This window comes from Streptomyces sp. NPDC053474, from assembly GCF_044544845.1.
Lineage (GTDB): Bacteria > Actinomycetota > Actinomycetes > Streptomycetales > Streptomycetaceae > Streptomyces.
On the sequence record NZ_JBITXV010000002.1, the window covers coordinates 319225 to 432381 of the forward strand.

The 113157-nt window shown below is 72.1% G+C and carries 101 protein-coding genes and 1 tRNA gene (1 of these 102 only partly in view); 53 read left to right on the plus strand and 49 right to left on the minus strand.

Annotated elements, in window-relative coordinates:
• Nucleotides 1–271 precede the first annotated feature (271 nt).
• On the plus strand, nucleotides 272–937 hold the full coding sequence (locus ACIG3E_RS05030; protein WP_399611369.1) for a hypothetical protein: 666 nt from the start codon (nucleotides 272–274) through the stop codon (nucleotides 935–937).
• A 945-nt stretch (nucleotides 938–1882) separates the two neighbouring features.
• Here the strand turns inward: ACIG3E_RS05030 and ACIG3E_RS05035 are convergent.
• Nucleotides 1883–3334: an MFS transporter gene (locus ACIG3E_RS05035; RefSeq protein WP_399611372.1), complete on the minus strand. Its 1452-nt coding sequence runs from the start codon at nucleotides 3332–3334 to the stop codon at nucleotides 1883–1885.
• A gap of 247 nt (nucleotides 3335–3581) precedes the next feature.
• Between ACIG3E_RS05035 and ACIG3E_RS05040 the strand changes: the two genes are divergently transcribed.
• From ACIG3E_RS05040 to ACIG3E_RS05050, 3 genes are all read left to right on the plus strand, one after another.
• Nucleotides 3582–4067 (plus strand): MarR family winged helix-turn-helix transcriptional regulator, encoded by a 486-nt coding sequence (locus tag ACIG3E_RS05040; RefSeq protein ID WP_399611375.1) that lies wholly within the window; start codon nucleotides 3582–3584, stop codon nucleotides 4065–4067.
• Between the two features lie 107 nt (nucleotides 4068–4174).
• Nucleotides 4175–4540, plus strand: coding sequence for a PH domain-containing protein (locus ACIG3E_RS05045; protein ID WP_030688977.1), 366 nt, complete (start codon nucleotides 4175–4177; stop codon nucleotides 4538–4540).
• Nucleotides 4541–4669: 129 nt separating this feature from the next.
• Nucleotides 4670–5002 carry a putative quinol monooxygenase gene (locus tag ACIG3E_RS05050; RefSeq protein ID WP_172385080.1) on the plus strand — a complete coding sequence of 111 codons (333 nt, stop codon included), beginning with the start codon at nucleotides 4670–4672 and terminating at the stop codon, nucleotides 5000–5002.
• A gap of 60 nt (nucleotides 5003–5062) precedes the next feature.
• On the opposite strand, the gene ACIG3E_RS05055 is transcribed toward ACIG3E_RS05050, so the two are convergent.
• Nucleotides 5063–5440, minus strand: coding sequence for a nuclear transport factor 2 family protein (locus tag ACIG3E_RS05055; protein WP_399611379.1), 378 nt, complete (start codon nucleotides 5438–5440; stop codon nucleotides 5063–5065).
• A 214-nt stretch (nucleotides 5441–5654) separates the two neighbouring features.
• Here ACIG3E_RS05055 and ACIG3E_RS05060 point away from each other — a divergent pair, with 214 nt between their 5' ends.
• Nucleotides 5655–6650, plus strand: a complete 996-nt coding sequence (locus ACIG3E_RS05060) for an SGNH/GDSL hydrolase family protein (RefSeq protein WP_399611382.1) — start codon at nucleotides 5655–5657, stop codon at nucleotides 6648–6650.
• A gap of 18 nt (nucleotides 6651–6668) precedes the next feature.
• On the opposite strand, the gene ACIG3E_RS05065 is transcribed toward ACIG3E_RS05060, so the two are convergent.
• Together ACIG3E_RS05065 and ACIG3E_RS05070 are read right to left on the minus strand one after the other, a co-directional pair.
• Complete coding sequence (locus ACIG3E_RS05065) at nucleotides 6669–7499, minus strand: hypothetical protein (RefSeq protein WP_399611384.1); 831 nt, start codon at nucleotides 7497–7499, stop codon at nucleotides 6669–6671.
• Nucleotides 7492–8028, minus strand: a complete 537-nt coding sequence (locus ACIG3E_RS05070) for an RNA polymerase sigma factor (RefSeq protein ID WP_399611387.1) — start codon at nucleotides 8026–8028, stop codon at nucleotides 7492–7494. The genes ACIG3E_RS05065 and ACIG3E_RS05070 overlap by 8 nt, the downstream gene beginning before the upstream one ends.
• 106 nt (nucleotides 8029–8134) lie before the next feature.
• On the opposite strand from ACIG3E_RS05070, the gene ctaD reads away from it, so the two are divergent.
• Together ctaD and ACIG3E_RS05080 are read left to right on the plus strand one after the other, a co-directional pair.
• A complete protein-coding gene (gene ctaD, locus ACIG3E_RS05075) occupies nucleotides 8135–9763 on the plus strand; it encodes a cytochrome c oxidase subunit I (protein ID WP_399611389.1) in 1629 nt (542 codons plus the stop codon).
• Nucleotides 9764–9768: 5 nt separating this feature from the next.
• Nucleotides 9769–10107, plus strand: coding sequence for a hypothetical protein (locus ACIG3E_RS05080; RefSeq protein WP_399612166.1), 339 nt, complete (start codon nucleotides 9769–9771; stop codon nucleotides 10105–10107).
• A gap of 98 nt (nucleotides 10108–10205) precedes the next feature.
• Here the strand turns inward: ACIG3E_RS05080 and ACIG3E_RS05085 are convergent, their stop codons facing one another.
• Together ACIG3E_RS05085 and ACIG3E_RS05090 are read right to left on the minus strand one after the other, a co-directional pair.
• The gene (locus ACIG3E_RS05085; protein WP_399611392.1) at nucleotides 10206–11072 is read right to left on the minus strand and encodes an LLM class flavin-dependent oxidoreductase; all 867 of its coding nucleotides are present in this window, start codon (nucleotides 11070–11072) and stop codon (nucleotides 10206–10208) included.
• Between the two features lie 86 nt (nucleotides 11073–11158).
• Nucleotides 11159–12106 carry an esterase/lipase family protein gene (locus ACIG3E_RS05090; RefSeq protein WP_399612168.1) on the minus strand — a complete coding sequence of 316 codons (948 nt, stop codon included), beginning with the start codon at nucleotides 12104–12106 and terminating at the stop codon, nucleotides 11159–11161.
• A gap of 277 nt (nucleotides 12107–12383) precedes the next feature.
• Here ACIG3E_RS05090 and ACIG3E_RS05095 point away from each other — a divergent pair, with 277 nt between their 5' ends.
• Nucleotides 12384–13067, plus strand: coding sequence for a TetR/AcrR family transcriptional regulator (locus ACIG3E_RS05095; protein ID WP_399611395.1), 684 nt, complete (start codon nucleotides 12384–12386; stop codon nucleotides 13065–13067).
• Nucleotides 13068–13098: 31 nt separating this feature from the next.
• On the opposite strand, the gene ACIG3E_RS05100 is transcribed toward ACIG3E_RS05095, so the two are convergent.
• A complete protein-coding gene (locus tag ACIG3E_RS05100; RefSeq protein ID WP_399611397.1) occupies nucleotides 13099–13692 on the minus strand; it encodes a DUF4291 domain-containing protein in 594 nt (197 codons plus the stop codon).
• Between the two features lie 139 nt (nucleotides 13693–13831).
• Here ACIG3E_RS05100 and ACIG3E_RS05105 point away from each other — a divergent pair, with 139 nt between their 5' ends.
• Complete coding sequence (locus tag ACIG3E_RS05105) at nucleotides 13832–14344, plus strand: GNAT family N-acetyltransferase (RefSeq protein WP_399611400.1); 513 nt, start codon at nucleotides 13832–13834, stop codon at nucleotides 14342–14344.
• 5 nt (nucleotides 14345–14349) lie between these two features.
• Here ACIG3E_RS05105 and ACIG3E_RS05110 read toward each other — a convergent pair whose 3' ends face one another.
• Both ACIG3E_RS05110 and ACIG3E_RS05115 read right to left on the minus strand, forming a co-directional pair.
• Nucleotides 14350–14547: a DUF397 domain-containing protein gene (locus ACIG3E_RS05110; RefSeq protein ID WP_399611402.1), complete on the minus strand. Its 198-nt coding sequence runs from the start codon at nucleotides 14545–14547 to the stop codon at nucleotides 14350–14352.
• A complete protein-coding gene (locus ACIG3E_RS05115) occupies nucleotides 14507–15358 on the minus strand; it encodes a Scr1 family TA system antitoxin-like transcriptional regulator (RefSeq protein WP_399612171.1) in 852 nt (283 codons plus the stop codon). Before ACIG3E_RS05115 ends, ACIG3E_RS05110 begins: the two co-directional genes overlap by 41 nt.
• 88 nt (nucleotides 15359–15446) lie before the next feature.
• Here ACIG3E_RS05115 and ACIG3E_RS05120 point away from each other — a divergent pair, with 88 nt between their 5' ends.
• From ACIG3E_RS05120 to ACIG3E_RS05130, 3 genes are read left to right on the plus strand one after another with little or no spacing between them, the layout of a single operon-like run.
• Nucleotides 15447–15890, plus strand: coding sequence for an ATP-binding protein (locus ACIG3E_RS05120; RefSeq protein ID WP_399611405.1), 444 nt, complete (start codon nucleotides 15447–15449; stop codon nucleotides 15888–15890).
• Nucleotides 15880–16350: a cupin domain-containing protein gene (locus ACIG3E_RS05125; protein ID WP_399611407.1), complete on the plus strand. Its 471-nt coding sequence runs from the start codon at nucleotides 15880–15882 to the stop codon at nucleotides 16348–16350. The genes ACIG3E_RS05120 and ACIG3E_RS05125 overlap by 11 nt, the downstream gene beginning before the upstream one ends.
• Nucleotides 16343–17119: an SDR family NAD(P)-dependent oxidoreductase gene (locus tag ACIG3E_RS05130; protein ID WP_399611409.1), complete on the plus strand. Its 777-nt coding sequence runs from the start codon at nucleotides 16343–16345 to the stop codon at nucleotides 17117–17119. The genes ACIG3E_RS05125 and ACIG3E_RS05130 overlap by 8 nt, the downstream gene beginning before the upstream one ends.
• A gap of 266 nt (nucleotides 17120–17385) precedes the next feature.
• Here the strand turns inward: ACIG3E_RS05130 and ACIG3E_RS05135 are convergent, their stop codons facing one another.
• Both ACIG3E_RS05135 and ACIG3E_RS05140 read right to left on the minus strand, forming a co-directional pair.
• Nucleotides 17386–17625 (minus strand): SH3 domain-containing protein, encoded by a 240-nt coding sequence (locus ACIG3E_RS05135; RefSeq protein ID WP_399611411.1) that lies wholly within the window; start codon nucleotides 17623–17625, stop codon nucleotides 17386–17388.
• Between the two features lie 345 nt (nucleotides 17626–17970).
• The gene (locus tag ACIG3E_RS05140; protein WP_399611414.1) at nucleotides 17971–19536 is read right to left on the minus strand and encodes an MFS transporter; all 1566 of its coding nucleotides are present in this window, start codon (nucleotides 19534–19536) and stop codon (nucleotides 17971–17973) included.
• Between the two features lie 135 nt (nucleotides 19537–19671).
• Between ACIG3E_RS05140 and ACIG3E_RS05145 the strand changes: the two genes are divergently transcribed.
• Both ACIG3E_RS05145 and ACIG3E_RS05150 read left to right on the plus strand, forming a co-directional pair.
• Entirely contained in the window at nucleotides 19672–20415 is a 744-nt protein-coding gene (locus tag ACIG3E_RS05145) for a TetR/AcrR family transcriptional regulator (protein ID WP_399611417.1), read from the plus strand.
• Between the two features lie 74 nt (nucleotides 20416–20489).
• The gene (locus ACIG3E_RS05150; RefSeq protein WP_399611419.1) at nucleotides 20490–20885 is read left to right on the plus strand and encodes a hypothetical protein; all 396 of its coding nucleotides are present in this window, start codon (nucleotides 20490–20492) and stop codon (nucleotides 20883–20885) included.
• Here ACIG3E_RS05150 and ACIG3E_RS05155 read toward each other — a convergent pair.
• Complete coding sequence (locus ACIG3E_RS05155) at nucleotides 20882–21790, minus strand: LysR family transcriptional regulator (RefSeq protein ID WP_399611422.1); 909 nt, start codon at nucleotides 21788–21790, stop codon at nucleotides 20882–20884. The genes ACIG3E_RS05150 and ACIG3E_RS05155 overlap by 4 nt on opposite strands.
• 145 nt (nucleotides 21791–21935) lie before the next feature.
• On the opposite strand from ACIG3E_RS05155, the gene ACIG3E_RS05160 reads away from it, so the two are divergent.
• The gene (locus tag ACIG3E_RS05160; RefSeq protein WP_399611425.1) at nucleotides 21936–23207 is read left to right on the plus strand and encodes an SGNH/GDSL hydrolase family protein; all 1272 of its coding nucleotides are present in this window, start codon (nucleotides 21936–21938) and stop codon (nucleotides 23205–23207) included.
• A 71-nt stretch (nucleotides 23208–23278) separates the two neighbouring features.
• Here the strand turns inward: ACIG3E_RS05160 and ACIG3E_RS05165 are convergent, their stop codons facing one another.
• Nucleotides 23279–23656 carry a hypothetical protein gene (locus tag ACIG3E_RS05165; protein WP_399611427.1) on the minus strand — a complete coding sequence of 126 codons (378 nt, stop codon included), beginning with the start codon at nucleotides 23654–23656 and terminating at the stop codon, nucleotides 23279–23281.
• A 148-nt stretch (nucleotides 23657–23804) separates the two neighbouring features.
• Between ACIG3E_RS05165 and ACIG3E_RS05170 the strand changes: the two genes are divergently transcribed.
• From ACIG3E_RS05170 to ACIG3E_RS05180, 3 genes are all read left to right on the plus strand, one after another.
• Nucleotides 23805–24668: a hypothetical protein gene (locus ACIG3E_RS05170; RefSeq protein ID WP_399611429.1), complete on the plus strand. Its 864-nt coding sequence runs from the start codon at nucleotides 23805–23807 to the stop codon at nucleotides 24666–24668.
• A 57-nt stretch (nucleotides 24669–24725) separates the two neighbouring features.
• On the plus strand, nucleotides 24726–25742 hold the full coding sequence (locus ACIG3E_RS05175; protein ID WP_399611432.1) for an endonuclease/exonuclease/phosphatase family protein: 1017 nt from the start codon (nucleotides 24726–24728) through the stop codon (nucleotides 25740–25742).
• A 198-nt stretch (nucleotides 25743–25940) separates the two neighbouring features.
• Entirely contained in the window at nucleotides 25941–27899 is a 1959-nt protein-coding gene (locus ACIG3E_RS05180) for an FUSC family protein (RefSeq protein WP_399611435.1), read from the plus strand.
• A gap of 5 nt (nucleotides 27900–27904) precedes the next feature.
• On the opposite strand, the gene snpA is transcribed toward ACIG3E_RS05180, so the two are convergent.
• The gene (gene snpA, locus ACIG3E_RS05185) at nucleotides 27905–28585 is read right to left on the minus strand and encodes a snapalysin (protein ID WP_399611437.1); all 681 of its coding nucleotides are present in this window, start codon (nucleotides 28583–28585) and stop codon (nucleotides 27905–27907) included.
• Nucleotides 28586–28793: 208 nt separating this feature from the next.
• Here snpA and ACIG3E_RS05190 point away from each other — a divergent pair, with 208 nt between their 5' ends.
• Nucleotides 28794–29798, plus strand: a complete 1005-nt coding sequence (locus ACIG3E_RS05190; RefSeq protein ID WP_399611440.1) for a LysR family transcriptional regulator — start codon at nucleotides 28794–28796, stop codon at nucleotides 29796–29798.
• 162 nt (nucleotides 29799–29960) lie between these two features.
• The gene (locus ACIG3E_RS05195; RefSeq protein ID WP_399611443.1) at nucleotides 29961–30941 is read left to right on the plus strand and encodes a hypothetical protein; all 981 of its coding nucleotides are present in this window, start codon (nucleotides 29961–29963) and stop codon (nucleotides 30939–30941) included.
• Between the two features lie 55 nt (nucleotides 30942–30996).
• Here ACIG3E_RS05195 and ACIG3E_RS05200 read toward each other — a convergent pair whose 3' ends face one another.
• A complete protein-coding gene (locus ACIG3E_RS05200; protein WP_399611445.1) occupies nucleotides 30997–33099 on the minus strand; it encodes a PhoX family protein in 2103 nt (700 codons plus the stop codon).
• A gap of 605 nt (nucleotides 33100–33704) precedes the next feature.
• Between ACIG3E_RS05200 and ACIG3E_RS05205 the strand changes: the two genes are divergently transcribed.
• On the plus strand, nucleotides 33705–34511 hold the full coding sequence (locus tag ACIG3E_RS05205; protein WP_399611447.1) for a VWA domain-containing protein: 807 nt from the start codon (nucleotides 33705–33707) through the stop codon (nucleotides 34509–34511).
• 38 nt (nucleotides 34512–34549) lie between these two features.
• Entirely contained in the window at nucleotides 34550–36178 is a 1629-nt protein-coding gene (metG, locus tag ACIG3E_RS05210; protein WP_399611449.1) for a methionine--tRNA ligase, read from the plus strand.
• Between the two features lie 93 nt (nucleotides 36179–36271).
• Here metG and ACIG3E_RS05215 read toward each other — a convergent pair whose 3' ends face one another.
• Nucleotides 36272–36859, minus strand: a complete 588-nt coding sequence (locus tag ACIG3E_RS05215) for a TetR/AcrR family transcriptional regulator (protein ID WP_399611451.1) — start codon at nucleotides 36857–36859, stop codon at nucleotides 36272–36274.
• A gap of 119 nt (nucleotides 36860–36978) precedes the next feature.
• On the opposite strand from ACIG3E_RS05215, the gene ACIG3E_RS05220 reads away from it, so the two are divergent.
• Together ACIG3E_RS05220 and ACIG3E_RS05225 are read left to right on the plus strand one after the other, a co-directional pair.
• Nucleotides 36979–37848 (plus strand): NAD(P)-dependent oxidoreductase, encoded by an 870-nt coding sequence (locus ACIG3E_RS05220; RefSeq protein WP_399611453.1) that lies wholly within the window; start codon nucleotides 36979–36981, stop codon nucleotides 37846–37848.
• A gap of 128 nt (nucleotides 37849–37976) precedes the next feature.
• On the plus strand, nucleotides 37977–38174 hold the full coding sequence (locus ACIG3E_RS05225; protein ID WP_399611456.1) for a hypothetical protein: 198 nt from the start codon (nucleotides 37977–37979) through the stop codon (nucleotides 38172–38174).
• A gap of 3 nt (nucleotides 38175–38177) precedes the next feature.
• Here the strand turns inward: ACIG3E_RS05225 and ACIG3E_RS05230 are convergent, their stop codons facing one another.
• The 4 genes from ACIG3E_RS05230 to aspS form a co-directional block, all read right to left on the minus strand.
• Nucleotides 38178–39755: an amino acid ABC transporter substrate-binding protein gene (locus tag ACIG3E_RS05230; RefSeq protein ID WP_399611459.1), complete on the minus strand. Its 1578-nt coding sequence runs from the start codon at nucleotides 39753–39755 to the stop codon at nucleotides 38178–38180.
• 70 nt (nucleotides 39756–39825) lie between these two features.
• Nucleotides 39826–42048: a hypothetical protein gene (locus ACIG3E_RS05235; protein ID WP_399611462.1), complete on the minus strand. Its 2223-nt coding sequence runs from the start codon at nucleotides 42046–42048 to the stop codon at nucleotides 39826–39828.
• Nucleotides 42049–42130: 82 nt separating this feature from the next.
• Nucleotides 42131–42715, minus strand: coding sequence for a TetR/AcrR family transcriptional regulator (locus ACIG3E_RS05240; RefSeq protein ID WP_399611465.1), 585 nt, complete (start codon nucleotides 42713–42715; stop codon nucleotides 42131–42133).
• Between the two features lie 194 nt (nucleotides 42716–42909).
• Nucleotides 42910–44691, minus strand: coding sequence for an aspartate--tRNA ligase (aspS, locus tag ACIG3E_RS05245; protein WP_399611468.1), 1782 nt, complete (start codon nucleotides 44689–44691; stop codon nucleotides 42910–42912).
• Between the two features lie 252 nt (nucleotides 44692–44943).
• Here aspS and ACIG3E_RS05250 point away from each other — a divergent pair, with 252 nt between their 5' ends.
• Nucleotides 44944–47241 carry a SpoIIE family protein phosphatase gene (locus tag ACIG3E_RS05250; protein ID WP_399611471.1) on the plus strand — a complete coding sequence of 766 codons (2298 nt, stop codon included), beginning with the start codon at nucleotides 44944–44946 and terminating at the stop codon, nucleotides 47239–47241.
• Here ACIG3E_RS05250 and ACIG3E_RS05255 read toward each other — a convergent pair.
• Together ACIG3E_RS05255 and ACIG3E_RS05260 are read right to left on the minus strand one after the other, a co-directional pair.
• Entirely contained in the window at nucleotides 47175–48260 is a 1086-nt protein-coding gene (locus tag ACIG3E_RS05255; protein ID WP_399611474.1) for an AI-2E family transporter, read from the minus strand. The two genes, ACIG3E_RS05250 and ACIG3E_RS05255, sit on opposite strands and share 67 nt — an antisense overlap.
• A gap of 167 nt (nucleotides 48261–48427) precedes the next feature.
• Nucleotides 48428–49384 (minus strand): pirin family protein, encoded by a 957-nt coding sequence (locus ACIG3E_RS05260; protein ID WP_399611477.1) that lies wholly within the window; start codon nucleotides 49382–49384, stop codon nucleotides 48428–48430.
• Between the two features lie 617 nt (nucleotides 49385–50001).
• Here ACIG3E_RS05260 and ACIG3E_RS05265 point away from each other — a divergent pair.
• Nucleotides 50002–51186 (plus strand): cytochrome P450, encoded by a 1185-nt coding sequence (locus ACIG3E_RS05265; RefSeq protein ID WP_399611480.1) that lies wholly within the window; start codon nucleotides 50002–50004, stop codon nucleotides 51184–51186.
• Between the two features lie 25 nt (nucleotides 51187–51211).
• Here the strand turns inward: ACIG3E_RS05265 and ACIG3E_RS05270 are convergent, their stop codons facing one another.
• On the minus strand, nucleotides 51212–51691 hold the full coding sequence (locus tag ACIG3E_RS05270; RefSeq protein ID WP_172385119.1) for an SseB family protein: 480 nt from the start codon (nucleotides 51689–51691) through the stop codon (nucleotides 51212–51214).
• 144 nt (nucleotides 51692–51835) lie between these two features.
• Between ACIG3E_RS05270 and ACIG3E_RS05275 the strand changes: the two genes are divergently transcribed.
• The 4 genes from ACIG3E_RS05275 to ACIG3E_RS05290 all read left to right on the plus strand — a co-directional run bounded on the left by ACIG3E_RS05275 (nucleotide 51836) and on the right by ACIG3E_RS05290 (nucleotide 56671).
• A complete protein-coding gene (locus ACIG3E_RS05275; RefSeq protein ID WP_399611483.1) occupies nucleotides 51836–52693 on the plus strand; it encodes an alpha/beta fold hydrolase in 858 nt (285 codons plus the stop codon).
• A gap of 129 nt (nucleotides 52694–52822) precedes the next feature.
• Nucleotides 52823–54649 (plus strand): acyl-CoA dehydrogenase, encoded by a 1827-nt coding sequence (locus ACIG3E_RS05280; protein ID WP_399611486.1) that lies wholly within the window; start codon nucleotides 52823–52825, stop codon nucleotides 54647–54649.
• A 154-nt stretch (nucleotides 54650–54803) separates the two neighbouring features.
• The gene (locus ACIG3E_RS05285; protein ID WP_399611488.1) at nucleotides 54804–56108 is read left to right on the plus strand and encodes a M18 family aminopeptidase; all 1305 of its coding nucleotides are present in this window, start codon (nucleotides 54804–54806) and stop codon (nucleotides 56106–56108) included.
• A gap of 65 nt (nucleotides 56109–56173) precedes the next feature.
• Nucleotides 56174–56671 carry an LURP-one-related/scramblase family protein gene (locus tag ACIG3E_RS05290; RefSeq protein WP_399611490.1) on the plus strand — a complete coding sequence of 166 codons (498 nt, stop codon included), beginning with the start codon at nucleotides 56174–56176 and terminating at the stop codon, nucleotides 56669–56671.
• A gap of 71 nt (nucleotides 56672–56742) precedes the next feature.
• Here ACIG3E_RS05290 and ACIG3E_RS05295 read toward each other — a convergent pair whose 3' ends face one another.
• Entirely contained in the window at nucleotides 56743–57564 is an 822-nt protein-coding gene (locus ACIG3E_RS05295) for a carbon-nitrogen family hydrolase (RefSeq protein ID WP_399611492.1), read from the minus strand.
• 136 nt (nucleotides 57565–57700) lie between these two features.
• Here ACIG3E_RS05295 and ACIG3E_RS05300 point away from each other — a divergent pair, with 136 nt between their 5' ends.
• Entirely contained in the window at nucleotides 57701–58525 is an 825-nt protein-coding gene (locus tag ACIG3E_RS05300) for a maleylpyruvate isomerase family mycothiol-dependent enzyme (RefSeq protein ID WP_399611495.1), read from the plus strand.
• Between the two features lie 121 nt (nucleotides 58526–58646).
• Here ACIG3E_RS05300 and ACIG3E_RS05305 read toward each other — a convergent pair whose 3' ends face one another.
• Together ACIG3E_RS05305 and ACIG3E_RS05310 are read right to left on the minus strand one after the other, a co-directional pair.
• Nucleotides 58647–59969 carry a nitrate/nitrite transporter gene (locus ACIG3E_RS05305; RefSeq protein WP_399611497.1) on the minus strand — a complete coding sequence of 441 codons (1323 nt, stop codon included), beginning with the start codon at nucleotides 59967–59969 and terminating at the stop codon, nucleotides 58647–58649.
• Nucleotides 59966–60694: a GntR family transcriptional regulator gene (locus tag ACIG3E_RS05310; protein ID WP_399611499.1), complete on the minus strand. Its 729-nt coding sequence runs from the start codon at nucleotides 60692–60694 to the stop codon at nucleotides 59966–59968. The genes ACIG3E_RS05305 and ACIG3E_RS05310 overlap by 4 nt, the downstream gene beginning before the upstream one ends.
• A 379-nt stretch (nucleotides 60695–61073) precedes the next feature.
• Here ACIG3E_RS05310 and ACIG3E_RS05315 point away from each other — a divergent pair, with 379 nt between their 5' ends.
• A complete protein-coding gene (locus ACIG3E_RS05315) occupies nucleotides 61074–61958 on the plus strand; it encodes a D-alanyl-D-alanine carboxypeptidase family protein (RefSeq protein ID WP_399611502.1) in 885 nt (294 codons plus the stop codon).
• A gap of 76 nt (nucleotides 61959–62034) precedes the next feature.
• Here the strand turns inward: ACIG3E_RS05315 and ACIG3E_RS05320 are convergent, their stop codons facing one another.
• From ACIG3E_RS05320 to pdhA (ACIG3E_RS05330), 3 genes are read right to left on the minus strand one after another with little or no spacing between them, the layout of a single operon-like run.
• A complete protein-coding gene (locus ACIG3E_RS05320; RefSeq protein WP_399611505.1) occupies nucleotides 62035–63462 on the minus strand; it encodes a dihydrolipoamide acetyltransferase family protein in 1428 nt (475 codons plus the stop codon).
• Between the two features lie 11 nt (nucleotides 63463–63473).
• A complete protein-coding gene (locus tag ACIG3E_RS05325) occupies nucleotides 63474–64454 on the minus strand; it encodes an alpha-ketoacid dehydrogenase subunit beta (protein WP_399611506.1) in 981 nt (326 codons plus the stop codon).
• Between the two features lie 2 nt (nucleotides 64455–64456).
• Nucleotides 64457–65698: a pyruvate dehydrogenase (acetyl-transferring) E1 component subunit alpha gene (pdhA, locus tag ACIG3E_RS05330; RefSeq protein WP_399611508.1), complete on the minus strand. Its 1242-nt coding sequence runs from the start codon at nucleotides 65696–65698 to the stop codon at nucleotides 64457–64459.
• 359 nt (nucleotides 65699–66057) lie between these two features.
• Between pdhA (ACIG3E_RS05330) and ACIG3E_RS05335 the strand changes: the two genes are divergently transcribed.
• Together ACIG3E_RS05335 and ACIG3E_RS05340 are read left to right on the plus strand one after the other, a co-directional pair.
• Entirely contained in the window at nucleotides 66058–66720 is a 663-nt protein-coding gene (locus ACIG3E_RS05335; protein WP_399611510.1) for a response regulator, read from the plus strand.
• Nucleotides 66721–66883: 163 nt separating this feature from the next.
• Nucleotides 66884–67321 carry a pyridoxamine 5'-phosphate oxidase family protein gene (locus ACIG3E_RS05340; RefSeq protein WP_399611513.1) on the plus strand — a complete coding sequence of 146 codons (438 nt, stop codon included), beginning with the start codon at nucleotides 66884–66886 and terminating at the stop codon, nucleotides 67319–67321.
• A 9-nt stretch (nucleotides 67322–67330) separates the two neighbouring features.
• On the opposite strand, the gene ACIG3E_RS05345 is transcribed toward ACIG3E_RS05340, so the two are convergent.
• Complete coding sequence (locus ACIG3E_RS05345) at nucleotides 67331–68932, minus strand: protein kinase (protein WP_399611515.1); 1602 nt, start codon at nucleotides 68930–68932, stop codon at nucleotides 67331–67333.
• Nucleotides 68933–69295: 363 nt separating this feature from the next.
• Here ACIG3E_RS05345 and ACIG3E_RS05350 point away from each other — a divergent pair, with 363 nt between their 5' ends.
• Together ACIG3E_RS05350 and ACIG3E_RS05355 are read left to right on the plus strand one after the other, a co-directional pair.
• The gene (locus ACIG3E_RS05350) at nucleotides 69296–70939 is read left to right on the plus strand and encodes a protein kinase (RefSeq protein WP_399611517.1); all 1644 of its coding nucleotides are present in this window, start codon (nucleotides 69296–69298) and stop codon (nucleotides 70937–70939) included.
• 233 nt (nucleotides 70940–71172) lie between these two features.
• A complete protein-coding gene (locus tag ACIG3E_RS05355; protein WP_399611519.1) occupies nucleotides 71173–71634 on the plus strand; it encodes a carboxymuconolactone decarboxylase family protein in 462 nt (153 codons plus the stop codon).
• A gap of 153 nt (nucleotides 71635–71787) precedes the next feature.
• Here ACIG3E_RS05355 and ACIG3E_RS05360 read toward each other — a convergent pair whose 3' ends face one another.
• From ACIG3E_RS05360 to pdhA (ACIG3E_RS05400), 9 genes are all read right to left on the minus strand, one after another.
• Nucleotides 71788–72339 (minus strand): bacterial proteasome activator family protein, encoded by a 552-nt coding sequence (locus ACIG3E_RS05360; protein WP_399611522.1) that lies wholly within the window; start codon nucleotides 72337–72339, stop codon nucleotides 71788–71790.
• Nucleotides 72340–72438: 99 nt separating this feature from the next.
• The gene (locus ACIG3E_RS05365; protein WP_399611525.1) at nucleotides 72439–72861 is read right to left on the minus strand and encodes a hypothetical protein; all 423 of its coding nucleotides are present in this window, start codon (nucleotides 72859–72861) and stop codon (nucleotides 72439–72441) included.
• Between the two features lie 231 nt (nucleotides 72862–73092).
• Nucleotides 73093–74070 (minus strand): NAD(P)H-quinone oxidoreductase, encoded by a 978-nt coding sequence (locus ACIG3E_RS05370; RefSeq protein WP_399611527.1) that lies wholly within the window; start codon nucleotides 74068–74070, stop codon nucleotides 73093–73095.
• A 111-nt stretch (nucleotides 74071–74181) separates the two neighbouring features.
• Nucleotides 74182–75288, minus strand: coding sequence for a potassium channel family protein (locus ACIG3E_RS05375; RefSeq protein ID WP_399611529.1), 1107 nt, complete (start codon nucleotides 75286–75288; stop codon nucleotides 74182–74184).
• A 34-nt stretch (nucleotides 75289–75322) separates the two neighbouring features.
• A complete protein-coding gene (locus tag ACIG3E_RS05380) occupies nucleotides 75323–76786 on the minus strand; it encodes a molybdopterin molybdotransferase MoeA (RefSeq protein WP_399612173.1) in 1464 nt (487 codons plus the stop codon).
• Nucleotides 76787–77295: 509 nt separating this feature from the next.
• Nucleotides 77296–78363, minus strand: a complete 1068-nt coding sequence (locus ACIG3E_RS05385) for an NTP transferase domain-containing protein (RefSeq protein ID WP_399611532.1) — start codon at nucleotides 78361–78363, stop codon at nucleotides 77296–77298.
• 174 nt (nucleotides 78364–78537) lie between these two features.
• Nucleotides 78538–80022, minus strand: a complete 1485-nt coding sequence (locus tag ACIG3E_RS05390; protein ID WP_399611534.1) for a dihydrolipoamide acetyltransferase family protein — start codon at nucleotides 80020–80022, stop codon at nucleotides 78538–78540.
• Nucleotides 80022–81026, minus strand: a complete 1005-nt coding sequence (locus tag ACIG3E_RS05395; RefSeq protein ID WP_399611537.1) for an alpha-ketoacid dehydrogenase subunit beta — start codon at nucleotides 81024–81026, stop codon at nucleotides 80022–80024. The genes ACIG3E_RS05390 and ACIG3E_RS05395 overlap by 1 nt, the downstream gene beginning before the upstream one ends.
• Nucleotides 81023–82165 carry a pyruvate dehydrogenase (acetyl-transferring) E1 component subunit alpha gene (gene pdhA, locus ACIG3E_RS05400; protein WP_399611540.1) on the minus strand — a complete coding sequence of 381 codons (1143 nt, stop codon included), beginning with the start codon at nucleotides 82163–82165 and terminating at the stop codon, nucleotides 81023–81025. The genes ACIG3E_RS05395 and pdhA (ACIG3E_RS05400) overlap by 4 nt, the downstream gene beginning before the upstream one ends.
• A 216-nt stretch (nucleotides 82166–82381) precedes the next feature.
• Here pdhA (ACIG3E_RS05400) and ACIG3E_RS05405 point away from each other — a divergent pair, with 216 nt between their 5' ends.
• The gene (locus ACIG3E_RS05405) at nucleotides 82382–82867 is read left to right on the plus strand and encodes an Lrp/AsnC family transcriptional regulator (RefSeq protein ID WP_399612175.1); all 486 of its coding nucleotides are present in this window, start codon (nucleotides 82382–82384) and stop codon (nucleotides 82865–82867) included.
• A 63-nt stretch (nucleotides 82868–82930) separates the two neighbouring features.
• Here ACIG3E_RS05405 and ACIG3E_RS05410 read toward each other — a convergent pair whose 3' ends face one another.
• Complete coding sequence (locus ACIG3E_RS05410; RefSeq protein WP_399611542.1) at nucleotides 82931–83524, minus strand: TetR/AcrR family transcriptional regulator; 594 nt, start codon at nucleotides 83522–83524, stop codon at nucleotides 82931–82933.
• Nucleotides 83521–85035, minus strand: a complete 1515-nt coding sequence (locus ACIG3E_RS05415) for a 3-hydroxyacyl-CoA dehydrogenase (protein WP_399611544.1) — start codon at nucleotides 85033–85035, stop codon at nucleotides 83521–83523. The genes ACIG3E_RS05410 and ACIG3E_RS05415 overlap by 4 nt, the downstream gene beginning before the upstream one ends.
• 194 nt (nucleotides 85036–85229) lie before the next feature.
• Here ACIG3E_RS05415 and paaN point away from each other — a divergent pair, with 194 nt between their 5' ends.
• Nucleotides 85230–86921, plus strand: a complete 1692-nt coding sequence (paaN, locus tag ACIG3E_RS05420) for a phenylacetic acid degradation protein PaaN (protein ID WP_399611546.1) — start codon at nucleotides 85230–85232, stop codon at nucleotides 86919–86921.
• 38 nt (nucleotides 86922–86959) lie between these two features.
• On the opposite strand, the gene ACIG3E_RS05425 is transcribed toward paaN, so the two are convergent.
• From ACIG3E_RS05425 to ACIG3E_RS05435, 3 genes are read right to left on the minus strand one after another with little or no spacing between them, the layout of a single operon-like run.
• Nucleotides 86960–87763 carry a TrmH family RNA methyltransferase gene (locus ACIG3E_RS05425; RefSeq protein ID WP_399611548.1) on the minus strand — a complete coding sequence of 268 codons (804 nt, stop codon included), beginning with the start codon at nucleotides 87761–87763 and terminating at the stop codon, nucleotides 86960–86962.
• Nucleotides 87760–88998: an HTTM domain-containing protein gene (locus ACIG3E_RS05430; RefSeq protein ID WP_399611550.1), complete on the minus strand. Its 1239-nt coding sequence runs from the start codon at nucleotides 88996–88998 to the stop codon at nucleotides 87760–87762. Before ACIG3E_RS05430 ends, ACIG3E_RS05425 begins: the two co-directional genes overlap by 4 nt.
• Before the next feature lie 20 nt (nucleotides 88999–89018).
• On the minus strand, nucleotides 89019–89822 hold the full coding sequence (locus ACIG3E_RS05435) for a DUF5819 family protein (protein WP_399611552.1): 804 nt from the start codon (nucleotides 89820–89822) through the stop codon (nucleotides 89019–89021).
• Between the two features lie 689 nt (nucleotides 89823–90511).
• On the opposite strand from ACIG3E_RS05435, the gene paaA reads away from it, so the two are divergent.
• The 6 genes from paaA to ACIG3E_RS05465 all read left to right on the plus strand — a co-directional run bounded on the left by paaA (nucleotide 90512) and on the right by ACIG3E_RS05465 (nucleotide 95429).
• The gene (gene paaA / locus ACIG3E_RS05440) at nucleotides 90512–91567 is read left to right on the plus strand and encodes a 1,2-phenylacetyl-CoA epoxidase subunit PaaA (protein ID WP_399611555.1); all 1056 of its coding nucleotides are present in this window, start codon (nucleotides 90512–90514) and stop codon (nucleotides 91565–91567) included.
• Complete coding sequence (gene paaB / locus ACIG3E_RS05445) at nucleotides 91564–91854, plus strand: 1,2-phenylacetyl-CoA epoxidase subunit PaaB (RefSeq protein ID WP_138960827.1); 291 nt, start codon at nucleotides 91564–91566, stop codon at nucleotides 91852–91854. Before paaA ends, paaB begins: the two co-directional genes overlap by 4 nt.
• Nucleotides 91851–92576, plus strand: a complete 726-nt coding sequence (paaC, locus tag ACIG3E_RS05450; RefSeq protein WP_399611559.1) for a 1,2-phenylacetyl-CoA epoxidase subunit PaaC — start codon at nucleotides 91851–91853, stop codon at nucleotides 92574–92576. The genes paaB and paaC overlap by 4 nt, the downstream gene beginning before the upstream one ends.
• Entirely contained in the window at nucleotides 92570–93070 is a 501-nt protein-coding gene (gene paaD / locus ACIG3E_RS05455) for a 1,2-phenylacetyl-CoA epoxidase subunit PaaD (protein ID WP_399611562.1), read from the plus strand. The genes paaC and paaD overlap by 7 nt, the downstream gene beginning before the upstream one ends.
• Entirely contained in the window at nucleotides 93070–94137 is a 1068-nt protein-coding gene (gene paaE, locus ACIG3E_RS05460; RefSeq protein WP_399611565.1) for a 1,2-phenylacetyl-CoA epoxidase subunit PaaE, read from the plus strand. Before paaD ends, paaE begins: the two co-directional genes overlap by 1 nt.
• A 143-nt stretch (nucleotides 94138–94280) precedes the next feature.
• Nucleotides 94281–95429, plus strand: a complete 1149-nt coding sequence (locus ACIG3E_RS05465; RefSeq protein ID WP_399611568.1) for an acyl-CoA dehydrogenase family protein — start codon at nucleotides 94281–94283, stop codon at nucleotides 95427–95429.
• Nucleotides 95430–95507: 78 nt separating this feature from the next.
• Here the strand turns inward: ACIG3E_RS05465 and ACIG3E_RS05470 are convergent, their stop codons facing one another.
• The 3 genes from ACIG3E_RS05470 to ACIG3E_RS05480 form a co-directional block, all read right to left on the minus strand.
• Nucleotides 95508–95837, minus strand: coding sequence for a rhodanese-like domain-containing protein (locus ACIG3E_RS05470; RefSeq protein WP_138966823.1), 330 nt, complete (start codon nucleotides 95835–95837; stop codon nucleotides 95508–95510).
• A 104-nt stretch (nucleotides 95838–95941) separates the two neighbouring features.
• Nucleotides 95942–96784 (minus strand): J domain-containing protein, encoded by an 843-nt coding sequence (locus tag ACIG3E_RS05475; RefSeq protein ID WP_399611571.1) that lies wholly within the window; start codon nucleotides 96782–96784, stop codon nucleotides 95942–95944.
• 186 nt (nucleotides 96785–96970) lie between these two features.
• Nucleotides 96971–98524: a DUF2252 domain-containing protein gene (locus ACIG3E_RS05480; RefSeq protein WP_399611573.1), complete on the minus strand. Its 1554-nt coding sequence runs from the start codon at nucleotides 98522–98524 to the stop codon at nucleotides 96971–96973.
• A 950-nt stretch (nucleotides 98525–99474) separates the two neighbouring features.
• Here ACIG3E_RS05480 and ACIG3E_RS05485 point away from each other — a divergent pair.
• On the plus strand, nucleotides 99475–99951 hold the full coding sequence (locus tag ACIG3E_RS05485) for a hypothetical protein (protein ID WP_399611575.1): 477 nt from the start codon (nucleotides 99475–99477) through the stop codon (nucleotides 99949–99951).
• A gap of 236 nt (nucleotides 99952–100187) precedes the next feature.
• Here ACIG3E_RS05485 and ACIG3E_RS05490 read toward each other — a convergent pair whose 3' ends face one another.
• Entirely contained in the window at nucleotides 100188–100484 is a 297-nt protein-coding gene (locus tag ACIG3E_RS05490; protein WP_399611577.1) for a helix-turn-helix transcriptional regulator, read from the minus strand.
• Nucleotides 100485–100595: 111 nt separating this feature from the next.
• Here ACIG3E_RS05490 and ACIG3E_RS05495 point away from each other — a divergent pair, with 111 nt between their 5' ends.
• Together ACIG3E_RS05495 and ACIG3E_RS05500 are read left to right on the plus strand one after the other, a co-directional pair.
• On the plus strand, nucleotides 100596–101519 hold the full coding sequence (locus ACIG3E_RS05495; RefSeq protein WP_399611580.1) for a hypothetical protein: 924 nt from the start codon (nucleotides 100596–100598) through the stop codon (nucleotides 101517–101519).
• On the plus strand, nucleotides 101516–103276 hold the full coding sequence (locus tag ACIG3E_RS05500) for a hypothetical protein (protein WP_399611583.1): 1761 nt from the start codon (nucleotides 101516–101518) through the stop codon (nucleotides 103274–103276). Before ACIG3E_RS05495 ends, ACIG3E_RS05500 begins: the two co-directional genes overlap by 4 nt.
• A gap of 188 nt (nucleotides 103277–103464) precedes the next feature.
• On the opposite strand, the gene ACIG3E_RS05505 is transcribed toward ACIG3E_RS05500, so the two are convergent.
• Nucleotides 103465–103551 (minus strand) — tRNA-Leu (locus tag ACIG3E_RS05505).
• 1516 nt (nucleotides 103552–105067) lie between these two features.
• Here ACIG3E_RS05505 and ACIG3E_RS05510 point away from each other — a divergent pair.
• From ACIG3E_RS05510 to pknB, 6 genes are all read left to right on the plus strand, one after another.
• Nucleotides 105068–105958 carry an FhaA domain-containing protein gene (locus tag ACIG3E_RS05510; protein WP_399611586.1) on the plus strand — a complete coding sequence of 297 codons (891 nt, stop codon included), beginning with the start codon at nucleotides 105068–105070 and terminating at the stop codon, nucleotides 105956–105958.
• 10 nt (nucleotides 105959–105968) lie between these two features.
• Nucleotides 105969–106505, plus strand: coding sequence for an FHA domain-containing protein (locus ACIG3E_RS05515; RefSeq protein ID WP_138960818.1), 537 nt, complete (start codon nucleotides 105969–105971; stop codon nucleotides 106503–106505).
• Nucleotides 106506–106580: 75 nt separating this feature from the next.
• Nucleotides 106581–108167: a Stp1/IreP family PP2C-type Ser/Thr phosphatase gene (locus tag ACIG3E_RS05520; protein WP_399611589.1), complete on the plus strand. Its 1587-nt coding sequence runs from the start codon at nucleotides 106581–106583 to the stop codon at nucleotides 108165–108167.
• Between the two features lie 26 nt (nucleotides 108168–108193).
• The gene (locus tag ACIG3E_RS05525; protein ID WP_399611592.1) at nucleotides 108194–109633 is read left to right on the plus strand and encodes an FtsW/RodA/SpoVE family cell cycle protein; all 1440 of its coding nucleotides are present in this window, start codon (nucleotides 108194–108196) and stop codon (nucleotides 109631–109633) included.
• Nucleotides 109630–111093 (plus strand): peptidoglycan D,D-transpeptidase FtsI family protein, encoded by a 1464-nt coding sequence (locus ACIG3E_RS05530; protein ID WP_399611593.1) that lies wholly within the window; start codon nucleotides 109630–109632, stop codon nucleotides 111091–111093. Before ACIG3E_RS05525 ends, ACIG3E_RS05530 begins: the two co-directional genes overlap by 4 nt.
• Before the next feature lie 170 nt (nucleotides 111094–111263).
• On the plus strand, nucleotides 111264–113157 hold the 5' portion of the coding sequence (pknB, locus tag ACIG3E_RS05535; RefSeq protein WP_399611595.1) for a Stk1 family PASTA domain-containing Ser/Thr kinase. Its footprint extends 149 nt past the window's final position; only the first 1894 of its 2043 coding nucleotides appear in the window; its start codon is at nucleotides 111264–111266; the stop codon falls past the right edge of the window.

The following is a 113157-nucleotide window of genomic DNA, read 5'->3' on the forward strand; positions in this document are numbered from 1 at the left end:
GAGTTCGCTGCCGTGCCGGGCTCGGGACGGGGCCGGGCCGGGGATGGGCCCGGCGCACCGGGCGGAGGGCGAAGCGGGGGCGGGGCTGGGTTCCGCGCCTCGGGTGCAGGGTGCGGCTGAGACCCGGGCTCAGGGTGGGGCCGGGGGTGAATCGGGCCCCGTGTCCCGGGCGCGGGACGGGGGCGGGGCTGAGGGAAGCCCGGTGCCCCGGGCGCAGGTTCCGGAGGTCGGGGTCCGGGGCGAGCGGGGCGCGGCTGGCCGGGAACGCCGTGTGCTGCCCCGGCTTCGTGGCGCGCTGCGGCGGGAGTGGCAGGACGTCGCCGTCGCCGCGTGGCGGGAGCTGCGCTCCCGAGGCGCGGCGGCCCTCGCGCTCGCCGTCGGCGGCACCCTCGCGATGCTCGTCCTGCACGGCCTGGAGCAGATACCCGACCCCGACCGGGTCGTCCGCACGCTCGGTGAGGTCCGCGCCGACCAGCCCCTGTGGCAGTCGCTGCTCCGCACCCCCCTGTCCGTGTTCATACCGACCCGCGACCAGCCGCCCTGGGGCGGCGTCCCCCGCCTGGTCCTCGCCTTCGGCCTGGCGCAACTGCTGGTCGGCTGGCGCCGCACGCTCCTCGTCGCGTACGGGGCCACGCTCGCGGGCACGCTGGGGGCCCGCGTGATGATCGCCATCGGCCCCGACCACTGGGCCGGGGTCCCGGCCTCCTACGCCCACGACGTGGACACGGGGGCCTCCGCGGCCGTCGTCGGCCTCTTCACCTACCTGGCGGTACGGCTACGGGCCCCCGTCCTGTGCCTGGCCTTCGTCGTCCCCACGGTCGTCGGCTCCCTCCTCAACCCGAACCTCGCGGGCCGGGAGCACCTGGTGGCGGTGGCGGTGGTCGCGGGGGTGGCGGCGCTGTGCCGGGGCCGGGGCGGCCTGGCTCGCGGCGGGTGAGCGGGGCGGTGCCCGCCCCGTAGCGCCCGCGCGTGCGCAGGCCGTGCCGCCGCTACCGCGGCGGGGTTTCTCCCACCCGCCCACCCGGCACTCGGCAGCCTTGCCAACTGGGCCCCGACGCGAAGCGCCCGCGCGTGGCGCCCCACGGAACCCGCCCCGGCGGGGGCGGGCGGCGGGACCGCGCCGGGCACTCACGGCCGGGCCTCGGTACGACGCGAAGCGCCTGCGCCTGCGGCTGAGTGGGCGCTGCCGCCGCTACCGCGGCGGGTCTTTCCCACCCGCCCACCCGACACTCGGCAGCCTTGCCCACTAAGCCCCGATGCGGAGCGCCAGCAGGTGGTGCCCCATGCCTCCCCGGCGGGGGGCGGGCGGCGGGACCACGCCGAGCCTGAGCAGCTGGGCCCCGACCTCAAGCGTCCACGGGTGACGCCCCACGCATCCCGCCCCGGGCGGGGGCGACGGCGGGACCGCGCTGGGCTCGCGAGGCCAGGCCCCGACGCCGGGCGCCCCACGGGTCCGCACCGGGCATGGGCGGTGGTACCGCGCCGGGCCTGTGTGACCGGGGCCGGTGAGGTGCGTCTGGGGCAGGGGTACCAAGGGCCCGTTCAAATTCTGGGCGGGCGGGTGGGACCGTCCTGGACGCGCGGAGCGCGGCCCCCCGGCACCAAGGTCAAGGGCGGGCGCCCTGCTTCAGGGGTGCCTCCCCGGGCGGGGGCGGGCGGCGGGACCACGCGGGTCTGGGCCACCGGACCTGGACCCCGGGCTTGGGCCACCGGACCTGGGCCCGGGCCACCAGGCCTGGCCCACCAGGCTTGGCCCCGGGCTTGGCCGGGCGGGGGTCGCGTGGGGCCCGTTCAAGTTGAGGGCGGGTGGGTGGGAACGCCCCGGTCGGGCGGAGCGCGGCCTCGTGGCGCCGGGGCCTCGGCCCGGCCTCGCGGAGCCCCGTCAGCGCCCGGGGCGCAAGAGCGTGGCGGCGGTCAGGAAGGCCGCGCCCAGCAACGCCGCGCCCACGCCGAAGGCGAGGTGGTAGCCCGAGGTCAGCGCCTCGGCCCGGGAGTGCCCGGAGGCGAGGAGGGTCTCCGTACGGGAGGCGGCGAGCGTGGAGAGGACGGCGACGCCGAGCGCGCTGCCGACCTGCTGCGTGGTGTTGAAGAGCCCGGAGGCGAGCCCCGCGTCGTCGGCCCGGGCCCCGGACATCGCGAGGGAGGTCAGCGCGGGCAGCGCGAGCCCGAAGCCGGCGGCGAGGAGCATGACGGGGAGCAGGTCCACCCAGTAGGTGGCGTGCACGGGCACCCGGGTCAGCAGGCCGAGGACGCCGAGGAGCAGCACGAGCCCGGCGAGGAGCACGGTGCGTTCGCCGTAGCGGGCGTTGAGGCGGGCGGAGACCCCGAGGGACACCGCGCCGATGACGGCGGCGGCGGGCAGCATGGCGAGGCCGGTCTCGGCGGCGCCGTACCCGAGGACGTTCTGCAGGTAGAGGGCGACGAGCACCTGGAAGGAGAAGAGGGCGGCGACCATCAGCAGCTGCACGACGTTGGCCCCGGTCACGGCCCGGGAGCGGAACATCCGCAGGGGCAGCAGCGGCGTCCGCGCCCTGGTCTGGCGGACCGCGAAGCCGCCGAGCAGCGCGAGGCCGAGCCCGCCGAAGCCGAGCGTGTGCCCGGAGGCCCAGCCGTACTGTTCCACCTTCACCACGCTGTAGATGCCGGTCATCAGGCCCGCCGTGACCAGGAGCGCCCCCGTGACGTCGGCCCCGGCGCGCAGCCCGAGCCCCCGGTCGGCGGGCAGCGCGGGCAGGGCGAGGAGCAGGGCGGCGAGGCCGATCGGCAGGTTGATGAAGAAGATCCAGTGCCAGTTCAGGACGTCGGTGAGGACGCCCCCGAGCACCTGCCCGAGGGAGGCCCCCGCGGCCCCGGTGAAGCTGAACACGGCGATGGCCCGGGCCCGTTCGCCCGGCTCGGTGAACAGGGTGACGAGGATGCCGAGGCTGACCGCCGAGCTCATGGCCCCGCCGACGCCTTGCAGGAAGCGCGCGGCGATGAGCGTCGCGGGGCTCGTGGCCGCGCCCGCGAGGACGGAGGCGAGCGTGAAGAGCCCGATGCCGGTGACGAACATCCGCTTGCGGCCGATCAGGTCGCCGAGCCGCCCCGCGAGCAGGAGCAGGCTGCCGAAGGCGATGAGGTAGGCGTTGACCACCCAACTCAGCCCGGCGGGCGTGAAGTCGAGGTCCTTCTGCATGGCGGGCATGGCCACGGTCACGATGCTGCCGTCGAGGATGATCATCAGCATGCCGGTGGCGATGACACCGAGGGCGAGGCGCCGGGAGCGCCCTCCGGACGGCGCGCCCCCGGCATCCGGGGCCGCCGGGGCCTCGGCCGGTGCGGTGGTGGCGGTCATGGGTCTCTCCTGTCCGATACGACCGGGCGACGAAGCCCGGCACGCGGGAGGGGCGGGAAGCGCGACGCCCGAGGCGGCCACGCCCGGCGCCACGCCCAAGCACCACGCCGAGCCGAGCCCAAGCGCCACACCCAGGCCACGCCCCAGCCGTGCACCGCCCCGATCGACACCCAGGACCGTAGCAGATAGTTTCGTTGCAGACTATCTACCTCGGTCGCACCCCTCACCGCTCCGCTACCCTGGCCCCATGACCGCCATGGCACCCACCCGCACCGAACCGGACCTCTCCTTCCTCCTCGACCACACCAGCCACGTCCTGCGCACGCAGATGGCGGCGGCGCTCGGCGAGATCGGGCTCACGGCGCGGATGCACTGCGTCCTCGTGCACGCGCTCCAGGAGGAGCGCACGCAGGCGCAGCTGGCCGAGATCGGGGACATGGACAAGACGACGATGGTCGTCACCGTGGACGCCCTGGAGAAGGCGGGCCTCGCCGAGCGGCGCCAGGCGCGCGAGGACCGCAGGGCCCGGGTCATCGCCGTCACGGAGAAGGGCGCCGAGGTCGCGGCCCGCAGCCAGGAGATCGTCGACGGGGTGCACGAGCGGGCCCTCGGCGCGCTGTCCAAGACCGACCGCACGGCCCTGCTCCGCGCCCTGAACCGCCTGGTCGAGGGCCACTTGGCGACGCCGAGCGAGACCCCGCGCCCGGCCCGCAGGGCGCGCCAGCGGGCCTGACGGCCACCCTTCGCGGCCCGCCCGCGCGGTCCCGTACGGTGAGAGGTCCCGGTGCGCCGTCGGCGCGTACGGGCGACCGCAGAGGAACGAACGAGGGTGGGGCCACCATGGCGCTGTTCGGAAACGCGCACACTGTCGACCCGGCGTCGGCACAGCAGGAGTACGCGCGGCTGATGGGCCACGGCGAGCAGGTGTACGCCGCGTACCGGCTGATACGCGACACGATCCTGCTCACCGACCGGCGCATGATCTTCGTCGACAAGCAGGGGATGACCGGCAAGAAGGTCGAGTACCACTCCGTGCCGTACCGGAGCATCACGCACTTCGCGGTGGAGACCGCGGGCCACTTCGACCTGGACGCCGAGCTCAAGATCTGGATATCCAGCAACCCGGTGCCGATCGAGAAGACCTTCACCAAGGGCGTCGACATCTACGAGGTGCAGGCGATCCTGACGCAGTTCGTCGCGCGCTAGGGCCGACCCACGCGCCAGGGCCGACCCGTAGGACGGCCCCCGTCCGCCGCGCGGGCGCCCCGGGCAGGCACCGGTCGGGCGGGCCGGGGTACGTTCGTAGGGCACCTAAAGGCTAAGAGGGAACGCCCCATGATCTTCATCACCGTGAAATTCACCGTCCGCCCCGAGCGCAGCGAGGACTGGCTCGACCTCGTCGACGACTTCACGCGTGCCACCCGTGACGAACCCGGCAACATCTTCTTCGAGTGGTCCCGCAGCGTCGACAACCCCCACCAGTTCGTCCTGGTGGAGGCCTTCCGCGACGGCGAGGCGGGCCGCGAGCACGTGGAGTCCGCGCACTTCGCGGCCGCGATGGAGACCATGTCGTACGCCATCGCCAGCACCCCGCAGATCGTCAGCACGGAGATCCCCGGCATGGACGGCTGGGGCGCGATGGGCGAGGTCTCGCCGCGCGAGGCCTGAGCGAGGCGCACACGCGGGAGGGGGCCCGGGACGCAGTGTCCCGGGCCCCCTGCCGTCCCCTCACGCCTGCGGCAGGCGGTCCAGGAAGCCGTACACCGTGCGGATGCGGCCGTCCTCCGCGAGCACCGCCACGTCCGAACCGGCCACCGGCGCGGAGCCGTCCGCCCCCGACACCAGCTCCCAGCTGAACCGGACGAGGCCGTGGTGCCCGTCGACCTCCCCCGTCCGCCGGAACGCGAACCCCGGGAACTGCTCCTGCACGGCGGCTATCACCGCCACGAGCGCCTCCGTCCCCGCCGCGTCGGCCAGCGGGTCGGTGTACGTGCCGTCCTGCGTCCAGGCCGCCTCCACGGCCTTGCGGATGTCCTCGGTCCCCGTGGCGTTCCAGGCCTCGAAGTACCGGGCGACAGCGGTCTCGTGAACGTCCTGTGCGGGCATGGTCTTCGCCTCCGGTGCGTTGCGGTCTTCCCTACGTGGTCCCGAAGCCCGGCCGGAGTGCGCCGCCCGGCCTTCGGTGCCCTCACAGTGCCGTGCGGGGGCCGCCCGGCGCGATTACGCCCCAGGTAAAGCAGTCTCGTGAGTGGCTTCCGCCGGGCGCGCCCGTGTGTTGTCCTAGGGGGCCGATTTCGTTCGCCGAGCCGGGAGTTGCCGGATGCGGAAGCAGTTGGTCGGTGGTGTCGTCGCGGGGATGCTGCTGCTCGGGGCCTGCGGGGACCCGGGCGCGGAGGACGGCTCGGGCGGGGCGCCCGCGCAGGATCCGCCCGCGGCCTCGCGCACGGACGGGTCGGGCCCGCCGTCGCAGACGAACCGGCAGCAGGCGGAGCCGGACGCGCCGGGGAAGTCTCCCAGGTCCCCCAAGTCGCCCGGCGCGCCGGGCGGTCGCGCGGCCGGGCCCCAGCCCGCGCCCCGCGTCCTCTATCTCGGCGACTCCCTCGCCATGGAGAACCAGGACGTCCTCGGCGACCTCCTGCGCGACCGGCTCGCCGCCCGCTACACCAGCGCCCCCTACTCCGGCACGACCCTGTGCGACTACCTGGAAGGCACCGGCGAGGACTCCCTCGTACCGGACGGGGACAAGGCGGCCACGCTCGTGCGCAAGCTGCGGCCCGACTTCGTGGTGCTCCAGTTCTGGGGCAACTCCTGGGGCTACACGCCGTGCATGGGCGGCGTCACGTACGACAAGCAGCGCGCCACGTACTTCACGCGGTACGCGGCCGACGCGCGGCGCCTGACCGGTCAGATCAGGGAGGCCGCGCGGGACGTGGGCGCGGCGCGGCCGAAGGTGGTGTGGGTGTCGCAGGGCCCGGACGTCATGACGCCCGACCGCGTGCGCCGCGTGAACGAGCTGTACCGGCGCCAGGCCGCCGCCTCCGGCGACCTGGTGTCGGACGCGGGCCGGGCGGTCTCCCCGGCGTCGGACCGCTACCGGTGGGTGCGGGAGCTGCCCTGCACGGCGGACGAGCGCGCGCACCCGGTGTACTGCACGGAGCCGGACGGCCGCACCGCGCTGCACCGGGGCGACGACTACCTGCACTTCTGCCTGGCTCCCACGACCCCGAAGTCCCGGCCCTGCCCGGTGCGTTCACCGGGCATCCGCCGGATCGGGCAGGCGGTCACGGACACGGTGGCCCGGGCCACGCGGCGCTGACCCGGGCCCGGGAAGGGCTCAGTCCCGACGCCACGCGCTGTACGTCAGCACGTCCCCCGCCCGCGCCTCGATCCGCGGCTGCGCCTTGGTGAACATCACCTCCAAGCCGAGCACGTCCCCCGTCCCCGGGTCGAGGATCAACATGCGGCGCAGCGCGTCGGCACCGGCGCGCCCGGCCCCGGACCCGTGCACGTACGCCTGCCCGGAGCGGCCGAGCCGGTCGGTGATCGCCCCCGCGGGCCGCAGGCCCTCGGTGTCGGCGAGGACGCGGGCGAGCGCGGCGCTCTCGCGGGCGCCGAGCGTCCAGGTGTCGAGGAGCCGCGGCAGCACGTCGAGGAGCTGGTCCGCGGTGAGCGGACCCGAGCGGCGGCCCGCGCCCCGGTCGTAGGCGTCCGTCAGATACGCGCGCAGCCCGGCGGGGGTGTGCGGCGGCCTGCCCATCCCCGCGGGCGGCTCGGCGCGCGGCCCGGACCTGGCGGGAAGGCTCCAGGTCCGCACGTGGCTGCCCGCGCGCAGGCCCGGCTCGCCGTCGCGCGCGGCGGCCCGCGCCCGCTCGGCGACCTCGGCGAGCGGCACGGCGGCGGAGCCCGCGCGCGGGTGCAGGGCCCGGGGCGCGGCCGTGGCGGACGTGGCCGCGAGGTCGGGCAGGGTGAGCACGAGCACCGCGGCGAGCGCGACGGCGGCGGCCTCCGCCCACAGCACGACGCGGCGCCGCGCCCGGCGCCGGGTGGTGTACAGGAGCTGGTTGAGGCCGCGTTCCGCGCGGGCGTCGAGCGGCCGGTCGCGCCAGGGGCCCGCGGTGGCGGACACGGGGTCGGCCGCGCGCAGCAGGTCCAGTTCGTCAGTCATGGGTCCCGTCTCCTGCCGTTACGTTCATCCGCATCCGGTCGATCTCCGCGCGAAGGCGCCTTCGGGCCCGGTGCAGCCGCATCGCGGCGGCGCTCCGGCCGCAGCCGAGGGCGACGGCCAGGTCGTCGACGCCCAGCTCCTCCCAGGTGGTCAGGCGCAGCGCCTCCTGGTCGGCGGGCGAGAGCCGGGCGAGGGCCTCGTGCACCCAGGCGCCGGGCGCGTCGGCGTCGGGTCCGGTGACGACCTGGCCGTGCCGGGTGGCCTCGTGGTGGCCGATGCGGTGCAGCAGGCGGCGGTAGCGGCCAAGGCCCCGCACCGTGTTGGCCAGGCAGTTGCGGGCGACGCCGTACAGCCAGGGCAGCGCGTTCTCGGGCAGCTCGGCGCGGCGCCGCCAGGCTATGGCGAAGACCTCCGCGACGACTTCCTCGACCTCGTGCGTCTCGCCCGCGCCGAGTCTGCGCGCCACGAAGCGGCTCACCGCCCAGTAGTGCTCGCGGTAGGCGGCCGCGAAGGCTTCGTCCGTGCTCATGAACCGTAGGTGTCCGGCATGTCCCCGATCTTCACACCCGGGCGCTGTGACCTTCGTGGCAGGGGTTCGCGGTGACGTCCCGGCCGGTCCCGGACACGTACGGGGCATGAGGGCAACCGTGAAGTGGCTGACGACCACCGACCACAAGACGATCGGCACGCTGTATTTGGTGACGGCGTTCGCGTTCTTCTGCATCGGCGGTGTGATGGCGCTGTTCATGCGCGCCGAGCTGGCCCGCCCGGGGCTCCAGATCATGTCGAACGAGCAGTTCAACCAGGCGTTCACGATGCACGGCACGCTGATGCTGCTGATGTTCGCGACCCCGCTGTTCGCGGGCTTCGCGAACTGGCTGATGCCGCTCCAGATCGGCGCCCCCGACGTGGCGTTCCCCCGCCTGAACATGTTCGCCTACTGGCTGTACCTGTTCGGCTCGCTGATCGCGGTGGGCGGCTTCCTCACCCCGGGCGGGGCGGCGGACTTCGGCTGGACCGCGTACGCGCCGATCACGGACGCCGCGCACGCGACGAACATCGGCGCCGACATGTGGATCATGGGTCTGGCCTTCTCCGGCTTCGGCACGATCCTCGGCGCGGTCAACTTCATCACCACGATCATCTGCATGCGCGCGCCCGGCATGACGATGTTCCGCATGCCGATCTTCACCTGGAACGTGCTCCTGACCGGCGTCCTGGTGCTACTCGCCTTCCCGGTGCTCGCGGCGGCGCTGTTCGCCCTCGAAGTGGACCGGAAGTTCGGCGCGCACATCTTCGACGTGGCGAACGGCGGGGCGCTCCTTTGGCAGCACCTGTTCTGGTTCTTCGGCCACCCCGAGGTGTACATCATCGCGCTGCCGTTCTTCGGCATCATCTCCGAGGTCATTCCCGTCTTCTCACGCAAGCCGATGTTCGGCTACATGGGCCTGATCGGCGCGACCATCGCCATCGCGGGCCTTTCCGTGACGGTGTGGGCGCACCACATGTACGCGACGGGCGGCGTCCTGCTGCCGTTCTTCTCCTTCATGACGTTCCTCATCGCGGTGCCGACGGGGGTGAAGTTCTTCAACTGGATCGGCACCATGTGGAAGGGCTCGCTGAGCTTCGAGACCCCGATGCTGTGGGCGGTCGGCTTCCTCATCACCTTCGTGTTCGGCGGCCTGACCGGGGTGCTCCTGGCGTCCCCGCCGATGGACTTCGCCGTGACCGACTCGTACTTCGTGGTCGCGCACTTCCACTACGTCATCTTCGGCACGGTCGTGTTCGCGATGTTCTCCGGATTCCACTTCTGGTGGCCCAAGTTCACCGGGAAGATGCTCGACGAGCGGCTCGGGAAAATCACGTTCTGGACGCTCTTCATCGGTTTCCACGGCACGTTCCTCGTCCAGCACTGGCTGGGCGCGGCGGGCATGCAGCGCCGCATCCCCGACTATCTGGACGCGGAGGGCTTCACCGGCCTGAACACCCTGTCCACGATCTTCTCGTTCCTGCTCGGAATGTCCCTCCTTCCGTTCTTCTACAACGTCTGGAAGACCGCGAAGTACGGCGCGTACGTCGAGGAGAACGACCCCTGGGGCTACGGCCGCTCCCTGGAGTGGGCGACGACCTGCCCGCCGCCGCGCCACAACTTCCACTCCCTGCCGCGCATCCGCTCCGAGTCCCCGGCGTTCGACCTGCGCCACCCCGAGATCGCGACGGAGCTCGCGCCCGCGCCGGAGCCTACGGAGAGGGCCTCCCTGTGACCGCGATGGACGACCGCCCGGTGGCCCCGGCGGAAGCGGCCCTGCTCATCCACGAGATCGAGGGCCACCTCCTGGTGGAGTCCGCCCGCACGGAGAGCCGCGCGGCGGCCGCCCGGTTCACCGCCCGCCTCGACTGGCTCACCCAGGCCCAGCGCGAGGAGGTGGAACGGGCCTACGCCGAGGACCACATGGCCCTCACCCGCGACACCTGGCGCCACACGGCCATCCGCTGCCAAGAACTCCGCACGGAGTACGAGACCCGCTACCGAGACCTCCGCCGCCGCGTCCTGGCGGGAACCCTGCTGGGCCTGTTGTTGTTCTTGCTGGTGATCGCCGGGGTGTGAGGGCTGAGCGCCCCTAAGGTGGAGCGCCCTAAGGTGGAGCGCCCCAAAGGGGCGCGGGGAACTGCGCGACCAGCCCCCACACGCCCGCAGACGAACGCCTAAAGCGCAGGAGGCCCGGCCTCCACCCGCCGGAGAACGGGAGCCAGCCGATCCAGACCGGGCCCGGTCTGGACCTGCCTCTCGTCCCACCAGGTAGCACCCGCGTCGCGCAGGGGCGCAACCACATCCCGCGCGGCCCCGGGGTCGAGGGGCGTAGCCCCACCCAGCACAAGATCGAAGCCCCCGCCCCCGTCAGGGCGCTGCCCCCGAAGGTAGCCCACAAGATCGCGCACCTCGGCGAGAGCCGGAACGCACCCGTGCCGAGCCGACTCGAAGAGCGGCACAGCCCCGTCCCACCGCGCGGCCCTGCGCATCGGGGCCCGGTTCGGCCAGAACCCCCCGATCCACACGGGCGGCCGGGGCCGCTGCACGGTCGCGGGCAGCAGCGTGACGTCACGGACCTGGAAGTGCGGGCCCTCGTGGCTGACGGGCTGCCCGGACCAGTACCGGCTCAGGAGGTCCAGGCCCTCGTCCAGGAGCCCGGCGAGGACGCGCGGGTCCGTGGGCTCGCCGAAGCTGCCGTACTCGTCGTCGATGGGCCCGCCGAGCCCCGCCGTGAAGATCACCCGGCCGCCGGACAGGGCGTCCAGGGTGGCGACCTGCCGGGCCAGCTGGTGGGGCCGACGGCGGGCCACCGGCGTCACCAGGGTGCCGAGCCGCAGCCGCGAGGTGGCGAGCGCGGCGGCGGTCAGGAGCATCCAGGGGTCCCCGAAGGGCTTGCCCGCCTGCGCGGCCTTGTCGTGCACGACGTGGTCCCAGACGAACAGGCCGTCCCAGCCCGCCTGTTCGGCGGCGACGGCGACCCGCGCGACCGTCCTCGGGTCGGCGAAGTCACCGAAGTTCGGAATGTTGATCGAGAAGCGCATGGGAGGCATGGTGGCGCGGGCCCGGGAACGGCGGCAATGGGTTTGCCCCACGCGGCCGAGCGCCGCCCCCGGACCGGCGGCCAGGCTCAGAACGGCAGCCCGTAGCCCTCGCACCTGGGCTTGAAGTCGGGCTTGTCGGCGCCCAGGGCGTTGACGACGTCCTGGGTCGTCGGCCCGTCCGTGAACAGGCCGACGTGGCCCACCGGGTTCTTCGGACACTGGTCCTGCACCACGATGTTGCGGACGTCGTCGCCCTTCAGGAAGCCCTGGCTGTAGGGGGTCGAGACGAGGTCGTTCTTCGTCGCGATGACCGTGTAGCGCACGCCCGGGACGGTGTCGCCGTCCGCGAACAGGGCCTTCTGGAAGTCCGAGCCCTCCTCCTGGTCCTTGAGGCCCTGGAGGTTCAGATGGTCGAACGCGCCGTTGACCAGGCCCATGACGCCGAGGGCGTGGCCGAGTTCGACCAGGCCGCTGAGGGTGGTGCCGTGGTTGGTGGGGGCGAGCGCGACGAGCCGGTCGACCTTCTTCGCGCCGCCGAGCCGCTTGATGTAGTAGTTCGGCATCATGCCGCCCTGCGAGTGCCCGACGACGCTGACCTTCTTCGCGCCGGTCGACGCGAGCACCTTGTCCACGAACGCGCTCATCGACCCGGCCGACTGGGCGATGCCGGTGAGGCCGCCGACACGGCCGCCGAAGTTGAACGGGCTGCCCATGCCGTAGTTGAAGGCGTAGACGCAGTGGCCTTCGTTGGCGAGGGTCGGGCCCATCGTGACCCAGTTGGCGCCGAGGTTGACGCCGGTGCCGTGCACGAGCACCACGGGGTTGGGGTGCTCGGCGGACGGCTTGCAGCTCCAGTCGTTCACACCGGTCACGGCGTTGGGGCTGACGAAGAAGTTGCGGACGCCGTCGGCGACCCCGCCGACGGGGTACGACGGCTTGCGCGGCTGCTCGGCGGCGCCCGCCGGGGCCCCGGCGGCGGTGAGCGCGGTGGCGGCGAGGACGACGGGCACGACGACGGCGGCGGCGCGCCGCAGGGAGCGCGGCAGACGGCGGCCCGGTGCGAATGTTCCGTTCACGGTTCCTGTCCCTTCGAGCGAGCTGGCACGTGCGGGGGGTGAGGGCGTCACGAGGACGCGCCAGGGGAAGGTCATGGCCATGACACAGCGACGAGAGACAATCTGAAACGACACCGCTTCAGATTTGGTTACTTGAAAGTAGGAGCGGGGCGGCGCCAGCGCAAGAGGCGTGCGCGGGACAATTTCCCTACGGGTGCGGCGAGTTGGCGAAGCGGCAGGTGAGGGGGCGGCAGCGGTGGAAGCGGATGGGCCGGGCGGGGCGGGGCGGCGGCCCGCGCGGGCGTACGGGGGCAAGTCGGCCGAGCAGCGCAAGGCGGAGCGGCGGCGGCGCCTCCTCGACGCGGGCGTCGACCTCTTCGGCACGGGCCCCGGCGCCTACCGCGCCGCGTCCGTCGCCGCCCTGTGCGCCCGCGCGGGCCTGTCGACCCGCCAGTTCTACGAGGAGTTCCGCAACCTCGAAGAGGTGCTCGCGGCCCTGCACCAGCACGTCCAGAAGGCCGCGCAGGCCGCCGTCCTCGCGGCCCTGGCCGAGGTGGCCGACGGCACCGTGCGCGAGCGCGTGGAGTCCGCGTTCCGGGCGTACGCGCGCGTGCTCACCGCCCATCCGCACCTCGTGCGGATCGCCTTCGTGGAGGTCACCGGCGTCACGCCGGAGCTGGAGAAGCAGCGCCTCGAGGCCCGCAAGGGCTGGGTCGGCCTGCTCGTCGCCGCCCTAGACGAGGCCGCGGCGCGCGGCGAGATCGGCGCCCGCGACTACCGCGTGGCCGCGCTCGGCTTCGTCGGGGCGGTCAACGCGCTGCTGTACGACTGGACCACCGGGTACGTGGACGCGGACCTGGACACCATCGTGGACGAGCTGATGCGGATGTTCATGGGTCTGCTTCAGCCGCCGCCCGGGCCCGGGCCGGGCCGGGCCTGACGGCCCCGCGGGGGCTCGGTCCGCTCGGTCGTCACGGGCGCAGATGGGCGAGCGTCCCGTCCCCGCCCCGGTACTCGGGCTCCTCCGGCAGCAGCGCACGGGCCCCGTCGAGGTCTCCCCCGCGCACCGACTCCCTTACGCGTCGGGCCCGCTCGGTGACGTCGGTGACCGACACGATCCACTCGTCCGCGTACCGCCGGGCGGCCTCGCCCGCGAGGCCCAGCTGGAGGGACCGGTACGGGAGCGGACGCAGGTGGAGGTCGCGCTCCGGGTCCCACTGCACCCGGGCGGGCGCCTGCTTGAGCCGCCGCTTCCAGTCCGCCGCGTCCGCGTGCACGCCCGGCTCGTAGTGCGACAGGCACGCGTGCGCGAGGGCCCAGTCGAAGCCCTCCCTGCTGATCTCCAGGGCGAGGACCGTCTCCTGGCCCTCCTTCGTGCCCCAGCCGCAGCGGTACATCATCCACAGGAACGAGGGCTTGATCCACGTCATCCGCTCCCGCCGCCACGCGGCCGGAAACCGCCCGTCGCGGGCGGTGGGCTCCCCGATGTGGGGTGCGTACGCCTGGTAGACGGTCACGGTGGTGGCGGTGTGGGCGGCGCGGATCTGGTGCTTGGGGTGTTCCACGGGGCCCAGCGTGCGGGCCGGGCAGGGGCTCGCGCCAGCGGTTTTCCCTCCGGCCCGGTGCCCTCGCGGGGCGCTCCGCCCCGAGATCGGTATCCTGCGTCTGCGCCACGCGGCGCCCGTCGCCGAGGAGTTGAGCCGCATGCAGCCGCCCGTCACCCTGCGCCCCTGGCGGGCCGCCGACGCCGCACAGCTGGTCGAGATCTACCGCGACGCCGCGCTGCGCCGCTGGGCGTTTCGCGGCCCCGAGGACGAGGCGGCCGCGGTTCGCTGGATCGAGGACCACGAGCGGGCCCGCGAGGCCGGTGACCGCTTCGCCTTCGCCGTTACGGAGCCTTCGGCCGAGGACCGCGTGCTCGGGCAGGTCGTCCTCAAGCGCGAGGGCCCCGACCCGGCGTCCGCCGAGGTCGGCTACTGGACCGCCGCCCCGGCGCGCGGCCGGGGGGTCGCCCCCCGCGCGCTGGAGGCCCTGACGGACTGGGCCTTCACCACGTTCGCCGCGCAGGGGCTGACGCGTCTGTCGCTCCTGCACCAGGTGGACAACGAGGCGTCGTGCCGGGTCGCGCACAAGTGCGGCTACGACCTGGCCGAGGTCTTGGCCCCGTTCCCGCCGGACTATCCCCTGAACGGCCACCTTCACGTGCGGGTGGCCTGACCGGCCTACGTGAGGGCCCCGCGCACCAGGTCCGCGAAGGCGGTGGCCGACACGGTGACGTGGGGCCCGTCGGGCCACTTGCTGTCGCGGATGGCTATGTGGGGGCCGGGCAGTTCGGCGACCTCAAGACATTCACCGCCGGTGTCCGCGCTGTACGACGACTTACGCCACTCCGTGCCCGTCAGGTTCTGGCTGGTCCCCATAGCGCTCCTTCATTACGCGGGCGATCAGCGCCGACGACTCCTCAACGGGGAGTGCGGCCGCCTGCAAATGATCGTAACGGAGCGAACCCTCCCTGAGAGCCTGAGGATTGGCCGTCATGTGGCCCTGGATGAAGTCCTCGGTGTAGACGATGTCCGGGTCATCGTCGAACCGGAGCATGGTGAACGTACCTGGTAGGCCCGCATGTGCACCGGCCTTGAACGGGAGGATCTGCACCCTCACCCACTCGCGCTGTTCGTTCACCTGCAACAGGTGGGACAGTTGATTCCGCATGACCTCGCGGCCACCAATTTCCTGGTGCAGCACCGCTTCACTGAGCACCACCCACATCAGCGGCGGGTGCTCGCGGGCCAGGATGCGTTGGCGTTCCATTCGCGCGGCCACACGCGCATCGAGATTGTCGTCAGTCCTCGCTCCGAGCACGGCTCGCGCATAGGCCTCGGTTTGCAGCAGGCCATAAACCAACTGCGCCTGGAAGGTGGAGACGTACGTCGCCCGGGCTTCCATCTCAGCGAATGCCTGGAACCAGGTCGGCAACTGGCTACGCAGCACCAGGCCTACCAACCGCGAGAAGGTCCCATCCGTGCCGAGCGCGGCGTCGAGGCGCTCGGAGAAGTCCCGGGTGGGGACCTTCTTCGCGGTCTCGACCTGGCCGACAAGGGAACCCGTACAGAAGATGCAGCTGCCAAGCTCGGCCTGGTTGAGGCCCGCCCCTTCTCTCAGGCGGCGGAGCTCCGATCCGTAGAAGTCCAGCGGGGACGCGCTTGGGTCCAGCTCGTTGATGCGTACCACGGATAGGTTCACCCCCGGCGTCAAACGCCCCTCGGCGTTGGTCTCGTTGCGTAGCCAAGGGTATGCGGAGCGCGTCAGCCTGAGTGACATGAATCACGCAACTGACCTCCTTGACCAAGGAGTTGGCGGCAGCTACCGGATGAGCTTCACCGTCGGTGAGCACTCGGCGCGGCCACTGCGGCGGATCCTGCGGACGTACCTGGGGCGCTGGGGCCTGGCCGGGCTGGCGGACGACGCGGAGCTGGCGCTGACCGAGCTGGTCGCGAACGTCGTCCGGCACGTGCCGGACCGCCGGTGCGCGGTGCTGATCGTGCGGCGGCCGCGAGGGCTCCGGGTGGAGGTGATGGACGGCAGCCCGGTGCTGCCCGCACCGGCGGAGGGCGGGGACGGCGAACCGGCGGAGGGCGGGCACGGGCTGAGGCTCGTGGCGGCGGTGACGGACCGGTGGGACGTTACGGTCCTTCCGGGTGGCGCGGGGAAGACCATCTGGTTCGAGTGCGACGACGGGAAGGGCGTGGACGGTGACCCCTGAGGAACTGATCGCCGAGCACGGGCTGGTGCCGCTGGAGTTCGAGGGCGGCCGGTACCGCAGGACGTGGGCGGGGCCGCCGGACGCGGCGGGGCGCCCCGTGGGGACGGCGATCGTCATGCTCCTGACGTCGGAGCCGGGCGACTTCTCGGCGCTGCACCGCCTGCCGATCGACGAGGTGTGGCACTTCTACCGGGGGGACGCGCTGGAGCTGCTGCTCCTGCACCCGGACGGGAGCGACGAGGTGCGGGTCCTCGGCGGGGACGGCGGGGAGTTCCAGGTCGTCGTACCGGCGGGGACGTGGATGGGCGCGCGGGTGCGGGGCGGGGGCGCGTGGGCGTTCTTCGGTACGACGATGGCGCCCGGGTTCATGGACGAGGATTACGAGGGCGGGGAGGCGGGCGCGCTCGCCGCCGCGTACCCGAGCCGAGCGAAACTGATCAGGGAGCTGTGCCGTGACTGACCCCGAACTTCCCTCGCTGGCGGGCCGCGTGGCCCTCGTGACCGGGGCCAGCGGCCTGCTGGGCGGCGGGATCGCCCGGAGCTTCGCGGCGGCCGGGGCGGCGGTGGTCCTGCACTGCCGCCAACAGGTCGCGCAGGCGCAGGCGTTGGCCGAGGAGATCGGTGCGGCGGGCGGGGACGCGCTGGTCGTGGCGGCGGACCTGCGGGAGGAGAGCGAGTGCCGACGGCTCGTCGGCGCGGCCCACGACTGGCGGGGGCGGCTCGACGCGCTGGTGAACAACGCCGGGGTGCAGCCCGTGCAGCCGCTGCCCGGCATGTCCGTGGGCGACTGGCGGGAGCTTCAGGAGGCCAATGTGACCAGTGCGTTCGCCTGTACGCAGGCGGCGGCCGAGGTCATGGGGGCGCAGGAGGGCGGCGGCAGCGTCACGCAGATCGCCTCCATCGAGGGGCACCAGCCCGCGCCGGGGCACGCGCACTACGCCGCGTCGAAGGCGGCGCTGATCATGTTCGCGCGGGCGGCGGCGGTGGAGTACGGGGCGGTGGGGGTGCGGGTGAACAGCGTGTCGCCGGGGCTCATCGGGCGGCCCGGGCTCGCGGAGGACTGGCCCGACGGGGTGGAGCGGTGGGGGCGGGCCGCGCCGCTCTCCCGCCTCGGGCGGGCGGAGGACGTGGGCTCGGCCTGCGTGTTCCTGGCGTCCTCGGGGGCCTCGTGGATCACGGGGGTGGACCTCACCGTGGACGGCGGCGTAAGCGCCCGCCCCACCTGGTGACCTGACGGTCAGCCCCCCACCCCTCCAGCGCGGCCCCCGCTCCTGCACCGGAGGCCTCCCTACGGCCCTGGCGACACGGGGCCGCGCTGCGCGCCGCCACGGGCAAGCGCTTCGCGTCGGAGCCCTGCCTGCGGAGCTGGGGAGTTACGGGTGGGAGGGTGGGAAAGCACCCGCCGCGGTAGCGGCAGGGACGCCCACTGCGCGGTAGCGCCCCGCGCCAAGCCCGGGCGGGCCGGTGGCGGTCCTGGGCCAGGGCCTGGCGCCCGCTAGCCCTCCGTGTCGTCGGCGGCCGCGTCGCCGCAGATCCTCACCGTGCCGGTGTTGTCCACGTACCGGGCCGAGACCCATCCCGGGCGGTCGCGCAGCAGATACCAGACCGCGTTGCCGTCGATGACCTGAGCCCTCACCTTGCAGCGCAGGCCGACCGTTTCCCTGTAGGGCAGCCTGGCGACGGTGGAGGAGTCCGTGCTGGGGAACTCCCGCACGTTGACTCCCGCTTCGTTCACGACGGTTCCGTAGGGCTGCCTGGGTGTAGAAGCCATCTCTTCCTCACTTCTGCGACGGTCCCTCGCCCGTGCACCGAGGGCCTGAAGGAGGTTTCGGCGCAATCCGCCTCGTTCACACCGCATCGGCCATCTGTTCGCGCGGATCAGGCCAGGTGTGGTCCCCAAAACGGCGACAACCCGCGAGCCGGGGGAGGATCGCGGGTGTCGCCGGGGGATCTATGGAGGGCCTGGCGGGAGGTGACCCGCCGAGGGCCCAGGGCCGAAGCCCCGTGGTGGGGGCCTGGGGTCAGGCCCCGTAGAAGGGAGACCTTGGGTCAGGGCCTGTTCGAGGCCCAGGGGCCAGGGTCAGTGGGAGACGAGGTCCGGCTCCCGGTCCTCGTCGACGGCCGGGGCCTCGGGCCCGGGCTTCATCAGGAAGAGGGAGAGGACCGCGGCGACGAGGACGGCGGCCGCCCCGGTCACGAAGGTCGCGGACATCGCCTCGGTGAAGGCGGACCGGACCGCGTCCCCGAGGGCCGCGTTCCCGGTGCGGGCGGCTTCGGCGAGGCCTTCGACGACGGAGTTGTCCGCGACGTCACCGGCCGACGCGGGCATCTCCTTGTCGTACGTGCTGGAGAGGACGGAGCCGAGGATCGCGACGCCGAGGGCGGCGCCCGCCTGCTGGACGGTGTCGTTGAGGGCGGAGCCGACACCGGCGTGCTCACCGGGAACCGCGCTCATGAGGGCGGCCACGGCGGCGGGCATCGCGAGGCCGCCGCCCATGCCCATCAGGACCATGGCGATGGCGACGATGCCGAAGCCGTCACCGGGCTCAAGCGTGGTGAGGGTGAAGAAGCCGCCGGCGGTGATGGTGAGACCGACCGCCACCAGGAAGCGGTTGCCGAGCTTCTGGCCGAGCGTGGCGCCCAGCGTGTTGAAGACGAGGGAGGCGACGGCGAGCGGCGCGAAGGCCCAGCCGGTCTTCGTCGGCGAGTAGTGCAGGACGAACTGCAGGTACTGGGTCAGGACAAGCAGCAGACCGCCGTTGGCGAAGGTCAGCAGGACGATCGAGAAGCTGGCGCCGGTGAAGACGCGGTTGCGGAACAGCTCGATGGGGACCATCGGCTCGTCGACGCGCGTCTCCCAGAAGCCGAAGCTGACGAGGGCGACCACGGCCACGATCCCGGCGACGAACACCTTCGGGGAGTCGAAGCCCTCCTTCGGCCACTCGGTGATCGTCCACACCAGGGCGACCATGCCGACGACCGACAGGGCGATGCCGAGCGGGTCGGCCTTGCGCCAGGGGCCCTTGGACTCGGGCATCAGGATGAGCGCGGCGAGGATCGCGAGACCCACGATGGGCAGGTTGATCAGGAAGACCGAGCCCCACCAGAAGTGGCCGAGCAGGGCGCCGCCGAACACCGGGCCGCCGACGAGGCCGACCATCGCCACGGCGCTCCAGGCCGCGATGGCCTTGGGCCGCTCGTCCTCGTCGAAGACGGTGATGAGGATCGAGAGGGTGCTGGGCATGATCAGCGCGCCGCCGATGCCCATGAGGACGCGGCCCGCGATCAGCTGCTCGGGGCTGTTCGCGATGGTCGCGATCAGTGAGGCCCCGCCGAAGAGGACCAGGCCGAGCACCATCACCTTGCGGCGCCCGAAGCGGTCCGACAGCGAACCGGACGTCAGCAGCAGGCCCGCGAAGACCAGCATGTACGAGTCGAGGATCCACTGGATGTCGGAGGCGGTGGCGTCGATGTCCTCGGCGATGGGCGGGATCGCCACGGTCAGGATCATGTTGTCCACGACCAGGACCAGCGTGCTCAGGCACAGCACGACGAGGATCAGCCAACGTCGCGGGTCACGCACCGGGGTCTCACCGCCCGTTCCCTCCCCCCGGTCGTCCGTGCCCTGCGCTGCAAGCCCGTCCATCGGACCTCCTCGGTACGTCGTTCGCTGACACCGAACACTGTACGCACGCCGCACACTGTTCGCAAGCTCCGAACACTGTTCGCATTCTGCGCTAGGGTGGGGGCGTCACGTCGGAGCAGAAAGAAGGGTGGCCGCATGCCGCGCACCGGGAAGCCGACCGCGATCTCCGTCTGGACCCGGCCGCAGCGACCGCGCCGGGAACAGCCCGCGCTCAGTCGCGACCAGATCGTCTCCGAGGCCATCGCGCTCCTCGACGCCGAGGGCCTGGAGGCCCTGAGCATGCGCAAGCTGGGCACGCGGCTGAACGCGGGCGCCACCTCGCTCTACACGCACGTGTCGAACAAGGACGAGATCATCGAGCTCGCCGTCGACCGGATCTACGGCGAGATCGAAGTGCCGACGCCCGCCTCCGGCTCCCGCGACGACTGGCGCGCCGCGACCAAGCAGTTCGCCGAGAACGTCCGCGAGACGCTCCTTCGGCACCTGTGGATCTCCTCCGTCCTCGGCGAGCTGGGCATGGCCCACCTGGGGCCGAACATGATGGGGCTCACGGAGGAGATGCTCGGCCTCTTCGAGGCGGGCGGCTTCGACCTGGAGACCTCCGAGATCGCCGTCAAGACCATCTGGGCGTACGTCATCGGCATCGCCACCACCGAGGCCGCGTACCTCACCACGGTCGCGCGCAGCGGCCGCACCGAGCAGGAGTGGCACGACACGGTGCGGCCCACGGCGGCCGACGCGGTGCAGGCGTATCCGCGCCTGCGGAAGATGTACGCGATGTCGCCGCAGGGCGCCGACGCGAGCAGTGCGCGCCAGGGGTACTTCGAGGTGGGCATCGCGTGCATCCTCGACGGCCTGGAGACCCACGTCGCCCCCTGACGCGGGAGGACCCCGGTCCCTCCAATGGCCCGCTCCGGTGGCCGTCCCCCCTACGGCCGCCGGACGCTCGGGCCATGACCTATGGAGACGACAAGAGCGCCTGGGCGTCGGGCGGCACGCTCTTCGCCGGTGTGCTCATGCTCGTGTACGGGGCCCTCGGGGTGCTCACGGGGATCGCGGGCATCGGCAGGGACGACGTGTACGCGCGCATCGGCGACTACGTGTACAGGTTCAACCTCACCGCCTGGGGCTGGATCCACCTCGTGCTCGGAGTCCTGGTGGCGGTGACGGGCTGGGGCATCCTCAAGGGTGCCGAATGGGCCCGCGCGACCGGCATCGCCCTCGCCGCGGTGGCCATGGTCGCCCAGTTCCTCTGGCTCCCCTACAGCCCCCTGTGGGCCCTGATCTCCCTGGCCATCGGAGCGTTCATCATCTGGGCCCTCTGTACGAACGACGCCGCCGACGCCTAGAACGTCGCCGGGCCGCCGTTGGCCGCCAGGGCGTCGTGGACGGCCTGCGTGAAGGCCTGGGCGGGAGCCGAGAGGGTGCCCGTGCGCCACACCGCCGCCACCTCCGCCGCGGGCAGGTCCGGCACGGGTACGAAGGTGATGTCGGGCCGGGAGTAGTACGTCTCCACGGAGGCGATGACCGGCGAGACCCCCTGCCCCGTGGCGATGAGCGTGATGAGCTCCTGGAACGTGGCCACCGCCTGCCCCCGCTTGATCTCCCGGCCGGACGGCGTCCGCGGCGGCACCTGGAAGTCCCACCAGTAGGACGGCGCGCTGTTCACCACCCCGAAGCAGGTCTCGCCCGCCAGGTCCTCCCAGGACAGGGAGGCACGCCCGGCAAGGCGGTGGCCCACGGGCATCGCCAGGACGCGGGGCTGGCTGATGACGACGGGTCCGACGGTCAGGTCGGGCTCGCGCACGGGCAGGCAGGTGAAGAGCACGTCGACCTCCCCGGACCGCAGCGGCCCGAGCGGATCCTGGAACTGGGTCTCCCGCATCCGGACCTCGCACCGCGGGCACCGCTCGCGGAACAGCTTGAGGATGGGCTGGGTCAGCGCCCCGGCCCCCGCGCCGAGGAAGCCGACGCCCAACTCGCCCTCCACCCCGCGCGCCACGTCCTTGGCGCGGGCCACCGCCTCCTCCATGAGCCGGTGCAGCGGCGCCAGGTCCTCGTACAGCTGACGCCCGAGCGGCGACAACCGCACCACGCGGCTGGTGCGTTCGAAGAGCGTGCCGCCGATCGCGCGCTCCAGCTTCTTCACGGTCTGGCTGACGCGCGCCTGCGAGAGCCGCAGGCGCTCCGCCGTGTGCCCGAAGTGCAGCTCCTCGGCGAGCGTCAGAAACGTCTCCAGCTCCTGCCGTTCCATCCCCGGCCCCTCCCCCTGGTAACCATCTGACCTGCATCGATAAGTCAGAGCGTGGTGATCGTTTCATGGATCGCCGTTGATCGGCCGCGGGCGGCGGCGGATCGTTGGCCTTGGCCCGCCCCACCTCAACTTCCAAGGATCCGCCATGTCTTCGCGCCCCCGCAGGTCCGTCGTCGCCGCCACCGCACTCGCCCTCGTCGCGGGCCTCTCCGCAGCCGGGGCCAGCGCCTCCACCGCCCCCGCGGGTAAGGACACGCGGTGGAACGCCGCCTGGGCCGCCGCCCCGCAGCGCCCCAGCATCGGCTTCAAGCCCAACTGGTCCGAGGCGGGCTTCGACCGCCACACGCTGCGCCAGGTGGTGCGCGTGACCCAGGGCGGCGACCGGGCCCGCATCCGCCTCTCCAACGCCTACGGCGCGTCCCCGCTGCGCATCGAGGGCGCCACCGTCGCGCGCACCGAGGGCACCAAGGGCGCCGCCGTCGAGAAGGGCACGCTGCGCCGCCTCACCTTCGGCGGCGAGCGCGCGGTCACGATCCCGGCCGGAGGGCAGCTCTCCAGCGACGCGGCCGCGCTCGGCCTGGACCGCTTCGACTCCGTCACCGTGACGCTCCGGCTCGCGGGCACCACCGGGCCCGCCACCTTCCACGCCCAGTCCTTCGCGACCAGCTACCGCGCCACCGGCGACCACCTCACCGACACCGGCGGCCGCGCCTTCGGCGAGTCCACCGAGTCCTGGTACTACCTCTCGGGCGTCGACGTACGCGGCGAGCGGCCCGCGAAGCGCGACGGAGTCGTCCTGTTCGGCGACTCCATCACCGACGGCTTCGGCTCCTCCGCCGACCTCAACCGCCGCTGGTCCGACGCCCTCGCCGAGCGCCTCGCCAAGGCGGGCAAGGCCCGCCCCGTCGTCAACTCCGGCATCGGCGGCAACCTCGTCCTCAACGACTCGGCGTGGTTCGGCGACAAGAGCTCCACGCGGTTCGCCCGGGACGTCACCGACCTGCCGAACGCCGGGACCGTCGTCGTCCTCGAAGGCGTCAACGACATCGGCTTCAGCGAGACTGACAAGCCCCTGTACAAGCCCGCGCCGGTCGTGACCGCGAAGGAACTCATCAACGGCCACCGGAAGCTGATCCGCGCCGCACACGCCAAGGGCCTCAAGGTCGTGGGCGCCACCCTGGTGCCGTTCGGCGGCTCCGACCACTACGGCGAGCGCGCCGCCGCCGTCAGCGACGCCTTCAACACCTGGGTGCGGACGTCCGGCGCGTACGACGGGTACGTCGACTTCGACAAGGCCCTCGCCGACCCCGCGGACCCCGAGCGCATCCGGCCCGCCTACGACAGCGGCGACCACCTGCACCCGAACGACGCCGGGTACCGGGCCATGGCCCGCGCGGTCGACCTGAACACCCTCTAGCCCCGCGCCCTCTTCTGTTCCCGCTCTGGATAGAACGTTCGTTCCAGAGCGGGAAGAGATTCCGCCGCGGGCTACTCGCGCGTGTAGAAGTGGTAGAAGGTCGCCGCGAAGACGCCGCCCGCGACCACCGCGGCCATGCCCGTCGACCGCAGCACGCTCGCGTCCGTGAGGCTGTACAGGAAGCCGAAGCTCACGCCCGCGAAGACGGCCCAGGCCGCGGCGCGCAGCTCGCGCGGCAGGCCGGGGGCGAAGCGGCGCACGGCGGCGTACAGGGCGCCGAAGACCACCCCGGTGACCACGCCGTACAGGACGTTCCCGCCGGTGATGGGGCCGCCCTCGCGGTGGATGCCCGCCGCCCAGACGCCGTAGACGACGGCGAGGACGAGGGGCCCCGCCCAGGCGTGGGAGAGGCTGCGGATGCCGGGGGATCCGTGTGCGGTGAGTGCCATGGCGGTTCCTCTCTGCTCGGGCCCTGCGGCCTCCTCCCAGGAAACACCCGCGCGGCCACGCGCTCCACCGGAGCGCGCGGTCCACGGCCTGCTCCATCCGGAGTCACCCCGGTCGCGCCCGGCGCGGCCGGGGCCTTGCCTGGGTGGCGTGCCCCCACGCCCGCGCGCCGCTCTCTGTGCCGTCCTGCTCGTCCTCGCCTGCCTCCTAGTGCCCCTCGGCGTGGTCTCGACCTGGGCGGCGTACGAGATCCACGACACGGACCGGTACGTCGCCACGATGGCGCCCCTGTCCTCGCACCCGGCGGTGCGGGCGGCCGTCGCCGACGCCGTCACCGACTCCGTGGTCAAGGAGATCGACGCGGGGCCGCTCCAGTCCACGGTCGAGTCGTTCGTCCGGGACGCCGTGGGCTCCTTCACCGGCACCGCGGCCTTCCGCACCGCCTGGAACGCGGCCAACCGCGCCGCGCACGCGGCCGTCGAACAGGCCCTGGAGAACGACTCCGACGGCGAGGTGCGCATCGACCTCGCGCCGATCACGGAACAGGTCAAACGGCGGCTCACGGAAGAGGGCGTGCCGTTCGCCGACCGCATCCCGGTGCGCCACACCGAGGTCACGGTCATGAAGGCGCAGGACCTGAGCGACTACCGGAAGGTGTTCCGCATGCTCCAGGCCGCGGGCCTCTGGCTGCCCGTCGCCGCGGCCGTCTTCGCCGTCGGCGGCATCCTCCTCGCGGTGCGCCGCCGCCGCGCCGTCCTCGCGACCGCCCTCGGCACGGCCGCCGGGGCCGCCGTGCTCGCCGCCGCCGTCGCCGTCGGCCGCGCGCTCACCCTGGACGACCTGCCCCCGGACGTGTCCCGGGCCGCCGCGGGCGCCGTCTACGACGCGCTCACTGAGAGCCTGCGCGTGACGGCCTGGGTCCTGGTGGGCCTCGGTCTTCTCGTGGCGGCCGGAGCGTGGTGGCTCTCCCGCAGCCGCCCCGGGAAACTTTCCGCGGGCCCGCCACGTCTCTAAGGGGGGATTCGGACAGCGCGCCGCCCGGCGGGCGCCCCGTCGAGGAAAGGCCGCCCCTTGGAGCACGCGACGGCACCGCCCACCGCCCCCGAGGACCCGTTCCCCGACGACGCCCCCGCCCGGCGCCCTGGCCGGTGGCGGACCTCCGCCTGGACGGCGGGCCTGCTGCTCGCCGGGGTGAGCGCGGTCCTCGGCTGCCGCGCCGCCGACACCGACGCGGTCACGCCCGTGCCGCAGGTCCTCGCCTTCCTGCCCTGGCTCCTGGCGCCCGCCGTGCTCGCGCTGCTGCTCGCCGCGTACGGGCGCTGGCGCGTCGGGCTCGTCTGGGCGGTGGCCGTGCTCGGCGGGCTCGCCTGGTTCATGGAGCCGTACGGGAAGGCCGTGGAGCCCGACGGGCCGCCCCTGGCCGATCTGCGCGTGCTCGCCGCCAACGTCGAGTTCGGGCACGGGGCCCCCGGCCTGGTCAAGGCCGTACGCGAGCACAAGCCGGACCTCGTCTTCGTCTCCGAGTGCGACCGCGCCTGCCAGGACACGCTGCGCGAGGGGCTGCCGAAGTCGGCCTACCCCCACCGGGTGGCCGCCGGGGGCGACGGGGCCGACGGGTCCGTCATCCTCGCCGACGTGCCGCTGAAGCGGGCCGAGGGCGTGCGCGGGACGCTGGGCATGCCCGGGGCCGTCGCCGACGTCAAGGGCGTGGCCGTACGGCTCCAGCTCGCCCACCCCATGCCGCCCACGCCCGGCGACGTCGACCGCTGGCGCGGCGAGCTCGGCGCCCTGCGGGACTTCGCCGCGGCGGGGGACGGGCGGCCCACCATCCTGGCCGGGGACTTCAACGCCACGCAGGACCACGCGGCGTTCCGGCGCATCCTCGGTACGGGGCTGCACGACGGGGCGCGGCTCGCCGGGGCCTCGCGGACGCCCACCTGGCCCACGCTGCTGCCGCGGCCCTTCGGCGCGCAGATCGACCACGTCCTCACGACCCCGGACTTCGCCGCGCGCTCCGCCAGCTTCCTGACCCTCGGCAACACGGACCACCGCGCGGTACTCCTTGACCTGACCCTGCACCGCCGCTAATCCCTCGCGGGGCGCCCCAGGCCCGCCCCTTCCCGATCCGGGGGCTGCCGCCCCCGTGCCCCCGCTCTATCGGCGCTCCGCGCCTCGTCCTCAAACGCCGGACGGGCTGAAAAATCCAGCCCCTCCGGCGTGGGGAGCCCCCGGCAGGGCACGCGACCGTAAGCGCAGGTCAAAGCGAGCCCCGGCGATAATGGCGGTATGCCCCGCCCACCGGACTGGCTCGTCAGGTCGCTCAAGCCCCAACCGGCCCCCGTCCCCTGGGCGGCGGTCGCCCGCGCCGCCATCGCCATGGCCCTGCCCCTGGCGATCGGCACGGCGGCGGGCCACCCGGCCTACGGGGCGCTCGCCAGCATGGGTGCCCTGTCCGGCGTGATCGGCGACACCGCCGACGCGTACCGCATGCGGATCCTCAACATCGCCGTCCCGCAGCTGTTCGGCGCGCTCGGCGTCACCCTGGGCTCGCTGGCCCACGGCCACGGCTGGGCCACGGTCGCCGCGGTGACCGTCATCGCCCTGGTCTCGGGGATGATGTCGACGATCGGCGCCGTCGCCTCCGTGTCGGGGCTCCTGCTGCTGCTCAACGCGGTCATCGGCGCGGGCCTGCCACTGCCCGGCGCGTGGTGGCTGGCCCCCGCCCTGATGACCGGCGGCGGCCTGCTCGTCCTTGTGCTCGCGCTGCTCGCCTGGCCGCTGCGGTCCGGCGTACCCGAACGGGCCGCCGTCGCGGCCGCGTACGAGAAGGTGGCCGCGCTCCTGGAGACGGCGGGCACCGCACACACCGGGGACGACGCCTACGACGAGGCCCGCGCCGCCGTCACCGCCCAGCTCAACCAGGCCTACGACCTCGTCCTGGCCCGCCGCGCCCGCGACCACGGCCGCAGCCCCGACCTGGTGCGGCTCATCGCCGAGCTGAACGCCATCACCCCGGTCGTCGAGGCCGCGCCCGCCGCCCACCAGTACGGCGAGGAGCTGCCGCCCGAACTGCCCGAGGCGGCCCGCCGGCTCGCCGCCGCCATCGCGCGCGGCCCCGGCGCGGAGCCCGCCGGGCTCGGCCTGCCCGCGGAGCTGCCGGGGACGTACGGGGCCGCGGCCCGCGCCGTGTACCAGGCGCTGCGGCACGCCGCCGACACCCTCGCCGACCCCGACCCGCTGACCGCCGTGCACGCCGACGACCGGCTCGGGCGGCCCGCCGCGCTGCGCGTGCGGGCCCGGCGCGCGACCCGCAACGTCGTGCTCTCCGGGGCCTCCTGGCGCTACGGCCTGCGGCTCGCGCTGTGCATCGGCATCGCGCAGTCCCTGGTGTCCCTCATCGACGTGCCGCGCTCGTACTGGGTGGCTCTCACCGTCACCTTCGTCCTGAAGCCGGACTTCGGCTCGGTGTTCTCGCGCGCGGTGATGCGGGCCGTCGGCACGGCGGTGGGCCTCGTGGTGGCCGCCGCGGTGCTCGCCGCCCTCGAACGGGGCTGGTGGGACGTGCCCGTGGTGCTCGTCCTCGCCATGCTCATCCCCGCGCTCACCCCGCGCGGATACGGCTACCAGACCGCCGCCATCACCCCGGTGATCCTGCTCCTGTCGGACGTCCTCAACCACCAGGGCTTCGGGCTCGTCCTGCCCCGGCTGCTCGACAGCCTCATCGGCTGCGCCATCGCGCTGGTCGCGGGCTATCTGCTGTGGCCGGAGAGCTGGCACACGCGGATCGGGGACCGGCTCGCGGACGCGGTCGCCGACACGGCGGAGTACGTGGAGTGCGCGTTCGGCAAGGACGGCGCCGCGGGCGATCCCGCCGCGCGGGCCCGGATGCGGCGGCGCCTGTACCGCGACCTGTCCGACATCCGCACCGAGTTCCAGCGGGCGCTGACCGAGCCGCCACCCGTGGGGGCGCGGGCCGCCGCGTGGTGGCCGCTGGTGGTGGCCGTGGAGCGGATCGTCGACGCGACCACGGCCGCGCGGGTGCGCGTACGGCACGGAGCCTCCGCCCCCGAGGGGGCGGAGGCCGGGGAAGTCGTGCGTCAGCTGCGCGAACTGGCTGCCGCGCTCCGGGAGGTGGAGGTGCTCGTCCCGGTGCCCGTGGAGTTCACGGGCCCCAAGGACAGCGTCCTCGAACCCCTCCGCCAGGAAGTGGCCGCGGCCCGCGCGATCGCGTCACCGCGGCCCTAGCGAGGTCAGTGCTTGGCGGCCTGGACCTGCTTGATGGCCTTGGCCAAACCGTTGGCCCAGAGCTGGTTGACGCGGGCCCGCTCCTGCGCGTTCGGCTGGGCGTTCTGGCAGGACGTGCCGGGGCCGCCGCCGGACATCAGTTCCGAACAGGGGCCGGAGTAGTGGTCGGGAAGGCCGAGCACGTGGCCGGTCTCGTGGGCGGTCACGCGGGTGGAGTTGTACTGCTGGTTCTGCCGGTAGTCGAGGAAGATGTAGCCGCGGCCGTGGCCGTTGGTGCTCGCGTACGAGCCGCGCGGGTCGTTGCCCTCGCGGTACTCGAAGCTCGTACCGCTCGTGCCCTCCTGGAGCTTGACGTTGGAGACGGCCGCGTTCCATATGGAGGTGCTCGCGGCGATCTGCTGCCGGAACGACGGGGCGCGCTGGGTACTGTAGGTCACCGTGACGGCCTGGGCGCCGGGGTTGGCGGCACGCTTCTCGGCGACCGCCTTGACGACGGCCGCGAAGAACGCCTTGTTCGCCGCGGCCTCTTCGGCGGAGCCGGTGTACCCGGCGTAGGAGGACGACGCGGTGGTCTTGGCGGCCTTGGCCGAGTCGGCCGACGTGGCCGCCGAAGCGACGGAGGAGGTGCCGAGCGCGGCGACCGCGAGTCCGAGCGCGGCGGCGACGGACACATAACGCTTGTGCATGTGGGGGGCTCCCTACTCGTTCGGTGAAAGATGAACGTTTCGGTATCCGTGAGTGTCGGGGAGCCGGGCGTCTTGCGGATGATGGCAGCTGGCGATAGCCCGGGCCTATCGCCGTACATCCGGTCACCGGACGGAGGGGCAACTTCTGCGGTTCCATGGGTGTTTGGGAGGCTGGTGTGCTGCCGTAACCCGCTCTACGCTCACGGCCATGGAGCTCGAGGTCAGGCACCTCCGCGCACTCTGCGCCATCGCTGACAGCGGCAGCCTGCACAAGGCGGCGCGCCAACTCGGCATGAGCCAGCCCTCGTTGACCACCCAGCTGCGGCGCATCGAACACGCCGTGGGCGGCCAGCTCTTCACCCGCGAGCGCACCGGCTGCCGCCCAACGCCGCTGGGCCGCACCGTCCTCAGCCGCGCCCGGCCGCTGGTCATCGAGATGCGGGCGCTCGTCACCGAGGCCCGCGCGGCCGCGGCCCGCTCCGCCGACGGGGCGCCGCGCCTGCGCATCGGGTCCACGGCGAGCCGTGCCATACCGGGCTGGCTGCGCAGGCTCCGCGCCAGCATGCCCGGCACCGAGACCTCGCTCCAGATGGACGTGTCCGCGAACGCGCTGCTCCGCGATGTCGCCGAGGGCCGCCTCGACGTCGCGTTCGTGCACGAGGTGGAGGGCAGTCCGCTCAGATTCCCCGACGGGCTGGCCCGCCGTGTGCTCATCGACCGCGAGCCGCAGTTCGTCTCGCTCGCCGCCGACCACCCCGCCGCCCGCGAGCCCGTCATCAGCCTCGCCGACCTCGCCGACGACCGCTGGATGGTCGACCCGACCGTGGACGGGGAGTGGGACGGCCTGCGGAGGATGCTGAGATCCGCGGGGCTCGACCCGCGCGTGCTGCACGGCGACTATCTGACCGCCGCCACGCTCGTCGCCACCGGTGAGGTCGTCACCGTCTGCCAGCCCACCTCGGTGGCGAGACCCGACATGGCGGTCAGACCCCTGCGCGGCGATCCGCTGGGCGTCCGCCTGTACGTCGCGGCCCGTACGGAGACGGAGCTGAACGCCGTGTACGGCGAGCTGGAGGCCGCCTACTGGGAGGCCGCCGCGGAGGCCCCCGCCTACCAGGACTGGCTGCTCGGCACCCGCGGCGCCGGACCCCCCTCGCCCTGCCCTCCCTCGCCCTGTCCCCCCGCTCGGGACCTTCGGCCCACCCCTCTCTGACCTGCACTTCTTACCGTTTTACGGTTCCGCGTCGCGGTCTGCGGCCAGTTGTTACGTTCCCTACGGACGACGCACACATGGCGCCCGTAGCTTCATATCCGTCGCCACCGCAAAGGGGCACAAAGACGGACAAGACGCCGACCAGTACGAGGGAACCACGCCATGCGCGCCACCCGACGCACCTTCCGCACCGCCGCCATCGCCACCGGCGCGATCGCCGCGCTCGCCGTCCCCACCACCGCGGCCTTCGCCGCCGCCCCGGCGGTCCCGCACCAGGTCGACGGCGCCGCCGCGCCGAGCGATCAGACCGGCGACGACACGACGCCGAGCCCGGACCCCACGCCGACCCCGGACGACCACACCAAGCCGGACGACGAGACCAGGCCGGACGACCACACCAAGCCCGACGACGAGACCAAGCCCGACGAGGACACGGACAAGCCGGTCCCCGGCGGCTGGGAGTCCAAGGGCACGGTCTCCCTCGGCCACGGCTGGACCGCCAAGGTCGACGTGAACGCCTCCGCCCGCTCCGCCAAGGCCCAGCTCCTCAAGGACGGCGTCGCCAAGGGCTCCCTGACGGCGTACATCAAGCCCGCCTCCACGAAGATCGACGGCTGTACGTTCACGCTGACCGCCGACGGCACGGTCACCAAGACCGGCACGCCGACCCCGCCGAAGCCGAAGCCGAAGCCGCAGCCCGCGAAGAAGCGCGCCTTCGTACGCGAGTACAAGAACCTCGGCAAGACCGGCTTCGACGCCAAGGTCTACAAGACCAAGGCGGGCTACGAGGCGGACCTGATCGCCCCGGCTCCGGACACCGGCAGGAAGACCGTCTGGGACACCCTGAAGCAGACCGGCGCCAAGGCGGCGTACGGCCAGCACAACGGCGCGCACTTCGTGCTCAACCCCGACGGCACCATGAAGGGCTGGGTCGAGGGCCGCACGCACGGCGGCACCGCACCGAAGCCCACGCACCCCTCCACCAAGGTGCCGCGGGGCGGCGTCAAGGCGGGCGCCGACGGCGTGGACAGCTCCGCTGACGCCTCGCACGCCACCCCGCTGGTCGCCGCGGGCGGCGGCATGGCGGCCCTGGGCGCGGCGGGCCTGGGCTTCGCGATGTACCGCCGCAAGCAGAACGACTAGTCACCGGTACGTGAGCAAGGGGCGCCCCCGGCAAGGGGGCGCCCCACTCGCGTCCTCAGACGCCGATGTCGTCGCCGTCCGCGCGCCACACCGACACGACCGCCGGGCGCACGATCTCGCCGGGGCCGTCGGGCCAGACGCTCGCGGGCTTCTCGACGGACGCCCCGTCGATTTCACCAGGGTGCTGCACGGAGACGAGCACGCGCCGCTCCTGCACGAGCGGGCCGCAGGTCTCCGCGCCGGTCGGCATCGTCAGGAACTGCTTCAGCTCACCGCGCCGCTCGCCCTTCGTGGCCACGCCGAACAGGCCGTCGTGGGAGCCGAGCTGGTTGCCGTCGGTGGAGATCCACAGGTTGCCGTGCGGGTCGAAGGCCACGTTGTCGGGGCAGGAGATGGGGCTGACCTTGTCCTTGGGGAAGCCCGCGAAGTACGTGGCCGGGTCGTTCGGGTCGCCCGCGACGAGGAAGAGGTTCCAGGCGAAGCGCGTGGACTCCGGCCGGTTGCGCGACTCCGTCAGTTCGAGCACCTGCCCGTGCTTGTTGAGGTTGCGCGGGTTGGCCTCGTCGGCACCGGCCTTGCCGGGCTTGCCGCGGTCGGCGTTGTTCGTCAGGGCGACGTACACCTTGCCGGTCGCCGGGGACGGCTCGATGTCCTCGGGGCGGTCCATCTTCGTGGCGCCCACCTTGTCGCCCGCGAGCCGCGTGAAGACGTACACCTCGTCGGCGGTCATGCCCTCGACGTGCGAGACGGCCTTGCCGCCCGCGTACGCGGTGGCCAGCGGGATCCACTGGCCGCTGCCGTCGAACTCGCCGTCGGCGGGGAGCTTGCCCGTGCCGTCGATCTCCGCGGCCGGGGAGTCGCCCGTGAACTTGGCGACGTACAGGGTGCCCTCGTCGAGGAGGGTGAGGTTGTGCTCGCGCGCCCAGCGCGAGTTCCCCTTCGCCATCCGCTTGCTGCTCACGAACTTGTACACGTAGTCGAAGCGCTCGTCGTCGCCCATGTAGACCACCGGGCGGCCGTCGTGGGTCAGCCGGGGCTGGGCGCCCTCGTGCTTGAAGCGGCCGAGCGCGGTGCGCTTGCGCGGCACGGAGTCCGGGTCGTACGGGTCGAGCTCGACGACCCAGCCGAAGCGGTGCGGCTCGTTCGGCTCCTTGGTCAGGTCGAAGCGGTCGTCGAACCGCTCCCACTTGCGCTCGGACTCGCCCCCGACGACGCCGTAGCGCTTCAGGCGCGCGGCCCGGTCCGGGTCGGTGACCTTGTCCGCGTGCGCGAAGTACTGGTTGAAGTTCTCCTCGCCGTGCAGCGTGGTGCCCCACGGGGTGGTGCCGCCGGAGCAGTTGTTGAGCGTGCCGAGGACGGTGGTGCCGCGCGGGTCGGCCTTCGTCCGGACGAACTCGCTGCGGGCGGCGGGGCCGGACAGGTGGAACGTGCTGGTCGCCGTCAGGCGCCGGTTCAGCCGGTGGCGGGGCACGGCACGCAGCGCGCCGGTCTTCCGCTCGCCGTCGACCACGACCACGGACAGGCCGTGCGCGGCCCAGGCGATCTCGACCTGCTCGCGGGTCGGGTTCTTGGCGTCGTAGCCCTTGAACATCAGGACTTCGTCCGTGTACTCGTGGTTGGCCACGAGCACCTGGCGGCCGTGCTCCTCGCTCTCGCCGCGCAGCGGCAGCAGGCTGAGGAAGTCGTTGTTGTAGCCGAACTGACCGGCCTGGGCCTTCGCGGACTGCTTGTCCGCGTCGAAGGCGGGGGCGCCGCGCAGGATGGGCTCGCCCCAGCGGATCACGACGTTCTGGCGGTAGCCCGCGGGGACGGTGACCTGGTCGGCCGTGTTGGGCGCGACCGGCGTGAACCGCAGGCCGCGGGCGCCCTTGCCGCCCTTGGGTTTGTACGCCGCCGGGGCCGCGGCCGCGGCCTCGCCCGCGCCGGGGCCCAGGGTGACGCCGCCCGCCGCGGCCGTGGCCACGGTCACCACGGCCGCGGCGCGCATCACGGAGCGGCGGCTCAGGGCACCGGCTATGACGTCGCCGACGTACTCGTTGTCGCTGGTGTTCGGCACCGGGTGGAAGCAGGCGTCGCCGCAGCGGAACCGGCACGTCATGGCCGAGCGGCCGCCGGTGCCGCCCGGGTGTGAGGTGATCAGGGGCAGCAGCTTGCGCACGGGTTCCTCCAGGGTGGCTGAAATGGGCTGCGACGTGGCTGTTTTCACTCGATTCACAGCGGTCCGGCTGGAGGCTAGGGGGGGCTGCCAGCAGCCCGGGGGACTGCGGGTGAACGGAGCGTGAACCGCGCCTGGCCCCTGGGGTCGGCCGGGGGGTCCGTGCGGCCGGGGAGGCGGCGGATACCCTTACGTGTCCTTGTGGCCAGGGGGCCGGTCGGGGACTCACTCACGCCGAACTCATATTTAGGGGTGCGCACATGGGCATTCTGGATCGTCTGCGGAGCGCGTTCCGGCGGGGCCGGGCCAACCCGACGCCCCCCGCTCCCCAGCCCGAGCCTCTGGCCCCGGCTGCCCCCCAGGCCTCCGTCCCGGCTCCGGCGACCCCGGCGGAAGACCTCGTAGCAGCAGCCTTCGACAACGTAACGGTCCGCCCCTCCGGGGCGGCCCCTCTCGCCCACCCGCCCACCCATGACGGGGAACCCACCCCCGCTGCCGCTGCCGATGCCGATGCCGATGCCGCTGTGGGCAATCGTCCCGCAGGGCGAGTGGGGCATCCCCTGCTCGAGCGAAGCCGAGAGCTTGGGGAAGGGTGGGCACAGCCCGAGGTGCCGAGCAACCGTGCAGCAGAGGCACCCCCGGCGGAGGAGCCCCAGGCCATAGAGCCCCCGGCCGAGCCGGAGCCCGAGGCGGCAGCCTCGGAGGAGGCCCCGGCCGAGCCGGAAGCCCCGGCCCAGGCGGACGCCCCCGCCAAGCCCGCGCTCAGCCTGGCCAGGCTCAAGGCGCGGGCGCCGGGGCTCGCCCAGGCCTACAAGGCAGCAGGCGCGGCCCTGCGCAAGCAGGGCCTGACGGGCACCCGCGCCCGGGTCTACCTCGTCCTGGACCGCTCCGGCTCCATGCGCCCGTACTACAAGGACGGCTCCGCCCAGGCCCTCGCCGACCAGACCCTCGCCCTGGCCGCCCACCTCGACCCCACCGCCACCGTCCACGTCGTCTTCTTCTCGACGGACGTCGACGGCACCGGCACCCTCACCCTCACCGACCACGAGAACCGCGTCGACGAGCTGCACGCGGCCTGCGGCCGCATGGGCCGCACCAGCTACCACCGCGCCGTCGAGGAGGTCGTGGCCCACTACGAGAAGTCCGAGGGCGAGGGCCCCGCCCTCGTGGTCTTCCAGACGGACGGCGCCCCGGACACCAAGGGCCCCGCCACCCAGGCCCTGGCGGACGCCGCCCGGCACCCGCTGTTCTTCTCCTTCGTCGCCTTCGGCGAACAGGACAGCAAGGCCTTCGACTACCTGCGCCGCCTCAAGGCGGACAACGCCGCCCACTTCCTCGCGGGCCCCGCCCCCAAGGAGCTCACCGACAAGCAGCTCTACGAGGGCCTCCTGGCGGCCTGGCGCCCCCGGCCGTGAGGTGAGTGGATCTTCGTCGGGCCGTTAGGATTTCGACCATGGCGGCCACTGGATCCGAGAAGCAGGGGGCGGACGAGAGCGCGAAGGCGTTCTACGTCTCGACCCCCATCTACTACGTAAACGACGCTCCTCACCTGGGCCACGCCTACACGACCGTCGCAGGCGACGTGCTCACGCGCTGGCACCGTCAGCGCGGCGAGAAGGTGTGGTACCTCACCGGCACGGACGAGCACGGTCAGAAGATCATGCGCACGGCCGAGGCGAACGGCGTGACGCCCCAGGAGTGGTGCGACAAGCTCGTCGAGGAGGCCTGGCGCCCCCTCTGGGAGCACCTGGAGATCGCGAACGACGATTTCATCCGGACGACGGAGAAGCGGCACACCGACCGGGTGCAGGAGTTCGTCCAGGACCTCTACGACAAGGGCGAGATCTACAAGGGCGGCTACGAGGGCCCGTACTGCGTCGGCTGTGAGGAGTACAAGCTCCCGGGCGAGCTCCTCGACGGCGAGGGCGCGTACGAGGGCCAGAAGCTCTGCCCGATCCACAAGAAGCCGGTGGAGCTCCTCAGCGAGGAGAACTACTTCTTCAAGCTGAGCGAGTACGGCGACAAGCTCCTGGAGCACTACGCCGCGAACCCGGGCTTCATCCAGCCCGAGTCGGCGCGCAACGAGGTCGTGAACTTCGTCAAGCAGGGGCTCCAGGACCTGTCGATCTCGCGCTCCACCTTCGACTGGGGCGTGAAGGTGCCGTGGGACGACAAGCACGTGATCTACGTGTGGGTCGACGCGCTGCTCAACTACGCCACGGCCGTGGGGTACAACGAGAACCCGGCGAAGTTCGACGGCACCTTCCCCGCGAACGTGCACCTCGTCGGCAAGGACATCCTCCGCTTCCACGCGGTCATCTGGCCCGCGATGCTGATGGCCCAGGGCCTCCCGCTGCCCGGCAAGGTCGCCGCGAACGGCTGGCTGATGGTCGGCGGCGAGAAGATGTCGAAGTCGAACCTGACCGGCATCAAGCCGCAGGACCTGACCTCGCACTTCGGCGTCGACGCCTACCGCTGGTACTTCCTGCGCGCCATCGCCTTCGGCCAGGACGGGTCCTTCTCCTGGGAGGACTTCACCGCCCGCTACACCAGCGAGCTGGCCAACGACTACGGCAACCTCGCCTCCCGCGTGGCCGCCATGGTCGGCAAGTACTTCGGCGGCGCGCTGCCCGCGGCCGCGGCGGACGGCCCGGCGGAGGCCGCGGTGCACGAGGGCCTCGCGAAGGCCGTCGCCACGGCGGACGCGAAGATCGGCGACGACCTCGACTTCCAGGGCGGCATCCTCGCCGTCTTCGACTTCGTGAAGCAGGTCAACGGCTACATCACGGAGCAGGAGCCGTGGAAGGTGGCCAAGGACGAGAGCGAGCAGGGCAAGGCCCGCCTCGCGACCATCCTGTACACGGCCGCCGAGTCCCTGCGCGCGGTCGCCGTGCTCCTCAACTCCGTCATGCCGGACACCTCCCAGAAGCTCTGGGACTCCCTCGGCGCCGAGGCGTCCCTGGGCGCGCTCGCGGACCAGAGGGTCCAGGACGCGGGCGCGTGGGGGCAGCTCCCCGCGGGCTCGACGGTGACGAAGGGCGCGGTCCTCTTCCCGCGCCTTGAGGAGCCGAAGAAGGCCTAGCCGGACACGCGGCACAGCGCGACAGAAGGGCCCGGAACCACGCGTTCCGGGCCCTTCTCGCGTCTCCGCACGCCGTCGGTACGAGGCGTCGTGTCAGCCCTCGTACGTCCGGACGAGCCGCGCCAGCTGGCGTCCGGCCGCCCGCAGGGGCTCCTCGCTGCGGTTGACCTGCGCCGTCACCTCGGCGCCCTCCAGGGTGCTGATGACCGTGGTGGCCACCTCGCGCGCGTCGGTCTCCGTGAAGCCGCAGGCCAGGAGCTTCTCGGCGACGATGTTCTCCCAGCTGCGCAGCGCCTCGCCGCACACCCGCTGGATCTCCGAGTCCGTGCCCAGGGTCTCCAGGGCGGCGGCCGTGATGGGGCAGCCGTCGGTCCAGTCCGACGCGCGCAGGTCGACGGCCAGCCGCACGGCGCAGGCCTCGATGGCGGCGGCCGGGTCGCCCTCGGGGCGGAGCGTGTCCTGGAGCAGCCAGCCGAACTCCCTCTCCCCGTGCTTGATCGCGGCCACCGCGACGGCTTCCTTGCCACCCGGGAAGAAGTGGTAGACGGAGCCGAGCGTGGCCTGCGCCTCCTTGGCGATCTGTTTGATGCCGGTGCCGACGTAGCCCTGCCGCTGGATGAGCTGCGCGGCGACCACGACGATCCGCTCGCGCGTGCTGGGGGGCGCGCTGTACATGCTCATCCCGCCACCTTACCCACCCTCTGAGTAGAGCGTTCGTTCTAGTGTCGTGCTACGTTACTCCTGGCTCTGGATAGAGCGTTCGTTCTAGAGGTACTGAACAGAGAAGACGGGAGACAGCCATGTCACAGTCCGTAACCGTTCTGGGGCTCGGTCCGATGGGGCAGGCCATGGCGGGCGCGTTCCTCGACCGGGGCTACGAGGTCACGGTGTGGAACCGCACCCCCTCGCGCGCCGCCGCGCTCGTCGAGCGGGGTGCCCGCCTCGCCGCCACCCCCGAGGAGGCCCTGCGCGCCAATGACCTGGTGGTGCTCAGCCTGATCGACTACGACGCGATGTACACCGCGCTCCGGGGCGCCGAGGCCGCGGTGGCGGGGCGGGTTCTGGTGAACCTCAGCTCGGACACCCCGGAGAAGGCGCGCGCGGCGGCGAAGTGGACGGCGGAGCTCGGCGGCACCCACCTGACCGGCGGCGTCCTGTCCCCGCCGCCCACCATCGGCAGCCCGGACATGTCCACCTTCTACAGCGGCCCCCGCGAGGCCTACGACACGCACCGCGCGGCCCTGGAGGTCATCACCGGCAAGACCGACTACCGCGGCGAGGACCCGGGCCTCGCGGCCCTGATGTACCAGCTCAACATGGTCGTCTTCTGGCCCGCCATGCTCGCCTACTGGCAGGCCGTCGCCCTCGCCGGTGCGCACGGCATCTCGGCCTCGGAGCTGGCTCCGTACGTGTCCGGCAACTACGAGGGCATGCGGCAGTTCATCGACTTCTACGCGCCCCGCATCGACGCGGGCAACCACGCGGGCGACGTGGACCGCATCTCGATGGGCGTGGCGAGCATGGAGCACGTCGTCCACACGAACGCGGACGCGGGCGTGAACACGGCGTTCCCGCAGGTCGTCCTGGACGCCTTCCGGCTCGGCATGGACGCGGGGCACGGCGCCGACAGCTTCAGCAGGCTCGTGGAGCTCCTGAAGGACCCCGCCTGACCGCCATGCGCGCGGCAGCGGCGCGCGGCTCGCACGAGTGGCTTGATCTCTACCCCGTCAATGAGCTCTTGATCACTTCGTGACCGGACTCACTCCCTCTTCACGCCCGCGCACGTACGCTTCACAGCATGGCCACGAATCCCGCTTCCGAACCGCGGCGCCCCCAGCGCACCGCGGACGAGGTGAACGAGGAGATCCGTGCGCTGTGGCTGCGCTGCGGCGGGCGGTTGAGCACCGACCAGCGACGCGAGTATCAGCGCCTGGTGACGGAGTGGGCGACGGCGGAAGCCGCGGACCAGCAGGACTCCCCGACCAGAGCGGCGTAGGCGTCAGCCGCTGGGCACGACGCAGTCGCGCGGCTGGGGGCGCCCCTCTGGCCACCCGAGCCCCACGAACCTCAGCTTGCGCGTGCGGGGGTCGAGTTCGACCACCGCCACCGGCTTGTCGTAGGGGTTGCCCGCGTTGGTCAGACACACCCACCCACTGGTTCCGGCCACCCGGTGCGCGGACTCCAGGCGCGACCACTGGGCGGCGACCCGCTCGCGGGGCGGCACCGACCCGGCCGACCGGGCGTTGGCGAGGAAGACGGCCCGGGAGATCGTGAGCACGCCGTCGTGCACCAGCATCGTGCGCGAGTCGCCGTAGCGGACGGGCCCGATGTCACCGGCCCCCTGTCGGTCGGTGAGCGCGCGCAGCTCGGCCAACTCCCGCTGCGGCTCGGTTAGGTGGGCCGGTCGGCCCTTCGCCCCGGCCAGCGCCCGCGTCCAGGCCTCGGGGTGTCCGGGCGCGGTGTACTGCACGGTGACCGTGGGCTCCTTGGCGCCCGCGTCACCGCGCAGCCTCCGCCAGTCCGCGTCGCTCATGTAGCGGTCCAGGGTCGCCGCGCCCGAACCGCTCACCACGGTGTACCGCTTGCCCCGGCACGGCACCTCCGCGAGCTTCAGCGCGAACAGGCGCAAGTGCACCGGGCGGCCCGCGAAGTAGACGACCTTCGCCCGGGACTGGCAGATGTTGTGGCCGATCAGCGAGAAGTCGTTTCCGGTCTCGCCCGGGTCGCCGATGGACGGGGACGTGAACTCCTGGTCCTTCGCGCCCGCCGGGCCCTTCTCGTCCCCGCTGAACGCCCGCGCGAGCGACTCCACATAGATGTCGTCCGGGCGGGTGTCCTTGACCAGGACCGTCTCCTCGTCGCGCAGGCCGTGGTGGAAGGCGGCGAGCGCCGCCGCCTGCTGCCGGTTGGTGGGGATCACCCGCGCGAGCCCGGGGAAGCGCGGCCTGCCCTCGCGCCGTTCTACGTTGGCGAGTTCGTCGGCGCTGGCCCGGCTGATGAGGACCGGGATGCGCAGCTCGTTCGTGAGCCGGTCCACGGCGTCGACGGTGTGCCGCAGGCTCAGGTTGAAGCCGGTCACCGCGCGGAGGTTGTGCTTCCGGTCGTCCGCGAGCTCGGCCAGGCCGTCGACGACGCGGGCCTGCTGGGCGTAGTTCCGGCCGGGGTTGGCGAGCACCAGACGGATCAGCGGCTTCTGCTCGGTGCGGTTGGCGCGGTACTGGGCGAGATAGGCGCCCTGTATGTCGCTGCGCAACTGGGTGCGCTCGACGGCCGACTCCGGCTGGAGGGGCAGCATCATCGCCACGGTGACGTGCGGCTCGCCGTCGATCCGCCGGTTCTCCCTGGCGATCGCGGCGCTGACCCCGCTGATCTCGGACGTGCCGAAGTCATAGCCGGAGCCGTTGATTCCGACGCATTCGCCGCCGTGCTTCTCCACGCCGTCCGCGCAGCGGTCGGGACCGCCCACGGCGGGCGGCACCAGGATGCCCACGGCGGTTCCCACGGCCGCCACGACCAGGATCGTGACGGCCTTCTTCAGGCGTGTGGCCCACACGTGGTTGTACAGCCAGTTCAGCACCGCCGCTCCCTTCGCCCCGCCATCCGCCGTCCCTTCGCCCGCGGCGCCCCGGTGGCGTCCGCCCGGCCCGTCAGCCGATGTGCCGCGTGCACGCGCACGGCTTCAACGGCTGTCGCTCCCCGGCCCGTTCGGCCCACTCCCCGGCCGTGCGCGACAGCACCTCGACCCCCGGCACGGGCTCGTCGCCGAGCCGGTCGAGCAGCTGCCGCCAGGTGCCCGTCACCGCCGGGTCCACCGGGCCCGTGCGGTCCTCGTACAGCCACACCGCGTGCAGCAGCCGGTCCACGCGGCGGCGCAGCAGGTCGTCGCCGGGCGCGGGCACCTCCCCGAGCGCGCGGGCGTGCCGGTCGTCGGGCGTGCCCGCGAGCGGCGCCTCGCAGGGCGCGCCCGCGACGGCGAGCAGCTCCCCGCACCAGTCGGCCATGGACCTGCGCGGGTCGCGCGCGGGGAACGACCGCGTCAGGTGGTCGACGGCCCGCGCGGCCCCGGACGCGGCCAGGTCGTGGTGCGCGGCGTGCGCGGCGGCCGAGCCGAACAGCTCGTCGGCGGCGTCCTCGCCGGGCCCCGCGGCCGGGGGCGGCGACCCGAAGTGGTCCCGCAGCAGCGCGTGGTCGGCGCGCCACACCGCGCCCCGCCCCCGGCCCGCCCCGCCCGTCATCGCGTACAGGCGCCGCATCAGGAGGTGGCGCAGGCCGCGGTCGCCGATGAAGTGGCGCGGGCAGTGCGGCCAGCCGTTGTCCTGGAGGAGTTCGGCGACGCGGTACGCGGACAGGCGCTCGTCCCGCTCGCCCTGCCGGGCCCGGATCAGGCGCTGGGCGCAGGGCCCGGTGTGCGCGACCGACAGATGGCTGAGCAGGTCGAGCCAGTGGCCGTGCTGCTCGGGCGGCAGTTCCTCGGGGAGCTGGCGCCCGACCAGATCGTCGAGGAGCAGCTCGGCGACGGGCCGCGGTGGCGCGTCGGACGCCTCCCGGCAGCGCACCGGCGCGTCGAGCAGGGACCAGTCGGTGAGCGCGGCCGGGTCCGGGACACGCAGCGCGGCCGCGGCCTCGCCGAGGCGGGTGACGAAGCGGGGGCGGCCGCCGCTGAGCCGGTGCACGGCGCTCTCCACGCGCAGCCGCGCGGCGTGCTCGTCCGGCCGGTGGCCCGCGTCGCGGCCGCGCCCCTGGAGCCGGGCCAGCTCGTGGTTCTGCTGCTCGGGGGTCAGCAGCGGCATCCGGACGAGCAGTACGCCGCGCGCGGGCGCGACCAGGCCCGGAACGCCGCCCTGTCTTCGCGTCCAGCCGGGCAGGCCGCCGTCGGCGGGGCTCCAGACGGCCGGGGCGTCCGCGGCCCCGTCCGCCGCGTCCGGCGAGCGGTACAGGAAGCGGCCGCCGTCGGCGCGGCGCGCGGTGGCGAGGACGACCACGCGGTCGTGGTGGCCGCTCTCGCGGTCGAGCAGCACGGACCGGACCAGGCGGCGGCCGACGCCGTTGTCGGCGTGGTCGAGCAGGACGGCGGGCCGCCCGGCCCGCGCCACGCGGCCGCGCACCGAGGCGTACGCGGCCTCCACGTCCTCGCGCAGGGCCCGGAACAGGAAGCTCTCCGCGTGGGCGCGGGCCTCACCGCCCTGCTGGAAGTCGACGCTCAGCGCGTGCAGGCCGAGCCGGGGGTGTCCGGCCGCGCCCGAGTAGGAGCCGTAGCAGGCCTCAAGGGCGGCCTTGCCCTCGGACGAGGTCCGCTCGAAGAGCTCGTCGAGTATGGAGGTGATCAGCGGGGTGGCCAGCGGCTGGGCGACGAGGAGCGCGCCGAGCGCGGCCAGGTAGGCGCGGAAGGCGCGGTGCAGCACGCCGCCCCAGAACGAGCCCCTCGGCAGCAGGTCGTCGTATCGGCGCACCTCGCCCAGGCCGTCGGCCGGGCCCGCGAGGGCGTCCCCCGCGGCGACCGCGACCAGCCCCGCGTACAGGCGCGGGGCGCCGATCGCCCCGCCGTCGCCGCTCCAGGCGCCGAACTGGACGGCCAGCTCCCGCAGGGCCTCGGTCGCCTCCGAGCGGGTGCTGCGCCGCTGGTCGGCGCCTTCGCGGAACACGGGCGCGGCGCAGTCGACGTGCGCGGCCGGAACGTAGCGCCCGAACACGTCGCGCACGCAGGCCAGCAGCCGCCCCTTGCCCATGCCGGGCCCGCCGGTGACGAGCACCACCGGCAGGTCGGGCCCGTACAGGAGCGGGCGGTTGCGGCCCTTGGCGGTCTTGCCGAGCAGCCGGGCGAGAAGGCCGTCGTCGTCCAGCAGCTTGCCGAATCCCAGGTCGTCGGGCACCGGTCCCCCGAAGCGTGATGGATCGTCAGGGTAAGGGCACGACAGGGGCGTTGAGGAGACCCCGCCGGGTCACGATTGGCCGTCAGGCTCCGGTGAGCGCGGGGTTCGGGGTGAGGATGCGGCGCAGGATCGCCTCGACCTCGGCCCGGGTCGGCGGGGTCTGCGAGGCGAGGGAGCGCAGGCTGATCCCCATGAGCGCGGCTCCCGCGGCGGCGGCGGTGTCCGGGTCGGTGTAGTGGGCCAGGGCGCGCAGGATGTGCCCCTGGTGCTCCTCGGCGATGTGCCGCAGCGCGGGCCGCCGCAGCGCGGCGAGGTACAGCTCCAGGTCGACCACCTGCTGGGCCCGCTCGGGCCCGCCGAGCGGCGGCAGGACCGCGTCGGCGAGGAGTACGGCGTGCTGCTCGGGCGTGAGCTCGGGCCGCCGGGCGACCCACTCGTCGAGGTACGCGGCGAACCGGTCGACGGACCGGCGCAGGGCCGCCGCGATCAGGTCGTCCTTCGTCGCGAAGTGGTACGTCGTCGCCCCGAGCGGCACCCCCGCCTCGGCGGCGACGGCCCGATGCGTGAGCCCCTCGACACCACGCTCGGCGATGACGCGCTCGGTGGCGGCGGCGATCTCCTCGATCCGCCGAGCGGGATCACGCCGACGGGGCTCGGCGGCGGCCATGGGTCCCTCCTACGACGCGGAAACAGTACATCCGTACTGTAGCGTCACGGGGGGTGGTCCAGCCCGTCCGGCGCTTGAGGACGAGGCGCGAAGCGCCAATGAGGGGGAAAGGGGCGAAGCCCCAAACGGAAGCCCCAGACGAAAGGGGGCCCGGGGACCACCAGGCCCCGGACCCCCCACCGCAAGCCAGAGGCTTACTTCTCGGCCTGCTCACCCTTGGCGGGAGCCTTACGCAGGGCGATGTTCAGCTCCTTGAGCCGCGCCTCCTCCAGAACCGTCGGCGCGCCCATCATCAGGTCCTGGGCGTTGCCGTTGAGCGGGAAGGCGATGGTCTCGCGGATGTTCGGCTCGTCCGCGAGGAGCATGACGATGCGGTCGACGCCCGGCGCGATGCCACCGTGCGGCGGGGCGCCGAGGCGGAAGGCGCGGAGCATCCCCGCGAACTCCTGCTCGACGGTCTCCGCGTCGTAACCCGCGATCTCGAAGGCCTTCAGCATGACCTCGGGCTCGTGGTTGCGGATGGCGCCGGAGGACAGCTCGATGCCGTTGCAGACGATGTCGTACTGCCAGGCGAGGATGTCCAGCGGGTCCTTCTCCTCCAGGTCCTTCATGCCGCCCTGGGGCATCGAGAAGGGGTTGTGGGAGAAGTCGATCTTGCCGGTCTCCTCGTCCTTCTCGTACATCGGGAAGTCGACGATCCAGCAGAAGCGGAAGACGTTCTCCTCGAAGTGGCCCGCGCGCTTGGCGGCCTCGACGCGGACCGCGCCCATGATCTTGGAGACCTCGTCGAACTCGCCCGCGCCGAAGAACACGGCGTGACCGGCCTCCAGGCCGAGGCGCTTGGTCAGCTCCGCCACGTTCGCCTCGGTGAGGAACTTGGCGATCGGGCCCGCGAAGGACCCGTCCTCGCCGACGCGGATCCAGGCCAGGCCCTTGGCGCCGTGCTCGACGGCGTACTCGCCGAGGCCGTCGAAGAACTTCCGGGACTGCCCGGCCGTGTCCGGCACCGGCAGCGCGCGCACGTGCTTGCCCGCGAAGGCCTTGAACTCCGAGCCTTCGAAGACGTCGGTGATGTCGACCAGTTCGAGCTTGGCGCGCAGGTCCGGCTTGTCGTTGCCGTACTTCAGCATCGACTCGCGGAACGGGATGCGCGGGAACGGCGAGGTGACCTCGCGGCCGCCGCCGAACTCCGTGAACAGCTCGGTCATGAGCTTCTCGATGGGCTGGAAGACGTCTTCCTGCTCCACGAAGCTCATCTCGACGTCGAGCTGGTAGAACTCGCCCGGCGAGCGGTCCGCGCGCGCGTCCTCGTCGCGGAAGCACGGCGCGATCTGGAAGTAGCGGTCGAAGCCGGAGATCATGAGCAGCTGCTTGAACTGCTGCGGCGCCTGCGGCAGGGCGTAGAACTTGCCCGGGTTCAGCCGGGAGGGGACCACGAAGTCGCGCGCGCCCTCGGGGGAGGTCGCGGTGAGGATCGGCGTCGCCATCTCGTTGAAGCCGAGGGCCACCATCTTGTGGCGGATCGCGGCGATGACGGCCGAGCGCAGCATGATGTTGCGGTGCATGCGCTCGCGGCGCAGGTCGAGGAAGCGGTACTCCAGGCGCCGCTCCTCGTTGACCCCGTCCTCCGCGTTGATCGTGAAGGGCAGCGGGGCCGCGGCGCCGAGCACCTCGACGTCGGCGGCCTCGATCTCGATCTCGCCGGTGGGCAGCTCCGGGTTCACGTTGTCCGCGCCGCGGGAGACGACCTTGCCGTCGACCCGGACGACCGTCTCCTTGGAGAGCTTGTCCAGGGCCTCGGCGGCGGCCGTGCCGGGACGGGCGACGAGCTGCGTGATGCCGTAGTGGTCGCGCAGATCGATGAAGAGGATGCCGCCCAGGTCGCGCCGATTGTGCAGCCAGCCGCTCAGCCGGACGTCCGTACCGACGTCAGAGGCGCGGAGCTCACCGCACGTGTGGGACCTGTACCGATGCATCGTCGTTCATCCAGTCTTTCGAGATCGGGGGACGCTAACGCTCAAGGCTACCGTTTGTGAGCGCCCCGCAGGGCGCGGGGAGCTACCGTTTGTGAGCGCCCCGAAGGGGCGCGGGGAACTGCGCGACCAGCCGCAGCAAACCCGCAGCCGCGAAATCGAGCGAAGCGATACGGCGGCGGCGCAGCCCCACCGAGAAGGCAAGGCCCCGGCACTCAGTGGCGGCTGATCCGTACCTGTTCCTACAGTGAAGCAATGCGCACCAATGAGCCCCGCGAGCAGAGGGGTGACGCCTCCCTGCCGCCCGGCCAGGGCGCACTGCCCCCGGTGGAGGACGTACTCGCCGCGATCGCCACCGGCCTGTGGCGGTGGGACAACGCGAGCGGCACCGTCACCCTCGACGCGGAGGCCGCCCGGCTGCTCGGCCTCGCGCCGCGCGCCCAGACCACCACCGAGGTCGGCGTGCGCTCCCGCTTCCACCCGGTCGACTGGAACGAGATCCACGGCATCGTGCAGCTCGCCGTCGCCGAGGGCACCCTCGCCGAGGCCCGACTGCGGATCATGGACGAGCAGGGGCGGCACGTCCTGCGCACGGTCCGCAGCCGCACCAAACCGGTCGTCCACGACTCCTCGTCGACGGCGTACGAGCTCATCGGCACCCTCCAGGAGGTCACCGAGCCGGGCCCCGGCGCCGCCGCCCGCGCGCCCGTCACCGGCGACTGGCGCCGCTCGCGGGAGGCCTTCCTGCTCGACGCGGGGCGCGCGCTCGCGGAGGCGCGGTCCACGGAGGAGGTCCTGCGAGTCGCCGCGGGCCTGTCCATGCCCGGGTTCTCCCCGGACGGCCTCGCCGTCTTCGGCTCCACCGGCGACCGGCTCACCGTCGTCGGCCACCACGGACACCACGGCTACGGGGACGACGATCCGCTCGCCGCCATGCCCCTGGACACCGACTACCCGGCCGCCGAGGTGCTGCGCACCGGCCGCGCCGTGTATCTGTCGTCGCCGCAGGAGTACCGCCGCCGCTATCCGACGACGTGGCCGCTGGCGTCCCGCTTCAAGCGGCAGTCCTGGGCGTTTTTGCCGCTGACCGTGGCGGGCCGCACGATGGGCGCCTGGATGGCCGCGTTCACGTACCCCGTCTCGTTCACGCCCGACGAGCGCTCCGTCCTGACGACCGTCGCCCGGATGCTGGCGCAGGCCCTGTCGCGGGCCGGGGTCGCCGAGTCCGAGCGGGAGCTGACCGAGGGCCTCCAGCGGTCCATGATGCCGACGCTCGGCCCCGAGATCCCCGGCATGAGCGTCGCCGCGCGCTACGTCCCGACCGGCGGCGGCCTCCAGGTCGGCGGTGACTGGTACGACATGATCCCGCTGCCCAGCGGGCGCATCGCCTTCGTCATCGGCGACGTACAGGGCCACGACGTCCGGGCGGCGGGCCTGATGGGGCAGCTCCGCATCGCCCTGCGTGCGTACGCCTCGGAGGGCCACCGCCCGGACGCGGTCCTGTCCCGCGCCACCCGCTTCCTGTCCGGCATCACGGACGGCATCACCTACGGGTCCACGGACTCCCGGGACGACCCCGACCACGCGGCCACGGACCCGCGCTTCGCGACGTGTCTCTACGTAGAGGCCGATCCGGCGACCGGCCTCCTGGAGATCGCCCGCGCGGGCCACCCCGAACCCGTCATCCGCATGTCCGACGGAACAGTCCTGCAGCGGCCCATCGCGGGCGGCCTGCCCCTCGGCATCGACCCGGACGCGGACTACCCCACGACCCGGCTCGTCCTGGACACCGGCGAGACGATGCTGATCTGCACCGACGGCCTGATAGAGACCGGCGGCCACGACCTGGAGACCGGCTGGACGCGGATCCGGCGCATCCTGGAGAACTACGACGGCTTCTCCGAGTACGCGGAACCCGCGGGCCCGGAGTACGAGACCCGGTCCCGTCCCTCCGGGGCGGACGACGACCTGGAGACCCTCGCCGACACCCTCGTCCAGGCGGTGCACGGCCCCTCCTCGCACCACACCACGGGGCCGCTCGCCGACCGCCGCGAGGACGACATCGCCCTCCTGCTGCTGCGCCGCACCGGGCGCCCCGAGGAGCGCGTCCGCATCCGCCGCACGATGCTGACCATCGCGCAGGCCGAGCCGGAGCGCGTCGCGGGCGCGCGCGGGCACCTGCGGGACCTGCTGCACGACTGGGCGGACACCGACCAGGTCGACTCCGCCGTCCTGCTGATCTCCGAGATGATCACCAACGTCCTGGTGCACACCGACGGCGACGCCCTCCTCGTCGCCGAGGTCACCGGCGAGAACGGCACGCGCAGGCTGCGCGCGGAGGTCACCGACAGCAGTGACGACCTGCCGCACAAGCGCCACCCCGGCGAACTCGCCTCCTCCGGGCGCGGCCTCGTCCTCATGGACCTGCTCGCCCACCGGTGGGGCGTGGACCCGCGCGGGGAGGGCAAGAGCATCTGGTTCGAGCTCTACGAAGGCTCGGCCTCGGCCGAAGGGGATCCCGGGGATGGCCCCGCGGCCGCCTTCTCCGCGTAGCGGGCCCGCAACTCGCTGAGCACCCCGAAGGCCGCGGCCGTCAGCGGCACGGCGAGCAGCATGCCGATGATCCCGGCGACGGACGCGCCCGCGGTGATCGCGAGCATCACCACCGCCGGGTGCATCTGCACGGTCCGGCTCTGGATCACCGGCTGGAGCACATGCCCCTCCAGGACCTGCACCGCGAGCACCACGCCGAGCGTCCACAGGGCGATGGCGAGGCCCCGGTCGGCGAGCGCCACGAGGACGGCGATGGCCCCGGACAGGAACGCCCCCAGGTACGGGATGTAGGCCCCGACGAACACCAGGGCGCCGAGCCCCCACGCCCCCGGAACGCGCAGGATCAGCAGCCCGACGGTGATGCACACCGCGTCGATGAGCGCGATGAACGTCGTCCCGCGCATGAACCCCTCGACGGCCGTGAAGGCCCGCCGCGCCATCGCCTCCACGGTGTCCCCGGAGTGCGCGGGCACGAGCGAGCGCAGCGTGCTCGCCGCCTTGTGGGAGTCCCGCAGGAAGAAGAACACGAGCAGCAGCGCGAGGACGGCGGTCGCGATCATCTCGCCGACCACGCTCAGGCCGCTGACCACCCCCGAGGCCGCCGTGCCGCCGAACTTGCCGAGGAGGTCCTTGGAGTTGGACGCCAGGTCGTCCAGGGAGGTACCGGCCGCGCCGAAGTGCTTCGACAGGTCGTGCGCGGCGTCCTTGAGGGAGCCCACGATCTGGCCGCCGGTGTCGATCAGGGCCTTCACGACGATGTACGTCGTCCCGCCGACGACCGCGAGCACGGCCGCGCAGGTCAGCCCCGCCGCGAGGGACCGCTGCACCCGCATCCGCACCAAGCGCCGGTACAGCGGCCCGAGCAGCGCGGTGCCCAGCAGCGCGAGCAGCACGGGGGTGACGGCGGTCTTGAAGACGACGCACAGCCAGACCCCGACGGCCGCGACGCCCGTGACGAGCAGCGCCACCACACACCAGGCGGCAAGCCGCCGCACCACCTCAGGCAGAAGGGAGGACACCCTCCCACCCGAACACGGCGGTGGGAGCGCCGCACGCCGGGTCCGCCCTATGGGCAGGTGGCACCCGCTCCGCGCAGGAGGGCACCCGCCCCGGCCAGAGGGGCTGGCGCCCAGCCCAGGGGGGCAGGCGCCCGGCCCAGGGAGGGGCAGGCGCCCGGCCCAGGAGGTCACATCCCGTGCACCGCGGGCACGGACCCGAGCCTCCCCTTCTGGAAGTCCTCAAACGCCTGCTGCAGCTCCTCACGCGTGTTCATCACAAACGGCCCATAGTGCGCCATCGGCTCCCGAATCGGCTGCCCGCCCAGCAGGACGACCTCCAGATCCGGCGTGTGGGAGTCCTGCTGCTCGTCCGCCCGGACGGTGAGGGAACCCCCCGCCCCGAAGACGGCGGTCTGCCCCACCTGGACAGGCCTCCGCTCCGCGCCCACGGACCCGCGCCCGGCCAGCACGTACGCGAGCCCGTTGAAGTCCTCCCGCCAGGGCAGCGTGACCTCGGCCCCCGGCCGCACCGTCGCGTGGACCATGGTGATCGGGGTGTGCGTGATCCCGGGCCCCTCGTGCCCGTCGAGCCCACCCGCGATGACCCGCAGCAGCGCCCCGCCGTCCGGCGAGGTCAGCAACCGCACCTGACCGCCGCGGATGTCCTGGTAGCGGGGGGCCATCATCTTGTCCTTGGCGGGCAGGTTCACCCACAGCTGGAGCCCGTGGAAGAGGCCGCCGGACATGACGAGCGACTCCGGCGGCGCCTCGATGTGGAGCAGGCCGGAGCCTGCCGTCATCCACTGGGTGTCGCCGTTCTTGATGGTGCCGCCGCCACCGTTGGAGTCCTGGTGCACGAACGTGCCGTCGATCAGATACGTCACGGTCTCGAAGCCGCGGTGCGGGTGCCAGGGCGTGCCCTTGGGCTCTCCGGCCGCGTACTCCACCTCGCCCATCTGGTCCATCATGATGAACGGGTCGAGGTACTTGTAGTTGATCCCGGCAAAGGCCCGGCGCACCGGGAACCCTTCGCCCTCGAAGCCGCTCGGCGCGGTCTTCACGGCGAGCACGGGCCGCGCCGTGGTGTCGGCGGGCACGGTCACGCGGGGCAGGGTCAGCGGGTTCTCAACGGTCACTGCAGGCATGGTTCGGACCTCCTCTTGCGCTCAGGTTAGTTGAACGTAGAACTTTCTGCCACCTGGAACGCGGCATGGCCCGAGGGCATTCCCACCGCCCGCCCCGCCACACACCCCCCTGACCGAAACGCGCCCCTCGATCCCCCCGGCCCTCCTCCGCACCTCGCCGCACTCCCGTCCCGCACCAGCCGCCACAAGATCACCAAATATCCCGCATATAGAGACAACGACTTCCCGGAAGGCACCCAAAGAAGAGCAACCCATTGACAACGTGAGCCACAGACCGATTCACTCACCACGCAACAACAGGAGCGCATTTCTCGGCACCCTTTGGGGCGTCCGTGATTTGCCGCTCCTAAACCACTGTTTCCGCGTACTCAAAACGCAGGGAGGGAGGGTTTTACATGGCTAAGATCATCAAGGCCCTTAAGGCCGCCACGAAGAAGAACGAGCCGAGCCTGAAGCAGTCCGCCTGGTACATCTGGTACTGAACGCCCCGCTGATCCGGGCCCGGACCGCCCGGCACGTCCGGTACTGACCTTCGGGCCCGTGGGCCCGCGCACGGCACAGGAGCCGGTTTCCTTCCGTTCCGCCGCGCGCGGGCCCCTCATTCCGGAGACCTCCGTATGTCATCCATCGAGTACAGCCAGAATCAGCGGAGCCACAAGACGGGGAACGCCACCGTAAAGAATTCAGAAAGCGCGGCGGCGCGTGGAACCGGCGGCCCAGGAAATCCATCGGCCCCTACGCGGACGCATCCGCGAAATCGCCGCACCACCGTTTTCGCGCCACGGCTTCAGGCCCTCCTCGACGAGCACACCGGCAAGGATCTCGTACGGCTGGAACCCGACACGGTCGGCATCGCGGGCGCGGAGCTCTCCGACCGCGTCCTGGCCGCGCGCCGGGCCACCGAGACCGAGCGCCCCACCTTCAAGCCCCTGCACGGCCGCTCGATCTCCAAGGCCGAGGCCGCGTCGGTGATGCGGACCGTCGGCCGGGACGTCCGCGCCGCCCTGGACGGCCCCGACCCGCTCCCCGCGGACACGGACCTGTCCGGGCCGTGGCCGATCACCGGGCACCGGTTCCTGCGCGACCTGGTCCTGCGCGACGACCCCTGGCGGCTGCGCGTCCTGATGTCCCGCCTCCTGGAGATCGACACCAAGGTCACCTGGACGACGATCGTGACCGGTGCGGCCCTGCCCCGCCGCCCCCGGCCAGGGCCGCACCTGACCCACCTGGCGAACCTCGTCGCCGAGGCGGAGACCTACCAGGACCGGCGCTACGCCATGGGCATGTACCGTCGCGCCGCCGCCCCGGTCTGCTTCACCGTCTCCACCCTCGTCGCCAACGCCCTGTGGCTCGGCTCCCCCTTCGACGACTCCGCGTCCGACCGCGCCGTCCTGTACGAGGCCATGCGGCTGCTGCCCCCGTCGTGGAACCTGCTGCGCAACCGGTCGCCCGAGTACCCGGCGATCGACGACCGGATAGGCCCCGGGGACGACATCCTGATGCTGCCGCTGCTCACCCACCGCGACCCCGCCCTCTGGGACGCCCCGGACGAGTTCCGGCCCGAGCGCTGGGACGCGCTCGACCCCGACGACACCCCCGGCTACCTGCCCTTCGGCCACGTCAGCGAGCGCTGCTGGGGCCGCCATCTGGTGCTGCCGCTCGCCGAGCTGCTCCTCGGCCACATCCGCAGGACCGGCCTGGTCGTCGCCCCCGGCCAACGCACCGCGGAGGTACCGCTGCTCGGCCTGCTCGGCGTACGGACCGTCCACGTGGGCCACCGCGACAAGGTCCGCCGGGCCTGACGGGGGACCGGCCCCTGACGGGCGGTCAGCCGTACATGCGGCGCATCGCGAAGTCCACCATCTGCTCGACGGCCTTCGCGTCGAACACCATGCGGTGCTCGCCCTCCATGTCCAGGACGAAGCCGTAGCCGGTCGGCAGCAGGTCGATCACCTCGGCGCCGGTGATGACGAAGTACTTGGAGTCCTTGCCCGCGTAGCGGCGCAGCTCCTTGAGCGACGTGAACATCGGGATGACCGGCTGCTGGGTGTTGTGCAGCGCGAGGAAGCCCGGGTTGTCACCGCGCGGGCAGTACACCTTCGAGGTCGCGAAGATCTGCTGGAAGTCCTCGGCGGACATCGAGCCCGTGGTGAACGCGCGCACCGCGTCCGCGAGGGACGGCGGCGACGGCTCGGGATACAGCGGGGGCTGCTGGCCGTAACCACCGGGCATCTGCGCGTGCTGCTGCGGCTGCTGCGGCGGGGCGTACCCCTGGCCGACACCGGCGTGTTGGTCGTAGCCGTACATGACCCCCAGCCTACCGAGAGCGGCGTGGCGGGCCGCCGGAATATTTATCTAGCGACCGCTAGACAATGACGCGGCGACTCGGCTACAGTTTCTGTAGTGGCAGCTACAGATAGCCGTGGCCGCCGGAACCGGAGGGGGACTCCCATGCCCGCACACCCGCAGACGCCGACCTCAGCGACGGATTCGCCGGTCGCGACCGCACCCGCGCCCGGCGCGACGTTCGCCCGCACGGCCGCGGGCACCGGCCCCGGAGTGCTGCTCGCCCACGGCGCGGGCGGCTCGATCGCGGCCAACTACGGCCCGGTTCTTGACGCGTTGACGCCGACACACCGCGTCGTCGGCGTCGACTACCCGGGCACGGGAGCCACCCCCCGGTCGCAGACCCCGCTGACCCTGGACGCGCTCGCGGACGAGCTGGTCGCGGCGGCCGACGCCGAGGGCCTGGAGACCTTCGCCCTGGTGGGCTATTCGCTGGGCACGGCCGTGGCGCTGCGGGCGGCGACGCGTCACCCGCAGCGGGTGACGGCCCTGGTCCTGACGGCCCCCTTCGCCCGCCCGGACACCCGTACGCGGCTGACGGCCGAGGTCTGGCGCGGCCTCGCCGCGTCCGGTGACCGGGACACCCTGGCCCGGTTCCTGCTGCCGCTCGCGCTGAGCCCGGCGGCCCTGGAGTCCCTGTCCCCCGAGGACCTGGAGGCGACCCTGCGGGGCACGGCGGACACGGCCCCCGAGGGCACGGCGGACCATGTGGACCTGGTGGCCAGGGTCGACGTGCGGGCCGACCTGGCGGGAATCGCGGTGCCGACCCTGGCCGTCATCACGACCGAGGACCAGCTGGTCCCGCCCGCGCTCCAGCGCCAGGCGGCGGCGGGCATCGCGGGCGCCCGGACGGCGGACCTCGCGACGGGCCACCTGCCCTTCGCCGAGAAGCCCGCCGAGTGGCAGCGGCTGATATCCGACTTCCTGGACGGCCTGCCCGCGCACGGGGGCGGGAGGAAGTAGACCCAGCTCACACTTGGACGCTCAGGGGTTGCCTCTTATTACCGACGGGTAGCATCATTTAAGACCACAAGCTACTTACTGGTACGCCTACGAGGTCCCCGCCTCCCAAGCCACTACGGAGCCGTCGCCATGGGGCACTACAAGTCGAATCTCCGCGACATCGAGTTCAACCTCTTCGAGGTCCTCGGCCGCGACAAGCTGTACGGCACCGGCCCGTTCGCGGAGATGGACGTCGAGACCGCCAAGAGCGTCCTCAGCGAGCTCGCCCGCCTCGCGGAGAACGAGCTGGCCGCTTCCTTCGAGGACGCCGACCGCAACCCTCCGGTCTTCGACCCGGAGACCAACACCGCCCCCGTGCCTGCCTCCTTCAAGAAGAGCTACCAGGCCTTCATGGACTCCGAGTACTGGCGCCTCGGCCTGCCCGAGGAGATCGGCGGCACCACCTCGCCCCGCTCCCTGATCTGGGCGTACGCGGAGCTGCTCCTCGGCTCTAACCCGGCGGTCTGGATGTACTCCTCGGGCCCGGCGTTCGCCGGGATCCTCTTCGAGGAGGGCAATGACGTCCAGAAGAAGATCGCCGAGATCGCCGTCGAGAAGCAGTGGGGCTCGACGATGGTCCTCACCGAGCCGGACGCCGGTTCGGACGTGGGCGCGGGCCGCACCAAGGCCGTGCGCCAGGAGGACGGCTCCTGGCACATCGAGGGCGTGAAGCGCTTCATCACGTCCGGCGAGCACGACATGTCGGAGAACATCCTCCACTACGTCCTCGCCCGCCCCGAGGGCGCCGGCCCCGGCACCAAGGGCCTGTCCCTCTTCCTCGTCCCGAAGTACGAGTTCGACTTCGAGACCGGCGAGCTCGGCGCCCGCAACGGCGTGTACGCGACGAACGTCGAGCACAAGATGGGCCTCAAGGCGTCCAACACCTGCGAGATGACGTTCGGCGACCAGCACCCCGCCAAGGGCTGGCTGATCGGCGACAAGCACGACGGCATCCGCCAGATGTTCCGCATCATCGAGTTCGCCCGCATGATGGTCGGCACGAAGGCGATCTCCACCCTCTCCACGGGCTATCTGAACGCGCTGGAGTACGCCAAGGAGCGCGTCCAGGGCCCCGACCTCGCCCAGTTCATGGACAAGAGCGCGCCCAAGGTGACGATCACCCACCACCCGGACGTGCGCCGCTCCCTCATGACGCAGAAGGCGTACGCGGAGGGCATGCGCGCCCTGGTCCTGCACACCGCCGCCGTCCAGGACGAGATCGCGGTCAAGGAGGCGGCGGGCGAGGACGCCACCGCCCTGCACGCGCTCAACGACCTGCTGCTGCCCATCGTCAAGGGCTACGGCTCCGAGAAGGCCTACGAGCAGCTGGCCCAGTCGCTCCAGACCTTCGGCGGCTCGGGTTACCTGCAGGAGTACCCGATCGAGCAGTACATCCGCGACGCCAAGATCGACACGCTCTACGAGGGCACGACCGCGATCCAGGGCCAGGACTTCTTCTTCCGGAAGATCGTCCGCAACCAGGGCGCCGCGCTCAACGGCATCGCCGAGGACATCAAGAAGTTCCTCGCCGTCGGCACCGGCGGCGAGGAGCTCGCCGGGGCCCGCGAGGAGCTGGCCAAGGCCGCCGTCGAGCTGGAGGCCATGGTCGGCGTCATGCTGACCGACCTCGCCGCCACCGAGCAGGACGTGAAGTCGATCTACAAGGTCGGGCTCAACACCACCCGCCTGCTGCTCGCCTCCGGTGACGTGGTCGTGGGCTATCTGCTGCTCCGCGGTGCCGCCGTGGCCGCCGAGAAGCTGCCGACCGCTGCCTCGAAGGACGTGCCCTTCTACCAGGGCAAGATCGCCGCGGCCCGGTTCTTCGCGGCGAACGTCCTGCCGGGCGTCGCCACCCAGCGCGCCCTCGCCGAGGGCGTGGGCCTCGACCTGATGGAGCTGGACGAGGCCGCGTTCTAGGCCCCGCCGAGGCTCTGGTGGCCCGCTCCCGTCCGGGGGCGGGCCACCGGCGTCGGGTGACGGCCGCCGCGGCGGGCGGAAGGGACAGGACCAGGGGCGCCCCCGCGGCCGGAGGCCCCGCACAGGGCCCGAGGGCCTGGTTAGGCTGAGCGGCATGCGCACACGCCCCCGCTTCGATCGCGGTCACACCGACGACCTGATGTCCTTCCTCGCGGCCAGCCCGTCGCCGTACCACGCGGTGGCGAGCGCCGCGGAGCGACTGGAGAAAGCGGGCTTCAGGCAGGTCGAGGAGACCGACGCCTGGGACGCCTCAAGTGGCGGCAAGTACGTGCTGCGCGGCGGCGCGATCATCGCCTGGTTCGTGCCGGAGGGCGCCAGCGCCCACACCCCGTTCCGCATCGTCGGCGCGCACACCGACTCCCCGAACCTGCGGGTGAAGCCGCTGCCGGACGTCGGCGCGCACGGCTGGCGCCAGGTGGCCGTCGAGATCTACGGCGGACCGCTGCTCAACTCCTGGCTGGACCGCGACCTCGGCCTCGCGGGCCGCCTCACCCTGCGGGACGGCTCCACCCGCCTGGTCAACGTGGACCGCCCGCTGCTGCGCGTGCCCCAACTGGCCATCCACATGGACCGTTCGGTGCCCACCGAGGGTCTCAAGCTCGACAAGCAGAAGCACATGCAGCCCATCTGGGGCCTAGGCGACGACGTGCGCGAGGGCGACCTGATCCGCTTCGTGGAGGAGGAGTGCGACCTCGCCCCCGGCGAGGTGACCGGCTGGGACCTCATGACCCACTCCGTCGAGGCGCCCGCGTATCTGGGCCGCGACCGCGAGCTGCTCGCGGGCCCGCGCATGGACAACCTCCTGTCCGTGCACGCCGGTACGGCCGCGCTCGCCGCCGTGGCCACCGCCCCCGGGGCCGACGCGCTGCCGTACATCCCGGTGCTCGCCGCGTTCGACCACGAGGAGAACGGCTCGCAGTCCGACACCGGCGCCGACGGCCCGCTGCTCGGCGGCGTCCTGGAGCGCTCGGTCTTCGCCCGCGGCGGCCGCTACGAGGACAAGGCCCGCGCCTTCGCGGGCACGGTGTGCCTGTCGTCCGACACCGGGCACGCCGTGCACCCCAACTACGCGGAGCGGCACGACCCGACGCACCACCCGCGCGCCAACCAGGGCCCGATCCTGAAGGTGAACGTCAACAACCGCTACGCCACCGACGGCAGCGGCCGCGCGGTGTTCGCCGCCGCGTGCGAGAAGGCGGGCGTGCCGTTCCAGTCGTTCGTCTCCAACAACGCGATGCCCTGCGGCACGACCATCGGCCCCATCACGGCGGCCCGGCACGGCATCAAGACGGTCGACATCGGCGTCGCGATCCTGTCCATGCACAGCGTGCGCGAGCTGTGCGGCGTCGACGACCCGCCCATGCTGGCGGACGCGCTGCGGGCGTTCCTCGAAGGCTGACCCCTTTCGGGCCGTCCCCGCACGCGGGAGGCGGAAACATCCCGTTTGCGGGTACTCATGGGCGCATGAGGCTTCTCGTACGCGACCGTCTGTTCGGCATCGGTGACGACTACTGGATCGAGGACGACCGGGGCCGCAAGGTCTTCCTCGTCGACGGCAAGGCCATGCGGCTGCGGGGCACCTTCGAACTGAAGGATCCGCAGGGCCGGGTGCTCATCGACATCCACGCCAAGATGCTCGCCCTGCGCGACACGATGGTGATCGAGCGCGAGGGCGAGCCGCTGGCCAGGATCAAGCGCAAACGGCTCTCGCTGCTGCGCAACCACTACCGCGTGGAGCTGGCCGACGGCAGCACCGTGCTCGACGTCAGCGGCAAGATTCTCGACCGCGAGTTCGCGATCGAGTACGAGGGGGAGCTGCTCGCGGACATCTCCCGCCGCTGGTTCAGCGTGCGGGACGCCTACGGCCTCCACATCACCCGCGACGACGCCGACCCGGCCCTCCTGGTGGCCATCACGGTCTGCGTCATCCGCCTCGCGGAGAAGGAACGGGGCGAGGACTGAGCGCTTCGCCTGCGGGTCGTCCGTGGCTGGTCGCCCAGTTCCCCGCGCCCCTTCGGGGCGCCGCCCAGCCGTCAAAGCCGGGGCTCGGCCACGCCCAACCGCCGGTCCTTCAGCGCGGGGAACTGCTCCCGGGTCTCCGCGACCTTGGCAAGGTCGAGGTCCACCGTCAGCACCTCCGCCCCGGAGGGCCCCGCCTCGGCCAGCACCTCTCCCCAGGGGTCAACGACAACGCTCGCCCCAGCCTGCTCCACCCCCGCATGCGCCCCCGCAGTCCCGCACGCGAGCACGAACACCTGGTCCTCCACCGCCCGCGCCCGCGCGAACAGCGACCAGTGCGCGCGCCGCCGCGCAGGCCACCCCGCGGGCACCACGAAGACCTCGGCCCCCGCGTCCACGAGCCCCCGGAAGAGCTCGGGAAAGCGCAGGTCGTAGCAGGTGGCGAGGCCGAGCACGGCCTCCGGCGTCCGGACGGTGACCAGCTCGTGGCCCGCGCCCATCAGCACGGCCTCGCCCTTGTCGAAGCCGAAGCGGTGGATCTTGCGATAGGCCCCGGCGAGCTCACCGGCGGGCGAGAAGACGAGGGAGGTGTTGTAGAGGGCGCCGTCGGAGCCGCCGTCGGACGGGGCGCGCTCGGGAACGGACCCGGCGTGCAGCCACACGCCCGCGTCGCGCGCGGCCTCGGCCATCGCCTCGTACGTCGGGCCCTGAAGCGGTTCCGCCTCCGTGGCGAACGCCTCGTACCCGAAGGCCCCGGTGGTCCACAGCTCGGGCAGGACGATCAGATCGGGGCCCTCCCGCTCGGCCACCTCGCGCACCAGCGAAGAGACCCGCAGCCGCCGGGACTTGACTGATTCGTCATCCTCTACGTCGATCTGGAGGAGAGAGGCGCGCACAGTACCACCGTCCTGGCATTCGAACCGTCAAGTAGGCCTACGATCGTCACACGAAAGCACTGCCGGGGTGCCCACGGGCAGCGTAACTTAAAGCCCCAAGACACCCACCGCCCGCGTACGACCGCCGAGGGGTCCCGTGAGTCTCCATCCCAGCCTGCAAACCTACGCCGATGCCTGGGCCCACGCCGTGGAAGCGATATCCGAGCTGGTGACCCCGCTCGCCGAGGGCGAGTGGAACCAGCCAACCCCGTGCCCGGGCTGGTCCGTCCGGGACATCGTCTCGCACGTCATCGGCCTGGACTGCGAGATGCTGGGCGATCCGCGCCCGATCCACACGCTGCCGCGCGACCTGTACCACGTGAAGACCGAGGGCCAGCGGTACATGGAGATGCAGGTGGACGTCCGCCGCCACCACACGGCACCGGAGATGACCGCCGAGCTGGAGTACACGATCATCCGCCGCAACCGGCAGATCCGGAACGAGTCGCGGGCTCCGGAGACCAAGGTGCGCGGCCCCCTCGGCACCGAGCAGAGCCTCGAACTCGCCATGCGGATCCGGGCCTTCGACGTGTGGGTGCACGAGCAGGACCTGCGGGTCACGCTGGGCAGGCCGGGAAACCTCGACTCGCCGGGCGCGTACGTCGCCCGCGATCTGATGCTGCACGGCCTCGCGAAGGTCGTCGCCAAGAAGGCGGGCGCCCCCGCGAACTCCGCCGTCGTCGTCGACGTGAGCGGCCCCGTGGAGTTCCTGCGCACGGTGCGCGTGGACGCGGAGGGCAGGGGCACCGTCGACAACACGCCCTCGCTGGGCCCGCTCGTCACCATCGCCACCGACTGGGAGACGTACGCGCGTCTGGCCTGCGGGCGCGTGACGCACGCGGCGGTCCGCGACCGCGTGAAGGTCGAGGGCGACCAGGAGCTGGCCGAAGCGATCCTGGGGGACTTCTCCGTCACCCCGTGACCCGAGCCCAAGTCCGTCACCCCGTGACCCGGGCCCAAGTCCGTCACCCGGTGACCCGGCCCCAAGGAGACGCCTCCCCACGACGCGGCTCGGGGGAGGGGGCGAGCCCCCTCCCACCGCCTCACGCCGCGGGCACGTGCACCGTCTCCACCCGGCTGGCGACGAGCCGCTCGCGCTCCCGGCGCGCCGCGCGCCCCCGCAGCCGCAGGATCTGGCTCACCCCGAGCGCCTGGAGGACGAAGACCGAGGAGAACGCGATCCGGTAGTCGTCGCCCGTGGCGTCGAGGAGGACGCCGACCGCGAGCAGCGTGGTCATGGACGCCACGAAGCCGCCCATGTTGGTGATGCCCGAGGCCGTGCCCTGGCGCTCCGGCGGGTTCGCGGGGCGCGCGAAGTCGAAGCCGATCATCGAGGCGGGGCCGCACGCCCCGAGCACCACGCACAACACCACGAGCAGCCACGTCGGCGCGTGCGCGCCGGGGTAGACGAGGACGCCCGCCCAGACGGCCGCGGTCGCGCCCACCGTGCCGAGCGCCAGCGGAAGCCGCGCCGCGTGGTGCCGGGCCACGATCTGGCCGAAGACCAGGCCGACCGCCATGTTCGACAGGACGACGAGGGTCAGCAGGTCGCCCGCCGCGCCCCGGCCAAGGCCCTGCGCCTCGACCAGGAACGGCAGGCCCCACAGCAGCAGGAACACCATCGCCGGGAACTGCGTGGTGAAGTGCACCCACAGGCCGAGCCGGGTGCCGGGCTCCCGCCAGGACCGCGCGATCTGCTCGCGCACGAAGCCGGGCCCGGCCGCGTCCCGGGCGGCCCGCGGCGGCGGCTCGTAGCCCTCGGGGTGGTCCTTCAGGAACAGCGCCATCAGGACGAGGACGACGACTCCGGCGAGCGCGCTGCCCACGAACGCGCGGGTCCAGCCGACGTCGTGCAGGAGCCGGGCCAGGACGAGCGTGGAGACCAGGTTGCCCGCCATGCCCACCAGGCCCGCGAGCTGCGCGACCAGGGGCCCGCGCCGGGCCGGGAACCAGCGGGTGCCGAGCCGGAGCACGCTGATGAACGTCATCGCGTCGCCGCAGCCGAGCAGCGCGCGGGCGGCGAGCGCCGTCCCGTACGAGGGCGCGAGCGCGAAGCCGAGCTGCCCCGCGGTGAACAGGACCGCGCCGAGCGTGAGGACCTTCTTCGTGCCGAGCCGGTCGACCATCAGGCCGACGGGTATCTGCATGCCCGCGTACACGAGGAGCTGGAGGATCGAGAACGTCGACAGGGCCGACGCGTTGACGTGGAAGCGGTCGGCCGCGTCCAGGCCCGCGACGCCGAGCGACGTACGGAAGGTGATGGCGACGAAGTAGACGGCGACACCGATCGACCACACGAACACGGCCCGCCGCCCGCCCGGCGGATCCCCGGGCAGCCGCCCGGCCCTGGTGGCGGAGGAGCTCATCGCGTGGCCCCCCGGGCCAGGTCCTGGAACCAGCCGACGTGCCGGGTCACGACCGCCACCGCGGCGTCCGCGTCCTCGGCCGTCAGCGCGGCCAGGATCTCCTCGTGCTCGGCCAGGGTCTTGGCGATCCGGTCGGGGTGGGAGTGCAGCACCGCGACGCCCATCCGCAGCTGGCGGTCGCGCAGCTGGTCGTACAGGCGCGCCAGGATCTCGTTGCCGCCGCTGCGGACGATCGTGGCGTGGAAGCAGCGGTCCGTGGTGGCCGCCCCCGCGAGGTCGCCCGCCGCGGCCTGGCCCCGCTGCTTCTCCAGGAGCTCGGCGAGCCGGTCGAGCAGGCCCGGGGGCGCGGGCACCGCCTTGCGCACCGCGTGCGTCTCCACCAGGAGCCGGGTCTCGACGACGTCCGCGATCTCCTGCGCGGAGACGGGCAGGACGAGCGCGCCCTTCTTCGGGTAGAGCCGGAGCAACCCCTCCACCTCCAGCTTCAGGAGCGCCTCGCGCACCGGGGTGCGGGACACCCCCACGGCCTCGGCCAGCTCGCCCTCGGTCAGGAGCGTGCCGCCCTCGTAGTGCCGCTCCAGGACGGCCCGCTTCACGTGCGCGTAGACGCGCTCGGCGGCGGGGGGCTGTTTGCCGGAGGCGGCGGGGGTCGTGGCGGGGGCGGCGAGGTCGGTCGTGGCGGGGGCGGGGGCCGGGGCGGTCGGAACGAGGGGAGCGGTCGGCATGCGCACAGCATAGATACAACAGGTATGCGATGGATCTTGCGTCCACGATCCGGACACGATCCGGACAACGCGCCCACCCCGATCCGGCCACCACCCCTGCCGCGCCCGGCCCCCACTCCCGCCCCCTCCGGCCACCACCCCCGGCCCCGCCCCGGCGCGGCCCCAGCCCCGTCCGGACACCGCACTCGTACGTACGTGACCATGCGACAACTTTCGGGTCACTTTTTCCGTCGTCCGTGCATCCTTCACGCCCCGTCGCGAGTCTTGTCCGTGGCGGCTCCCCCATGTCCTCTGTAATTCAGGGGCTTTGGGGCGCGGGCCGCCCAACTTACGCATCAGGGACAATGGAGCGTTTACTTTGAGAATCCGGACAACAGGCATGCGCCGGGCCTCGGCCGCCGCCGTCATCACGGCCGGAGCCGTCATGACGACGACGGTCATCACGGTCCCCGCCGCGCACGCCGCCGCGCCGCCCAAGCCGTCGATCTCGGCCAAGGGCGGCTTCCTCATGAACAGCGGCACGGGCAAGACGCTGTTCACGAAGAGCGCCGACAGCCGCCTCAAGACGGGGTCCACCACCAAGATCGCGACCGCGCTCACGGTGCTGAACCAGCCGAACCTGAACCTGAACCGCAAGGTCAAGTACCAGAAGGCGTACAGCGACTACATCGTCCGCAACGGCGCCTCCTCGGCCAAGGGCCTGATCGTCGGCGACACCGCCACGGTCCGCGAGCTGCTCTACGGCCTGATGCTGCCGTCCGGCTGCGACGCCGCCTACGCCCTCGCCGACACCTACGGCAAGGGCTCCTCGCGCGCCGCCCGCGTGAAGTCCTTCATCGGCAAGATGAACAAGACCGCGCGCGACCTGGGCCTGCGCAACACGCACTTCGACTCGTTCGACGGCATAAGCAATGGCGCGAACTACTCCTCGCCGCGCGACCTCACCAAGCTGACGGTCAAGGCGATGAAGAACTCGCTCTTCCGCACCGTCGTGAAGACCAAGGGCTTCAAGGCCAAGCCCAAGATGCCCAACGGCGGCACCCGCGGGATGCCGACCTGGGGCAACACCAACCAGCTGCTCGGCACCTACCGCGGTGCCATCGGCGTGAAGACCGGCTCCGGCGCCCAGGCCAAGTTCAACCTGGTCTTCGCCGCGACCCGCAACGGCAAGACGATCGTCGGCACGGTCCTGACCGCGCCCACGAAGGAAGCCCGCTACAAGGACGCCAAGAAGATCATGGACTACGGCTTCCGCGTCGCGTAACTCCCCCGCGAGCAGGACACGGGAAAGGGGGCCCGCCGCACACCGCGGCGGGCCCCCTTCTTCCGTACGCGCGCGACTACGCCCAGGTCATCAGCCGCTTCGGCTGCTCCAGGATCGCCGCCACGTCGGCGAGCACCTTCGAGCCCAGCTCCCCGTCCACCAGGCGGTGGTCGAAGGAGAGGCCGAGGGTGGTCACCTGGCGCGGCTTCACCTTGCCCTTGTGGACCCACGGCTGGAGCTTGATCGCGCCGACCGCGAGGATCGCGGACTCGCCGGGGTTCAGGATGGGCGTGCCCGTGTCGATGCCGAAGACGCCGATGTTCGTGATCGTCACCGTGCCGCCCTGCATGGCGCCGGGCGACGTCCGGCCCTCGCGGGCCGTGGCCACCAGCTCGCCGAGCGAGGCGGCCAGTTCGGGCAGGGTCTGGGCGTGCGCGTCCTTGATGTTCGGCACGATCAGACCGCGCGGGGTCGCCGCGGCGATGCCCAGGTTCACATAGTGCTTCTGGACGATCTCCTGGTTCGCCTCGTCCCAGGCGGCGTTCACCTCCGGGTTGCGGCGGATCGCCACCAGGAAGGCCTTGGAGATCAGCAGCAGCGGGTTGACCCGCAGGCCCTCGAAGGCCCGGTCCTGCTTCAGCTCCTCGACGAGCTTCATCGTGCGCGTCACGTCCACCGTCACGAACTCCGTGACGTGCGGCGCCGTGAACGCCGAGCTGACCATCGCCTGCGCGGTCGCCTTGCGGACGCCCTTGACCGGGACGCGGGTCTCCCGCGCGTCCCCGGCCGCCACCGCCACGGGCTCCTGGACCCCCGCGGCCGCGGGGGCCGCGGGCGCGGGCGCCGGGGCCACCGCCGCGTGCACGTCCTCGCGGGTGATGACGCCGTCCGGGCCCGTCGGCGTGACCGTGGCGAGGTCCACGCCCAGGTCCTTGGCGAGCTTGCGCACGGGCGGCTTGGCCAGCGGCCGGGCCCCGGCAGGCGCGGGGGCCGCCGCCTGGGGGGCGGGCGGCGCGCTGTGGCCGTTCAGCTCGGCCTGGACGGCGGCCGCGGCGGGCGAGGGCTCGGCCTGGCCCGGCACCTGCTTGCGGGCGCGGCGCTTGGTGGAGGACTCCGACACGCCGTACCCGACGAGGACCGGCTGGCGCCCCGAGGGCGCCGCGGGCTCCGCCGACGGCGCGGGCTCCGGCGCGGCGGCGGGCGCGGGCGCCGCCGCCTCGGGCGCGGGCGCCGCGCCCCCGGACACGTCCACGGTGATGATCACCTGGCCGACGTCCACGGTCGCGCCCTCGGCGAACCGGAGTTCACGGACCGTGCCGTCGAACGGGATCGGCAGCTCCACGGCCGCCTTGGCCGTCTCCACCTCGCACACGACCTGGCCGTCGGTGACGGTGTCGCCCGCGGCCACGTACCACTTGAGGATCTCCGCCTCGGTGAGTCCCTCGCCCACGTCGGGCATCTTGAACTCGCGGACGGCCGACGTGGTGTCAGTCATTGTCGTCACGACCTCTTCCCTCAGTACGCAAGCGAGCGGTCGACGGCGTCGAGCACCCGGTCGAGGCCCGGCAGATAGTCCTCTTCCACCCGCGCGGGCGGATACGGCGAGTGGAAGCCGCCGACCCGCAGGACGGGCGCCTCCAGGTGGTAGAAGCAGCGCTCGGTGATGCGCGCGGCGATCTCCGCGCCCGAGCCGAGGAACACCGGCGCCTCGTGCACGACGATCAGCCGACCGGTCTTCTCGACCGAGGCCTGCACCGTGTCGAAGTCGATCGGCGAGACGGAGCGCAGGTCGACGACCTCCAGGGACTTGCCCTCCTCGGCCGCGGCCGCGGCCGCCTCCAGACACGTGCGCACCATCGGGCCGTACGCCACGAGCGTCGCGTCCGTGCCCTCGCGGGCCACGCTCGCGCCGTGCAGCGGGTCCGGGATGGCCTCGGTGTTGACCTCGCCCTTCTCCCAGTAGCGCCGCTTGGGCTCGAAGTAGATGACCGGGTCGTCGCTCTGGATGGCCTGCTGGAGCATCCAGTACGCGTCAGAGGAGTTCGAGGGAGAGACCACCTTCAGGCCCGCGACGTGCGCGAACAGCGCCTCGGGGGACTCGCTGTGGTGCTCGACGGCGCCGATGCCGCCGCCGTACGGAATGCGGATGACGACCGGCACCTTGACCTTGCCGAGCGACCGCGCGTGCATCTTCGCGAGCTGCGTGACGATCTGGTCGTACGCGGGGAAGACGAAGCCGTCGAACTGGATCTCCACGACCGGCCGGTAGCCGCGCAGGGCCAGGCCGATCGCGGTGCCGACGATGCCGGACTCGGCGAGCGGCGTGTCGATGACGCGGTCCTCGCCGAAGTCCTTCTGCAGCCCGTCCGTGACCCGGAAGACGCCGCCGAGCTTGCCGACGTCCTCACCCATCACGAGGACCTTGGGGTCGGCCTCCAGGGCCGTGCGCAGGGATTCGTTGATCGCCTTGGCGACCGGCAACTTCTTCACGGCCATGGCTACTTGACCTCTCCGCCGGTGACGGCGTCCGCAGGGGCGTCCGCGAACGACGCTTGGTAGGCGGCGAAACCGGCCCGCTCCTCGTCCACGAGAGCGTGCCCGTCCGCGTAGATGTTCTCGAAGATCGACATCGGCTCGGGGTCGGGCATGGACCGCACCACGTCCCGCACCCGCTTGCCCAACGTCTCGCTCTCCGCGTCGAGTTCCGCGAAGAACGCCTCGTCCGCGTGGCCCCCGGCCTCCAGATACGCCCGCAGCCGCTTGATCGGGTCCTTGGCCTCCCACGCCTCGCGCTCCTCGTCGCGGCGGTAGCGCGTCGGGTCGTCGGAGGTGGTGTGCGCGCCCATCCGGTACGTGAACGCCTCGATGAGGGAGGGGCCCTCGCCGGTGCGCGCCCGCTCCAGGGCCCACTTGGAGACCGCGAGGCAGGCGAGGACGTCGTTGCCGTCGACGCGCACGCCCGGGAAGCCGTAGCCCTGCGCGCGCTGGTACAGCGGTACGCGGCTCTGCTTCTCGGTCGGCTCGGAGATCGCCCACTGGTTGTTCTGGCAGAAGAACACCACGGGGGCGTTGTAGACCGCGGAGAACGTGAAGGCCTCCGCCACGTCGCCCTGGCTGGTGGCGCCGTCGCCGAGGTACGCGACCACCGCGCCGTCCGCGCCGTCCTTGGCCACGCCCATCGCGTAGCCCGTCGCGTGCAGCGTCTGGGAGCCGATCACGATGGTGTACAGGTGGAAGTTGTTGCTGTTGGGGTCCCAGCCGCCGTGGTTCACGCCGCGGAACATGCCGAGCAGCAGCGTCGGGTCGACGCCCCGGCACCAGGCGACGCCGTGCTCGCGGTAGGTGGGGAAGACGTAGTCGTCGTCGCGGGTCGCGCGGCCCGAGCCGACCTGTGCCGCCTCCTGGCCGAGCAGCGAGGGCCACAGGCCCAGCTCGCCCTGGCGCTGGAGCGTGACGGCCTCGGCGTCGAAGCGGCGGGTCATCACCATGTCCCGGTACAGCGCGCGCAGGTCCTCGGGGGTCACGTCCGCCACGTACTTGTCGTACGCGGGGTTCTCGACCCGCTCGCCCTCGGGCGTCAGCAGCTGGACGAGCTCGGGCTCGGTGCCCGGGCCCGCGGCCTTCTTGGCACTCGCGCTCTTCTTCGCGCTCGCACTGGCGCTCTTCGCGCTCGCGCTGGCGCGCTTGGCGCCGCTGCCTGCGCGGCGCGGCGTACGCGCGGCGGTGCTTTCCACGGTCACGTGTGCTCCTCCGTCGGTCCGGCCCCCGGGGTCCACCGGCAGGCCAGTACGGCTCGCCCGATTCCAGCCCGTCGCACGGGGTGGGTGCGGCTCAGCGGGATTAGGCGTGACAGTCGTCCCGGCGAGCGCCCTTCTCCAAGCACGTTACCCAGTGCGTACCGAAACTGTGAAACCCCGTCTGACCTGCAATTTTGCTTGGATTTCCAAGTAAAGGCCCACTAGGAAATCCAACTAAACCGAGAAGCCGGGAAACACATGCTGGTCACGCCACTGATCACAGCCTGGCAGGGGGCCGGAACACCGGCACGTTATCCCGGCCACCCCGGGCACGGGAAGAGTTGATGTGTGACACTGGCACCGTGCGCGAACAAGGAAAAATCACGGTATTCCTGCTCGATGATCACGAGGTCGTGCGTCGCGGAGTCCATGAGCTCCTCTCGGTGGAGTCCGACATCGAGGTGGTCGGAGAGGCGGGCACGGCCGCCGACGCCTTGGTGCGCATTCCGGCCACGCGTCCGGATGTGGCGGTGCTCGACGTCCGCCTTCCCGACGGCAGCGGGGTCGAGGTCTGCCGTGAGATCCGTTCGCAGGACGACTCCATCAAATGCCTGATGCTCACGTCCTTCGCGGACGACGAGGCCCTCTTCGACGCCATCATGGCCGGTGCCTCCGGATATGTCCTGAAGGCCATTCGCGGCAATGAACTCCTGACCGCCGTGCGGGACGTCGCCGCCGGAAAGTCCCTGCTCGACCCGGTCGCCACGGCCCGCGTCCTGGAGCGCCTGCGCGACGGCAGCGGCGCCAAGGGCGACGACCGCCTGGCCAACCTCACCGAGCAGGAGCGCAAGATCCTCGACCTGATCGGCGAGGGCCTCACCAACCGCGCCATCGGCGAGCGCCTCCACCTCGCCGAGAAGACGATCAAGAACTACGTCTCCAGCCTGCTGTCCAAGCTCGGCATGGAGCGCCGCTCGCAGGCGGCGGCGTACGTGGCGCGCATGCAGGCCGAGCGCCTTCGCTGAGCGCTTCGCGGGAGGATGGACACAGCCCCGCGCCCCTTCGGGCGCTCCCGTACCGCAGCGGCCCGGACCCTCGGGACGTACGTCGACCCTCGGGACTTACGTCCCTTGTTTACGGGGCGGGCGGCTCTTCTCCCGCCCCGCGCGCGTGCCGCACGGTAGGGACATGCCCTCCGACTCCGACCAGCAGCTCGCCTTCGCCCTGCTCCGGCGCACCGCCTACGGCCGGGTCGCGACCAGCATGCGCGCCCTGCCCTTCCTCGCGGCGGCCCGCCACATCGTGACCGACGGGCACGTCCTGCTGCGCATGCACCGGGGCTTCGGGTACCACGACGCGTGCGTCGGGAGCGTCGTCGCGTACGGCGCGGACAACCTGGGCACGCCCTCGGCGGCCGCCGAGGGCCAGTGGACGGTCCAGCTCGTCGGCCTCTGCGAGGCCGTGCGCCCCACCACGGCGGAGCTCGCGCGCTTCGGCGCGCCCCCGCGCTTCGTGGACGGCGAGCCGTACGACGCGGTGTACCTCCGCATCGCGCCCCAGAAGGCCGTGGTGCACACGCTCAGCCCCGCGGTGAGCGGCGCCGTCGCCTTCCCCGCGATGGGCTGAGCGGGCGGGTCACTCGGAGTCGGACCCCTCGCCGCCCTCCGTGCCACCGTCGTTCCCGCCGTCATCCGGCGGCGTGACCGGATCGGACGGCTCCGTGGGCGGATCCGTGGGATCGGTGGGCGGGTCCGTCGGATCGGTCGGCGGATCCGTGGGCTCCGTCGGCTTCGTCGTCGGCTCCGTCGGCTTCGTCGTCGGCTGGGTCTGCTGATGCGTGGGCCGGGTCGACTGCTGCGGGTAGTCGTTCTGCCCGCCGGTGCCGTCGCCACCGGGCTGCGTGTTCTGGTCCGCCGTCTCGTCGTCGTCCGCGCTCTTGCTCGGCTTCTTCTCCTGCGACTGCTTGGTCGAGGGCGTCTTGGAAGGACCGCCGTCCTTCTTGCCGTCGCTGTCGTTCCCGGACAGCGCGAACGCGACGCCCACCGCGACCGCGATCACCGCCAGCACGGCCAGGATCCACACCTTGCCCGCGCGGCCCCGCCCGCCGCCGTCCCGGTGACCGCCGTCGAAGCCGCCGTCGTCGCCGCCCGGCGGCCGCAGCATGGGGCTCGGGATCTGCTGGGTGCCGCTGTCCCCGGGGTGCGGCATCACGGTGGTGCCGCCGACGCCCATCGCCGGGGTGTGCGCGCCCTCGTGCCCGTGCACGGCCGTCACCGGGCCAGTGTTCCAGGTCCCCGTGTGGCTGCCCTGCTCGGCGAGCATCTGGAGCGCGTACTGGATCAGACCGCGCATCTCCTCGGCGGTCTGGAAGCGGTCGTCGGGGTCCTTGGCGAGGGACCGCATGACGAGCCCGTCGAGCTCCGGCGGCGCCGCGTCGGACACCTCGGACGGCGGTACGGGCGTGTCCTGGACGTGCTGGTAGACCACCGACAGCGGCGTCTCACCGGTGAACGGCGGCCGCAGCGCGAGCAGTTCGTACAGCAGACAGCCCGTCGCGTACAGGTCGGACCGGTGGTCGACGGCCTTGCCGAGCGCCTGCTCGGGCGACAGGTACTGGGGCGTGCCCATGACCATGCCGGTCTGCGTCATCGTCGTGGACGCGCCGTGCAGGGCGCGCGCGATGCCGAAGTCCATCACCTTCACCGCGCCGGTGTTGGTGATGGAGACGTTCGCGGGCTTGATGTCGCGGTGCACGATGCCGTGCTGGTGCGAGTAGGCGAGCGCCTCCAGGACGCCCGACACGATGATCAGCGCCTGCTCGGGCCCGGGCGCCTCCGCGTTGATCAGCAGATCGCGGATGGTGCGGCCCTCGACCAGCTCCATCACGATGTACGGGACGGAGTTCCCGCCGATGAAGTCCTCGCCGGAGTCGTAGACCCCGACGACCGCGTGGTGGTTCAGACCGGCGACCGACTGCGCCTCGCGCGTGAAGCGGGCCTTGGACACCGGGTCCTCGGCGAGGTCGGCGCGCAGCAGTTTGACCGCGACCGTACGTCCCAGACGCACGTCCTCCGCGGCGAACACCTCGGCCATGCCACCACGGCCGAGCCGGTGGGTCAGGCGGTACCTACCGTCTCCGACCAGGCCACCGTTCCCCCACATCTCGGGCACGTCGGACATACCGCCGCCAGTCGCCTCGGGGTCGGACGGGCCCTGAGCGCGCTGCGTCTGTGCCATCAGTCCTCGCCGTCGTTCTGATCGTGGTCCGCCCGTGGAGGGCGTGCACCGGATACGTGATAGGAGCGGTACGGGGTACTCCGCCGTGCCACGCTACAGCCTCCGCGCGGCATGCCGGTCCGAGGTGGACCGGCCATCAAACCCGCCGAGGGCCCCCCGAGGCAAACTTGTAACGCTTCCGAGACTCTTCTTGCGCGTACGGTCACGGAACGGGCACCGAGCTTGACGTGGCATCCCCCTCGGGCAGACTTGGCCAGGAATAGCGGATCGATCACCGTCTTCTGGACGTCATCGGTCGCAACCCATAGCCACAGTCACAGCCGCGGCGCCGTCTCGCGTCCGCGCCGATGGGGGACGCACGACATGAGCCAGGACGGCGCTCAGGGCCGGTACGCGGGCAGTTCACTGGCCGGCGGCCGCTATCAGCTGCGCGATCTGCTCGGCGAGGGCGGCATGGCCTCGGTGCACCTCGCTTACGACACGGTGCTCGACCGACAGGTCGCGATCAAGACACTCCACACCGAGCTCGGCCGTGAGCAGTCCTTCCGCGAGCGCTTCCGGCGCGAGGCCCAGTCCGTGGCCAAGCTCACGCACACGAACATCGTGTCGGTCTTCGACACCGGCGAGGACGACCTTGGCGGGTCGACCATGCCGTACATCGTCATGGAGTACGTGGAGGGCAAGCCGCTCGGCTCCGTCCTGGACGCCGCGATCCGCCAGCACGGCGCGATGCCCACCGACCAGGCGCTGAAGATCACCGCCGATGTGCTCGCGGCCCTGGAGATCAGCCACGAGATGGGCCTAGTCCACCGCGACATCAAGCCCGGCAACGTGATGATGACGAAGCGGAACGTCGTCAAGGTCATGGACTTCGGCATCGCCCGCGCCATGCAGTCCGGCGTCACCTCCATGACCCAGACCGGCATGGTCGTCGGCACCCCGCAGTACCTGTCGCCCGAGCAGGCCCTCGGCCGCGGCGTCGACGCCCGCTCCGACCTGTACTCGGTCGGCATCATGCTGTTCCAGCTCGTGACCGGCCGCCTCCCCTTCGAGGCGGACTCGCCGCTCGCCATCGCGTACGCGCACGTCCAGGAGGAGCCGGTCGCCCCGTCCTCCGTCAACCGCTCGCTGCCCCCGGCCGTCGACGCCCTCGTGGCCCGCGCGCTCAAGAAGAACCCGAACGAGCGCTTCCCGACCGCCGAGGCGATGCGCGACGAGTGCCTGCGCGTCGCGCAGTCCTTCCAGGCGGCGGCCCCCAGCATCGTCCCGGGTGCCCGGACAGCGAGCGGCGCGGGCGTCGGCTCCGCCGTCTTCCCGCCGGTCGACTCGACGAACCCGCAGGCCCCGGGCAGCGTCCAGACGCCGTACCAGCCGGGCCCCTACGGCCCCGCGACCCCGGCCGCCCCCACCCCGCAGCCCGGGTACGGCTACCCGCAGCAGGGCTACCAGACCCCCGCGCCCACCAACGCGTACGCCCCGGCCCCGCAGGCGGCCCAGACCCCGCCCCCGTACTCGCTGTCCCCGCAGCCCGCCACGGCGGCACCGGCCGGTGGACGGGGCGGCTCGGGCGGCTCCGGGGGCGGCAAGCGGACCATGCCGGTCGTCATCGGCTCGATCGTCGTCGCCCTGCTCGCCATCGGCGGCGTGATCACCGCGATCTCCCTGAACGGCGACGGCGACGACGGCGGCTCCAAGGAGCCGAAGAAGCCGGTCGCCGGGCACCGCGGCCCGGACCGCACGAAGACGATCGAGAAGACGGAGTGCACCGAGCCGGACACGGCGTACAACGACCCGGACAAGATCAAACTGCCCGACTTCTCCTACAAGGACTGGCGCTCGGTCCTTTCCTGCCTCCAGGCGGCCGGGTGGCACTACGACAAGCAGAAGCTCGACGAGAACACGTACGGCGAGGACACCGTCATGGGGCAGATCCCCAAGGCGGGCTCCGACGTCGACCCGAAGAACGTGGAGATCACCTTCCAGATCTCGACGGGCAACCCCTCGTAGCGCCTCCACGTGGGCCCTCCTAGCGCCTCCGCGTGGGCCCTCCTAGCGCCTCCGCGTGGGCCCTCGCCGCGCCTTCGCATGGGCCCCTCGCAGGGTCGGCCGGTGGGCCTTCGCAGGGCCACCGGCCGCCGTGCCCGGAAGTTTCTTCCGCGCACCGGTCACATTCCCTCCTCCCGCTCCGTCAGTGAAGCAACAGACCGAGCGGCGCGAGAGCGGCACAGAGGAGACCAGCCATGCAGGCCCGTATGAAGAACCCGGCGTACGTCCTTCCCACCAGCCTCAAGGGCATCGGCAGCATCATGCAGGCCATCGCCGAGAGCGGCCTGCCGCAGGAGCTCCAGGAGATCGTCGGCCTGCGGGCCAGCCAGATCAACGGCTGCAGCGCCTGCATCCACAGCCACACGGCCAACCTGGTCAAGGCCGGGACGAGCACCGAGCGGCTCGCCGCGGTGGTGGCCTGGCGCGAGGCGCCGTTCTTCACGGACGCCGAGCGCGCCGCGCTGGCCCTCACGGAGCACGTCACGCGGCTCGCGGACCGCTCCACGCAGGCCGTGTCCGACGAGCTCTGGGACGAGGTCGCCGACCACTTCGACGAGCGGGAGCTGTCCGCCCTGATCCTGGTCATCGGCGTGACGAACCTGTTCAACCGGATCAACGCCACGATTCAGGAGCCCGCGGGCCGTACGTGGGGCTGAGCCCGGCCGCCCCAGACCGAGGGCCCGGTACGCGGGGTGCGTACCGGGCCCTTCGTGTCCGAGCCGCCCGGGGTGCGGGCGGCGCCTCCGCGTACGGGCCAGGGGTAGGGCCTAGAGGTGGGGGCTTAGAGGTAGGGCCCCGGAGGTAGGTGCCTAGAGGTAGGGGCCGCCGCTGCGGCCCGCCACGCCGCCCTCCTCGTCGCCCTCGTGGCCGCCCACGCCCGGGGGCAGCGCGCGGCGCATCTGCTCCAGCTGGGCCCGCGCGGCCATCTGCTGCGCGAACAGGGTCGTCTGGATGCCGTGGAAGAGGCCCTCCAGCCAGCCCACCAGCTGGGCCTGCGCGATGCGCAGCTCCGCGTCGCTCGGCGTCGCCTCCTCGGTGAACGGCAGCGACAGGCGCTCCAGCTCCTCCACGAGCTCGGGCGCGAGGCCGTCCTCCAACTCCTTCACCGAGCTGGCGTGGATCTCCTTGAGGCGCACCCGGCTCGCCTCGTCCAGAGGTGCCGCGCGCACTTCCTCCAGAAGCTGCTTGATCATGCTGCCGATGCGCATGACCTTCGCCGGCTGTTCGACCATGTCCGTCACCGGGACCTCGCGGGCGTCGTCGCCGCCTGCGCCTCCGCCGCCGCCGAGCGCCATGCCGTCCTGGCCGACAACCAGGACCTGGGGATTCTCCGGCGACCGTTCGTTCCTCGGCATCTCCATGCCGCCATTCTCTCGCACCCGTTGTCCACACATCCTTGGTGCCCCCATTCGCCGGTGATCCACCGTGTACGGGCTCGCGGAACCGGGGCTCGTGGGCGGTCAGCCCCGGCGCACGCGCAGCCCCAGGAACCCCAGGCCGAGGCCGATCAGGACCAGGCCCGCGCCGAGCGGCAGGACGCGCAGGCCGGGGATGGGCGGCCCGGTCGCCGTACGCCGTGCGGACGACGGCTCGGCGATGTCGGCTGCGGCGGGCGGCGGCCTCGGCTCGGTGCGCGGTTTCCGGGCCGCCGGGGGCGGCAGCGGACGCCAGCCCCGCGGATCGGGCACGACGAGCGGCTCCGCACGCCCCGGCCGGGCCCTCCCCTCGCCCGCACGGCTCCCGGCGAGCGCCACCTCGTCGTAGTACGCGGCCGAGGGGGCGGGGGACGGGTCGGCGGCGTACCCCGGCGCCGGGGCGAGCACCACGCTCACCAGCGCCACCGGTACGACCGCACGCGCAGCACGGCACAGCCACGACGTCACCGCACGACTCCCTCCCGCAGCCGGGTCACCAAGATCGCGGGCGTGCGCCCAGCGTCACACGGCACGCCTCATCCGGCATCTCGACGCCGAGCGCTTTGAGCCCGCCCAGGCCCTCCCAGCCCGTCCGGCGTTTGAGGACGAGGCGCGCAGCGCCGATCACGGGGGGTCCGGGGGGCGGAGCCCCCTGGTTTCGGGAAGGGGCGGGCCTGGGGCGCACCCGCGAGGGCCCGGCTACCGCACCAGCACCACCTTCCCCATGTGCCCACCCCCCTCCAGAACCTGATGCGCGGCCCCCGCGTCCCGCATCGGCACCGCCCGATCCACCACAGCCCGCACCTGCCCCGCCCCGATCAACGGCCACACATGCTCCCGCACCGCCGCGACGATCGAGGCCTTCTCCGCGACGGGCCGGGCCCGCAGCGAGGTCGCGGTGACGGCGGCGCGCTTGCGCAGCAGCGTGGCGATGTTCAGCTCGCCCTTGACGCCGCCCTGCATGCCGATGATCGCGAGGCGGCCGCTGACCGCGAGCGAGTTGACGTTCCGCTCCAGGTACTTGGCGCCCATGATGTCCAGGATCACGTCCGCGCCCGCCCCGTCGGTGGCCCGCTGGATCTCCTCGGCGAAGTCCTGCTCGCGGTAGTCGATGAGGATGTCCGCGCCCAGGTCGGCGCAGAACGCCAGCTTCTCCTTGCCGCCCGCCGTCACCGCGACGCGCGCCCCGACGGCCTTCGCGAGCTGGATCGCCATGGTGCCGATGCCGCTGGCGCCGCCGTGCACGAGGAGCGTCTCGCCGGGGCGCAGATGGGCCACCATGAACACGTTCGACCAGACCGTGGCCGTGACCTCCGGGAGCGCGGCCGCCGTGACGAGGTCGACGCCGTCGGGCACCGGCAGGACCTGCCCCGCCGGGACGGCGACCTTCTCCGCGTAGCCGCCGCCCGCGAGCAGCGCGCACACCTCCTGGCCGACCGCAAGACCGGCGACGCCGGGGCCGAGCGCCGCGATCCGCCCGGAGCACTCCAGGCCCGGGTACGGGGACGCCCCGGGCGGCGGGTCGTAGAAGCCCTGCCGCTGGAGCAGATCGGCACGGTTCACGGCACTGGCCGCCACGTCGATGAGGACCTCGCCCTCACCGGGTACGGGATCGGGGACCTCGGCCCACTGAAGCACCTCGGGCCCACCGGATTCGGGGATCGTGATCGCATGCATGCGGGCGAGGCTACTCCCGCGCCCTGTGGCCGGAAGGGGCGCGCGCACGAACGACACGGCCCCGGCCCTCCCGGGCACGGGGCCGTGTCGGCACTCCGGGCAGCGCCTGCCTCAGTCCAGCGGCCGAGCCACCCGCCGCGCGTCCGCCGCCGGTGGCTCCGGAGCCGGGGAGGCCCGGACGATCGTGATCAGCCGGTCCGTCAACTGGAGCTCGCCGATGGCGGGATCGTCGTACGCGAGCAGCCTGTGCCCCCGTACGACGCTGACGACGAGGTCCTTCATATCGCGCACCCCGCGCCCCACCTCGGCCTTTATCACCGGCCGTTCCACCAGGTCGAGGCCGCTGCCCTGCTGGATCAGGTCCTCCATGACCACGCCCGCGCTCGGGCTGAGCACCGAAAGGCCGAGCAGCCGTCCCGCCGCGCTGGCACTGGTGATGACGGCGTCGGCACCGGACTGCCGCAGCAGCGGCGCGTTCTCCTCCTCGCGCACCGCGGCCACGATCTTCGCCTGCCGGTTGAGCTGCCGGGCGGTGAGCGTGACCAGGACCGCCGTGTCGTCGCGCTGGGTCGCCACGATGATCTGGCGGGCCTTCTGCACCTCGGCCCGCAGCAGCACGTCGCTGCGCGTCGCGTCGCCGACGACTCCCGCGTAGCCCTCCGCCGTGGCCGCGTCGACGACCTTCGAGCTGGGGTCGACGATCACGACCTGCTCGGGCTTGAGTCCCGTCGCCTGCACGGTCTGGATCGCGGAACGGCCCTTGGTGCCGAAGCCGACGACGACGGTGTGGTCACGCAAGTTGGACCTCCAGCGGGAAAGCCGCCATTCCTCACGGGTGCGTTCCGTCAGCACTTCGAGCGTGGTGCCGACGAGGATGATCAGGAAGAGCACGCGCAGGGGCGTGATCAGGAAGATGTTGGCCATCCGCGCGCTGTCGCTGTGCGGGACGATATCGCCGTACCCGGTGGTGGAGAGCGTCACGGTGGCGTAGTACGAGGCGTCGAGGAAGTCGATCGTCCCGTTCGCGTTGTCGTGGTAGCCGTCGCGGTCGACGTACACGATGAGGATGGTCAGCCCCAGCACGACCATCGCCATCAGCAGGCGTTTGCCGACCTGGCGCAAGGGGCGTTCGACGACGCGCCTGGGGAGTTTGACGCGGTGGGTGACGAGGTGTTCGTCGGCTTGGCGCGCGATCGCGTCATGGCCGGGCAGTTTCACGTGAAACACACCTCGCCGAAGGGGTCCGCCGGTTTCACGTGAAACACACCTCGCTGAAAGGGTCCGCCGAGCCGTCGGGCCCCAACTCGCCGTGTGATCCGCCTGGTTCGGTCCAGGGCAGATCGAGAATCTCCACTTCTTGCCGACGGCGCGCGCCGCCCGGCGGCACCACCGCGAGCCCGTCGGCGACCGCGATGCCCCGCAGCATCGCCGGGCCGTTGTAGTGCAACGGCACCGCGTACTCGGCCCGCAGGACGACCGGCACGAGGCGCGTGTCGTGCGGATGCCCGTGTACGTCGTCCCGCAGCGGCGCGGTGTACGGCTCGGCGCCGGGACGGCCCGCGAGCCCGCGCAGCAGCGGCTCGGCCAGGGTGAGCAGGCCGGAGACGGCGGCGAGGGGGTTTCCGGGGAGGCCCACGAGGTGCCGGGCCGGGGGTCGGGCCGCCTCGGACCGAGGTGCCTCGGGCAGACGGGCGAGCAGCATCGGGTGGCCGGGGCGCACCGCGACCCCGTCGACGAGCAACTCGGCGCCGAGGCGGTGCAGCGCGGGGTGGACGTGGTCGACGGGCCCGGACGCGGTACCGCCGGTCGTCACGATCACGTCGGCCGTGGACCGGGCCAGGGCTTCGTAGAGGGCTTCCGCGTCATCTCCGAGGCGGCGTACGGCCGTTACGACCACGCCGAGCGCGCGGAGCCAGGGCGGCAGCATCGGACCGAGCGCGTCCCGGATGCGGCCTTCGTGCGGCAGCCCTTCGGTGAGCAACTCGTCGCCCAGGACGAGCACTTCCGCGCGGGGGCGCGGGGCGACGGGCAGCGCGTCGTACCCGGCCGCGGCGGCGAGGCCGAGCACGGCAGGTGTCACCAGGGCGCCGGGCGGAAGGAGTTGATCGCCCGCGCGGCACTCCTGGCCGCGCGGCCGGATGTCCTGGCCGGGCACGACGTCGCGCTGGGCGTGCAGCTTGCTCTTGTCGTCCACGCGCGCGTGCTCGCTGCGGATGACGGCGGTGGTGTCCTGCGGGATGCGGGCACCGGTCGCGATCCGCACCGCCTCGCCGTCACCGAGCGGCTCGGGCCGCTCCTGTCCGGCCAGGACCCCGCCCGCGAGGACCGTCCAGGGCCCCGGCCCCGCCACGGCCCACCCGTCCATCGCCGAGGTGTCGAAGGAGGGCAGGTCGGTGAGGGCGGCCAGAGGCGAGGTGAGGACCCGGCCCAGGCTGTCGGACAACGGCGTGACCACGGGGGCGGTACCCCCCGGAGCCCCGGCCCTGCGGGACACCGCGCGGGCTTCGGGCCAGGAGGTGGCGCGAGCACGCTGCCGCGCGCCACCGTGGCCCGCCGGGTCGTCGCCGGGACGCTGGGGCCCGGGGCGACCCCGGCCAGGCGTGGACGGCGCCGACGGCTCGCGGCGGGAGCGGGGGGCGACGGGCTCGTCGCGGTGGGAGCGGGATGCGACGGGCTCGTCGCGGTGGGGCGGGGTGCCCGGCCCGGTGGGCGGCACGCCCGCGGAGACGGGCCCGGGCCCGGTCTTCGGCCCGGGGGTGGATGCGGGGCCCGGGGCGGGGGCGGGCGGGTCGTTCGCGGCCTTGGGGGCGGGCGAAGTGCGTGGGGTCCCTGGGGTGGGCAGGGCGCTGGGTGCCCCAGGGGCAGGCAGCACGCCGGGTGCCCCTGGGGTGAGCGGGGCGCTCGCGGCCTCTGCTGAGGGTGACACGCTCGGTGCCCCGGCGGCAGGCGCAACGTTGGGCGCCCCGGGGGCGGGCGCAACGCCGGGTGCCCCAGGGGCGGACGGAACGCCAGGTCCCCCTGGGGCGGACGGAGCTCTCGCGGCCTCTGCTGCGGGCGCAACGCTCGGCGCCCCAGGGGCGGGCGGAGCGCTGGGTGCCCCAGGGGCAGGCGCAACGTTGGGCACCCCGGGGGCAGGCGGCACGCTCGTGGCTCGGGTGGTGGCGCGGTCCTCGTTCGCCAGGGCCAGTGCCTCGTCCAGTTCGGCGTCGGCCGATTGGTCGCCGGTCATCGGGCGCCCGGATTCTCGTCGGCCGGGGCGGCCTGCGCGCTGCCGGACGGCGCGTCCGGCGCCGCACCGGTGGGGGTGCCGGACCCCGGCGGCGGGCTCCCGGCCGCGGGTGCCCCGCCCGGGTCCCCTTCCTCGGCCCAGCGGGCCGCGAGCGCGGCCGCCTTGCGCGTTGCCTCCGCGACGGCCCGCGGCCCGCCGCTCGCCCCGGCGAGCCCCGCCGCGTACCCGACCAGGAAGGTGGTCAGCGGCGCGGCGGGCCGGGCCACTCCGTGCGCGGCGTCGCGGGCGAGGTCGAGGAGGGTGCCGGTGTCGACGTCGAGGTCGATGCCCAGTTCGTCCTTGACTGCGGAAATCCATTCATCCAACAACACGTGCCCATGCTCCCTGATCCGCGCGCGGGCGGCGGCGATGTCGTCCCAGGTGTCGCAGTCGAACGCGGCCAGCGGCTCGGCGATCCGGACCAGGTCGAGGCGTTCGGTGAGCAGCCGCAGCGGCAACCCGGCGAGCCCGGCTCCCGCGCGAACGGGCTTACCGGCCGCGATGCGGGGAGGGCCCCCGGCCGCGCCCCGGGCGGAATCCCCCGCGGCGGCCCGGGCGGGGCCCTCGGCCGCGATGCGGGCCAGTTCCCGTCGCAGCGCGGCGCCGCGGTACACGGCGACCAGTGGCTGGTCACGGCCGTCGGGATCGGTGAGCAGCGCGCCGTCCGCCGTGCCCACCGCCGCGAGGAGGCCGCGTACCGTCTCCTCGCGCAGGAACGGCAGATCGGCGGAGAGCATCAGCACCAGTTCGGCGGCGGTGTGGCGCAGGCCCGCGTCGAGCGCGGCCAGGGGCCCGCCGCCCGCGGGCTCCTCGCGCGCCCACACCACGGGCCGCCCGGTGGGCCGGGGCGCCGCCACGACGACGGTCGTCGTCGCGCCGGAGCAGGCGCTCAGGACGCGGTCGAGCAGCGTCCTGCCGCCCACGCGCACGCCGGGCTTGTCCGCACCGCCGAGCCGCGCCGCGCGGCCTCCGGCGAGCACGACGGCGTCGAACGCCGCCGTGCCGGGGGCCGTGTTCGTGGTCATCCACCGAGTATGGGCGCCCGAGATGTCAACGCCACCCCTGATGGGTGCCCCGCAGGTCTCATGTTCCTCACGGGAGGAGGCACCCGGCGGGTGAGGGCACCACCCGCTGAGGGCGCTCGGAGGTGACGCCCGGGCGCCACCGGGGCGGGGCAACCCTCAGCAGGTGGAGCCCGGTCACACCGTGCGCAGCAGTACCGCCGGCTGTTCGACGCAGTCCGCCACGAAGCGCAGGAAGCCGCCCGCCGTGCCGCCGTCGCACACCCGGTGGTCGAAGGTGAGCGACAGCTGGACGACCTGCCGGACCGCCAACTCCCCCTGGTGCACCCATGGCTTGGGCACGATCCGGCCGACGCCGAGCATGGCCGCCTCGGGGTGGTTGATGATCGGCGTGGATCCGTCGACGCCGAACACTCCGTAGTTGTTCAACGTGAACGTGGACCCCGTCAGTTCCCCGGGCGTGAGCGTCCCGGCCCGGCCCGCCTCCGAGAGGCGGGCGAGCTCGGCGCTCAGCGACTCCGTGTCGCGCGCGTGCGCGTCCCGTACGACGGGCACGACGAGCCCGCGCTCGGTCTGCGCGGCGAAGCCGAGGTGGACCTCGGCGAGCTGGACGACCTCGCGCGCCTCCATGTCGACCGTGGAGTTGAGCTCCGGATGGCGGGCGAGGGCCGCCGTGCAGATCCGGGCGAGCAGCGCGAGCAGGGAGACCTTCGGGCCGCCCGCCGCGTTCATCGCCGCGCGCGCGTTCAGCAGTTCCGTCGCGTCCGCGTCGACCCACGTGGTGGCGTCCGGTATCTCCCGGCGGCTGCGGGACAGCTTGTCGGCCACCGCACCGCGCACACCGCGCAGCGGCACGCGCGTGCCGGACGCGGCGGCGCGCCCCGCGGCGGGCGCGCCCTCGCGGGTGCTGCCGAAGGTGGCGCCAAGGCCCGTCGCCGTGGTGCGCGCGGCGGCGGACGCCGGGGCGGGGCCCGCGGAGGGCGCGGCCGTGGCCGCCGACGCCCGCATGACGTCCTCCACGTCGGCCCGCAGGATCAGCCCGTCCGGGCCCGAACCCGCGAGCTGCCGCAGATCCACGCCGTTCTCCCGCGCCAGCCTGCGGACGAGCGGCGAGATCACCGGCACGGGCCCGTCGTCGTGCTCGGGGCCCTGTCCGGCGTCGGGGGTCCGGCCGGAGCCGGTCCGGGGCGCCTCGGGCGCCTCCGCGCGGGCCTCTGTCCGGTTGGCCTCCTGGGAGGCCGGGGTGGCCGTTTGCGAGGCCGGAGTGGCCGTCACGTCCAGCGCGGGGCGTATCCGCCGCCGCCTGGCGGGGGCCGCTCCCGTGCCGTAGCCGACGAGTACGTTCCCCGAGGTCTCGTCCGTCGGGGCCGGGCCGCTGTCCGCGGCTCCACCGCGCGCCGGTGCGCCCACCGCCGGGGTGCCCACCGCGACCGTCAGCAGGGGTGCCCCCACGGGCAGTTCGGTGCCCTCCTCGCCGAAGCGGGCGGTGACCACGCCCGCGTACGGGCACGGGACCTCGACCATCGCCTTGGCCGTCTCGACCTCGACGACCAGCTGGTCCACTTCCACCACGTCGCCGACCTGCACCAGCCAGCGGGTGATCTCCGCCTCCGTGAGCCCCTCACCGAGGTCGGGCAGCTTGAACTCCAGGACCTGGGCCATCAGCTTCGCGCCTCCCACTGCAACCGCGCCACGGCGTCCAGGATGCGGTCGACGCCCGGCAGATGGTGCCGCTCCAGCATCGGCGGCGGGTAGGGGATGTCGAGCCCAGCGACCCGCAGCACCGGCGCCTCCAGGTGGTGGAAGCAGCGCTCGGTGACGCGCGCGGCGATCTCCCCGCCGGGCCCGCCGAAGCCGCTCGCCTCGTGGACCACGACCGCGCGCCCGGTGCGCCGCACGGACGCGGCCACCGTCTCGTCGTCGAACGGCACCAGCGAGCGCAGGTCGACCACTTCGAGGTCCCAGCCCTCGGCGCGCGCCGCCTCCGCCGCCTCCAGACAGACCGGCACGGACGGGCCGTACGTGATCAGTGAGGCGCTGCGCCCGGTGCGCCGCACCACGGCCCTGCCGATCGGCTCAACCGGCTCCGGAGTGTCCGGATTCCACTCGGCCTTCGACCAGTACAGGCGCTTGGGCTCCAGGAAGACCACGGGGTCGTCGGAGGCGATGGCGGCCCGCAGCAGGCCGTACGCGTCGGCGACCGTGGCGGGCGTGACGACATGGAGCCCCGGCGTCGCCATGTAGTACGCCTCGGAGGAGTCGCTGTGGTGCTCGACGCCGCCGATCCCGCCGCCGTACGGCACGCGGATGGTGAGCGGCATGGGCATCGCGCCCTTGGTGCGGTTGCGCATCCGCGCCACGTGCGAGATCAGCTGCTCGAAGGCGGGGTAGGCGAACGCGTCGAACTGCATCTCCACGACGGGCCGCAGGCCGTACATCGCCATGCCGACCGCCGTCCCCAGGATGCCCGCCTCGGCCAGCGGCGTGTCCGTGCAGCGGTCGTCGCCGAACTCCGCGGCGAGTCCGTCGGTGACGCGGAAGACGCCGCCCAGCGTGCCCACGTCCTCGCCCATGACGTGCACGGTGGGGTCGTCGGCCATCGCGTCGCGCAGGGCGCGCCCGAGCGCCTGCCCCATGGTGGCCGGTTTCACGGCGACAGTGGTCATCGGCCCGCTCCGTCCGACTCGGTCTCGGCGTCGAGCTCGGCCCGCAGCTGGGCGGCCTGCTCGCGCAGTTGGGAGGTCTGCTCGGCGTACACGTGGGTGAACAGGTCCATCGGGTCGAGCTCGGCGTCCTGGTTCATCCGTTCCCTCAGGTCCGCCGCCATCGCCTCGGCGTTCTCGCGCACCGTGGCGGCGCGGTCCTCGTCGAGCAGCCCGCGTGCGGTCAGCTCCCGCTCCACGAGCAGGACCGGGTCGTGGTCGCGCCAGGCCTCCACCTCGTCGTCCTGACGGTAGCGCGTGGCGTCGTCCGCGTTGGTGTGCGCTTCCAAGCGGTACGTCACCGCTTCCACGAGGGTGGGGCCCCCGCCCTCGCGCGCGCGGCGCACGGCCTCGCTGAGCACCTGGTGCACCGCGACCGCGTCGTTGCCGTCCACCAGGCGGCCCGGCATGCCGTAGCCGACGGCCTTGTGCGCCAGGGAGGGGGCGGCTGTCTGCTTGGCGAGCGGCACGGAGATCGCGAAGCCGTTGTTCTGCACGAGGAAGACCACCGGTGCCCGCCACACCGCCGCGAAGTTCAGCGCCTCGTGGAAGTCGCCCTCGCTGGTGCCGCCGTCGCCGACCATGGCGAGCGCGACCACGTCGTCGCCCTTGAGGCGGGCGGCGTGCGCGAGGCCCACGGCGTGCGGCAGCTGGGTGGCAAGCGGCGTGCACAGGGGCGCTATCCGGTGCTCACGCGGGTCGTACCCGGTGTGCCAGTCACCGCGCAGGAGCGTCAGGGCGCGCACCGGGTCGAGGCCGCGCGCCACGGCCGCGAGCGTGTCCCGATAGCTGGGGAAGAGCCAGTCGCGCTCCTCCAGGGCGAGCGCGGCGCCGATCTCGCACGCCTCCTGGCCGGTGCTGGACGGGTACACCGCGAGCCTGCCCTGCTTGGTGAGGGCCGTCGCCTGGGTGTTGTACCGCCGTCCACGCACCAGTTCGGCGTGCAGGCGCAGGAGCAGCTGCGCGTCGGCCGAGGCGGCGGCCTCGGTGCCGAGCACCCGATACGGCGCCGCGTCGGGCAGCAGCGGCTCAGGGTCGGTCCTGAGCTGCCATGCGGGGGGCGGGGCGGGTCGATAGGCGCCCCGCTGCTCCATGACCGTCATGACGGCACCTCCTGGGGGGATGCTGAGGGAAGCGGTCTCCTCGTGGGAGCTGCAAAAGAGGCGCGGCGATGTGATGCGCCTCACCTACCGATTGTTCGGTCGTTGGCACATTTTGGCTACAGGCACCTCCAGGCTGTGGACAAACGGTTCTGCACAGCCTGGGATGGACGCATTACGTCCATGGTAAGGAGGCGGGGGGACATGGCAGCTGAACGAATGGCCGACAAGCAGGACGGGAGCCGACCGGAACCGCCGCCCCGTCCGCTGGACGCCATCGACCGCGACATCCTGCAGATCCTGCACACGGACGGTCGCGCCTCGATACGTTCCGTGGCGGAGCGCGTCCACGTGTCGCGGGCGAACGCCTACGCGCGCATCAACCGGCTCATCGAGGACGGAGTCATTCGCGGCTTCGGCGCCCGGATCAACCACGAACGGGCAGGCCAGGGCGCTTCCGCGTACATCACCCTGAAGATTGTCCAGAACACCTGGCGCACGGTCCGCGACCAGCTGCGCACGCTGCCGGGCGCGTCACACATCGCCCTGGTCAGCGGCGACTTCGACGTACTGCTCCTGGTGCACACGCCCGACACGCGGGCGCTGCGCGAGCTGGTGCTCACCCGTCTGCAGTCCATCCCCGAGGTCCTGAGCACGCGCACGCTGCTGGTCTTCGAGGAGGACGACCTGGAGACGGAGGGCTGAGGCGCCGACCGTACGCGCCGGTGGTACGCCGACGGGGTTCAGCCGTCGGCGTACCACCGGCTCTCAGCCATCCGTACGCAACCCCGCGAACGCCAACTGCACCACTGCTTCAGCGACTTCCGTCCCGCCGACGGCACCACGACTGTCCGGCCGGTACCACTCCACGATGGAATTGATCATTCCGAAGAGCAGCCTGGTGGCGAGGCGCAGCTCGACGTCCGAGCGCAGATCGCCGTCGGCCACGGCCTCCTTGAGGAGCGCCGCGACCTGGTGGTCGAAGTCCCTGCGCCGCTCCATCGCCCACCGCTCGGTGTCGGTGTTGCCGCGCACGCGCAGCAGCAGCGTCACATAGGGCAGCTCGGCCACCAGCACCTCGACGGTGCGCCGCGTGACGTACTCCAGGCGGTCCACCGCCCTGCCCGCGCGCGCGTGCTCCTCGTCGAGGACGGCGAAGAGGCCGTCGAGCGCCCGGCTCACTGCGCGCCGCAGCAGCTCCTCCTTGCCCGCGACGTGGTGGTAGATCGACGACTTGGAGATACCGGCCGCCTTGGAGAGGTGCTCCATGGACGTGCCGTCGTAGCCCCGCTCGTTGAAGACCCGCACGGCGACCTCAAGGAGGGTCTGCGGGGTGTAGGTGTCGCGCCTCGCCGTGGTCATCCGTTCTCCTCCTGAGCGGCCGCGAGGCGCAGCCCCGGAGAGGGGGCGTAGCGCCCCGAGGGGTACTCGCTGTGCACGTCGTCGAGGAACTGGGCCACCCAGGAGAGGCCGAGCCCCGCCCCCCAGGAGAGCGGTCCGCGCGGGTAGTTGACGCCCAGGCGCATGGCGGTGTCGACGTCGTCCGCGTCGGCCACCTCGCGCGCGACGGCGTCGTGCGCGATGTCCACGAGCATCGCGACGGTACGGGCCACGATCATGCCCGGGGTGGCCCGGATGACGCTGACCTTCTTGCCGAGCGCCTGGAAGAGGCCCACGGCCTCGCTGAGGGCCCCATCGCTCACCCGCACGTCACGGGCGAGGGCGACCCGGGTGGCGCTCGCGTAGTCGAGGGCCAGGTCGAACTCGATCGTGGGCATCTCCATGGCGTGCACGGACGTGCCGGAGACGAGGGCGAGCCGTGCTCCGCCGGGCAGCTCGATCCAGCCCGGGTAGGGCGCGCACGCGGACTCCTCGCGGTCCACGCGGATGCCCGCGGCCTCGATGAGCCCGACGAGGGCCGCGGCCTGGAACAGCTCGCCGTGCAGGGTGACGGCCGCCGGTGCGTCGGCGGGCTCCGCGGTGTGCGGCTCGGCGGGCGGGGCGTCGTCCCCGTACGCGTACCAGCCCTGGCCCGACTTGCGTCCCAGGCGGCGCGATTCGACGAGGCGCCGCTGGGCGAGGGACGGCGTGAACTTGGGGTCCTGGAAGAACGACTCCCACACCGAGCGCGTGACGGCCTCGTTCACGTCCTGACCGATGAGGTCGGTGAGCTCGAAGGGGCCCATCCTGAAGCCGCCGCACTCGCGCAGCACGGCGTCGATCGTCGCCGGGTCCGCGACCCGCTCCTCGTACGCGCGCAGCGCCTCGGCGTAGAAGGGGCGCGCGACGCGGTTCACGATGAACCCGGGGGTGTCGGCGCAGCGCACCGGGGTCTTGCCCCAGGCCTTCGCCGTGTCGTACGCGCGCGTGGCGGCCGTCTCGTCGGTCGCGAAGCCGCTGACGACCTCGACGAGGGGCAGCAGCGGCGCCGGGTTGAAGAAGTGCAGGCCCACGAAGCGGCCGGGCCCGGTCAGCGCGCCCGCGATGGCGGTCACGGACAGGGACGAGGTGTTCGTGGCGAGCAGACAGTCCTCGGAGACGACGCCCTCAAGGTCCTGGAACAGCTTCTGCTTGACGTCCAGTTGTTCCAGGACGGCCTCGACCACGAGCCCGCACCCGGCGAGCTCGGCCAGGTCGTCGACCGCCGTGAGGCGCCCGGCGGCCGCGGCACGGGCGGCCGCGTCGAGGCGGCCCTTCTCCACCAGCCGGTCAAGGCGGGCGGTGATCGCCTCGGCTGCCGTCTTCGCGAAGCCGGGCGCGGCGTCGTACAGCCGCACCGGGTGTCCCGCCACCAGGGCGACCTGGGCTATGCCCTGGCCCATGGTGCCGGTGCCGACCACGGCGACCGGGCTGCTGAGATCGAGTGCTGTCATGCTCGCGATCCTCCCGCACAAGGGTCTTGGCCAGGGGTTCGGGGTGGGCGGGGAGGTTTTCCACAGCTTTGGCAGACCCTCTTGTCCCGACCGATCGTTCGGTTACTCTAGCTCTGTCCAGCTGTTCCTGCCCACCGTCCCTGCCCAGCTCGCCAGCTCGAAGGAGAGCTGACTCGACGAGGAGTTGGTCCCTCATGGCCGCCGAAGTCACCGCGCACCAGCTGATCGCCAAGCACCGGCCCACGCTCGACCAGGCCCTCGAGGCCATCAGCACGCGCGCGTACTGGTCGCCGCACCCCGAGCACCCCAAGGCCTATGGGGAGAACGGCAGCCTGAGCCTGCCGGAAGGCAAGGCCGCCTTCGAGTCCCTCCTGAACGGCCGCTTCGACCTCGACCAGCCCGGCACGGACGACTGGACGGGCGCGGAAGTCTCCCCCTTCGGCCCCGAGTTGGGCATCACGTATCCGCACCCGGACGTGGACACCCTGCTCCCCGCGATGCGCGCGGGCCTGTCCGGCTGGCGCGACGCGGGCGCCGAGGCGCGCGCGGCGGTCTGTCTGGAGATCCTGTCGCGCATCAGCGCCCGCACGCACGAGTTCGCGCACGCGGTCATGCACACCAGTGGCCAGGCCTTCATGATGGCGTTCCAGGCGGGTGGCCCGCACGCCCAGGACCGTGGCCTGGAAGCGGTGGCGTACGCGTATGCCGAGCAGGCCCGCACCCCCGGCACCGCCGAGTGGAACAAGCCCCAGGGCAAGCGCGACCCCCTGGTCCTCACCAAGCGCTTCACCCCGGTCGGCCGCGGCATCGCCCTCCTGATCGGCTGCAACACCTTCCCGACGTGGAACGGCTACCCGGGCCTCTTCGCCTCCCTGGCCACGGGCAACGCGGTCCTGGTCAAGCCCCACCCGCGCGCCGTGCTCCCGCTCGCCCTGACGGTGCGGGTCGCCCGCGAGGTCCTCGCCGAGGCGGGCTTCGATCCGAACCTGGTCGCGCTCGCCGCCGAGCGCCCCGGCGAAGGCATCGCCAAGACCCTCGCCGTCCGCCCCGAGGTCAAGATCATTGACTACACGGGCTCCACGGCCTTCGGCGACTGGCTGGAGACCCACGCCCGCCAGGCGCAGGTCTACACGGAGAAGGCAGGGGTCAACACGGTCGTCATCGAGTCGACCGACAACTACAAGGGCATGCTGGCGAACCTCGCCTTCTCCCTGTCGCTGTACAGCGGCCAGATGTGCACGACCCCGCAGAACCTCCTCATCCCGCGCGAGGGCATCTCCACGGACGCGGGCGCCAAGTCGTACGACGAGGTGGTCACGGACCTCGCCGCCGCGGTGAGCGGCCTCCTGGGCGACGACGCCCGGGCCAACGGCATCCTGGGCGCCCTGGTCAACCCGGACGTGAAGACCCGCCTGGACGCCGCGCCCGGCATCGGCGAAGTCGCCCTGCCCTCGCGGGAGATCGCCAACCCGGAGTTCCCGGACGCCGTGGTGCGCACCCCGGTGATCGTGAAGCTGGACGGCGCGAAGCCGGATGCCGAGGCCGCGTATCTGAGCGAGTGCTTCGGCCCGGTGTCGTTCGCCGTCGCCGTGGACTCCGCGGCGGACGCGGTGGACCTGCTGCGGCGCACGGTGCGCGACAAGGGCGCCATGACCGTCGGCGCGTACACCACCTCCGCGGACGTCACCTCCGCCGTCGAGGAGGCCTGCCTGGAGGAGAGCGCCCAGCTGTCGCTGAACCTGACCGGCGGGGTCTATGTGAACCAGACCGCGGCGTTCTCGGACTTCCACGGCTCCGGCGGCAACCCCGCCGCGAACGCCGCGCTGTGCGACAGCGCCTTCGTGGCCAACCGCTTCCGCGTGGTGGAGATCCGCAAGGAGGCGTGAGCGCACGGCCCCGGGCCCGGGGCCGCGGGGGCGGAGGCTCAGTCCTTCGCCCCCGGCGGTCCGTCCGCCGGGCCGTGGAGCGACGACCAGTGGAACAGCGTCATGCCGACGCTCGTCGCCAGGTTGTAGCTGGAGACCTGCGGCCGCATCGGCAGGGACACCAAGTGCTCGGCGCGGGCCCGCAGCTGCGGAGACAGACCGCTGCGCTCGGACCCGAAGGCGAGGACGGCGTCGTCGGGGAGCTTGAGCCCCCGGATGTCCTCGCCCTCGGCGTCGAGGGCGAACACGGGGCCCGGGGGCAGCTCGTCGACGTCCAGGCGCTCCACCGCCGTGGCGAAGTGCAGCCCCGCACCGCCACGGACCACCGTGGGATGCCAGGGGTCGAGCGTGCCGGTGGTCACCACGCCCGCCGCGCCGAAGCCCGCGGCGAGCCGGATCACCGCCCCGGCGTTGCCGAGGTTGCGCGGATCGTCCAGGACGACGACGGGCGCGGTCCTCGGCCTGCGGGCCAGCACCTCCAGGTTGGCGGCGCGCGACGGACGTACCGCCAGAGCGGCCACCGCGGTGGGGTGCAGCCGGGGCACCAGGGCGCGCAGCGTCGCGTCGTCGGTCTCGGCGAGCAGCCCGTCGAGCGCGTCCGTGACGTCCGGCGCGAGGTCCTCCGCAAGAGCGAGCGCGGCCGCCTTGTCACTGGTCAGCGCCACCGGGACCCGCGCGCCGAAGCGCAGCGCGTGCTTCAGCGCGTGAAAGCCGTCCAGCAGCACCGACGTAGCGGCGAGCCCGCGCCACACACGCACCGCGTCCGCCGTGCCCGGCCCGTCGCCCTCATCCGTACCGCTCATGCACCGAAGCCTACGCGCGCGTGCTCGGCGCCCTCCTGTGCGCTCCGGCCGCCCTGCGGGGCCGTCTGCGGCTCCGCAGGGGCCCGGGCAGGGCCGGAGCCCCGGGAGAGGCGGGACAGCGGCAGACGGGCGGACAGCCCACCACGCGCGCGTGCCGCCCACGTCCCGAGCCGCCGCAGGAACGACGTCGGCAGGAACACCGCGTCGGCCGCGATCATCGCGAGCGAGAAGAACGGCAGGCCGAGGACCACGGCGATGACGGCGTGCTCACAGATCATCAACGTCAACAGCACGTTCTTGACGCGCCGGTTGAGCAGAGTGAACGGGAAGGCGACCTGCACGATGACTGTCCCGTAGGTGATGATCATGATCATCACGCCGTGCGAGGACAGCAGCTCCGACAGCGCGGGCCAGGGCGAGAAGTAATCCAGGTTCAGCGGGTAGTAGACCGCCGTCCCGTCCTGCCAGCGACTGCCCTGGATCTTGTACCAGCCCGCCGTCGCGTAGATCAGACACGCCTCGACCATGATCACGAGCAGGGCCGCGTTGTGCACGAGGTTGGCCACGACGTCGAGCAGCAGCCGCGGCGCCCCGCGCGGCGCGTGCCGTCCGGCGGCCCACCACAGGCCCTGGGACGCCCACAGCCCCCAGAAGAGCACCAGCCAGAACCAGCCGAACTCATCCATGCCCGTCACGAGAGCCAGCGCGAGCCCGAGCGCCCCCCACAGCGCGGGACCGACCCGGTCCACGCCGTCCGCACGCGCGCGTGTCCGTCGTCGCGCGTCCAGGGACCACACCTGGCCGCAGCGCGTGAACACCAGGTAGATCGCCATCAGATGGATGACGTTGTCGCCGCCGTCGCCCATGAAGATGCTGCGGTTCTGCAGCGAGAGGACACCGATCATGAACAGCACGGACATGGTCCGCGTACGCCATCCCACCAGCAGCAGCGCGCTGGTGAGCATGGCGAAGCCGTAGACGAACTGGAACCAGAGCTGCGCGTCGGACCACATGAGCACCGTGAAGGCGTCGTTCTCGGAGAGCACCTGGCGCGCCATGTCCCAGCCCCACGGGCCGTCGGGCCCGTACAGCTCGTTCCGGTGCGGCAGTTCGCGCAGCAGGAACAGCAGCCACGTCGCCGCGAAGCCGATGCGGACCACCGCGCTCTGGTACGGCCCGAGGGCCTGCGCGGTGACGCGCTGGAGCCCCCGCGCGAGCGGTTCGAGACGCGGCACTTGACGCTCCTTCGGGCGGCTCACCGGGCACCACTCCCCTCGGCGACGTCCCGCCTCGCGCGCGTGTCGTCGGCCAGCGGCAGGTCGTCCGGGGTCACCGACCACCACGGCAGCAACCGGAGGACCGGTTTGGCGTTGTTCTTCTCGTCGCTCCACTTCGGCGGCCGTACGCCCGTCGTCCGCGAGCGGACCTGCACCTGGTCGATCGCCTCACCGCGCGCGAGCGGCTCGTGGCGGTCGATGCGCAGCAGCACGATGCGGCGGACGTAGCGCTCGGAGATCTCGCCGCGCAGACCGGTGGGACGATTCTGCGCGTCGTGCGTGGACACGAAGAAGTCCCAGGCCCGGCGCAGTTCGTTCTGCTGGGTGTGGCTCGGCAGGAGATTGTGGTCGATGGCCGCGCCGTCCTGCGCCGACAGGTCGTACCAGCGGGTGACCCGGCGGCCGCCGTCGGCGGTACGCAGCTGCGCGCGGGCCTGCACCGCGACGTTCTGCTGCAGCGGATTGGGGGCGAACAGCTTCCAGTTCTGCTCGAACTCTGGATACACCCAGTCGTAGATCTTCTTGCCGTGCTCCTTGCTCACCGTGTTCGCCGGGGCGACGTGCAGGAACAACATCCCCAGGTGCACGCAGACGGTGACGGCGATCAACGCGAGCGCGAGGGCGGCGACGAGCTGGTAGCCACGGGGGAGACCGGCGATTCCTGTGGGCAGGCCGGGGCCGGATCCGGGGCCGGTGGGGAGGTCGAGGCCGGTGGGGACGCCGGGCGGGGGGCCGCCGCTGTTCTGAGGAGCACCCGCGGTCGAGGACTCCTGCGGCGCCACGGAGTCCGCCTCGGCCCCCGAGCCAGCGTCAGCGGGGAAGCCTCCGTCGGCCGAAGGAGCACCATCCGCGGAGGAAGCGCGGTCGGCTGAAGGGGCACCACAACACATCGCAGGGGTGCCATCAGCCGCAGGGGCGCCATCGGCCGCAGAGGCACCACCCGTCACAACGGCACCGTCAACGGAAGAGACGCCACCGTCGACCGAAGAGACGCCACCGCTGCGGGAACCGCTATCGGTCGTGGGGCCTTCGTCGGCCTCGTGCGCCCCATCCCTCACGGATGCCTCATCCGTCCCGAGCAGCTCATCCGCCGCAGGCGCCCCATGGACCTCTTGCACCTCCCTCACCCCGGGAGTCTGCTCAGCACCACCCGACGCTGAAGGCGCAACGGCCTCGTCCGGCGCGGAAGGCCCGTCGGCCCCGTCCGGCACAGGGGACCCGTCAGGCCCGACAGGCCCGTCCCGCGGGCCCTTGTCGTAGGCGTCCATTCCGTCCCGTTTCCCGTTCCCGCACCGAACCCTGCCGCCGGAACCGTACTCAGGCCCGCCCGCCAGGCACAGCGGCACGGAGGTTATCCACAGGGTTGACACCTTATGGCGAGGCGCCGCACCATTGAATTCCGGCGGACCGAACGATCGGTCGGGAGGTCGCCGGAGGACGCAGAGACTGCCCGAGGTCGAGGGGGACCGAGATGGCGACAGCGCACCAGGCGCCCGACGCGGCGACGGACAGGGCCGCGCCCGGCCCCACGGCCACCGGCGCCGTCCCGGACACCGCCGAGCTCGAGGCCCTCTTCGACGCCGCCGTGGCGGCCGACGAGCGCATCGAGCCCCGCGACTGGATGCCCGACGCCTATCGCGCGACGCTCGTGCGCCAGATCGCGCAGCACGCGCACTCCGAGATCATCGGCATGCAGCCGGAGGCGAACTGGATCACGCGCGCCCCCTCGCTGCGCCGCAAGGCGATCCTGATGGCCAAGGTCCAGGACGAGGCGGGCCACGGCCTGTATCTGTACAGCGCGGCGGAGACGCTCGGCGTCAGCCGCGACGAGCTGCTCGACAAGCTGCACTCGGGCCGCCAGAAGTATTCATCGATCTTCAACTACCCGACGCTGACCTGGGCGGACGTAGGCGCCATCGGCTGGCTCGTCGACGGCGCGGCGATCACCAACCAAGTCCCCCTGTGCCGCTGCTCGTACGGCCCGTACGCACGCGCGATGGTCCGCGTCTGCAAGGAAGAGTCCTTCCACCAGCGCCAGGGGTACGAACTGCTGCTGGCCCTCAGCCGCGGCACCCCCGAGCAGCACGCCATGGCCCAGGACGCCGTGGACCGCTGGTGGTGGCCGTCCCTGATGATGTTCGGCCCCCCGGACGCCGAGTCGTCGCACTCCGAGCAGTCCATGACCTGGAAGATCAAGCGCCACTCGAACGACGAGCTGCGTCAGCGCTTCGTGGACATCTGCGTCCCCCAGGCCGAGTCCCTCGGCCTCACCCTGCCCGACCCCGACCTGCGATGGGACGAGGAGCGGGGACACCACGCGTTCGGCCCCATCGACTGGAGCGAATTCTGGTCGGTCCTCAAGGGCAACGGCCCGTGCAATGAGGAGCGCATCACCCAGCGCAGGCGCGCCCACGAGGAAGGCGCCTGGGTGCGCGACGCGGCAGCGGCGTATGCCGCCAAGTACAGCGACCACGACAAGAACCGCCGCCCCGCGGCGCTCGGCACCCCCGCGGAGGCGACCGCATGAGCAGCTCGACCGAATGGCCCCTGTGGGAAGTGTTCGTGCGCTCGCGCCGCGGCCTCTCGCACACCCACGCGGGCAGCCTGCACGCCCCGGACGCCGACATGGCCCTGCGCAACGCCCGTGATCTGTACACCCGCAGAAGCGAAGGCGTCTCCATCTGGGTCGTGCCCTCCGCCGAGATCACCGCGTCGTCCCCGGACGAGAAGGACTCCTTCTTCGACCCGGCCGCCGACAAGCCGTACCGCCACCCGACGTTCTACGACATCCCGGAAGGAGTGAAGCACCTGTGACCACGACGCCCCGCACCGCCGACGTCGCGGCCCTCGCCCTCGGCGACGACGCACTGGTGCTCTCACACCGCCTGGGAGAGTGGGCGGGCCACGCCCCCGTCCTCGAAGAAGAGGTCGCCCTGGCGAACATCGCCCTGGACCTCCTCGGCCAGGCCCGCATCCTGCTGTCCCTCGCGGGCGACGAGGACGAGCTGGCGTTCCTGCGCGAGGAGCGCGCCTTCCGCAACGTCCAGCTGGTCGAGCAGCCCAATGGCGACTTCGCCCACACCATCGCCCGCCAGCTCTACTTCTCCGTGTACCAGAACCTGCTGTACACCCAGCTGGCCACCACGGACAGCGAGTTGACGCCCCTGGCCGCGAAGGCCGCCAAGGAAGTCGCCTACCACCAGGACCACGCCGAGCAGTGGACGCTCCGGCTCGGCGACGGCACGGCGGAGAGCCACCAGCGGATGCAGCGCGGCCTGGACGCCCTGTGGCGGTTCACGGGAGAGCTGTTCCAGCCGGTACCCGGCCTGGACATCGCCTGGCAGACGCTGCGCGAGCAGTGGACCGCCACGATCACCGGAGTCATCGAGAAGGCCACGCTCACCGTCCCGGAGGGCCCACAGAGCGGGGCCTGGACAGCGGGCGCGGGGCGCGAGGGCCTGCACACAGAGCCGTTCGGCCGGATGCTCGCCGAAATGCAGCACCTGCACCGCAGCCACCCGGGGGCGTCATGGTGAGCGTCGCGCCCACCGCCCTCGAAGCGCGCCTGCTCGCCCTGGCGGGTTCGGTGCCCGACCCCGAGCTGCCCGTCCTGACCCTCGCCGAGCTCGGCGTGGTCCGTGCCGTCCACGCCAGCGGCCCCGGCCGGGTCGAGGTCGAGCTGACGCCGACGTACACCGGCTGCCCCGCGATCGAGGCCATGTCCGCCGACATAGAGCAGATCCTCCACGAGCACGGCGTGGCCGACGTCCAGGTGCGTACGGTGCTCTCCCCGGCCTGGTCCACGGACGACATCAGCGCCGAAGGCCGCCGCAAGCTCGCCGAGTTCGGCATCGCCCCGCCCCGCCCGCACGCCGCCGAAGGGCCCGTTCCGCTCACCCTCGCCGTCCACTGCCCGCACTGCGGCTCCACCGACACCGAGCTGCTCAGCCGCTTCTCGTCCACGGCCTGCAAGGCGCTGCGCCGCTGCGTGGCCTGCCGTGAACCCTTCGACCACTTCAAGGAGCTGTGATGGCGCGCTTCCACCAGCTGCGCGTAGCGGCCGTCGAGCAGCTCACCGACGACTCCGTGGCCCTGACCTTCGAGGTCCCCCCGGACCTGCGCGAGGACTACCGCTACACCCCGGGCCAGCACCTCGCCCTGCGCCGCGTCGTCGACGGCGTGGAGATCCGGCGGACCTACTCGATCTGCTCCCCGGCACCCGCCCCCCAGGACGCCGAAGCCCCCAGGACGTTGCGGGTCGGTGTGCGCGTGGTGGACGGCGGCGCCTTCTCGACGTACGCGCACAAGGAAATAGCCGTGGGCGACGAGCTGGAGGTGATGACCCCCGCGGGCCGCTTCACCCTGGACCCCGCCCCCGGCCGGTACGCGGCGGTGGTCGGCGGCAGCGGCATCACCCCGGTGCTCTCCATCGTCACCACGCTCCTGGAGCGGGAGCCGCGTGCCCAGTTCTGCCTCATCCGGAGCGACCGCACCACGGCGTCCACGATGTTCCTCGAGGAGGTCGCCGACCTCAAGGACCGCTGGCCTGACCGGTTCCAGCTGGTGACGGTGCTCTCCCGCGAGGAGCAGCAGGCCGGGCTCACCTCCGGGCGGCTCGACCAGGAGCGGCTCGCGGCCCTGCTGCCCGCGCTGCTGGCGGTACCCGAGGTCGACGGCTGGTTCCTGTGCGGCCCGTACGGCCTGGTGCAGAGCGCGGAGCGGACCCTGCGCTCCCTCGGCGTGGACCGCCGCCGCATCCACGAGGAGATATTCCACGTCGACGACGCCCCCACGGCCGCCGCGGCCGCACCGGTGCGCGAGCACAGCACCGTCACCGTGACCCTCGACGGCCGCTCCGGCACCTGGCCGGTACAGCCGGGAGAGACGCTCCTCGACACGGTGCTGCGCAACCGCGCGGACGCGCCGTTCGCCTGCAAGGGCGGAGTCTGCGGCACCTGCCGGGCCTTCAAGGTCTCCGGTGACGTCCGCATGGACCGGAACTTCGCGCTGGAGCCGGAGGAGACCGAGGCCGGATACGTCCTGGCCTGCCAGTCCCACCCGACCACGGACAAGGTGGAGCTGGACTTCGACCGCTGAGCCGACCGCTGCCGCGCGGATGTGCCCACCACTGGTGGCAGCGACTGTTCCCATCCGCTAGAACCTGTTCTATCTTGACGGCCCGTCAGACACGGTGACGGGGCGAACGGACACGACCAGGCCGGCGCGCGGGAGGACGACCAGTGGACTTCACCTTCACCGAGGAGCAGCAGGCAGCACTCGAAGCGGCCCAGGCGGTCTTCGCCGACGTCGCACCCGACGGCGTGCCCAGCCCCTCCCTCGCCCCGGGGGCCGTCGCCGACGACTTCGACCGCGCCCTGTGGGCCAAGCTCGCCGAGGCCGACCTGCTCAGCCTGCTCCTCGCCCCCGAGTACGGCGGCTCCGGCCTCGACGCCATCGCGCTCTGCCTCGTCCTGCGCGAATCCGCGAAGGTACTCGCCCGCGTCCCACTCCTGGAGTCCAGCGCCGCCGCGTACGCCGTACAGACCTACGGCAGCGACGAGTTGAAGCAGCGGATCCTCACGAGGGCCGCTCGGGGCGAGGTCGTCCTGACCGTGGCCGCGCACGGCCGCACCGGACACGACGGAGCCGAGCTCGCCGTCACCGCACGGCCCGACGGCGCCGACTGGCTCCTCGATGGCGTCCAGACCGCCGTGGCCTGGGCGTACAACGCCGACTTCGTCCTCGTACCGGCCACCGCCCCCGAAGGCCGCACCGTCCTCGCCGTCGTCCCTCGCACCGCCCCGGGCCTGAGCCTGGCCGAGCAGATCTCCACCAGCGGCGAACGCCTCGGCGAGCTGCACGTGGACTCCGTACGCGTCGCCCACTCCGACCTCATCGCCGCCGACGGGGCCTGGGACTTCCTACGCGACCTGCTCACTACCGGCACCTGCGCGCTCGCGCTCGGCCTCGGCACCAGGGTGCTGCGCATGACCAGCGAATACGCCGGAAAGCGCGAGCAGTTCGGCCACCCCATCGCCACGTTCCAGGCCGTCGCGGTCCAGGCCGCCGACCGCTACATCGACCTGCGCGCGATGGAAGCGACCCTCTGGCAGGCCGCCTGGCGCCTCAGCACACCGGACCGCACGGCCCCCGGCGACGGGCTGCTCCCTGCCGCCGCCGACATCGCCGTGGCCAAGGCCTGGGCCTCGGACGGCGTACGCCGCGTCGTCCAGACCGCACAACACCTGCACGGCGGCTTCGGCGCCGACACCGACTACCCCCTGCACCGCTACCACGCCTGGGCCAAGCACCTGGAGCTCTCCCTCGGCCCGGCGGCAGCCCACGAGGAAGCACTGGGCGACGTACTCGCCGCCCACGCCCTCGGCTGAGTCGACACGCGACAGCGGCCGTGGCCCACCCGACGGGGCACGCGGCCCGCGCGGGAGAGAGCCAGCGGCGGCAGCGCCCTAGATCACGGTGCCCGGCTGTCCCTTGTCATCGACGACAGGCTTGCCGGAGGCCTCCCAGACCTGCATGCCACCGTCCACGTTGGCCGCGTCGATGCCCTGCTGGGCGAGGTACATCGTCACCTGCGCCGAACGGCCCCCGGACCGGCAGATCACGTTCACCCTGCCGTCCTGCGGCGCCGCCTCAGTCAACTCCCCGAAACGGGAAACGAACTCACTCATCGGAATGTGCAGCGCATCCGCCGCGTGGCCAGCCTGCCACTCATCGTCCTCACGGACGTCGAGCAGAAAGTCGCCGTCCGAGAGATCAGCGACCGTGACCGTGGGCACACCAGAACCGAATTCCATGCCACCGACGCTACCCGACCCCGCGCCACAGCCCCGCCCGACCGCCCGCAGCCGCCGGGCCACCGCAGCCACCCGGCCGCCGCCGCTCACGTCGCGGTCAGCCGCTCCAGCTCCGCCTCACGCTCCGCGACCTGCGCGAGCAACTGCTCGGCGATCTCCTCCAGCAACCGGTCGGGGTCGTCGGGCGCCAGCTTCAGCATCGCGCCGATCGCACTCTCCTCCAGCTCCCGCGCGACCACCGAGAGGAGTTCCTTGCGCTGCGCCAGCCACTCGAGCCGGACGTACAGCTCTTCGCTGGGGCTGGGCCGCTGATCCTCGGGCACCGGCCCCGCGTCCCACTCCTCCAGGAGCTCCCGCAGCAACGCCTCGTCACCACGGCCGTACGCCGCGTTCACCCGGGCGATGAACCCGTCACGCCGCTCCCGCTCCTGCTCGTCCTGCGCGAGATCGGGGTGCGCCTTGCGCGCCAGCTCCCGGTAGAGCTTGCGGGCCTCGTCACTCGGCCGCACCCGCTGCGGCGGCCGCACCGACTGATCGGTCAGCATCGCGGCGGCCTCGGGCGGCAGCCCGTCACCGTCCATCCAGCCGTGGAACAGCTCATCGACCCCCGGCATCGGCAGCACCCGCGCCCGCGCCTCATCGGCCTTGCGCCGGTCCTCCGGATCACCGGACCGCGCCGCCACCGCCTCGGCGATCTGCGCGTCCAGCTCGTCGAGGCGCGCGTACATCGGGCCGAGCCGCTGGTGATGCAGCCGGGAGAAGTTCTCCACCTCGACCCGGAACGTCTCCACCGCGATCTCGTACTCGATCAACGCCTGCTCGGCCGCCCGCACAGCCCTCTCAAGCCGCGCCTCGGGCCGCGCACCACCCTCGGGCGGCGCGCCCTCCGGCGTCTCGTCTGGCACCTGCTCGGCTTCCGGGCTCGTCACCAGCCCAGCGTAGGCCACACCCGGAGCTAGCCCCCTCCCAGATCCCGACCTCCGGGGCCCCTCCCCCTCCCCCCCTCCCTCCCCCTCAGCCCCCACGCCCAGCCCTTCGAACACACCCTGCCCCCAGACCGTGTCCGCTGTGTCAGCCCATCACCACTACAGACACGCCCTCGCCCCACCCACCCCTCAAACGCCCGCCTCCGCAGCCACCCGTCCCTCGCGCACGGCGGCGACAAGTCGGGCGTGGTCTGCCTCTGTGCGGTCGGCGTACGTCATCGCGAAGTCGGCTATCGCCTTGTCCAGTTCGTCGTTCTTGCCGCAGTAGCCTGCTATGAGCCGGGGGTCCGCGCTGTGGGCATGGGCGCGAGCCAGCAGAGCGCCGGTCATGCGGCCGTAGTCGTCCAACTGGTCGGCGGCGAGCGCGGCCGGGTCGACGCTGCCCTTGCGGTTTCTGAACTGCCGCACCTGGTAGGGGCGTCCGGCGATCGTGGTCCAGCCGAGCAGGAAGTCACTGACGACCTGCATCCGCTTCTGTCCCAGCACCACGCGCCGCCCCTCGTGGGCGGCTTCCTGCTCCTTGAACCCGGCCATCGGCAGGTGCGACAGCAGCGCCGAGGGGCACGCCTCCTTGACCTGGAGGACGAGCGGCTCGCCCCGGTGGTCCAGGAGCAGCACCACATAGGAGCGCAGCCCGACACTTCCCGTGCCGACGACGCGGAACGCCACGTCCTGGATCGCATAGCGCGCGAGCAGGGGCAGCCGGTCCGCCGACAGCGTGCTCCGGTACTCGCCAAGGGCCAGGGCTACCGCCGCGGCCTCGGCGTCCGGTATGCGGCGCAGGACCGGAGGCGCGTCGACGAAGCGCCGAGGGATGACGCCGCCGTGGTCGTCCCCGGCGGTGGGGACGGGCTCGGTCGACTTGGCCGCGAAGCGGGCGCTCGTGTTCTGCCGGGCCTTCTCCGCGACCCGGTCGAGGGTGCCGAGCAGGTCGCGTGCGTCGGTGTGGGAGACCAGTTCCTCGTCGGCTATCGCGTTCCACGCGTCGAGGACCGGGAGTTTGGCGAGGAGCCGCATCGTGCGGCGGTACGCGCCGACGGCGTCGTAGGCGGCTTCCTCGCAGGTGTCCTCGGTGGCGCCCGCCTCGCGGCCCGCGAGGACGAGGGAGGTGGCCAGGCGTTTGACGTCCCACTCCCAGGGGCCGTGCACGGTTTCGTCGAAGTCGTTCAGGTCGATGATGAGGCCGCCGCGCGCGTCTCCGTAGAGCCCGAAGTTGGCCGCGTGGGCGTCGCCGCAGATCTGTGCGCCGATGCCGGTGGTGGGGGTGCGCGCGAGGTCGTACGCCATGAGTCCGGCGGCGCCCCGCAGGAAGGCGAAGGGGGTCGCGGCCATCCTGCCGGTGCGGATGGGGGTGAGCTCGGGGATCCGGCCCTTGTTGGTCTCGGCCAGGACGGCGAGGGGGTCGGGGCGGTGGTCGTCCTCCACGTACTCCGCGTGTGCGGAGCGCGGGACGCGGGTGCGCAGGGCCTTGCCTTCCTGCTTGGGCCGCGGGTGGTGGCCCGCACCGTGCGCGGGCAGGCGGGCGAAGCCGTCCACGTGCGGCAACCGCCGGGCCCCTTCCGGCTCCCGCGGCCCCGGCACCACCGCCCCGGCCCCGGCCCCGGCTCCAACACCAGACGTGCCCGCCCCACCGCCGAGCGACCCGCCCAAGCCGGATGTGTCAGTCGTCTCAGTCACGGCCATCGCCCCCCGAATTCCGGCGTCCGCGTGGCCACGTCGGCGCGTGCGCCCCGTCTGGGGCGGAGCCGTAGCGCGGCGTCGCGAACATCAACTGGCTTCGACCGTACCGCCGCGAGCGAATCCTCGTCACAGCCTGTGGATAACTTCGGCCGGGCGCTCACACGAGCCACCGCGTGACATACATCACCGATCCGGAGGGGGATGGACGCCTCGCCAGACTCGACAGAAAGACGACCGACCGCACGCGCCAGCGACGGACCGAAGCGACCTCCAGCACAGTCCGGCCCTCACCGGCCGGGCCCGCCGGGTCAGGCCCGCAGCCCCACCTCGGCCCGGCACCAGGGCGCCCGGCACCCCGGCACAAGTCCAGGAAAAACAGAAAGACCCCAGATGAACTGGGGTCTTCACTGGTGGGGCACCGACGGAAGCATCTGACCAGCCATGTTCCAGGCGGGCCTGGGAGCGATTCCCGCGTTCAGGTTGAACGTTTCCCGTCGGGCAGGGCGGTCTCGGGGCGGCGGGCGCGGGGCACAGCTCACGGACTCCACAGCGCCGAGGGACGTACCGAAGGTGTGCGCGCCCCTGTCGGCACAGGGGGAAACAGCCCTGTCATGGCCCAGCTTGTGCCGGTGTCCTGCCAAACCGTGTCACAGCGGTAGACCTGCTGGCACGTTGGCGCCCCGTGTGGGGCAGTCGGACAAGCCTGGCGCCTTGTGTCGCCGCCCGCTTACCTTCCTCCGCCCCTGACACCGGAGGGCAGATTACCTTTCCTTTCCCGTTGCCCCCTTTCCAGGCATTTCTGCGCATTCGGAAATTGAGAAGCAAGAGGCACGCAGGCAGGGCTGACATGCAGGCCAGATACAGGTCATTTCCTTTCCTTATGCTACTTCTTTCGGGTGGGAGTTGGCCGTCGGGTTCGTTTTTGCCATCTCGGGTCAGATACCGTCAGGCTTATGTTTACTGACCTACCGCTAGAGGAAGCCGCCAAGGATCCACAGGCTTTCCTTCCGAAGTTCCAGCAAGAGATGGATGAGACTCGCGGGAAATTGCGGGTAATGGCTGGGATCGTGAAAGAGCTGCAGAAGATCGCGACCTCGACCGATAACTTGCGCTACATCGCCGAGCACGGCGTTCCCCGTCCACGCGAATCCGCAGAGGGTGCCAAGCGCGGCAGCCAGCAGAGGTCTGCCGACGGCGGTCCCGAGCAGGCCGAAGCATCGCCCTCGCGCCGCGAGCAGGTGCTGCAGCTTCTCGGGCAGCAGCCTCGTCGGCACTGGAAGGTCCGGGACATCGCGCGGGCTCTGCGGATCGAGAACGTAAAGAGCTTGCGGACCAGCATGGACGAGTTCGTCCGGGCAGGTGCGGTGCGCAAGAACCCCAACACCTCGACGTACTACTTGGAAGAGGCCGGAGACCAGACCTTCTTCTAGCAGCCGGAGACAAAGATGGCCGCCGTCGGTTTTCGCGGGCCGACGGCGGCCGTGATGCGGAAGCCACTGACCTACCAAAGTCCCGGGATTCACGCGTCGCTGCTCAATTTACCGTCTGGTTCATTGCGGTGGGGCGGCTTCGCGTGGAATCCGTATTCTCTTCGCTCGAAGGAAGTACGTTCCGTGCCGCTGTTCCCCAGTTCCTTCCATGCTGCCTCGTGTGGACTCCTCCGGTTTCATATGCGCCGCCCCGGCCAGAGGTCGGTATCCAGTGCCAGTTCGAGGCTGGCGATGGTCAGCAGGTCGGGCCAGCCGGTCCCGGCCAGGACGTTGGCGATGGTCTGGCGGTTGACGTCTGCTGCGGCCGCGAGGCGGTTCGCGGACAGTCCGCGGTGGTGCATCGCGTCGGCAAGCCGTCGTGAGAGGGCCTGGGCGACGCGGGCGCCGTGGTGGTCGGCGAGGTCGGCATGAGGCCACTGCCCGGAGAGCACGAATCCGCGCGGGCCTTTCGCGCGGGAGAAGTTGGCAGCCACGGCGCCCAGTGTGGACCACGATTGTCCGGATCCCCGGCGGTGGGGGCTGCGAGTGCGCTAGCGTGCGAGCCAAGTAGCACCCCTGCGGCTGGCGTCTACGCATGGCGGTACGTGATCTTGGGGCACATCGATTCCTACGTACCGCGCGCGGCGGGACCTAGGTGGGGGCGGGTCGCGCCGCTGGTGCGGCAGATCGTGCGGGAAGCAGACCCGCTGCTGCCGTACAAGACCACGGAACTGCTGGGTGTGCTGGCGAAGTTGGCGCTGTTCGCAGACGACCAGGGGATGGAGTCGTCTGCGAGGGTGTGGCTGTCGGCGGAGTTCATCGAGCGGTTCGTCCAGGTGGGCTGTCCCGGGGTGGGCGAGGCGACGCGGGGTAACTACCGCTCGCGGCTGCTGCGGCTGCGAGAGGCCGTGATCGGGCCGCCGCTGGTGACGGGGATGCCAGCGAAGCTGTCCGCCTCGGACGCATCGCGCCCCTACAGCCCCACCGAGCAGGCCGCATTGTGGGGCTGGGCAGCGGGCCAGCCGACGATGGCCCTGCGCTCGGGGTGCCGTGTCCTGCTGGCGCTCGGGCTGGGCGTGGGCCTGGACTCCGCGGAAGTCGTACCGGTGCGGGCGCACGACGTCCGCACCGTCGGAGCGGACAGTCCGGTGACCGTGGCGGTGCGTGGGCCGCGGCAGCGCCTGGTGGTGTGCCGGCGCCGGATCGAGCGGGTACTGGCCGACGAGGCCGAGGCAGCCGTACGGGAGGGACAGACCAGTTACCTGTTCCGTCCGGCGGCGATGGCCCGGGGAAAGAACACGGTGACCAACTTCCTGGCCCGCACCGTGAAGGACCCCAAGGTGCCCGCACTGTCGATGGGCAGGGCCCGGGCGACGTGGCTGGTCGCGCTGATCGACGAAGGGCTGCCGCTGACCGTGATCGTGGCCGCTTCCGGGGTGCAAACGCTGCACGGCCTGTCCCGGGTGCTGCCCTTCGCGCGCCCCGCCCACGCCCAGGCCGCTGCCGAGCTGCTGCGCGGCACGGCATGACCGTCGCCTCACACACCGGCCACTTCGCCGTCGCGCGGCGCGGACACGCCCGCATCGCCGACGCCGACGTCATCACGGCGTGCGAGCGGCTGCATGGAGGCGGTCTGCTCGACCTCCTTGAGCCGCTTGTGGCCCGCGACACCGGACGGCCCCGGCTGCTCACTCTGGAAGGGCTTTTGACCGGGATGCAGCTGTGTGCGGACCGGCACGACGGCGCCGTGCTGCTGGACCGCACCACCGATCTGCTCCAGTACCGGATCAGTCCCGGCATGCGCACCCGTTTCCGCATTCCCGAACGCCCCGAGACCGACCGCGGCTTCGAGGCCGCATACGCCTGCGCCCGGCGTCTCTTCCACACCCTTCTCGACGCTCTCGATCCGTCCCCGCTGCCCAAGAACCGGCAGTTGGACCGGGCCGAGGCCGACCGCATCGCGCTGGCAGCCGGCACCAGGGACCTGGCGGAACGGGCAACACGGCTGCAGAAGGCGGTCGGCCTGCTCATCGAGGACTCCCTGACTCCGGCCCGGCACCTGCTGGACGAGCGCTGGGACGGCTCCATCGCCCTGGACGCCACCCCTGTACGCACCTTCGCCCGCGGCACCCGCACCACCGGCCCAGTCACCGCGACCGACCCGGACGCGGGCTGGTACGTCCGCGAGGGCGACCACCGCGACCCCGACGACGCCACCGCACCGGCCAATCCCCATGCCAAGAACAGCGGGAGCAAGCAGAGCAAGAAGCCGTCCCGGCGGGCGAAGTACCTCTTCGGCTACGACGCCACCCTCGCCATCGCCCGCAACCCGGGACGCGACGGCAGTCCCACACCGCAGGGCCACGCCGACCCTGGACAACTGCCCGCCCTGGTCGTCGGCTTCACCCTCGACAAACCCGGCCACCGCCCGGGCCCCAACGCCGTCAACGTCCTCGCCGACGTACGCGTCCGCGGCCATCGCCCCGGCTACCTGGCCGGCGACCGCGCCTACAACAACACCGCACCCGACGCCTTCCAGCTGCCCGCCCGCGCCCTGGGCTACCGGATGGTCTTCGACTACCGCACCGACCAGCTCGGCATCCAGGCCGGGCACGCCGGCGCCCTCATGATCGAAGGCACCTGGTACTGCCCCGCCATCCCCCAGCCCCTCATCGACACCACCGCCGACCTGCACGCGAAACGCATCGACGGCGAGACCTGGACCCGGCGCATCGCCGCCCGCGTCCCGTTCCGGCTCATGCCCAAACAGCATCCCGATGCCGAAGGCCACCAACGGTTCATGTGTCCCGCCAGTGCCGGGAAACTCCAGTGCCCGATCAAACCCCGCAGCCTCGGCACCCGACCCCACCTCCCGCTCGCCGACCCTGAGCCCACCCCGGCTGGTCCACTCACCGTCTGCCGCCAGCACAGCATCACCATCGACCCCGAAGCGGGTGCCCAGCACCGGCAGGACCTCGACTACGGCGGCGAAGACTGGCAGCGCGTCTACTTCCGGCTCCGCAACAGCGTCGAAGCCTTCAACTCCTACGCCAAAGACCCCGCCTACGAAGCCATCGAGCAGGCAGGACGCCGCCGCATCCGCGGCATCGCCGCCCAGACCCTCCTCCTGGCCTTCCAGCTCGCCCACGCCAACCAGCGCAAACTCACCCGCTGGGTTGACACCCTCCCCGCTGTCGGCGCACGGCCCCGGCGAAGACCCACCCGAAGACGCCCCACCAAACCCCTGGGAACCTGGACCCCCACAGGCCACCTCACTCCTGTGTGAGATAGACCTCACACCACAACAGGCGAAAAGCTCCACCCCACTGCCAGCGGCCACCAGCCGCTGGCAGTCGTGCAGCCACCCCGGGAACCCGCCTGGCCTGCATCAAACACAAAGCGAAACGGTCGTCATCGTGATCACGATGACGACCGTTTCGTCGTTACTCAGAAGCACCTTTCATCGGTGCTCCCTGGTGCGCGAGGGGGGAGTTGAACCCCCACGCCCTTTCGGGCACTGGAACCTGAATCCAGCGCGTCTGCCTATTCCGCCACCCGCGCATGGGTGTTGTCTTTGGGTCTCTCACTGTGTGGTGCGAGCGCCTTCCGACATGCAGAAGATTAGCACGCTGCGGAGGGTGGATTCACATCCGTATGTGCGAGCACCCGCACGGCATGGGCGAGCGCCCGCGCGAGTCCCCCTGCGACCGCCCCCACCGCCCACCAGCCCGGCGACCTGCGCACCCACCGCCGAGTCGGCCTGCGCATCCGCCACCGGGCCGACCGGCGAACCACCGCTGAACAGCACCCCAGCCCTCCAGCCCGGACGGCCCCCGACCCCGCACCCCGGCACCACGCCAGGCGCCGCCCCAGGCACCGCCCAGGCGCCAGCCCAAGCACACAGCACCGCGGCCCAGCCGCCCAGGCACCCTCAGTCACACCGCAGCCGTCACACAGCCCGGCCGCGCGGGCCAACATCACCCCATCGACTCCCGCCCCGACGCAACCGAGCCGCCCGTCAAGTCCTCCTCCAGAGTCGACAGCCACGTACGGGACACTGTCTTGAGAGCCCCTCTACGATCCCTGGTAAAGAGGAACCCCGGCCCGGTCCGTAAGGACACCGGATGTCCGCCACGGACATGGGCGGGCGCCTGGAAGGGAACTCGGCGGACCCGAAGGCCACCAGGTCCGGGCGCCCCCGGTACGGGCGACCACGCGGGGCCGGACGGAAGCGACCGCGGACGATCCGCGGCGCGGCCCGGTAAAGGCCGCGGAAGGCAGGGACGACGGAGGAAGGAAGGGCTGGAGGCGAGGGCGGAGCGAGACGAGGCGACACGGAGCGAGCAGCGAGTGCGGCAGGACCTGAGCCGAAGGACCTGAGTCGAGGGACCAGAGCCACATACCGAACAGATGGATCCGAACCCGAGGACCCGAGCGCGAGCGCGGAGACTTAGGACGACGGCCTCCGAGGGAGACCTCAAGGCACCTCACAGGACCCCCGGGGCACCTGATCGGGGACCACGCGAAACCTCACAGAGGCTCCGCGAGGAAGCCCCGGAGGAGCCCGCGAGGAAACCCCCTGGAAGTCTCACGGGAGCCCACGAGGAGCCTCACAGGAGCCCGTGAGGAGCCCCACAGGAAGCCCCACCAGGAACCCCGCGAGAAGATCCGCAAGGAGATCCGCAGGAGCCCCCGAAGGGACCCGGCACGGCACGCGCCAGGGCCTCTCGAGGACGCCCCGAGGAGCCACCCGGGGAAGCCTCCACGGCGGCGTCCGCAGGACCCCCGCGGGCCCGCGGAACGCCCCGGAAACGGCGCCCCGCGATGGTTCCCGACGGAGCCCCTGAGGTGCCCCTGAAGATCTTCGGCGGATCTCCGCCGAAGGCTTGGGCAGGACCCTGGCGGGACTCCGGTGGAACCCTGAAGGAACCCGGAGGATCCCGGAAGAGCGGTGCGGGAATGCCTTGTGAGAGGCGACACTCGTGGTCTGGGCAGACAGGGGGAACCAGCTGATTTCCCGGCGCGTGGATACGATCAGTAAGCAGTACGAGGATGACAACGACGGAGGAGGTGCCCCATGGGAGTTCTGAAGAAGTTCGAGCAGCGACTCGAAGGTCTGGTCAACGGCACCTTCGCCAAGGTGTTCAAGTCCGAGGTCCAGCCGGTCGAGATCGCGGGCGCGCTTCAGCGCGAGTGCGACAACAACGCGACGATCTGGAACCGCGAGCGGACGGTCGTCCCGAACGACTTCATCGTGGAGCTCAGCGCCCCCGACTTCGAGCGCCTGAGCCCCTACTCCGGACAGCTCGGCGACGAGCTGTCCGGCATGGTGCGTGAGTACGCGAAGCAGCAGCGCTACAGCTTCATGGGCCCCATCAAGGTCCACTTGGAGAAGGCCGAGGACCTCGACACCGGCCTGTATCGGGTGCGCAGCCGCACGCTCGCGTCCAGCACCTCGCAGACCCCCGATGCCGCTCCCGGCGGTCCGGCGGGCCCTGGTGGCCCGGCAGGCCCGGGCGGCGGGCCCACGAGCGCGGGCCAGGGTGCCCGCGGAGGCTTCGGCCATCCACAGGGCCCCTCGGGCGCCCCTCCCATGCCCGCCGCGCCGCCTCCCGGCGCGGGCGCGGGCCGCGGCGCCCAGGCGCCGGGCCGCCTGCCGCAGGGCCCCGGCGCGGGCCCTGGCGCACAAGTACGGCGCTGGATTGAGATCAACGGCAATCGCCACCAGATCTCCCGCCCGACGCTGGTGCTGGGCCGCAGCACCGACGCCGATGTGCGGATCGACGACCCCGGCGTATCGCGCCGGCACTGTGAGATCCGGACCGGAACGCCCTCGACGATCCAGGATCTCGGGTCTACCAACGGCATCGTGGTAGACGGGCAGCACACCACCCGCGCTACGCTCCGCGACGGCTCGCGGATCGTCGTGGGCAGCACGACCATCATTTACCGGCAAGCCGAAGGGTGAAGCGGGGGCAATGTCAGAGCTGACCCTGACGGTCATGCGGCTGGGTTTCCTGGCCGTTCTGTGGCTGTTCGTGATCGTGGCCGTCCAGGTCATCCGCAGCGACCTGTTCGGTACGCGCGTCACTCAGCGCGGCTCGCGCCGTGAGGGCGGACGGCAGGCGGCCCGGCAGGCCGCCGCGCCACCGCCGCAGCGCCAGCAGGACGGCGGCGGCCGCGGACGGCAGGGCGGCGGGGGCGGCCGCCAGCGCCGTGGCGCCCCCACGAAGCTGGTCGTCTCGGAAGGGACGCTCACGGGTACGACCGTGGCCCTGCAGGGCCAGACGATCTCGCTCGGCCGGGCGCACGACTCGACCATCGTGCTGGACGACGACTACGCCTCCAGCAGGCATGCCAGGATCTATCCGGACCGTGACGGCCAGTGGATCGTCGAGGACCTCGGGTCCACCAACGGCACGTATCTCGACCGGACCCGCCTGACCACCCCGACGCCCGTTCCGCTGGGCGCGCCGATCCGCATCGGCAAGACCGTCATCGAGCTGCGGAAGTAGTACGACAATGAGCGAGCGGAGCGAGCGAGCCGACGCGGTCCAGATTCAGGACGCCAGCGCGCTCCCGACCGGAGGGTGGGCACCGTGCGGATGTACCCGGAGCCGACGGGCGAGGTGCGCATGAGTCTGTCACTGCGCTTCGCCGCCGGATCGCACAAAGGCATGATCCGGGAGGGGAACGAGGACTCCGGTTACGCCGGTCCGCGGCTCCTGGCCATCGCCGACGGCATGGGGGGTCAGGCCGCGGGCGAGGTGGCGAGCTCCGAGGTGATCTCGACGCTCGTCACGCTCGACGACGACGTGCCGGGTTCGGACATCCTCACCTCGCTCGGCACCGCCGTGCAGCGGGCCAACGACCAGCTGCGTCTGATGGTCGAGGAGGACCCGCAGCTGGAGGGCATGGGCACGACGCTCACGGCCCTGCTGTGGACGGGCCAGCGGCTCGGCCTGGTGCACGTCGGCGACTCGCGCGCGTATCTGCTGCGCGACGGCGTGCTCACGCAGATCACGCAGGACCACACCTGGGTGCAGCGGCTCGTGGACGAGGGCCGCATCACCGAGGAGGAGGCGACGACGCATCCGCAGCGCTCGCTGCTGATGCGCGCCCTCGGCAGCGGCGACCACGTGGAGCCGGATCTGTCGATCCGTGAAGTCCGCGCGGGCGACCGGTACTTGATCTGCTCGGACGGCCTCTCCGGCGTCGTGTCGCACCAGACGATGGAGGACACGCTCGCCAGCTACCAGGGCCCCCAGGAGACCGTGCAGGAGCTGATCCAGCTCGCCCTGCGCGGCGGCGGCCCGGACAACATCACGGTGATCGTGGCCGACGTCCTGGACATCGACACCGGTGACACCCTCGCGGGCCAGCTGTCCGACACCCCCGTGGTGGTCGGCGCGGTCGCGGAGAACCAGCTGCAGACGAGCGACGGCGGAGCCATGGAGACCCCGGCGGGCCGCGCCTCCGGCCTCGGCCGTCCCGCGCCGCCGTCCGCGGGCGGCTTCGGCCCGCCCGGCAGCGGCGACACCGCGGGGTACGTCCCGGAGGGCTCCTTCGGGGGTTACGACGACGAGGACTTCGTGAAGCCCGGCGGCGGCCGCAAGTGGCTGAAGAGATCGCTGTACACGGCCCTCGCGCTCGCCGTGGTGGCGGGCGGCCTCTACGGGGGCTACCGCTGGACGCAGACGCAGTACTACGTCGGTACGAACGAAGAGCACGTGGCGCTCTACCGCGGCATCGACCAGGACCTGGCCTGGGTGAGCCTGTCGAAGGTCGAGAAGGACCACCCCGAGATCGAACTCAAGTACCTGCCGCCGTACCAGCGCAAGCAGGTCGAGGAGGCCATCGTCGAGGACAGCCTCGACGACGCCCAGAGGAAGATCGAGGAGCTCGGCCTACAGGCGGCGGCGTGCGAGAAGGACGCCGAGCGGCGCAGGATCGAGCGGGAGAACAAGGAGCGTTCGGAGCGCGAGGCCAAGCCGAGCGCCAAGCCCGGTGAGGGCGAGGCGGGCGGCATGAGCGGCCAGACCGGCGCACCCACGTCCGACGACGACAAGAACGCCAAGGACGACAAGTCCAAGTCCACCACCGCACCGACTCCCACACCCGGCCCCAGCCTCTCCGAGGAGGAGAAGAAGCTGGTCCCGCAGTGCGGTAAGCAGTAAGCAGCCGTTGGGGGCCCTTGCACGCCATGAGCAGTAGCACTACACACACGTCGACGATCGGCGCCATCGGTGCGCCGAGCCGGCGCAACACCGAGCTCGCGCTCCTGGTGTTCGCCGTCGTCATCCCGCTGTTCGCCTATATGAACGTGGGCCTCGCCATCTCCGGCGAGCTCCCCCCGGGCATGCTCGGCTACGGCCTCGGACTCGGCCTGCTCGCGGGCGTCGCGCACCTGGTGGTGCGCAAGTTCGCCCCGTACGCCGACCCGCTCCTCCTGCCGCTCGGCACGCTGCTCAACGGTCTGGGCCTGGTGGTGATCTGGCGCCTGGACCAGTCGGAGAGACTCCAGCAGCTGGCCAAGGCGTCGTTCGGGTCGTTCAGCCCGTCCGGTCCGAAGCAGATGATGTACACGGCCATCGGCGTCGCCTTGTTCTTGGCCGTGCTCATGCTGCTGAAGGACCACCGCATCCTCCAGCGCTACACGTACATCTCCATGATGGGCGCGCTGGTCCTTCTGCTGCTGCCGCTGGTGCCCGGTCTCGGGCAGAACATCAACGGCGCCAAGATCTGGATCCACCTCGGCGCGTTCTCCATCCAGCCCGGCGAGTTCGCGAAGATCGTCATCGCCGTGTTCTTCGCCGGGTACTTGATGGTCAAGCGGGACGCCCTGGCACTCGCCAGCCGCCGCTTCATGGGCATGTACCTGCCGCGAGGCCGCGACCTCGGTCCCATCCTGGTCGTGTGGGCGATGTCCATCCTGATCCTGGTCTTCGAGACCGACCTCGGTACGTCGCTGCTGTTCTTCGGCATGTTCGTCGTGATGCTGTACGTCGCCACGGAGCGCACCAGCTGGATCGTGTTCGGCCTGCTGATGTCGGCCGTGGGCGCGGTGGGTGTGGCCTCGTTCGAGCCACACGTGCAGCAGCGCGTCCAGGCCTGGCTCGACCCCATGGGCGAGTACCTCAAGAGCCGTGAGGGGCAGGTCGGCCACTCCGAGCAGTCCATGCAGGCGCTCTGGGCCTTCGGCTCCGGCGGCACCCTGGGCTCCGGTCTCGGCCAGGGCCACTCCGACCTGATCAAGTTCGCCGCCAACTCCGACTTCGTCCTCGCCACGTTCGGCGAGGAGCTCGGCCTGGCCGGGCTCATGGCGATCCTGCTGATCTACGCACTGATCGTGGAGCGCGGTATCCGTACGGCGCTGGCCGCACGCGACCCGTTCGGCAAGCTCCTCGCCTGTGGCCTGTCCGCCGCCTTCGGCATCCAGGTCTTCGTCGTGGCGGGCGGCGTCATGGGCCTGATCCCGCTGACGGGTATGACGATGCCGTTCCTCGCGTACGGAGGATCATCAGTGATCGCCAACTGGGCGCTGATCGGTCTGCTCCTACGCATCAGCGATACCGCACGCCGGCCCGCGCCGACGCCCTCACCGAACCCTGACGCCGAGATGACCCAGGTGGTACGGCCGTGAACAAGCCCGTGCGCCGCGTCGCGATCTTCTGCGGCCTGCTCATCCTGGCCCTGCTGGTCCGCGACAACTGGTTGCAGTACGTGCAGGCCGACTCGCTGGCCAAGGACACCGACAACTATCGCGTCACCATGGAGCGCTACGCCCAGCCGCGCGGCGACATCATCGTCGACGGCAAGCCGATCACCGGCTCCACGAAGACCGACGACCCCGACCTCAAGTTCAAGCGCACCTGGAAGAACGGCCCCATGTGGTCGCCGGTCACCGGCTTCGCCTCGCAGCGCATCGGTGCCAACCAGATCGAGAAGCTCGAGGACGAGGTCCTCACCGGCAACGACGACCGGCTCTTCTTCCGCCGCACGCTCGACATGGTGACCGGCAAGAAGAAGGAGGGGGGCAACGTCGTCACGACGTTGAACTCCGCCGCGCAGAAGGCCGCGTACAACGGCCTGAAGGGCCAGGGCAAGGGCGCCGTCGCCGCGATAGACCCGGAGACGGGCGCGATCCTGGCGCTCGCGTCCACGCCGTCGTACGACCCGTCGACCTTCGCGGGCAACACCAACAAGGACGCCGAGACCTTCGCGAAGCTGGACAAGGACCGCGACAAGCCCATGCTGAACCGGGCGCTGCGCGAGACCTACCCGCCCGGCTCCACCTTCAAGGTGGTCACCGCCGCGGCGGCCCTGGAGCACGGCCTGTACTCGGACATCGACTCCAAGACGCGCTCCCCGCTGCCCTGGGTGATGCCCAACACCCGCACCGAGCTGAAGAACGAGGGCCCGATCCCCTGCAAGAACGCCACGCTGCGCGAGGCGCTGCGGGTGTCCTGCAACACCGTCTTCGGCAAGATCGGCTCCGATCTCGGCAAGGACAAGATGCTGGAGACAGCCGAGGAGTTCGGCTTCAACGAGGAGCAGTTCATCCCGGTCCGTTCCAACGCCTCGAACTTCCCCAAGGAGATGGACAAGCCGCAGACCGCGCTGTCGTCCATCGGCCAGTTCGAGACCGCGGCGACGCCGTTGCAGATGGCGATGGTGACGTCCGCGATCGCCAACGACGGCACCCTCATGGAGCCGTACATGGTCCGTGAGCTCCAGGCGCCGAACCTCGACGTGGTCGAGAAGCACTCGCCGAAGGAGATGAGCACCCCGCTGTCCAAGGAGAACGCGCAGAAGCTCCAGGACATGATGCAGACGGTCGTGAACGAGGGCACCGGCACCAAGGCCAAGATCCCCGGCGTCACCGTCGGCGGCAAGACGGGCACGGCCCAGCACGGCCTGAACAACAGCAAGAACCCGTACGCGTGGTTCATCAGCTACGCGAAGACCGACTCGGGTTCCCCGGTCGCGGTCGCCGTGGTCGTCGAGGACAGCGCGGCGAGCCGTGACGACATCTCCGGCGGCGGTCTCGCGGCGCCGATCGCGAGGGACGTGATGAAGGCGGTCCTCGACAGCAAGAAGTGACCCGTGTCACGGCCACTCCCCATCGGTGCACGTTGCGATACCGGTCCTGTATCGGGTGACGGTTGCGGCCGGGTCACGTCAGGCGATCCGGGTACGGTATGCCCGGACAGCACACCGCCGGACCGCGCAACACGGTGCGGTCGGGACCGACGGAGAGGGCTGGAATAGCTATGGAAGAGCCGCGTCGCCTCGGCGGCCGGTACGAGCTGGGCCAGGTGCTCGGCCGCGGCGGAATGGCCGAGGTCTACCTCGCGCACGACACCCGTCTCGGCCGCACCGTGGCGGTGAAGACGCTGCGGGTGGACCTCGCCCGCGACCCGTCGTTCCAGGCCCGGTTCCGCCGTGAGGCCCAGTCGGCCGCCTCGCTCAACCATCCGGCGATCGTCGCGGTCTACGACACCGGCGAGGACTACGTCGACGGGGTCTCCATCCCGTACATCGTCATGGAGTACGTCGACGGCTCCACGCTGCGCGAGCTCCTGCACTCCGGGCGCAAGCTCCTTCCCGAGCGCGCCATGGAGATGACGATCGGCATCCTCCAGGCCCTGGAGTACTCGCACCGCAACCAGATCGTCCACCGCGACATCAAGCCCGCGAACGTCATGCTGACGCGCAACGGCCAGGTCAAGGTCATGGACTTCGGCATCGCCCGCGCCATGGGCGAGTCCGGCATGACGATGACGCAGACCGCGGCGGTCATCGGCACCGCGCAGTACCTCTCGCCCGAGCAGGCCAAGGGCGAGCAGGTCGACGCGCGCTCCGACCTCTACTCCACGGGCTGTCTGCTGTACGAGCTGCTGACCGTGCGCCCGCCGTTCGTGGGCGACTCCCCGGTCGCGGTGGCCTACCAGCACGTGCGGGAAGAGCCGCAGGCCCCGAGCGTCTTCGACAACGAGATCACGCCCGAGATGGACGCGATCGTCCTCAAGGCGCTCACCAAGGACCCGGACTACCGCTACCAGTCGGCGGACGAGATGCGCGCCGACATCGAGGCCTGCCTCGACGGCCAGCCCGTCGCCGCCACCGCCGCGATGGGCGCCGTCGGCTACGGCGGCAACCCGGACGACCAGGCCACGGCCATGCTGCGCCCGCAGAACGGCGCGCCCGGCCAGGGCCAGACGTCGATGATGCCCCCGGTCAACCCGGACGACGGCGGCTACGGCTACGACGAGAACGGCCGCCGCGGCCGCCAGAAGAAGAGCAACACGTCGACGATCCTCCTCGTGGCCGCGGGCATCCTCGTCCTGGTGGGCGCGATCCTGATCGGCAAGTGGGCGTTCAGCGGCAGCGGGGGCGCGGCCGACGACAAGAAGGCACCGAATTTCGTCGGCGAGACGCTGAAGGAAGCCAAGGAGTCCGCGGCGAACGTCGACCTGAAGATCGCGGTCTCCGAGCGCAAGACCTGCGAGAAGTACCCCAAGGGCGAGATCTGCTCGCAGGACCCGACCGAGGGCACCAAGGTCGAGAAGGGCGAGACGATCAACGTGGTCGTCTCCACGGGAGCCCCGAAGGTGGCGGTCCCGAGCGTCCTCGGCCTGGACGAGGACGAGGCCACCGAGAAGCTCGAGGGCGACGACTACCAGCTCAAGGTGGAGACGAAGCAGCGGATCTCCACGGAGACCGAGGGCAAGGTCCTCGAGCAGAACCCGGTCACCGGCACCGAGGTGCAAAAGGGCAGCACGATCACGCTGTACATCGCCAAGGAGCAGCAGAAGCCCACCGTCCCGGACGTGTCCGGTCAGACGTGGGAGGCCGCGAAGAAGCAGATCGAGGCCAGCGGGCTCACCGCGACCCGTACGGACGTGGAGAGCGACAGCGTCGAGGAGGGCAAGGTCATCCAGACCACGCCCACCGCGGGCACGAAGGTCGACCCGAACTCCACGGTCACCGTCCAGGTCGCCAAGAAGAAGGCCGAGGAGGAGGACGTCCAGGTCCCCACCGTCACCGGCCAGAAGCTGTCCGACGCGCGTGACGCCATCGAGGACGCGGACCTGACGGTCGGCAACATCCAGGGCCCGCAGGACGACGACGCCCTGGTGGTCCTCGCCACCCCGACCGCGGGCA

Coding starts and splice junctions, on each gene's coding strand:
- ACIG3E_RS05035 (WP_399611372.1), bottom strand. CDS start 3,334: ATGACCGCCACCACCGCACCGGCCGAGGCCCCGGCGGCCCCGGATGCC.
- ACIG3E_RS05040 (WP_399611375.1), top strand. CDS start 3,582: ATGACCGCCATGGCACCCACCCGCACCGAACCGGACCTCTCCTTCCTC.
- ACIG3E_RS05045 (WP_030688977.1), top strand. CDS start 4,175: ATGGCGCTGTTCGGAAACGCGCACACTGTCGACCCGGCGTCGGCACAG.
- ACIG3E_RS05050 (WP_172385080.1), top strand. CDS start 4,670: ATGATCTTCATCACCGTGAAATTCACCGTCCGCCCCGAGCGCAGCGAG.
- ACIG3E_RS05055 (WP_399611379.1), bottom strand. CDS start 5,440: ATGCCCGCACAGGACGTTCACGAGACCGCTGTCGCCCGGTACTTCGAG.
- ACIG3E_RS05060 (WP_399611382.1), top strand. CDS start 5,655: ATGCGGAAGCAGTTGGTCGGTGGTGTCGTCGCGGGGATGCTGCTGCTC.
- ACIG3E_RS05065 (WP_399611384.1), bottom strand. CDS start 7,499: ATGACTGACGAACTGGACCTGCTGCGCGCGGCCGACCCCGTGTCCGCC.
- ACIG3E_RS05070 (WP_399611387.1), bottom strand. CDS start 8,028: ATGAGCACGGACGAAGCCTTCGCGGCCGCCTACCGCGAGCACTACTGG.
- ctaD (WP_399611389.1), top strand. CDS start 8,135: ATGAGGGCAACCGTGAAGTGGCTGACGACCACCGACCACAAGACGATC.
- ACIG3E_RS05080 (WP_399612166.1), top strand. CDS start 9,769: ATGGACGACCGCCCGGTGGCCCCGGCGGAAGCGGCCCTGCTCATCCAC.
- ACIG3E_RS05085 (WP_399611392.1), bottom strand. CDS start 11,072: ATGCGCTTCTCGATCAACATTCCGAACTTCGGTGACTTCGCCGACCCG.
- ACIG3E_RS05105 (WP_399611400.1), top strand. CDS start 13,832: ATGCAGCCGCCCGTCACCCTGCGCCCCTGGCGGGCCGCCGACGCCGCA.
- ACIG3E_RS05110 (WP_399611402.1), bottom strand. CDS start 14,547: ATGGGGACCAGCCAGAACCTGACGGGCACGGAGTGGCGTAAGTCGTCG.
- ACIG3E_RS05120 (WP_399611405.1), top strand. CDS start 15,447: ATGAATCACGCAACTGACCTCCTTGACCAAGGAGTTGGCGGCAGCTAC.
- ACIG3E_RS05140 (WP_399611414.1), bottom strand. CDS start 19,536: ATGGACGGGCTTGCAGCGCAGGGCACGGACGACCGGGGGGAGGGAACG.
- ACIG3E_RS05145 (WP_399611417.1), top strand. CDS start 19,672: ATGCCGCGCACCGGGAAGCCGACCGCGATCTCCGTCTGGACCCGGCCG.
- ACIG3E_RS05150 (WP_399611419.1), top strand. CDS start 20,490: ATGACCTATGGAGACGACAAGAGCGCCTGGGCGTCGGGCGGCACGCTC.
- ACIG3E_RS05155 (WP_399611422.1), bottom strand. CDS start 21,790: ATGGAACGGCAGGAGCTGGAGACGTTTCTGACGCTCGCCGAGGAGCTG.
- ACIG3E_RS05160 (WP_399611425.1), top strand. CDS start 21,936: ATGTCTTCGCGCCCCCGCAGGTCCGTCGTCGCCGCCACCGCACTCGCC.
- ACIG3E_RS05165 (WP_399611427.1), bottom strand. CDS start 23,656: ATGGCACTCACCGCACACGGATCCCCCGGCATCCGCAGCCTCTCCCAC.
- ACIG3E_RS05180 (WP_399611435.1), top strand. CDS start 25,941: ATGCCCCGCCCACCGGACTGGCTCGTCAGGTCGCTCAAGCCCCAACCG.
- snpA (WP_399611437.1), bottom strand. CDS start 28,585: ATGCACAAGCGTTATGTGTCCGTCGCCGCCGCGCTCGGACTCGCGGTC.
- ACIG3E_RS05190 (WP_399611440.1), top strand. CDS start 28,794: ATGGAGCTCGAGGTCAGGCACCTCCGCGCACTCTGCGCCATCGCTGAC.
- ACIG3E_RS05195 (WP_399611443.1), top strand. CDS start 29,961: ATGCGCGCCACCCGACGCACCTTCCGCACCGCCGCCATCGCCACCGGC.
- metG (WP_399611449.1), top strand. CDS start 34,550: ATGGCGGCCACTGGATCCGAGAAGCAGGGGGCGGACGAGAGCGCGAAG.
- ACIG3E_RS05215 (WP_399611451.1), bottom strand. CDS start 36,859: ATGAGCATGTACAGCGCGCCCCCCAGCACGCGCGAGCGGATCGTCGTG.
- ACIG3E_RS05220 (WP_399611453.1), top strand. CDS start 36,979: ATGTCACAGTCCGTAACCGTTCTGGGGCTCGGTCCGATGGGGCAGGCC.
- ACIG3E_RS05225 (WP_399611456.1), top strand. CDS start 37,977: ATGGCCACGAATCCCGCTTCCGAACCGCGGCGCCCCCAGCGCACCGCG.
- ACIG3E_RS05240 (WP_399611465.1), bottom strand. CDS start 42,715: ATGGCCGCCGCCGAGCCCCGTCGGCGTGATCCCGCTCGGCGGATCGAG.
- aspS (WP_399611468.1), bottom strand. CDS start 44,691: ATGCATCGGTACAGGTCCCACACGTGCGGTGAGCTCCGCGCCTCTGAC.
- ACIG3E_RS05250 (WP_399611471.1), top strand. CDS start 44,944: ATGCGCACCAATGAGCCCCGCGAGCAGAGGGGTGACGCCTCCCTGCCG.
- ACIG3E_RS05260 (WP_399611477.1), bottom strand. CDS start 49,384: ATGCCTGCAGTGACCGTTGAGAACCCGCTGACCCTGCCCCGCGTGACC.
- ACIG3E_RS05265 (WP_399611480.1), top strand. CDS start 50,002: ATGTCATCCATCGAGTACAGCCAGAATCAGCGGAGCCACAAGACGGGG.
- ACIG3E_RS05270 (WP_172385119.1), bottom strand. CDS start 51,691: ATGTACGGCTACGACCAACACGCCGGTGTCGGCCAGGGGTACGCCCCG.
- ACIG3E_RS05275 (WP_399611483.1), top strand. CDS start 51,836: ATGCCCGCACACCCGCAGACGCCGACCTCAGCGACGGATTCGCCGGTC.
- ACIG3E_RS05280 (WP_399611486.1), top strand. CDS start 52,823: ATGGGGCACTACAAGTCGAATCTCCGCGACATCGAGTTCAACCTCTTC.
- ACIG3E_RS05285 (WP_399611488.1), top strand. CDS start 54,804: ATGCGCACACGCCCCCGCTTCGATCGCGGTCACACCGACGACCTGATG.
- ACIG3E_RS05290 (WP_399611490.1), top strand. CDS start 56,174: ATGAGGCTTCTCGTACGCGACCGTCTGTTCGGCATCGGTGACGACTAC.
- ACIG3E_RS05305 (WP_399611497.1), bottom strand. CDS start 59,969: ATGAGCTCCTCCGCCACCAGGGCCGGGCGGCTGCCCGGGGATCCGCCG.
- ACIG3E_RS05310 (WP_399611499.1), bottom strand. CDS start 60,694: ATGCCGACCGCTCCCCTCGTTCCGACCGCCCCGGCCCCCGCCCCCGCC.
- ACIG3E_RS05315 (WP_399611502.1), top strand. CDS start 61,074: ATGCGCCGGGCCTCGGCCGCCGCCGTCATCACGGCCGGAGCCGTCATG.
- ACIG3E_RS05325 (WP_399611506.1), bottom strand. CDS start 64,454: ATGGCCGTGAAGAAGTTGCCGGTCGCCAAGGCGATCAACGAATCCCTG.
- ACIG3E_RS05340 (WP_399611513.1), top strand. CDS start 66,884: ATGCCCTCCGACTCCGACCAGCAGCTCGCCTTCGCCCTGCTCCGGCGC.
- ACIG3E_RS05345 (WP_399611515.1), bottom strand. CDS start 68,932: ATGGCACAGACGCAGCGCGCTCAGGGCCCGTCCGACCCCGAGGCGACT.
- ACIG3E_RS05350 (WP_399611517.1), top strand. CDS start 69,296: ATGAGCCAGGACGGCGCTCAGGGCCGGTACGCGGGCAGTTCACTGGCC.
- ACIG3E_RS05355 (WP_399611519.1), top strand. CDS start 71,173: ATGCAGGCCCGTATGAAGAACCCGGCGTACGTCCTTCCCACCAGCCTC.
- ACIG3E_RS05360 (WP_399611522.1), bottom strand. CDS start 72,339: ATGGAGATGCCGAGGAACGAACGGTCGCCGGAGAATCCCCAGGTCCTG.
- ACIG3E_RS05370 (WP_399611527.1), bottom strand. CDS start 74,070: ATGCATGCGATCACGATCCCCGAATCCGGTGGGCCCGAGGTGCTTCAG.
- ACIG3E_RS05385 (WP_399611532.1), bottom strand. CDS start 78,363: ATGACCACGAACACGGCCCCCGGCACGGCGGCGTTCGACGCCGTCGTG.
- ACIG3E_RS05390 (WP_399611534.1), bottom strand. CDS start 80,022: ATGGCCCAGGTCCTGGAGTTCAAGCTGCCCGACCTCGGTGAGGGGCTC.
- ACIG3E_RS05395 (WP_399611537.1), bottom strand. CDS start 81,026: ATGACCACTGTCGCCGTGAAACCGGCCACCATGGGGCAGGCGCTCGGG.
- pdhA (WP_399611540.1), bottom strand. CDS start 82,165: ATGACGGTCATGGAGCAGCGGGGCGCCTATCGACCCGCCCCGCCCCCC.
- ACIG3E_RS05405 (WP_399612175.1), top strand. CDS start 82,382: ATGGCCGACAAGCAGGACGGGAGCCGACCGGAACCGCCGCCCCGTCCG.
- ACIG3E_RS05410 (WP_399611542.1), bottom strand. CDS start 83,524: ATGACCACGGCGAGGCGCGACACCTACACCCCGCAGACCCTCCTTGAG.
- ACIG3E_RS05415 (WP_399611544.1), bottom strand. CDS start 85,035: ATGACAGCACTCGATCTCAGCAGCCCGGTCGCCGTGGTCGGCACCGGC.
- paaN (WP_399611546.1), top strand. CDS start 85,230: ATGGCCGCCGAAGTCACCGCGCACCAGCTGATCGCCAAGCACCGGCCC.
- ACIG3E_RS05425 (WP_399611548.1), bottom strand. CDS start 87,763: ATGAGCGGTACGGATGAGGGCGACGGGCCGGGCACGGCGGACGCGGTG.
- paaA (WP_399611555.1), top strand. CDS start 90,512: ATGGCGACAGCGCACCAGGCGCCCGACGCGGCGACGGACAGGGCCGCG.
- paaB (WP_138960827.1), top strand. CDS start 91,564: ATGAGCAGCTCGACCGAATGGCCCCTGTGGGAAGTGTTCGTGCGCTCG.
- paaD (WP_399611562.1), top strand. CDS start 92,570: ATGGTGAGCGTCGCGCCCACCGCCCTCGAAGCGCGCCTGCTCGCCCTG.
- paaE (WP_399611565.1), top strand. CDS start 93,070: ATGGCGCGCTTCCACCAGCTGCGCGTAGCGGCCGTCGAGCAGCTCACC.
- ACIG3E_RS05480 (WP_399611573.1), bottom strand. CDS start 98,524: ATGGCCGTGACTGAGACGACTGACACATCCGGCTTGGGCGGGTCGCTC.
- ACIG3E_RS05485 (WP_399611575.1), top strand. CDS start 99,475: ATGTTTACTGACCTACCGCTAGAGGAAGCCGCCAAGGATCCACAGGCT.
- ACIG3E_RS05500 (WP_399611583.1), top strand. CDS start 101,516: ATGACCGTCGCCTCACACACCGGCCACTTCGCCGTCGCGCGGCGCGGA.
- ACIG3E_RS05510 (WP_399611586.1), top strand. CDS start 105,068: ATGGGAGTTCTGAAGAAGTTCGAGCAGCGACTCGAAGGTCTGGTCAAC.
- ACIG3E_RS05515 (WP_138960818.1), top strand. CDS start 105,969: ATGTCAGAGCTGACCCTGACGGTCATGCGGCTGGGTTTCCTGGCCGTT.
- ACIG3E_RS05525 (WP_399611592.1), top strand. CDS start 108,194: ATGAGCAGTAGCACTACACACACGTCGACGATCGGCGCCATCGGTGCG.